The sequence below is a fragment of the Luteolibacter sp. SL250 genome (assembly GCF_026625605.1).
Classification (GTDB): Bacteria; Verrucomicrobiota; Verrucomicrobiia; order Verrucomicrobiales; family Akkermansiaceae; genus Luteolibacter.
The window spans coordinates 509,268-623,033 of sequence record NZ_CP113054.1 but is presented as its reverse complement, the minus strand read 5'-3'; the positions used below and the strand labels follow the sequence as shown (position 1 = coordinate 623,033).

At 62.9% G+C, this 113,766-nt stretch carries 108 protein-coding genes and 1 tRNA gene (2 of these 109 running past the window's edge); 65 read left to right on the top strand and 44 right to left on the bottom strand.

From position 1 onward, the window contains the following. Positions 1-1,030 carry the 3' end of an LPS assembly protein LptD gene (gene lptD / locus OVA24_RS02830; RefSeq protein WP_267673313.1) on the top strand. The gene continues 1,478 nt to the left of window position 1, outside the view, so only the last 1,030 of its 2,508 coding nucleotides appear in the window; its start codon lies off the left edge, out of view; the stop codon is at positions 1,028-1,030. An 8-nt stretch (positions 1,031-1,038) separates the two neighbouring features. Beyond that, positions 1,039-1,683 (top strand): NAD(P)H-dependent oxidoreductase, encoded by a 645-nt coding sequence (locus OVA24_RS02825; protein ID WP_267673311.1) that lies wholly within the window; start codon positions 1,039-1,041, stop codon positions 1,681-1,683. An 11-nt stretch (positions 1,684-1,694) separates the two neighbouring features. Here the strand turns inward: OVA24_RS02825 and OVA24_RS02820 are convergent, their stop codons facing one another. After that, a complete protein-coding gene (locus OVA24_RS02820) occupies positions 1,695-2,165 on the bottom strand; it encodes a hypothetical protein (protein ID WP_267673309.1) in 471 nt (156 codons plus the stop codon). Between the two features lie 3 nt (positions 2,166-2,168). On the opposite strand from OVA24_RS02820, the gene OVA24_RS02815 reads away from it, so the two are divergent. Genes OVA24_RS02815 through lptB form a run of 6 tightly spaced genes read left to right on the top strand, consistent with a single transcriptional unit; the run spans position 2,169 to position 8,344 of the window. Continuing rightward, complete coding sequence (locus OVA24_RS02815; RefSeq protein WP_267673307.1) at positions 2,169-4,736, top strand: M16 family metallopeptidase; 2,568 nt, start codon at positions 2,169-2,171, stop codon at positions 4,734-4,736. A gap of 13 nt (positions 4,737-4,749) precedes the next feature. Then, complete coding sequence (locus OVA24_RS02810; protein ID WP_267673305.1) at positions 4,750-5,052, top strand: hypothetical protein; 303 nt, start codon at positions 4,750-4,752, stop codon at positions 5,050-5,052. A 37-nt stretch (positions 5,053-5,089) separates the two neighbouring features. Continuing rightward, positions 5,090-5,350 carry a DUF1844 domain-containing protein gene (locus OVA24_RS02805; protein WP_267673303.1) on the top strand — a complete coding sequence of 87 codons (261 nt, stop codon included), beginning with the start codon at positions 5,090-5,092 and terminating at the stop codon, positions 5,348-5,350. A 46-nt stretch (positions 5,351-5,396) separates the two neighbouring features. Further along, on the top strand, positions 5,397-6,212 hold the full coding sequence (gene kdsA / locus OVA24_RS02800) for a 3-deoxy-8-phosphooctulonate synthase (RefSeq protein WP_267673302.1): 816 nt from the start codon (positions 5,397-5,399) through the stop codon (positions 6,210-6,212). Between the two features lie 13 nt (positions 6,213-6,225). Then, on the top strand, positions 6,226-7,548 hold the full coding sequence (locus tag OVA24_RS02795; protein WP_267673301.1) for a hypothetical protein: 1,323 nt from the start codon (positions 6,226-6,228) through the stop codon (positions 7,546-7,548). Between the two features lie 31 nt (positions 7,549-7,579). Then, positions 7,580-8,344, top strand: a complete 765-nt coding sequence (gene lptB / locus OVA24_RS02790; protein WP_267673299.1) for an LPS export ABC transporter ATP-binding protein — start codon at positions 7,580-7,582, stop codon at positions 8,342-8,344. A 3-nt stretch (positions 8,345-8,347) separates the two neighbouring features. Here lptB and OVA24_RS02785 read toward each other — a convergent pair whose 3' ends face one another. Further along, on the bottom strand, positions 8,348-8,989 hold the full coding sequence (locus OVA24_RS02785) for an HAD family hydrolase (RefSeq protein WP_267673297.1): 642 nt from the start codon (positions 8,987-8,989) through the stop codon (positions 8,348-8,350). An 86-nt stretch (positions 8,990-9,075) separates the two neighbouring features. On the opposite strand from OVA24_RS02785, the gene OVA24_RS02780 reads away from it, so the two are divergent. The 7 genes from OVA24_RS02780 (at position 9,076) to OVA24_RS02750 (ending at position 15,173) form a co-directional block, all read left to right on the top strand. Continuing rightward, positions 9,076-9,465, top strand: coding sequence for a hypothetical protein (locus OVA24_RS02780; protein ID WP_267673295.1), 390 nt, complete (start codon positions 9,076-9,078; stop codon positions 9,463-9,465). 81 nt (positions 9,466-9,546) lie between these two features. Next, entirely contained in the window at positions 9,547-10,932 is a 1,386-nt protein-coding gene (locus OVA24_RS02775; RefSeq protein WP_267673293.1) for an efflux RND transporter periplasmic adaptor subunit, read from the top strand. A gap of 12 nt (positions 10,933-10,944) precedes the next feature. Next, a complete protein-coding gene (locus OVA24_RS02770; RefSeq protein WP_267673292.1) occupies positions 10,945-11,712 on the top strand; it encodes an ABC transporter ATP-binding protein in 768 nt (255 codons plus the stop codon). Positions 11,713-11,722: 10 nt separating this feature from the next. Then, entirely contained in the window at positions 11,723-12,862 is a 1,140-nt protein-coding gene (locus tag OVA24_RS02765; protein ID WP_267673291.1) for an ABC transporter permease, read from the top strand. Next, positions 12,862-14,010: an ABC transporter permease gene (locus OVA24_RS02760; RefSeq protein ID WP_267673289.1), complete on the top strand. Its 1,149-nt coding sequence runs from the start codon at positions 12,862-12,864 to the stop codon at positions 14,008-14,010. The genes OVA24_RS02765 and OVA24_RS02760 overlap by 1 nt, the downstream gene beginning before the upstream one ends. A 72-nt stretch (positions 14,011-14,082) precedes the next feature. Next, positions 14,083-14,634 (top strand): hypothetical protein, encoded by a 552-nt coding sequence (locus OVA24_RS02755; RefSeq protein WP_267673287.1) that lies wholly within the window; start codon positions 14,083-14,085, stop codon positions 14,632-14,634. Between the two features lie 50 nt (positions 14,635-14,684). After that, on the top strand, positions 14,685-15,173 hold the full coding sequence (locus OVA24_RS02750) for a hypothetical protein (protein WP_267673285.1): 489 nt from the start codon (positions 14,685-14,687) through the stop codon (positions 15,171-15,173). Positions 15,174-15,244: 71 nt separating this feature from the next. Here OVA24_RS02750 and OVA24_RS02745 read toward each other — a convergent pair whose 3' ends face one another. Then, entirely contained in the window at positions 15,245-15,898 is a 654-nt protein-coding gene (locus tag OVA24_RS02745; RefSeq protein ID WP_267673283.1) for an arylesterase, read from the bottom strand. Positions 15,899-15,939: 41 nt separating this feature from the next. On the opposite strand from OVA24_RS02745, the gene OVA24_RS02740 reads away from it, so the two are divergent. The 3 genes from OVA24_RS02740 to OVA24_RS02730 are packed head-to-tail and all read left to right on the top strand — an operon-like array spanning position 15,940 to position 19,942. Further along, positions 15,940-16,620, top strand: coding sequence for an ABC transporter ATP-binding protein (locus OVA24_RS02740; RefSeq protein ID WP_345783432.1), 681 nt, complete (start codon positions 15,940-15,942; stop codon positions 16,618-16,620). After that, the gene (locus OVA24_RS02735) at positions 16,607-19,156 is read left to right on the top strand and encodes an ABC transporter permease (RefSeq protein WP_267673279.1); all 2,550 of its coding nucleotides are present in this window, start codon (positions 16,607-16,609) and stop codon (positions 19,154-19,156) included. The genes OVA24_RS02740 and OVA24_RS02735 overlap by 14 nt, the downstream gene beginning before the upstream one ends. Before the next feature lie 51 nt (positions 19,157-19,207). Next, on the top strand, positions 19,208-19,942 hold the full coding sequence (locus OVA24_RS02730) for a rhomboid family intramembrane serine protease (protein ID WP_267673278.1): 735 nt from the start codon (positions 19,208-19,210) through the stop codon (positions 19,940-19,942). Positions 19,943-19,952: 10 nt separating this feature from the next. Here OVA24_RS02730 and leuS read toward each other — a convergent pair whose 3' ends face one another. Beyond that, positions 19,953-22,490 carry a leucine--tRNA ligase gene (gene leuS / locus OVA24_RS02725; RefSeq protein WP_267673276.1) on the bottom strand — a complete coding sequence of 846 codons (2,538 nt, stop codon included), beginning with the start codon at positions 22,488-22,490 and terminating at the stop codon, positions 19,953-19,955. Between the two features lie 238 nt (positions 22,491-22,728). After that, the gene (locus OVA24_RS02720; RefSeq protein ID WP_267673275.1) at positions 22,729-23,187 is read right to left on the bottom strand and encodes a thioredoxin family protein; all 459 of its coding nucleotides are present in this window, start codon (positions 23,185-23,187) and stop codon (positions 22,729-22,731) included. 79 nt (positions 23,188-23,266) lie between these two features. Between OVA24_RS02720 and rdgB the strand changes: the two genes are divergently transcribed. Next, a complete protein-coding gene (gene rdgB / locus OVA24_RS02715) occupies positions 23,267-23,863 on the top strand; it encodes an RdgB/HAM1 family non-canonical purine NTP pyrophosphatase (RefSeq protein WP_267673274.1) in 597 nt (198 codons plus the stop codon). Between the two features lie 43 nt (positions 23,864-23,906). Further along, positions 23,907-24,425: an NlpC/P60 family protein gene (locus tag OVA24_RS02710; protein WP_267673272.1), complete on the top strand. Its 519-nt coding sequence runs from the start codon at positions 23,907-23,909 to the stop codon at positions 24,423-24,425. Between the two features lie 341 nt (positions 24,426-24,766). On the opposite strand, the gene OVA24_RS02705 is transcribed toward OVA24_RS02710, so the two are convergent. The 3 genes from OVA24_RS02705 to OVA24_RS02695 form a co-directional block, all read right to left on the bottom strand. Then, positions 24,767-26,137 carry an FAD-dependent oxidoreductase gene (locus OVA24_RS02705; protein ID WP_267673270.1) on the bottom strand — a complete coding sequence of 457 codons (1,371 nt, stop codon included), beginning with the start codon at positions 26,135-26,137 and terminating at the stop codon, positions 24,767-24,769. Between the two features lie 24 nt (positions 26,138-26,161). Next, the gene (locus tag OVA24_RS02700) at positions 26,162-28,003 is read right to left on the bottom strand and encodes an AAA family ATPase (RefSeq protein WP_267673268.1); all 1,842 of its coding nucleotides are present in this window, start codon (positions 28,001-28,003) and stop codon (positions 26,162-26,164) included. 70 nt (positions 28,004-28,073) lie between these two features. Continuing rightward, the gene (locus tag OVA24_RS02695) at positions 28,074-29,015 is read right to left on the bottom strand and encodes a YheT family hydrolase (RefSeq protein WP_267673266.1); all 942 of its coding nucleotides are present in this window, start codon (positions 29,013-29,015) and stop codon (positions 28,074-28,076) included. Positions 29,016-29,315: 300 nt separating this feature from the next. On the opposite strand from OVA24_RS02695, the gene OVA24_RS21335 reads away from it, so the two are divergent. From OVA24_RS21335 to OVA24_RS02655, 7 genes are all read left to right on the top strand, one after another. Then, the gene (locus OVA24_RS21335) at positions 29,316-31,406 is read left to right on the top strand and encodes a S8 family serine peptidase (protein ID WP_324287884.1); all 2,091 of its coding nucleotides are present in this window, start codon (positions 29,316-29,318) and stop codon (positions 31,404-31,406) included. Between the two features lie 92 nt (positions 31,407-31,498). Then, positions 31,499-32,308 (top strand): alpha/beta hydrolase, encoded by an 810-nt coding sequence (locus OVA24_RS02680; RefSeq protein WP_267673264.1) that lies wholly within the window; start codon positions 31,499-31,501, stop codon positions 32,306-32,308. 82 nt (positions 32,309-32,390) lie between these two features. Continuing rightward, a complete protein-coding gene (locus OVA24_RS02675) occupies positions 32,391-33,665 on the top strand; it encodes a polysaccharide pyruvyl transferase family protein (protein ID WP_267673262.1) in 1,275 nt (424 codons plus the stop codon). Between the two features lie 63 nt (positions 33,666-33,728). Continuing rightward, a complete protein-coding gene (locus OVA24_RS02670) occupies positions 33,729-35,291 on the top strand; it encodes a sialate O-acetylesterase (RefSeq protein WP_267673260.1) in 1,563 nt (520 codons plus the stop codon). 18 nt (positions 35,292-35,309) lie between these two features. After that, entirely contained in the window at positions 35,310-36,281 is a 972-nt protein-coding gene (locus OVA24_RS02665; protein ID WP_267673259.1) for a metallophosphoesterase, read from the top strand. A 26-nt stretch (positions 36,282-36,307) separates the two neighbouring features. Beyond that, the gene (locus tag OVA24_RS02660) at positions 36,308-37,363 is read left to right on the top strand and encodes a Gfo/Idh/MocA family protein (protein ID WP_267673258.1); all 1,056 of its coding nucleotides are present in this window, start codon (positions 36,308-36,310) and stop codon (positions 37,361-37,363) included. Continuing rightward, complete coding sequence (locus tag OVA24_RS02655) at positions 37,353-39,419, top strand: TonB-dependent receptor (RefSeq protein WP_267673257.1); 2,067 nt, start codon at positions 37,353-37,355, stop codon at positions 39,417-39,419. The genes OVA24_RS02660 and OVA24_RS02655 overlap by 11 nt, the downstream gene beginning before the upstream one ends. A 214-nt stretch (positions 39,420-39,633) precedes the next feature. Here OVA24_RS02655 and OVA24_RS02650 read toward each other — a convergent pair whose 3' ends face one another. Continuing rightward, positions 39,634-39,885 (bottom strand): hypothetical protein, encoded by a 252-nt coding sequence (locus OVA24_RS02650; protein ID WP_267673256.1) that lies wholly within the window; start codon positions 39,883-39,885, stop codon positions 39,634-39,636. A gap of 180 nt (positions 39,886-40,065) precedes the next feature. Here OVA24_RS02650 and OVA24_RS02645 point away from each other — a divergent pair, with 180 nt between their 5' ends. The 3 genes from OVA24_RS02645 to OVA24_RS02635 all read left to right on the top strand — a co-directional run bounded on the left by OVA24_RS02645 (position 40,066) and on the right by OVA24_RS02635 (position 43,096). After that, positions 40,066-40,614: a hypothetical protein gene (locus OVA24_RS02645; RefSeq protein ID WP_267673255.1), complete on the top strand. Its 549-nt coding sequence runs from the start codon at positions 40,066-40,068 to the stop codon at positions 40,612-40,614. Positions 40,615-40,803: 189 nt separating this feature from the next. Further along, complete coding sequence (locus tag OVA24_RS02640; RefSeq protein ID WP_267673253.1) at positions 40,804-41,658, top strand: hypothetical protein; 855 nt, start codon at positions 40,804-40,806, stop codon at positions 41,656-41,658. A gap of 76 nt (positions 41,659-41,734) precedes the next feature. Continuing rightward, the gene (locus tag OVA24_RS02635) at positions 41,735-43,096 is read left to right on the top strand and encodes a basic secretory protein-like protein (protein WP_267673251.1); all 1,362 of its coding nucleotides are present in this window, start codon (positions 41,735-41,737) and stop codon (positions 43,094-43,096) included. A gap of 67 nt (positions 43,097-43,163) precedes the next feature. Here the strand turns inward: OVA24_RS02635 and atpC are convergent, their stop codons facing one another. The 9 genes from atpC to OVA24_RS02590 all read right to left on the bottom strand — a co-directional run bounded on the left by atpC (position 43,164) and on the right by OVA24_RS02590 (position 51,386). Then, entirely contained in the window at positions 43,164-43,577 is a 414-nt protein-coding gene (atpC, locus tag OVA24_RS02630) for an ATP synthase F1 subunit epsilon (protein WP_267673249.1), read from the bottom strand. A 96-nt stretch (positions 43,578-43,673) separates the two neighbouring features. Next, entirely contained in the window at positions 43,674-45,137 is a 1,464-nt protein-coding gene (gene atpD / locus OVA24_RS02625; RefSeq protein WP_267673248.1) for a F0F1 ATP synthase subunit beta, read from the bottom strand. Positions 45,138-45,254: 117 nt separating this feature from the next. Beyond that, a complete protein-coding gene (gene atpG, locus OVA24_RS02620) occupies positions 45,255-46,100 on the bottom strand; it encodes an ATP synthase F1 subunit gamma (RefSeq protein ID WP_267673246.1) in 846 nt (281 codons plus the stop codon). 52 nt (positions 46,101-46,152) lie between these two features. Beyond that, a complete protein-coding gene (gene atpA, locus OVA24_RS02615; RefSeq protein WP_267673244.1) occupies positions 46,153-47,694 on the bottom strand; it encodes a F0F1 ATP synthase subunit alpha in 1,542 nt (513 codons plus the stop codon). Between the two features lie 40 nt (positions 47,695-47,734). Then, a complete protein-coding gene (locus tag OVA24_RS02610) occupies positions 47,735-48,127 on the bottom strand; it encodes a F0F1 ATP synthase subunit delta (RefSeq protein WP_267673242.1) in 393 nt (130 codons plus the stop codon). A gap of 29 nt (positions 48,128-48,156) precedes the next feature. Then, complete coding sequence (locus OVA24_RS02605; RefSeq protein ID WP_267673240.1) at positions 48,157-48,699, bottom strand: F0F1 ATP synthase subunit B; 543 nt, start codon at positions 48,697-48,699, stop codon at positions 48,157-48,159. A gap of 67 nt (positions 48,700-48,766) precedes the next feature. After that, positions 48,767-48,961, bottom strand: a complete 195-nt coding sequence (locus tag OVA24_RS02600; RefSeq protein WP_267673238.1) for an ATP synthase subunit C-like protein — start codon at positions 48,959-48,961, stop codon at positions 48,767-48,769. A gap of 73 nt (positions 48,962-49,034) precedes the next feature. Further along, entirely contained in the window at positions 49,035-49,907 is an 873-nt protein-coding gene (gene atpB, locus OVA24_RS02595; protein ID WP_267673234.1) for a F0F1 ATP synthase subunit A, read from the bottom strand. Between the two features lie 126 nt (positions 49,908-50,033). Next, complete coding sequence (locus OVA24_RS02590; protein ID WP_267673232.1) at positions 50,034-51,386, bottom strand: YiiX/YebB-like N1pC/P60 family cysteine hydrolase; 1,353 nt, start codon at positions 51,384-51,386, stop codon at positions 50,034-50,036. A 234-nt stretch (positions 51,387-51,620) separates the two neighbouring features. Here OVA24_RS02590 and OVA24_RS02585 point away from each other — a divergent pair, with 234 nt between their 5' ends. Then, positions 51,621-51,896 (top strand): HU family DNA-binding protein, encoded by a 276-nt coding sequence (locus tag OVA24_RS02585; protein ID WP_267673230.1) that lies wholly within the window; start codon positions 51,621-51,623, stop codon positions 51,894-51,896. Positions 51,897-52,006: 110 nt separating this feature from the next. Here OVA24_RS02585 and OVA24_RS02580 read toward each other — a convergent pair whose 3' ends face one another. Then, positions 52,007-52,261, bottom strand: coding sequence for a TM2 domain-containing protein (locus OVA24_RS02580; RefSeq protein WP_267673228.1), 255 nt, complete (start codon positions 52,259-52,261; stop codon positions 52,007-52,009). A gap of 50 nt (positions 52,262-52,311) precedes the next feature. Here OVA24_RS02580 and OVA24_RS02575 point away from each other — a divergent pair, with 50 nt between their 5' ends. The 5 genes from OVA24_RS02575 (at position 52,312) to OVA24_RS02555 (ending at position 56,619) form a co-directional block, all read left to right on the top strand. Next, a complete protein-coding gene (locus tag OVA24_RS02575; protein ID WP_267673226.1) occupies positions 52,312-52,989 on the top strand; it encodes a hypothetical protein in 678 nt (225 codons plus the stop codon). 24 nt (positions 52,990-53,013) lie between these two features. Next, positions 53,014-53,373: a hypothetical protein gene (locus tag OVA24_RS02570; RefSeq protein ID WP_267673225.1), complete on the top strand. Its 360-nt coding sequence runs from the start codon at positions 53,014-53,016 to the stop codon at positions 53,371-53,373. Between the two features lie 12 nt (positions 53,374-53,385). After that, positions 53,386-54,177, top strand: coding sequence for an HAD family hydrolase (locus tag OVA24_RS02565; protein ID WP_267673224.1), 792 nt, complete (start codon positions 53,386-53,388; stop codon positions 54,175-54,177). A 120-nt stretch (positions 54,178-54,297) separates the two neighbouring features. Continuing rightward, positions 54,298-54,374: transfer RNA gene (locus OVA24_RS02560), tRNA-Pro, on the top strand. A gap of 334 nt (positions 54,375-54,708) precedes the next feature. Continuing rightward, positions 54,709-56,619 carry an ABC-F family ATP-binding cassette domain-containing protein gene (locus tag OVA24_RS02555; protein ID WP_267673222.1) on the top strand — a complete coding sequence of 637 codons (1,911 nt, stop codon included), beginning with the start codon at positions 54,709-54,711 and terminating at the stop codon, positions 56,617-56,619. Here the strand turns inward: OVA24_RS02555 and OVA24_RS02550 are convergent. Continuing rightward, complete coding sequence (locus OVA24_RS02550) at positions 56,604-56,954, bottom strand: REP-associated tyrosine transposase (RefSeq protein WP_267673221.1); 351 nt, start codon at positions 56,952-56,954, stop codon at positions 56,604-56,606. The genes OVA24_RS02555 and OVA24_RS02550 overlap by 16 nt on opposite strands. Positions 56,955-56,987: 33 nt before the next feature. Between OVA24_RS02550 and OVA24_RS02545 the strand changes: the two genes are divergently transcribed. From OVA24_RS02545 to OVA24_RS02525, 5 genes are all read left to right on the top strand, one after another. Next, on the top strand, positions 56,988-57,134 hold the full coding sequence (locus OVA24_RS02545; protein WP_267673219.1) for a hypothetical protein: 147 nt from the start codon (positions 56,988-56,990) through the stop codon (positions 57,132-57,134). A gap of 163 nt (positions 57,135-57,297) precedes the next feature. Beyond that, a complete protein-coding gene (locus tag OVA24_RS02540; RefSeq protein ID WP_267673217.1) occupies positions 57,298-58,434 on the top strand; it encodes an ABC transporter ATP-binding protein in 1,137 nt (378 codons plus the stop codon). Beyond that, positions 58,431-59,258: an ABC transporter permease gene (locus OVA24_RS02535; protein ID WP_267673215.1), complete on the top strand. Its 828-nt coding sequence runs from the start codon at positions 58,431-58,433 to the stop codon at positions 59,256-59,258. Before OVA24_RS02540 ends, OVA24_RS02535 begins: the two co-directional genes overlap by 4 nt. Next, a complete protein-coding gene (locus OVA24_RS02530) occupies positions 59,255-60,034 on the top strand; it encodes an ABC transporter permease (RefSeq protein ID WP_267673214.1) in 780 nt (259 codons plus the stop codon). Before OVA24_RS02535 ends, OVA24_RS02530 begins: the two co-directional genes overlap by 4 nt. Before the next feature lie 51 nt (positions 60,035-60,085). Continuing rightward, positions 60,086-61,129: an ABC transporter substrate-binding protein gene (locus tag OVA24_RS02525; protein WP_267673212.1), complete on the top strand. Its 1,044-nt coding sequence runs from the start codon at positions 60,086-60,088 to the stop codon at positions 61,127-61,129. Positions 61,130-61,213: 84 nt separating this feature from the next. Here OVA24_RS02525 and OVA24_RS02520 read toward each other — a convergent pair whose 3' ends face one another. Then, positions 61,214-61,762, bottom strand: a complete 549-nt coding sequence (locus OVA24_RS02520) for a hypothetical protein (protein ID WP_267673210.1) — start codon at positions 61,760-61,762, stop codon at positions 61,214-61,216. A gap of 605 nt (positions 61,763-62,367) precedes the next feature. Then, a complete protein-coding gene (locus tag OVA24_RS02515) occupies positions 62,368-63,087 on the bottom strand; it encodes a hypothetical protein (protein ID WP_267673207.1) in 720 nt (239 codons plus the stop codon). A gap of 196 nt (positions 63,088-63,283) precedes the next feature. Here OVA24_RS02515 and OVA24_RS02510 point away from each other — a divergent pair, with 196 nt between their 5' ends. The 4 genes from OVA24_RS02510 (at position 63,284) to OVA24_RS02495 (ending at position 67,700) form a co-directional block, all read left to right on the top strand. After that, positions 63,284-64,357 carry a vWA domain-containing protein gene (locus OVA24_RS02510; protein WP_267673205.1) on the top strand — a complete coding sequence of 358 codons (1,074 nt, stop codon included), beginning with the start codon at positions 63,284-63,286 and terminating at the stop codon, positions 64,355-64,357. Between the two features lie 202 nt (positions 64,358-64,559). Further along, on the top strand, positions 64,560-65,219 hold the full coding sequence (locus tag OVA24_RS02505; RefSeq protein ID WP_267673203.1) for an outer membrane beta-barrel protein: 660 nt from the start codon (positions 64,560-64,562) through the stop codon (positions 65,217-65,219). Between the two features lie 109 nt (positions 65,220-65,328). Next, positions 65,329-66,732 (top strand): sulfatase family protein, encoded by a 1,404-nt coding sequence (locus OVA24_RS02500; RefSeq protein WP_267673201.1) that lies wholly within the window; start codon positions 65,329-65,331, stop codon positions 66,730-66,732. 44 nt (positions 66,733-66,776) lie between these two features. Further along, positions 66,777-67,700 (top strand): alpha/beta hydrolase, encoded by a 924-nt coding sequence (locus tag OVA24_RS02495; protein ID WP_267673199.1) that lies wholly within the window; start codon positions 66,777-66,779, stop codon positions 67,698-67,700. 15 nt (positions 67,701-67,715) lie between these two features. Here the strand turns inward: OVA24_RS02495 and OVA24_RS02490 are convergent, their stop codons facing one another. After that, complete coding sequence (locus OVA24_RS02490; RefSeq protein WP_267673197.1) at positions 67,716-68,228, bottom strand: DUF1003 domain-containing protein; 513 nt, start codon at positions 68,226-68,228, stop codon at positions 67,716-67,718. A 143-nt stretch (positions 68,229-68,371) separates the two neighbouring features. Here OVA24_RS02490 and OVA24_RS02485 point away from each other — a divergent pair, with 143 nt between their 5' ends. Beyond that, positions 68,372-70,603, top strand: a complete 2,232-nt coding sequence (locus OVA24_RS02485) for a delta-60 repeat-containing protein (protein WP_267673195.1) — start codon at positions 68,372-68,374, stop codon at positions 70,601-70,603. 56 nt (positions 70,604-70,659) lie between these two features. On the opposite strand, the gene OVA24_RS02480 is transcribed toward OVA24_RS02485, so the two are convergent. Next, positions 70,660-71,151 carry a redoxin domain-containing protein gene (locus OVA24_RS02480; protein ID WP_267673194.1) on the bottom strand — a complete coding sequence of 164 codons (492 nt, stop codon included), beginning with the start codon at positions 71,149-71,151 and terminating at the stop codon, positions 70,660-70,662. 74 nt (positions 71,152-71,225) lie between these two features. On the opposite strand from OVA24_RS02480, the gene OVA24_RS02475 reads away from it, so the two are divergent. Then, a complete protein-coding gene (locus tag OVA24_RS02475) occupies positions 71,226-72,497 on the top strand; it encodes a valine--pyruvate transaminase (protein ID WP_267673192.1) in 1,272 nt (423 codons plus the stop codon). A 41-nt stretch (positions 72,498-72,538) separates the two neighbouring features. Here the strand turns inward: OVA24_RS02475 and OVA24_RS02470 are convergent, their stop codons facing one another. The 9 genes from OVA24_RS02470 to OVA24_RS02430 all read right to left on the bottom strand — a co-directional run bounded on the left by OVA24_RS02470 (position 72,539) and on the right by OVA24_RS02430 (position 81,749). Then, complete coding sequence (locus OVA24_RS02470; RefSeq protein WP_267673190.1) at positions 72,539-74,701, bottom strand: golvesin C-terminal-like domain-containing protein; 2,163 nt, start codon at positions 74,699-74,701, stop codon at positions 72,539-72,541. A gap of 172 nt (positions 74,702-74,873) precedes the next feature. Then, positions 74,874-76,025, bottom strand: a complete 1,152-nt coding sequence (locus OVA24_RS02465) for a Gfo/Idh/MocA family protein (RefSeq protein WP_267673188.1) — start codon at positions 76,023-76,025, stop codon at positions 74,874-74,876. A gap of 82 nt (positions 76,026-76,107) precedes the next feature. Next, positions 76,108-77,109 (bottom strand): TIM barrel protein, encoded by a 1,002-nt coding sequence (locus OVA24_RS02460; RefSeq protein ID WP_267673187.1) that lies wholly within the window; start codon positions 77,107-77,109, stop codon positions 76,108-76,110. Positions 77,110-77,122: 13 nt separating this feature from the next. Continuing rightward, positions 77,123-77,293: a hypothetical protein gene (locus OVA24_RS02455; protein ID WP_267673186.1), complete on the bottom strand. Its 171-nt coding sequence runs from the start codon at positions 77,291-77,293 to the stop codon at positions 77,123-77,125. Between the two features lie 3 nt (positions 77,294-77,296). Then, on the bottom strand, positions 77,297-78,559 hold the full coding sequence (locus OVA24_RS02450) for a cupin domain-containing protein (RefSeq protein WP_267673185.1): 1,263 nt from the start codon (positions 78,557-78,559) through the stop codon (positions 77,297-77,299). 126 nt (positions 78,560-78,685) lie between these two features. Further along, on the bottom strand, positions 78,686-79,093 hold the full coding sequence (locus OVA24_RS02445) for a PIN domain-containing protein (RefSeq protein WP_267673183.1): 408 nt from the start codon (positions 79,091-79,093) through the stop codon (positions 78,686-78,688). Beyond that, positions 79,084-79,323 carry a hypothetical protein gene (locus OVA24_RS02440; protein WP_267673181.1) on the bottom strand — a complete coding sequence of 80 codons (240 nt, stop codon included), beginning with the start codon at positions 79,321-79,323 and terminating at the stop codon, positions 79,084-79,086. Before OVA24_RS02440 ends, OVA24_RS02445 begins: the two co-directional genes overlap by 10 nt. A 61-nt stretch (positions 79,324-79,384) precedes the next feature. Beyond that, positions 79,385-80,476 (bottom strand): hypothetical protein, encoded by a 1,092-nt coding sequence (locus OVA24_RS02435; protein ID WP_267673178.1) that lies wholly within the window; start codon positions 80,474-80,476, stop codon positions 79,385-79,387. 256 nt (positions 80,477-80,732) lie between these two features. Beyond that, positions 80,733-81,749, bottom strand: coding sequence for an IolE/MocC family protein (locus OVA24_RS02430; protein WP_267673176.1), 1,017 nt, complete (start codon positions 81,747-81,749; stop codon positions 80,733-80,735). A 95-nt stretch (positions 81,750-81,844) separates the two neighbouring features. Here OVA24_RS02430 and OVA24_RS02425 point away from each other — a divergent pair, with 95 nt between their 5' ends. After that, the gene (locus tag OVA24_RS02425; RefSeq protein WP_267673175.1) at positions 81,845-83,419 is read left to right on the top strand and encodes a DUF5722 domain-containing protein; all 1,575 of its coding nucleotides are present in this window, start codon (positions 81,845-81,847) and stop codon (positions 83,417-83,419) included. A 162-nt stretch (positions 83,420-83,581) separates the two neighbouring features. Further along, entirely contained in the window at positions 83,582-85,162 is a 1,581-nt protein-coding gene (locus tag OVA24_RS02420) for an esterase/lipase family protein (protein WP_267673174.1), read from the top strand. Between the two features lie 30 nt (positions 85,163-85,192). On the opposite strand, the gene OVA24_RS02415 is transcribed toward OVA24_RS02420, so the two are convergent. Next, positions 85,193-85,606 (bottom strand): cytochrome b562, encoded by a 414-nt coding sequence (locus OVA24_RS02415; protein WP_267673172.1) that lies wholly within the window; start codon positions 85,604-85,606, stop codon positions 85,193-85,195. A 106-nt stretch (positions 85,607-85,712) separates the two neighbouring features. On the opposite strand from OVA24_RS02415, the gene holA reads away from it, so the two are divergent. Further along, entirely contained in the window at positions 85,713-86,852 is a 1,140-nt protein-coding gene (holA, locus tag OVA24_RS02410) for a DNA polymerase III subunit delta (protein WP_267673171.1), read from the top strand. Positions 86,853-86,874: 22 nt separating this feature from the next. On the opposite strand, the gene OVA24_RS02405 is transcribed toward holA, so the two are convergent. Further along, entirely contained in the window at positions 86,875-87,828 is a 954-nt protein-coding gene (locus tag OVA24_RS02405; protein ID WP_267673170.1) for a glycosyltransferase family 9 protein, read from the bottom strand. A 118-nt stretch (positions 87,829-87,946) separates the two neighbouring features. Here OVA24_RS02405 and OVA24_RS02400 point away from each other — a divergent pair, with 118 nt between their 5' ends. Next, positions 87,947-88,417: a carboxymuconolactone decarboxylase family protein gene (locus OVA24_RS02400; RefSeq protein WP_267673169.1), complete on the top strand. Its 471-nt coding sequence runs from the start codon at positions 87,947-87,949 to the stop codon at positions 88,415-88,417. A 20-nt stretch (positions 88,418-88,437) separates the two neighbouring features. Next, positions 88,438-89,289, top strand: coding sequence for an RNA polymerase sigma-70 factor (locus tag OVA24_RS02395; RefSeq protein ID WP_267673168.1), 852 nt, complete (start codon positions 88,438-88,440; stop codon positions 89,287-89,289). A 7-nt stretch (positions 89,290-89,296) separates the two neighbouring features. Here the strand turns inward: OVA24_RS02395 and OVA24_RS02390 are convergent, their stop codons facing one another. Next, positions 89,297-90,025: a trypsin-like serine peptidase gene (locus tag OVA24_RS02390; protein ID WP_267673167.1), complete on the bottom strand. Its 729-nt coding sequence runs from the start codon at positions 90,023-90,025 to the stop codon at positions 89,297-89,299. A 23-nt stretch (positions 90,026-90,048) separates the two neighbouring features. Beyond that, complete coding sequence (locus OVA24_RS02385) at positions 90,049-91,311, bottom strand: SGNH/GDSL hydrolase family protein (protein WP_267673165.1); 1,263 nt, start codon at positions 91,309-91,311, stop codon at positions 90,049-90,051. A gap of 98 nt (positions 91,312-91,409) precedes the next feature. On the opposite strand from OVA24_RS02385, the gene OVA24_RS02380 reads away from it, so the two are divergent. Together OVA24_RS02380 and OVA24_RS02375 are read left to right on the top strand one after the other, a co-directional pair. Further along, positions 91,410-92,237 (top strand): LamG-like jellyroll fold domain-containing protein, encoded by an 828-nt coding sequence (locus OVA24_RS02380; protein ID WP_267673163.1) that lies wholly within the window; start codon positions 91,410-91,412, stop codon positions 92,235-92,237. A gap of 48 nt (positions 92,238-92,285) precedes the next feature. After that, positions 92,286-93,152 carry an alpha/beta hydrolase gene (locus OVA24_RS02375; RefSeq protein ID WP_267673160.1) on the top strand — a complete coding sequence of 289 codons (867 nt, stop codon included), beginning with the start codon at positions 92,286-92,288 and terminating at the stop codon, positions 93,150-93,152. Here the strand turns inward: OVA24_RS02375 and OVA24_RS02370 are convergent. Further along, positions 93,149-96,175 (bottom strand): hypothetical protein, encoded by a 3,027-nt coding sequence (locus OVA24_RS02370; protein WP_267673158.1) that lies wholly within the window; start codon positions 96,173-96,175, stop codon positions 93,149-93,151. The two genes, OVA24_RS02375 and OVA24_RS02370, sit on opposite strands and share 4 nt — an antisense overlap. A gap of 205 nt (positions 96,176-96,380) precedes the next feature. On the opposite strand from OVA24_RS02370, the gene OVA24_RS02365 reads away from it, so the two are divergent. The 3 genes from OVA24_RS02365 to OVA24_RS02355 all read left to right on the top strand — a co-directional run bounded on the left by OVA24_RS02365 (position 96,381) and on the right by OVA24_RS02355 (position 101,373). Beyond that, entirely contained in the window at positions 96,381-98,486 is a 2,106-nt protein-coding gene (locus OVA24_RS02365; RefSeq protein WP_267673156.1) for an FAD-dependent oxidoreductase, read from the top strand. A 146-nt stretch (positions 98,487-98,632) separates the two neighbouring features. Continuing rightward, positions 98,633-99,016, top strand: coding sequence for a BlaI/MecI/CopY family transcriptional regulator (locus OVA24_RS02360; RefSeq protein ID WP_267673154.1), 384 nt, complete (start codon positions 98,633-98,635; stop codon positions 99,014-99,016). Beyond that, positions 99,013-101,373, top strand: a complete 2,361-nt coding sequence (locus OVA24_RS02355; RefSeq protein ID WP_267673153.1) for a penicillin-binding transpeptidase domain-containing protein — start codon at positions 99,013-99,015, stop codon at positions 101,371-101,373. The genes OVA24_RS02360 and OVA24_RS02355 overlap by 4 nt, the downstream gene beginning before the upstream one ends. Positions 101,374-101,382: 9 nt before the next feature. Here OVA24_RS02355 and OVA24_RS02350 read toward each other — a convergent pair whose 3' ends face one another. Together OVA24_RS02350 and OVA24_RS02345 are read right to left on the bottom strand one after the other, a co-directional pair. Further along, positions 101,383-102,186: a C40 family peptidase gene (locus tag OVA24_RS02350; RefSeq protein ID WP_267673152.1), complete on the bottom strand. Its 804-nt coding sequence runs from the start codon at positions 102,184-102,186 to the stop codon at positions 101,383-101,385. A 46-nt stretch (positions 102,187-102,232) separates the two neighbouring features. Next, positions 102,233-103,207: a glycosyltransferase family 9 protein gene (locus OVA24_RS02345; protein WP_267673150.1), complete on the bottom strand. Its 975-nt coding sequence runs from the start codon at positions 103,205-103,207 to the stop codon at positions 102,233-102,235. An 80-nt stretch (positions 103,208-103,287) separates the two neighbouring features. On the opposite strand from OVA24_RS02345, the gene OVA24_RS02340 reads away from it, so the two are divergent. Both OVA24_RS02340 and OVA24_RS02335 read left to right on the top strand, forming a co-directional pair. Continuing rightward, positions 103,288-103,881 carry a DUF4254 domain-containing protein gene (locus tag OVA24_RS02340; RefSeq protein ID WP_267673148.1) on the top strand — a complete coding sequence of 198 codons (594 nt, stop codon included), beginning with the start codon at positions 103,288-103,290 and terminating at the stop codon, positions 103,879-103,881. 5 nt (positions 103,882-103,886) lie between these two features. Next, positions 103,887-104,798, top strand: coding sequence for an LpxL/LpxP family acyltransferase (locus OVA24_RS02335; RefSeq protein WP_267673146.1), 912 nt, complete (start codon positions 103,887-103,889; stop codon positions 104,796-104,798). Positions 104,799-105,019: 221 nt separating this feature from the next. Here OVA24_RS02335 and rpmA read toward each other — a convergent pair whose 3' ends face one another. Further along, the gene (gene rpmA / locus OVA24_RS02330) at positions 105,020-105,274 is read right to left on the bottom strand and encodes a 50S ribosomal protein L27 (protein ID WP_267673144.1); all 255 of its coding nucleotides are present in this window, start codon (positions 105,272-105,274) and stop codon (positions 105,020-105,022) included. 28 nt (positions 105,275-105,302) lie between these two features. Then, complete coding sequence (rplU, locus tag OVA24_RS02325) at positions 105,303-105,617, bottom strand: 50S ribosomal protein L21 (RefSeq protein ID WP_267673141.1); 315 nt, start codon at positions 105,615-105,617, stop codon at positions 105,303-105,305. Between the two features lie 138 nt (positions 105,618-105,755). On the opposite strand from rplU, the gene OVA24_RS02320 reads away from it, so the two are divergent. Then, positions 105,756-106,550: a metallophosphoesterase family protein gene (locus OVA24_RS02320; protein WP_267673139.1), complete on the top strand. Its 795-nt coding sequence runs from the start codon at positions 105,756-105,758 to the stop codon at positions 106,548-106,550. A gap of 162 nt (positions 106,551-106,712) precedes the next feature. Here OVA24_RS02320 and lysS read toward each other — a convergent pair whose 3' ends face one another. Next, positions 106,713-108,188, bottom strand: coding sequence for a lysine--tRNA ligase (gene lysS / locus OVA24_RS02315; RefSeq protein ID WP_267673136.1), 1,476 nt, complete (start codon positions 108,186-108,188; stop codon positions 106,713-106,715). Between the two features lie 452 nt (positions 108,189-108,640). On the opposite strand from lysS, the gene OVA24_RS02310 reads away from it, so the two are divergent. The 5 genes from OVA24_RS02310 to OVA24_RS02290 all read left to right on the top strand — a co-directional run bounded on the left by OVA24_RS02310 (position 108,641) and on the right by OVA24_RS02290 (position 113,215). Beyond that, the gene (locus OVA24_RS02310; RefSeq protein ID WP_267673134.1) at positions 108,641-108,991 is read left to right on the top strand and encodes a hypothetical protein; all 351 of its coding nucleotides are present in this window, start codon (positions 108,641-108,643) and stop codon (positions 108,989-108,991) included. Continuing rightward, complete coding sequence (locus OVA24_RS02305) at positions 108,975-109,319, top strand: hypothetical protein (RefSeq protein ID WP_267673132.1); 345 nt, start codon at positions 108,975-108,977, stop codon at positions 109,317-109,319. Before OVA24_RS02310 ends, OVA24_RS02305 begins: the two co-directional genes overlap by 17 nt. A gap of 65 nt (positions 109,320-109,384) precedes the next feature. Continuing rightward, on the top strand, positions 109,385-110,686 hold the full coding sequence (hflX, locus tag OVA24_RS02300; RefSeq protein WP_267673130.1) for a GTPase HflX: 1,302 nt from the start codon (positions 109,385-109,387) through the stop codon (positions 110,684-110,686). 15 nt (positions 110,687-110,701) lie between these two features. Next, positions 110,702-111,826 (top strand): L,D-transpeptidase family protein, encoded by a 1,125-nt coding sequence (locus tag OVA24_RS02295; protein WP_267673128.1) that lies wholly within the window; start codon positions 110,702-110,704, stop codon positions 111,824-111,826. Between the two features lie 69 nt (positions 111,827-111,895). Further along, positions 111,896-113,215, top strand: a complete 1,320-nt coding sequence (locus OVA24_RS02290) for a peptidylprolyl isomerase (protein WP_267673125.1) — start codon at positions 111,896-111,898, stop codon at positions 113,213-113,215. Between the two features lie 33 nt (positions 113,216-113,248). On the opposite strand, the gene OVA24_RS02285 is transcribed toward OVA24_RS02290, so the two are convergent. Next, positions 113,249-113,766: the 3' portion of a L,D-transpeptidase family protein gene (locus OVA24_RS02285; protein WP_267673122.1), read on the bottom strand. 259 nt of this gene lie beyond the right edge of the window; only the last 518 of its 777 coding nucleotides appear in the window; its start codon lies off the right edge, out of view; its stop codon occupies positions 113,249-113,251.

Below are 113,766 nucleotides of genomic sequence, written 5' to 3'. Positions count from 1 at the left end.
GGCCTATCAGGACGCCGGGGACGCGGCGAGCCTCGCACGGGCGGATGCCCTCCGCCACCAGCTCATCGACACCGGCTTCACCCGCTTCCACACCTTCCACGACTTCTCGATGCCGATGAACTTCGGCGGCTGGCTGAACTTCGTCCCACACGCCGGCATCGGCTACACCCGGTACGATTCCGTGGACGGCCCCGCCGACAATTTCGACCGGATGATCTATCACCTGGGCGCGGAGGCATCCCTGAAATTCTCGAAGGACTATTCCTCCATCCAGAACCACAAGTGGGGCATCGACGGGCTGCTTCATGTCATCCAGCCCTACGCGAACTGGTCTCTGCTCTCCGCGGATGAGCTGGACGAGCTCCAGCCGAAGATCGACCGCCTGACCTTCACCACGCGCCCACGCCCGCTTTCACCCAACCGTTACACGGCCATCGATGATTTCCAGGACTGGAACACGCTCCGGCTGGGCACAAGGAACCGGCTCATCACCAAACGGGACGGCCAGTCCTACGAGTGGCTTTCCCTGGACACCTACATGGATGCTTTCCTGGAGGATGACCAAGCCGGCAGCAGCTTCTCCAACCTCTACAATGATCTCAACTGGAGACCTCTTCCCTGGATGACGGTCAATATGGAGACGCAATTCCCTCTGTTCGACGGGGGGTCCGGCTTCACCGAGTTCGCCACCTCGGTGACCTTCCAGGCGACCCAGGACTTCTACTTCTCCGTCGGCTACCGGATGTTGGACAACCATCCGATGTTCCAGGACTCCAACCGCGTCGATCTCCGCACTTACACCCGCATCGCGGAGAACTGGGGTGTGGGGACGAAGCATATCCTGGAGCTGGATGACAATACCCTGGAAGTCCAGCAATACACCCTCCACCGGGATCTCGGAAAATGGATCGCAGGGGTGGGCATCACCCACCGGGACAACCGCCTGAAGGATGAGTTCGGCGTCATGTTCAGCCTCACGCTGCGTGATTTGCCGTCGGCCTCCTTGCCTTTCAGCCTTGATGCGGAATAATCCCGGGCGTGACCCCATCCCAGACCCCGCTCCTCGACGCGCTGAAGTGGCGCTACGCCACGAAAAAGTTCGACCCCGCCCGCCGCATCCCGGAGGAGACGTGGGAGACGCTGGAGCACTCGCTTTCACTCACGCCGTCATCCTTCGGGCTGCAGCCGTGGCAGTTCCTGGTCATCAGGAATCCTGAAATCCGGACCGCGCTGCGCGCCGAATCCTGGGGGCAGGCCCAACTGACGGACGCCTCCCACCTGGTGGTGTTCACGGTGAAGAAGAACCTGGAGGAAGAAGACATCAGCCGTTGGGTCGCCCGGCTTGGAGAGGTCCAGTCCACTCCGCTGGAGGTTCTCGCCCCGCTCCAATCCATCATCTCCGGCTTCGTGGCGCCGATGGACACGGACCAGCGGCGCGCCTGGAACACCCGCCAGCTCTACATCGCGCTGGGGCAATTCATGACCGCCGCCGCCGTTCTCGGCATCGACACCTGCCCGCTGGAAGGCATCAATCCGGCGGGATATGACCGCGTGCTGGGGCTGGAAGGAACGGAATATGCCACCGTGGTCGCCTGCGCGGCGGGATACCGTGCGGAAGATGACCGTTACGCCGCCATGCCCAAGGCCCGCTTCGCCCGCGAGGCGGTGATCCGCCACATCTGAAGCCTGCGGACTCAGATGGTCGGCGCCGCCGGTTCCTTGATCCCGAGCATTTTCCAGACGTCCTTCATGATCCGCATCGCCACCTCGCCCATCGGACCATAGGTTTTCCGCTGGGCGTGGATACCGATGTTGATGGAAGGCATCTTGCGGATGATCCCGGTCTCGGTCGGAACATCCGCCTCACCCACCTCCACCATGAGCCTTTTCCTCACCTCCGCTTCCGCCGCCTCGTCCGATGGCAGCTTCAGCTTCTTGGCGAGGCCGGTGTCTTTCACCACCTCCCGGAGGATGGAGCCCTCCAGCAATCCGGCCTTGATCTTCTCCGCCAATTCCCCGCGCTTCTCTTCCGGCAGTTCTTCATTCAGAACAAGCGGAACCCAGACTTTCTTCGGCCGGTTCTCCCGGTAGTTCCACAACGCGAATCCGCCGCCCAGTCCGAACAACAGCGCTCCCACCACCGCAATCACGATCCAACGTTGCATGGGATGCTTCTACGCCTCTCCAACTCCCTCTCCAAGCTGAAATCCATGGAATACCCGCCCACCACCGCTACCGTAGACACCCTGCCGAACGGCTTCACGGTGATCCTCGATCCGGATCCCGCCGCCCCCGTGGTCAGCGCCCAGATCTGGGTGGAATCCGGCAGCGTCCATGAAGACCGGCACCTGGGGAGCGGGCTGTCCCACTTTCTGGAACACATGGTCTTCAAGGGCACACGGGACTACAGCGCGGACGAACTGGCGGACACGGTGCAGGCCGCCGGGGGGCACTGGAACGCCTACACCACCTTCGACCGCACGGTGTACTACATCGACGGTCCATCCGAGTCCCTGCCCACCTTCCTCAAAACGCTCACCGGCCTGGTATTTTACCCGACGATCCCACAGACCGAGTTCGAGCGGGAAAAGGACGTGATCCGGCGTGAGATCGACATGGGGCTGGATGATCCGGACAACGCGTCCACCCGCCTGCTGCTCTCCACCGCGTTCACGCGTGACCCGCGGCGCCACCCGGTGATCGGCCACCGCCATCTGTTCGACACGCTGACCCATGAGGACATGCTGGACTACCACCGGACACGCTACACGCCGGACCGGGCGTTCGCCGTCATCTCCGGGGACTTCGATCCCGTGGAAGCGCTGCGGCAGATCACGGAACTGACGGCGGACCGCACCGTTTCCGCCGGGCGGGATCCCGTGGTGCCGCAGGACAACCTGCAGCTCGGCCCGCGCTTCGCCCGTGAGACGTTCGCCATCCCCACCAGCCGCATCTCCCTGGCATGGAAGTGCCCGGCGCTGGACCATGCGGACTCCCCCGCGTTCGACCTGCTGGCCGCCATCCTCGGCCGCGGACGGTCGTCCCGGCTCCATCTGGCGCTGCGCGAGCGGCAGGAGCTGGCCTTGGAGATCTCCGCCTACGCCTGGACCGGTCCCGGCCGGGAAGGGATCTTCGGCGTCAGCGCGGACGCGGCCGTGGACAACAGGGATACCCTTATCACGGCGATCCACCGGGAGCTTTCCCTGATCCAGGACGCGGATCTGGAGGAAGATCTGGCAAAGGCCAAACGGCAGACCGCCACCAGCCAGTTCCGTTCCCTGACCACGGCATCCGGCCGTGCGTCCGACCTGGCGTCCAACTGGCATGAAACCCGTGATCTGGACTTCACCCGGCGCTATCTGGCCCAGATCCAGAAGGTGACGGCGGAGGATGTCCGCCACGCGGCGGCCACCTTGACCAAGGAGCGCGTGACGCTCACCCTGCTGGACCCGGAGGGCTCTCCCGCACCTGTCCGCCACTCGAAGTCGGCACAGGCAAAGGCCGCCATCGAGACCTTCACCCTTCCCAACGGCCTGCAGATCGCGCTGCTGCCGGACCACCGGGTGCCGCTCATCCACCTGCAGGCGGCCATCCGCGCCGGACTGCCGTCGGAAACACCCGCGACCAACGGCATCAACCAACTGCTGGCCTCCAGCCTGCCGAAGGGTACGGCCACCCGCAGCGCGGAGGAAATCGCCCGCACGATGGAATCCATCGGCGCCTCCATCGGAGCCAGTGTGGGGAACAATGCCCTGTTGGTCGCGGCAGCGGGCCTCGCACCGGATTTCCGGACCATCGCGGAGGTATTCGCGGAGGTCATTTGCTCCCCGTCGTTGCCGGAAGACTCCATCGCCCGGGAGAAGGCCAGCCAGCTCGCCGCGCTGGAGGAGGCCCTGCAGGATCCCCTTCACACCGGATTCGCCACGCTGCGGCAGCTCGCCTTCCAAGGGACGGGCTATGGCTTCGACTCGCTTGGCAGCCTTTCCAGCCTGCCACAACTGGGCCGTGCCGATCTGGCGGCCCACCATGCCCGGCATTTCACCGCGCGGAACATGACACTGGCCATCGCCGGGGACTTCGACCCGGAGCAGGCGAAATCCATCCTTTCCTCCGCCTTCGCCGGGCTTCCCTCCGGGGAGGCTTGGACACCGCCGGGCAATCCCCCGGCCACCGGTCAGGAAACCACCGCACACCTGCCGAAGAAGCAAGCGGTGCTGACCATCGGCTTCCCGGGGGCGTCGGTCACCAGCGCGGATCGCTACGCCCTGTCCATGATCCAGGAATACGCCACGGATATGGCGGGTCCGTTGTTCACCCGCATCCGGGAGGAACTCGGCCTGGCCTACCGGGTGGGTGCCACCCAGTTCCTCGGGTTCGACGCAGGGTACTTCACCTTCTATGTCGCCACTTCGCCGGAACAAGCGGAGTTCGCCGGCAGGGAATTGATGACCGAGATCGGGAAAATCGCCGAACACGGTATCCCTGAAGCCGCATTCGGCCGGGTCCGGGCCACCGTCCTCAGCAGCCTGGCCATCCAGCAGCAATCCCCTTCCTCAACCGCCCGGCAGGTCGCACTGGACCTTTTGTTCGGGCAGGAAGCGGAGCAATTCCGCAAGCAGGCCGCCATCTACAAGGCACTGGAACCGGACAAGGTGAAGGAAGCCGCCGCCCGGCTGCTGTCCGCCGCACCGGTCAGGATCACGGTGCTGCCGGAGCCTTCATCCATCACCGCCTGAGCCCCCCCCTCCCATGAAGAAGCTGTTCATCCGGTGGTTTTTCTGTGGCACGGAAGAGGAGTATTCCACCGGCAAGCAGATCCACCTCCAGGAACTGAAGGTTTACCGGAAGCGCTGGTACTACATCCTCGGCATCCTGCTGCTCGCCGCCCCCCTGATCCATCTGGTCCGGGCCTATCCCCGCTGGGATGTCTGGCTGAGCGTGGGATCCATCGCCGTCGGCCTGACGCTGGTCCGGGACACGGTGATCGAGCACTTCGTGGTCAAATTGCTCCGGGAAAGGCGCGGCACGACTCCCGGGAACGCCGAGCTTTGACGTTGGACGTCGGCAAAACGATGTTCATATTCCCCCCATGCCCACCCCCGAACCGGACCCCCGATTCAACGAATTCGTCATTCTCCAGGCCCAGAACGCCGGCCTGTTCCTGGGACAGATCCCGAATCCGGTTTCCGGGGAGAAGGAAGTGAACCTGCGGGCGGCGAAGTCCGTGATCGACTCGCTCGAGATGCTGGAGAACAAGACGCAGGGCAATCTCACCGCGACCGAGTACCAACTTCTCAAAATGGCCCTCAACAACCTCCGCCCCCTTTACGAGGCTGCGGAAGATGAGTGATCCTTCTTTCCCTTCAGACTGAAAACTGAAAACTAGCCACTTATCCATGTTCACCCCTTTCCAAATCGGCAACGTCCCGGTGGGCGGCCCCGCCCCGTTTTTCATCCTCGGCCCGTGTGCGCTGGAGTCGGAGGAATTCGCCTGGGACATGGCCCGTTCTCTCAAGGAGATCGCGGACCGGACGGGCATCCACTTCATTTTCAAGGCGTCCTTCGACAAGGCGAACCGGACGTCCATCTCCTCCTTCCGCGGCCCGGGGGTGGAGGAAGGTTGCCGGATCCTCGGTGAGATCGGCCGTGAACTCGGCGTGCCGGTGACCACGGACATCCACAACGAGGCGCAGGCGGAAATCGCCGCCGCCCACATCGACCTGCTGCAGATCCCGGCGTTTCTCTGCCGCCAGACGGACCTGCTGGAAGCGGCGGCGAAGACCGGCCGGGCGGTGAACGTGAAGAAAGGGCAGTTCCTGGCCCCGCTGGACACCGTCAACATCGCCAACAAGCTGCGCTCCTTCGGCTGCGAGAAGTTCCTCCTCACCGAGCGGGGCACCACCTTCGGCTACAACAACCTGGTGGTGGACATGCGCTCGCTCTACTGGATGCGGGAGGAAGGCCTGCCGGTCATCTTCGACGCGACCCACTCCGTCCAGCGTCCCGGCGGCCTGGGCGGAGCGACCGGCGGTGACGGCGTGCTGGCCCCGGTGCTGGCCCGTGCGGCGGTGGCCACCGGCGTGGAAGGCGTATTCATGGAAGTCCACTCCGACCCCGCCAACGCGATGTCCGACGGCCCGAACCAGATCCCGCTCGAATTTATCGAAGACCTGCTCGTCAAACTGATCTCGATCCACCACGCTTCCCACTGATCCCGCCATTCCTTTGCGCTCCGCCCTTCCAGCCCTGCTGCTGCTGCTCCTCCCCGGCCTCCTCGCCGCGCAGGAGGCTCCGCGCTCCGGGTCCGTGCGGTCCCTCCTCCCGGGCAAGCCGGATGCGGAGGACCCCTCCCCCATCCCGGCGATCTCCCTGCTGCCTGAAGGCAGCATCCTGGAAAAGGTGATGTTCCCGCGCTATGACCGGTACCGGAAGCTCACCAGTGTGCTGAGATGCGAGGAAATGACCCTGGTTTCCTCCGAAGTCATCTCCGGAAAAAAAGTTTCGATCGAGGCATTCAATCCGGACCGCTCGGTCAAAGGCCGGCTCAACCTGATGAAGGCGGTCTATGACCAGAAAAAGAGCCTGCTGCATGCGGATGAAAAGGTCGTCATCACCTCCGAAAGGGTCGTCGCCGAAGGCACCGGCCTGATCTACGCCCTGGACCGCCACAAGGGCTTCCTGAAAGGCCCTGCCACCACCACCATTTCCAACCCACCCTCCACCGCCATGAACTCCTCCCGGCCGAAGTTCCGCGTCACCGCGCTCCTCGGCGCTGCCATCCTCCCGCTCGCCGCGCAGACGCCCAAGGCTCCCGGCCCACTGCCGGACGATGCCGCGCCCATGGCCGCCGACGCGGCGGAAGCGACCAAGAACGCGCGCGGCGACCTGCGCTCGATCCTCCAGGCGTCCGAAGAGGCGAACAAGGCGACCGCCCGGTTCCTCGAGGAAGCGGACCTGCTGGCCGCAAACGATGCCGCGCCCGCGGGAAAGGTGGAGCTTCCCAGCCCTCCGGAAATCAAGGCCGGTGATGAAGCCACGATCATCAACTGCGACGGAGGCATCTATCTGGACCCTGATCTGACTCCAACCAGCGCGGTTCTGGTCTATCTGAAGGGCGTGACGGTCAAGAACCCACAGATCAACCTGAAGGGTGCGAACGAGCTGAAGGTTTTCTTCGACCGCAAACCGGAGGATCCGGACAAGCCGAAGAAGACCCCTGCCGCCGACGCCGGCAAAAAGGATGAGAAAGGAAACTTCGGCGGAGTGAACCTCGGCGATCCGCGGAAGATCGTCGCCACCGGAGCGGTTGTCATCGAGATCCCCGGCAGGGACGGCAAGGAGCCGATCATGGCCAGCGCCAGCTACTTCAGCTACGACCTCGTCACCGGCGACATCGTTCTCCGCGGTGGCAGGGCATGGATCATCCAGGGTGCGAACCGGATGCGGGCCATGGACCCGAACGCGGGGATCTACATCAAGAAGGACATGACGTTCACCACGGACAACTCTCCGTTCGAACAGATGCTCTCGACACCGAAAAAGAAGTGAGCCCCTCCCCCAACGCCTGATATTTTCCCCAATGCACGATCCCGGCTCGACCTGCTCCAACGCCAAGGACTCCCTGCTTTTCGCCTCCGGGCTGCGCAAGACCTACTCGGGCCGCGCGGTGGTGGATGGTGTCTCCATCTCGGTGAAACCCCGCGAGATCGTCGGCCTGCTGGGTCCCAACGGCGCGGGCAAGACGACCTCCTTCTACATGATCGCCGGGCTGGTCCCGCCGGACGCGGGGTCCGTGAGCTTCAACGGCCACGATATTTCCCGCCTGCCGATGCACCGCCGCGCGCGGCTGGGCCTGGGCTACCTGCCGCAGGAGGAATCGGTCTTCCGCAAGCTCTCCGTCCTGGACAACCTGTTGGCCATCCTGGAAACGCGCCCGAACCTGAACCGCAAACAACGGCTCGAGCGGGCGCACGACCTGCTGGAGCGGTTCAAGATTTCCAAGCTGGAAAAGTCGTTGGCGATCACCCTCTCCGGTGGTGAGAAGCGCCGCCTGGCCATCGCCCGTTCGCTCTGCACGGATCCGTCTTTGCTGATGCTGGACGAACCCTTCGCAGGCATCGACCCGATCGCGGTGGAAGACATCCAGCGGATCGTCCGCGAACTGCGGGAAAAGGATGGCCTGGCCATCCTGATCACGGACCACTCCGTGCGGGAAACACTGACCATCACCGACCGGGCGTTCCTGATCCATGACGGACGCGTGATCCTGGAGGGTGCCTCCGATGAACTGGTGAACGACCCGATCGCCCGGAAATACTACCTGGGCGAAGGCTTCAGCATGTGAGCCTCAGAAGGCGGCCGCGATTTCGTCCAGTGAGGCGCAGACGCGCGTCGCCAGGGAGAAGTCGAGGCAGGCGGTGACGCGGTTCGGCACCGCCCAGACGGGGATGCCCGCCGCATTCGCCGCCTTGATGCCGTTGAGGGAGTCCTCGATGACGAGGCATTCCTCCGCCGCGAGACCAAGCCGGCGGACGGCTTCCAGATAGAGGTCCGGCGCGGGCTTGATCCGCTCCGCATCCCCGCGGCAGACGACCGTCTCGAACCAGCCCGTGAGGTCCAGCCGCTCCAGCCAGCCGTCCACCCAGTGGTGGGAGGAACTGGAAACCACGGCGGTACGGATGCCCCGTGCCTTCAGCTTTCCGAGCAATGCCACGGCACCGGGCATGGGCCCCTCATCCGCCAGGTCACGGACGATCTCCTCCTGGCGCCGCCGGTCGAGGTCATGCCAGTCGAACGAACTGCCGGTGAGTTCCTCAAGGTGCGTCTTCGGCGACCAGGTAGCGAAGTCCGATCCGATGCACTGGGTGTAGATTTCCAGCGGCAGCGGATGACCATTTGAAATAAAAGTGCGGTGCCACGCATCATAGATCGCCCACTCCGTGTCCACGAGCACCCCATCGAAATCGAACAATACCGCCGCAATCGCCATGCCCGTTGTTTCGCCCCGTCCGCCCGCCCCGGCAAGCCGATATCCGGTTCTTGCGTTCCATCCCATTCCGTGCTAGCCGTTCTGCGATGGCCCGCCGCCTGAAAGCGTTGTTCATGCTCCTGATCCTCGGGCTGGTTCTGCCCGCGGCCGGATCACCGCAGCGTTTTTGCACGCGCACGCAGTCGTTCATGGCCCATGACTGCTGCGGCCAGAAGAAGGACTGCTCCCATTGTCCGGATGAAAAAGCTCCGGCGGATTCCTCTTGTGTGGCCACCGCCAAAGTGGTGCCGGATGGGGTTCATCCGGACCACCAGCCGTCACTCCCGGCCCTGTTCGCGGTGCTGCTGCCGTCCTTTTCCCTACCGGAACCGGTGGAGACCGGCGTGACATTCTGCCTGAATGCCTCCTCCCGTGACCGTGCCCCACCCGGGGAACCGGCGCGGCTTTATCTGACCCATCGGTCGCTGTTGATCTGAAACGTACGGGATTTTCCTCCTGTCCACCCCGTATCCGTTGTTCCGGAAACGGCTTCGTTTCATCATTCTCCCAGCGACTTCATGTCTGAAATCCATTCCCAACTTTCCACACTGAGCCAACCGGCGGCGCCTGAGGCCGGCGGAGCCGCCCGTGCGCGCCGCACCGCCCTGCTCCTCCCGCTGGCCATCCTGGCGGGCTTCGCGCTCCTTTTCCTTCTTCTCTTCCGTGACCGGCTGGTCCCGGCGACCGCCGTGCGGGTCACTCCGGCGATCGCGGTCGAGGAGAAATCCTCCGCAGCCTCCCCTGCTCCCACGAAATCCGGAAGGATGCTTTTCCAGGCGTCCGGCTGGATCGAGCCGGATCCCCTGCCGACCAAGGCCACTTCCCTGACCGATGGGGTGGTGGAACAGGTGAACGTCCTGGAAGGCCAACAGGTGAAGAAAGGGGATCTGCTGGCCACCCTGATCGATGCGGACGCCAAGCTGGAAGTGGCGGAAGCCACCGCCGGACATGAAATGGCGAAGGCCGAGTTCGACGCGCACTGCGCGAACACGCAGATCATCCTGTCGCAACTGGAGGCGGAAAGAGCCGGCCAGGCCGCCGACCAGGCGAATGCGGACGAAGCGGCGGAACGGCTCCGCAGGTTCGAGCAAGCGGAGACGAGCGCCGTGGAACTGGAGCGGATCAACGCCCGGTTCGAGAACTCCCGCCGCCAGTCCGCCCTCACCGCCCGCAAGGCGAAGATCGAGGAGATGACCCACCAACTGACGAAGATCGCCTACGAGGCGGCGGCGATGCAGGCGAAAGTCCACACCGCCGAAGCAACGCTGGGGAAGGCGAAGCTCACGCTTTCCCGCACCCGCATCACCGCGCCCGTCGATGGACGGGTGCTCAGGCTGACCGCCGCCCCCGGACAGAAGAAAATGCTGATCATGGAGGAGGAGGACAGCTCGACCATCGCGGTGCTTTACGATCCGGCCCACCTCCAGGTGCGGGTGGATGTGCCATTGGCGGATGCCGCGGGACTCAGCGTGGGCCAGAAGACAAAGGTGCGCTGCAACCTGCTGCCGGACCAGATCTTCGAAGGCGAGGTGACCCGCATCACCGGAGAGGCGGATCTCCAGCGGAACACGCTGCAAGCGAAGGTGCGCATCACCGCACCGGATGACCGCCTGCGGCCGGAGATGCTCTGCCGTGTCGAATTCCTGGATACCGCGACGGTATCCGGCCCCTCCGGTGAAGCGACCTCCGTCGCGGTCTACGTCCCGGACAGCGCGCTGAAGGAAGGCGCGGTGTGGGTCTGTGATCCGGACACAAAACGCGCGTCCCGCAGGCAGGTTGTCTCCTCCGGCAACCGGGAAAATCTCCACCGCATCGACCAGGGCATCCTCCCTGGTGAATGGGTGATCCTCGATCCATCCGGCCTGAGGGAGAACCAGCGTCTCCACCCGCGGCAAGAACCCTGAACCATCCGCACCATGTCCAACCCACCTCTCATTTCCTGCCGGGGGATCACCAAATCCTACAAGAAAGGCACCAGTCTGGTGACGCCTCTGGAAAAGCTGGATCTGGATGTCCCACGCGGCGAGTTCCTCGCGCTGATGGGGCCTTCCGGCTCCGGCAAGACCACCCTGCTCAACCTGATCTCGGGAATCGACTCGCCGACGGCGGGCACCCTCACCATCGGCGGCACGGACATCTCCACCCTGAACCGCCGCCAGCTCACGAAATGGCGGGCCGCCAACGTGGGTTATATTTTCCAACTCTACCATCTGGTGCCGGTGCTGACCGCCTTCGAGAATGTGGAGCTGCCGCTGCTGCTTTCCCCGCTGTCGAAAAAGGAGCGCCGCGCGAAGGTGGACGCCGCGCTTTCGCTGGTCGGCCTGGCGGACCGCAGCCACCACAACCCGGGTGAACTGTCCGGCGGGCAGGAGCAGCGCGTTGCCATCGCACGCGCGCTGGTCGCGGACCCCGCGCTGCTGGTCGCGGACGAACCGACCGGCGACCTCGACCGGGAATCCGCCAACCACATCCTCAAGCTGCTCCGTGCGCTGGCTCGGGAACATGGCAAGACCATCGTGATGGTCACCCATGACCCGAACGCGGCGGCGGCGGCGGATCGTACGCTGCACCTGGAGAAGGGTGTGCTGCTGGAAGGTGGCGATCACTCCGCATCTGCCGCCGATCCAAGATCCAAGCCACAGGATGCGGGATCAAACTCCGCATCCCTCCATCCTGCATCCTGAATCCCGCATCATGCTTTCCCTCATCCCACTTGCCTGGAAGCAGCTCAGCCGCCACCGGCTGCGGACGCTGCTGACCATCCTCGGCGTGGCCTCCGGCATGTTCCTCTTCACCGCGGTGGAGACGCTGCAGCGCTCGCTCGCCGCCGCCACGGAGGAGACCGCGGCGGACACCACCTTGGTCGTCTATCGGGAAAACCGCTTCTGCCCCGCGACCTCACGGCTGCCGGAACACTACGTGGATGAGATCCGCCGCATCCCCGGAGTGCGGGAGGCCATCCCGATCCAGATCATCGTCAACAACTGCGGGGCGAGTCTGGACGTGATCACTTTCCGCGGGGTGCCGGAGGGCCAGCTCGAAAAATTCGCGCCTGAAATCAAGATCACCGAAGGTTCCCAGTCGGAGTTCGACAAGCGGGATGACGGGGCCTTGCTCGGTGAACAATTCGCCCGCCGCCGCGGCCTGAAACCGGGTGACAAGTTCGATGCCGTGGGCATCACGGTTCATGTGGCCGGCATCATCACCAGTCCCTTTTCCCAGGACAACAACGTGGCCTATGTGAAGCTGCCTTTCCTCCAGCAGGCGTCCCGCACCGGTCTGGGCGTGGTGACCCAGTTCAATGTCCGGGTCGAGACCTCCGCGGATCTGAAGCCGGTCTCCAAGGCCATCGACGAACGGTTCAAGTCCGACCAACAACCGACGAATACCCGTCCGGAGAAAGCCTTCTTCGCGGAGACGGCGGGGCAGCTCATCGAGCTGATCGGCTTCACCCGGTGGCTCGGGCTGGGAGCGGTGGTCGCGGTCATCGGCCTGGTGGCGAACTCGATCCTGCTGGTGGTCCGCGGCCGGGTGAAGGAGAACGCGGTGCTCCGCACGCTGGGCTATCCCTCCCGCGCCATCCTTTTCCTGGTGATGAGTGAAGGAGGGCTGCTGGGCCTGCTGGGAGGGTTCACCGGCACGGCGCTGGCCTGGGGGTTCCTGCGCTGGCAGAGCTTCACCCTGGGCAGCGAGGGCCACACTCTGGCCGTCCGACCGGATCTCACCACCGCCGCGTATGCCGTCGCGGCGGCCCTGGCGCTGGGGGTGATCGCCTCGATCTATCCCGCGTTCCAGGCGATGCGGCAACCGATAGTCAAAAGCCTCAGAAGCTGATGCTCCCCCTCACCTACGCCATCCGGAACCTGTTCCGTGACAAGTCCCGCCTCGCACAGACCGTCGGCGGGAGCGCTCTCGTCGTGCTGCTGGTGATGGCAGCGGCCGCGCTCAACGGAGGGATGAAGCAGGTGCTGTCCGCCTCCGGTTCCGCACGCAACGCGATCCTGCTGGGAGCGGGCAGCGAGGAGTCCATCCAGCGCAGCGAGATCGCCGAACGCACGGCGGGCATTGCCAGCGCGGCGGTGGCCGGGGTTTCGCAGACGCTGGGAAGTCCCGCTGTCTCGACGGAGATCCACTACATGACCTACCTGGAAGTGGCGGGTAAATCCAAGGCACAGGCGCTGTTCCGCGGGGTCACTCCGGCGGCCCTTCAGGTGCACCCGGAAGTGCGCCTGCTGGAAGGCACTTTCCCCCAAGCCGGGGAGGTGATGGTAGGCAAGCTGGCCTTCCGCAAGCTGGGACTGAAGCCCGGAGATCTCACCCCGGGGACGTCCGCGCTGCTCGACGGCTCCCATGTGACCATTTCCGGGGTTTTCGCCGCACCAGGCACGGTGATGGAATCGGAGATCTGGGCACCGCTGTCCGACATCCGGATGCTGGCACAGCGCGAGACGGTGTCCTGCGTGGTGCTGCGGCTGGATGATCCGGATGACTTCGCCGAGGCGGATCTGTTTTCCAAACAGCGGCTTGATCTGGAACTGACCGCACTGCGGGAGTCCGACTACTACGCCCACCTTGCGAACTTTTTCAAACCTCTGCGGATCATGACATGGATCACCGCCGGGCTGGTCGCCGCCGGGGCGATTTTCGGCGGGCTGAACACGCTCTACGCGGCCTTTGCCTCGCGCATCAAGGAACTGGCGACGCTCCAGGCCATCGGCTACACGCGCACGGCCATCCTCGCGAGCCTGATCCAGGAAAGCGTGCTTGCCAGCCTCACCGGCACGCTCGTCGCGTCAGCGGCGGCTCTGGTGCTGCTGGATGGCCGGACGATCCCGTTTTCCATCGGCGCATTCACTGTCACCATCACCCCCGGCATCGCCCTGCTGGGTATCGTCACGGGAGTGCTGCTCGGCATCGTCGGGGCATTGCCTCCCGCTTTCCGCTGTCTGAAGCCTCCTCTACCAAGCGCCCTGCGCTCATAAGTGCCGAATAAATTGTCGGCGAAATCCATCAAAGCCACCTAGACTGTCCCAGCAATCCCACCACCACCTGTCATGACCTCTTTCCTTTCCCAGCGCCTCCTCGCGATGGTTTCGTGTTCCGTGCCCGCCTTCCTGTTCCTCGCCTCCTGCAAGAAAGAGAAGGTGGTCGAGTTCGTTCCTGCGGAGACCCAGTCCATCGAACCATTCTTCACGAAGACCGCCCCGGCGGATCCGCAGCCAATCAGTGCTGTCCGGACCACCGCGAAGCCCGGCGAACAGGTGACCGTCTCCGGATTGGTGATGGGCCGGGAAAAACCCTTCGTCGATGGCCGGGCGGCATTCGTTCTGGGCGATCCATCGAAGATGACCCCCTGCAACAAGATGCCGGGCGAAGACCATTGCAAGACCCCGTGGGACGCATGCTGCGACACCCCGGAAGCCAAGCGTGAGGGTTCCGCCACCATCCAACTGGTTGGGGTGGACCAACGGGTCATCAAACGATCTCTCAAAGGCGAGTACGGCCTGAAGGAACTCAGCAGCGTGACCCTCACCGGCACCGTGGACAAGGCGTCCACGCCGGAGGCTCTGATCATCAACGCGACCGCCCTCCATGTGACGGAGTGAGATTGACGAATCGCCTCGCCCCACGCACGGGATGTGATTGAATCCCGGCGATGAACCCACCCGCGCTCCCTCCGCAGCCGCCGTCCTACCAGATGATGCAGAATGCCAGCCACCTGCGGATGCTTGCCATCGGCTTCTATGTGTATGCCGGTCTCACGGCGTTTTTCTCGCTCTTCGCGCTGCTCTACATGGGGATCGGCGGGGCGATCATGAGCGGAAAGATCCCGATGTCGCCGAAGGGTGCCACCCCGCCTCCGGGAGGACCGTTTCCCGATCAGATGATGGGAGGATTTTTCTTCGGATTCGGGTTGGTGTTTTTCCTCATCATCATCGCGATGGCCGCGCTCAGCCTGCTTACCGCGCGCTGGGTTTCCGCGAGGAAGTATCCCGTGTTCTGCCTGGTGGTCGCCGGACTGGCGTGCCTGAACATGCCGCTCGGCACCATCCTGGGGGTCTTCACGTTCATCGTGCTGCTCCGACCTTCGGTGCAGGACCTGTTCCGGGCCGGACCGGAACGGAACAATTTCGTGCATCATTGAAGCGGTCGGCGGAGTGCGCCCATTTCAGCTACTCCAGCAAAACCCGGCAGTCGCCGGGGAACAAATGGCGGTCACAGGAGCGTCTGCAATTTCTCCCAAACGTTACCGGCGATGATCTTCTGTCCCTCGGCGGTGGGGTGGATGCGGTCGTCCTGATTCAGCTCCGGATCACCGCCGACGCCTTCCAACAGGAAAGGGATCAGGGTAGCCTTCTCCGCCTCCGCCACCTTCGGGAACACGGCCTTGAATGAGTCGGTGTAGTCCTGACCCATGTTGGCGGGCATCTGCATGCCGGCGATGGCGATCTTCATGGCCGGGTTCTTCGCGCGCGCCTTGGCGACGATGCCCAGCAGGTTCTTCTCCGTTTGTTCCGGGGAGATGCCGCGCAGGCCGTCGTTGCCGCCGAGAGCGATGAGCAGGACGTCGGCACCATCCTTTCCGAGCGCCCAGTCGATCCGGCGCAGGCCGCCTGCGGTGGTGTCACCGCTGACTCCGGCATTGGCGACGGTCCAGGCAAGGCCCGCGTCATCGATCTTTTTCTGGATGAGGGCCGGATAGGCTTCCGAGGTGCCGCCGTCGAGGCCGTAGCCGGCAGTGATGCTGTCACCGAGGACGACGAGGCGCTTTTTTCCGCCGTTTGCATTTTGCGCCGCTGCGGTGGATACTCCCGCGCCCGTTCCGATCACCACCAGCAACGCCAACGCCAGCCATTTCATCCATGCCATCCGCCAGACTAGAATCGTCCCCCGTGGCTGTCAAACCGCCCATCCTCGAGATCCATGGATTGAAAAAGGTCCACCGCACCGCCTCCCATGAGCTGACCGTGCTGCGGGACGTCCATCTGAGCCTGGAGGAGGGCGACACGCTCGCGATCATCGGGCCGTCAGGGAGCGGAAAGACGACCCTGTTAGGTCTCTGCGCCGGGCTGGACGATGCCACCGCCGGGACGGTGAAGCTGGACGGACAGGCGCTGGGCGAACTCTCCCAGGATGCGCGGGCCGCACTGCGGAACCGGCTGGTGGGCTTCGTCTTCCAGAGCTTCCAGCTCATCCCCACGCTGACGGCGGTGGAGAACGTGCTGGTCCCACTGGAGCTGCGCGGAGAAAGCGGAAGGCAGAAGGAGGCGGAGGAACTGCTGCGACAGGTGGGACTGGGCGACCGGCTGGACCACTATCCTTTGCAACTCTCCGGCGGGGAGCAGCAGCGCGTGGCGCTGGCGCGTGCCTTCATCCACCGGCCGAAGATCCTCTTCGCGGACGAACCGACGGGAAACCTGGATGCGGAGACGAGCGGCCCGATCGTGGAGATGCTGCTGCGCCTGAACCGGGAAGCCGGGACCGCACTGGTGCTGGTGACCCATGATCCCGCGCTGGCGGCGAAGGCGCACCGGGTGGTGAAGATGAGCGGCGGAACCATCATCTCGGAGGAACAAAATGCCATCGACTGATCCCCGTCCGCTGCCCGGCACGCTCATCGGCGCGCTGTTCCATCTGTGGACCTGGAAGATGGCGTGGCGGGACAGCCGCACCCAGCGGGTGCGCCTGCTGATTTTCTCGATGGCCATCGTTTCCGGCATCGCCGCTCTGGTGGCCATCCATTCTCTGAAAGCCAGCGTGCAGACCGGCATCGGCACGCAGGCGAAGGAACTGCTGGGCTCCGACCTCCAGGTGTCCTCCCGCTCGCCCATCGCGGAGGATGCGATCGCGCGACTGTCCGGACGGGCCACGCGGATCGCCCGCGAAACGGCATTTCCGTCGATGATGATTTTCCCCGCAGGGGGCGCGAAGCTGGTGCAGGTGCGCGGGATGGAGGGTGGTTATCCGTTCTACGGAAAGGTGGAGACGACGCCAGCGGATGCGTGGGCGCGGCTTTCCGGAGGGTCCGGCGTGCTGGTGGAGCCCGCATTGCTCGACCAGTTCCAGGCAAAGGTGGGGGACGAGGTGAAGCTGGGCAGCCTGCGGCTGAAAGTTCTGGGTGTGATCGACAAAGGTGCGCCGCGGCCCAGCCGGTTCAGCGGCTTCGCCCCGGAGGCCTACGTCCGTCTGGATGACTTGCGGCAGAGCGGCCTGCTGGGAACGAACAGCATGGCGACCCACCAGCTCCATCTGGAGATCCCCGTGGTGCCTTCCGCAGAAGATCTCAAGCGCGATATCCGCAAGGAATTCCCCGGCACACCATGGCGTCTGGAAACGCCGGAAGACCGGCAGGAGAACCTGGGCGACGCGCTGGATCTGTTCCAAAGGTTCCTCGGCATCCTCGCGCTGTCATCGCTGGCGCTGGGTGCGCTGGGCGTGGCGGGCGCGGTGCAGTCCCATGTGAACCGCCGTATCCCCACGGTGGCCATCCTGCGCTGTCTGGGCGCGCCGGGGCAGCTCGCCTCCGCCATCTACATCGCGCAGACGGCGGCGCTCGGCCTGCTGGGGGCGGCACTGGGGGCGGCCATCGGCGTGGCGCTGCAGGTCGGGGTGTTGTCCGCGTTCAAGGACAGCCTGCCCATTTCCGTGGCTCCTTCGCCGGAGTGGGTGGTGGTCGCGCGCACGGGGCTGGCCGGATTCGCCGTTTGCTGCGGCTTCGCCCTCATCCCGCTGCTGAAGATCCGGCAGGTGTCCCCCGCCGCGACGCTGCGCTCCGGTGCCACGCTCACCGGCGGCACTCTGCGGACGCTGCCCGTGTATCTGCTTCTCGCCGGTCTGATGGCGTTGCTGGCCTTCACGAATGACCCGGACTGGAAACGCGGGCTGGCGCTCATCGGCGGACTGGCGGCGGCGTTCCTCGTCATCATCGGCGTGGCACGCCTGCTGATGGCGATCACCCGTCGCATCGTCCGGCCGTCGTGGCCCTACCTGCTGCGGCAGGGCATCTCCAACCTCCACCGGCCCGGCAACCAAACGCTGCTGTTCCTGCTTTCGCTCGGCCTCGGCACATTCCTGCTGCTCACCATCCTGCTCGCCGGGAATCTGGTGCAGCAGCGGCTGAGCATCACGCACTCCGCCGAGAACCCGAACCTTTACCTGATCGACGTCCAGCCGGACCAGGTCGATGGCGTCGTTTCACTGGTGAAAGGCCAGGGACTGCCGGTGCTGGAGAATGCGCCGATGGTGACGATGCGCGTGCAGGCCATCCGTGGCGTGCCCACGCTCAAGGCGAAGGGCGTGCCGCGATGGGTGGCGAACCGTGAGTTCCGCTCCACCTACCGCGACTACCTGAATCCGACCGAAAAGCTCATCGCCGGGGAGTGGCACAAGACCATCCCCGAGCCCGGTGGACCCGTGCCGCTGTCGCTGGAAGAAAAGGTCGCCAAGGACATGCGGGTGAACCTGGGTGACGCCGTGACGCTGGACGTGCAGGGGGTTCCGGTGGAGGCGAAGGTCACCAGCATCCGCAAGGTGGACTGGAGCCGCTTCAACCTGAATTTCTTCATGATCTTCCCGCCCGGTGCGCTGGAAGGTGCGCCCGGATTCAACGTGGTCACCACCCGCACGCCGGATGCGGCGGCTTCCGGAAAACTCCAGCGCGCGCTGGCCGGGGAACATGCCAACGTCACGCCCATCGACCTCACGCAGATCCTCGAAACCGTGCAGGAGATCCTTTCGAAAATCTCCCTCGTCGTGACGATCCTCGGTGGCTTCACCCTGCTGGCCGGCCTGCCCATCGTCATCGGTACGCTGCTCAACGGACGCGACGTCCGGCTGAAGGAAAGCGTGCTGCTCCGCACGCTGGGCGCGTCCGCAAAGCAGGTCCGCTCGATCCTGACGATCGAGTACACGACGCTCGGGTTCCTCTCCGCGCTGACCGGCGTGGTGCTGGCGGCGGGCGCAAACGCGGCACTGGCGGTGTATGTCTTCAAGACTTCCCCATGGCCTGATCCTGTCCTGATCGCCACGACCTTCGGCATCGTGATCGTGGTTTCGATCCTCGGTGGACTGGGGTTGAGCCGCGGGGTGTCCAATCATCCGCCGCTGGAGATCCTGCGCCATTCCTGATCCCTATCCGGCTGCCTTGCCCTGCGGAAAAGTTCCGGTCATCCTCCCGCCGTGAGCAACCCTCCGTCGCTGCCCCCGGAAGGATACCGCATCCCCAGCCAAAACAAGTGGTTCCGCCACGGGCTGTTCCTCGTCGGCATGCCCGTCGAGATCCGCCAGACGATCACGGTCAAAAAGCCGTGGTTCACGTGGATTTTTTCCGGCCTGCTGGTGCTCTGCAGCATCGTGTTTTGGGTGGATCCGGACGTCTGGCGGCCGCTGGTCTTCCATCCATCATCCACCGGCCTCGCCTGGTGGTTGGGAGCGTTCGGCTACACGCTTCTCCACGCGGATCCGCTCCACTTGGCGGGCAATCTCTACTTCCTCCTCATCTTCGGCAACAACGTGGAATGCCGCTTCGGCCGCAGGCGGACCGTGGGTCTGTTCTTCGCCTCGTCCGTCACCGGAGCCTTCCTCCACGGTCTCGCGAACGTGCACCCGCTCATCGGGGCCAGCGGCGGGGTGTTCGGTGTTGTCACCTTCTACGCCCTGCTGTTCCCCCACGCCCGGATCCTGTGGCTTCCCTTCGGCTGGATCGTGAATGCGAGCACGCTGCTCTTTGGCCGCGGGTTTGTCGCCCGCGGCATGTCGGTGAAGGCTTTCATCATCCTCTACTTCGCTCTCCAGTTCGTCCTGCTGCACCAGCAGATCTTCCTGAACGGCACCGTCTCCGCCCTCGCCCACCTGGGCGGCGGGCTTGCCGGTGCCGTCATCTGGTGGGCGTGGAAGAAGAACTGGCTGCCGTGAAGCGCCCCCTTTATCCGACGACGACGTTCAGGATCTTGCCCGGGACGTAGATGACCTTGCGGATGGTCTTGCCATCCAGGTGCTCTTTCACCTTCGCGCTTTCGAAGGCGACGGCTTTCACTGCTTCCTCGTCCGCGTCCTTCGACACGCTCAGGCGGTCGCGCAGCTTGCCGTTCACCTGGACGACGATCTCGATCTCGTTGCGGACGAGTGCTTCGGGATCGTAGGCAGGCCATGGCAACTCGGAAAGCTGGGCGGTGGAGCCGAGGCGGGCATTGATCTCCTCCGCGAGGTGCGGGGCGAAGGGGTCCAGCACAGTGAGGAACTGGGTGAACTCCTTCAGCGGCACAACCTCCACCTGGGTGAAGGCGTTCGTGCAGATCATCATCTGGGAGATGGCGGTGTTGAAGCTCAGCTTCTCGATGTCCTCGCCGACCTTCTTGATCGTTTCGTGGACGACGCGCAGCAGTTCCTTGTCCGTGCAGGGCACGTCCTGGATCTTCGGCGAGACGTTCCAGCCGCCTTCCGCGGTCTCCTCGAAGGCGACGCGCCAGACGCGGGCGAGGAATCGGGCGACGCCCTCCACACCCTTCATCTGCCATGGCTTCACCTGCTCCAGCGGGCCCATGAACATCTCATACAGGCGCAGCGCGTCAGCGCCGTATTCCTTCACGACGTCGTCAGGGTTCACCACGTTGCCGCGGGACTTCGACATCTTCTGCCCGTCCTCACCGAGGATCAGGCCCTGGTTGACCAGCTTCTGGAACGGCTCCGGAGTTCGGACGTGGCCGAGGTCGAACAGGACCTTGTGCCAGAAGCGGGCGTAAAGCAGGTGGAGTACGGCATGTTCCGTACCACCGACGTAGAGATCGACCATGCCTGGCTTGTCGTCCGTCCAGTAGTCCTCGGCTTCCTTGGAAATGAAGCGGTCCGTGTTGCCCGGGTCGCAGTAGCGCAGGTAGTACCAACACGAACCCGCCCACTGGGGCATGGTGTTGGTTTCACGCAGTGAGCCGTCCGGCAGTTCGACCCATGCGGTTGCCTTGCTCAACAGCGGATCCGGCGTGCCGCTCGGCTTGTAGTCCTCCAGCGGCGGGGCCAGGAGCGGCAGCTCGCTTTCCGGGATGGCATGGTGGTTGCCGTCCTTCCAGGTGATCGGGAACGGCTCGCCCCAGTAACGCTGGCGGGAGAACAGCCAGTCGCGCAGCTTGAACTGCACGCGCTTGGTGCCTTTGCCGTTCTCGCCCAGCCAGACGATCATCTTCGCCTTGGCTTCGGCGGTGGGCAGGCCGTCGAGGAAGCCGGAGTTCACGGCGGTGCCGTGGGCGGTGTAGCCCTGCCAATCGGAATCATCCGATGGCTGGACCACCTGGATGACCGGCAGGCTGAACTTCGTCGCAAACTCAAAGTCCCGCTCGTCGTGCGCGGGCACGGCCATGATCGCGCCGGTGCCGTAGCCCATCATGACGTAGTCCGCGATCCACACGGGGATCTTCTCGCCGTTCACCGGGTTGGTGGCATAGGCGCCGGTGAAAACGCCGGACTTGTCCTTGTTCAGGTCGCCGCGATCCAGGTCGGACTTGGATGAAATGGCTTTCTGGTAGGCTTCGACCGCTTCCTTCTGATCCGCGGTGGTGATTTCCGGAACGAAAGGATGCTCCGGCGCCAGCACCATGTAGGTGGCACCGAACAGGGTGTCCGGGCGGGTGGTGAAAACGACGACCTCGCGGCCACCGACATCGAACTTCACTTCCGCGCCCTCGCTGCGGCCGATCCAATTCTTCTGCAGCAGCTTGATGCCATCCGGCCAGTCGAGCGTGTCCAGCTCGTCGATCAGGCGCTGGGCGTACTTGGTGATGCGCAGCATCCACTGGCGAAGCGGACGGCGCTCCACCACGTGGTTTTTGCCTTTCCATTCTTCCACCTCTTCATTGGCCAGCACGGTGCCGAGCGTTGGAGACCACCAGACCGGGGTATTGGCAACGTATGCCAAGCGGACCTCGTCGATCTGCTCACGGGTCCAACCTTTGGCTTCCAGCTCAGAAACATTCTTTGCCTTGCCGGACTCCTCATCGAAGTAAGACGAATACAGTTGCAGGAAAATCCATTGGGTCCACCGGACGTATTCTGGATCGGTGGTAGCGATCTCGCGTTCCCAGTCGTAGGCAAAGCCCAGTGACTTCAGTTGGCGGCGGAAATTCGCGATGTTGTTGGCGGTGTTGATCGCGGGATGCTCACCGGTCGCCCGCGCATGCTCTTCGGCTGGCAGACCAAAGGCGTCGTAGCCCATGGGATGCAGGACGTTGAAGCCGTTCTTCCGCTTGTAGCGGCCGATGATGTCCGTGGCGGTGTAGCCCTCCGGGTGACCGACGTGCAGGCCCGCGCCGCTGGGATACGGGAACATGTCGAGCACGTAGTACTTCGGCTTGCTGGCATCGAAGCCCTCGTCACCCGGTCCGGGCGTGCGGAAGGTCTTTTCAGATTCCCAGCGGGACTGCCACTTGGGCTCGAATTCGTCGAATGGGAATGGTTTGCGGCGGTCGGACATGGCGGGAAAAGGTCGCGGACTGTGGGAAATCCGCCCCCACTTGGGAAGCAAAACCCCGCCGCGGCCAAGACACTCCATATCGGGAGGCAACGCCGGAACGACGGAAGGGCTGCGTCCGTCAGGGGTGCCGACACTTTCGGACCCGGGGCAGGTGACGTCCGATGGAGGGAAAAGCTCCGCCGTCCTCCCTGCCCTCCAGCTTCGGCGGCCCGGGACCGGGCCAGCCCTGCCGGGAGGATCAATCCAGGTTCTTGCTCTCCAGCTTCTTGTCGATGTGGGCGAGGAACTTGTCCATCTCCGGATACTCGGACGCGTAGAAGCGGCTGAACTCCTTGCCCTCGCCGTTCAGGAGGACGACGGTCGGAAAGCCGTCGATCTTGTATTTCTCCGCGACGATCTGGTTGCGGGCGGCGAGCGCCTTGTCCGCCTTCGGCAGATCGACCTCCACCAGCACGTAGTCCTTCGACGCCTTTTCGACGAACTCCTTCTTCGAGAAGACGTTTTTACGCATGATGATGCAGGGAGGGCACCAGTCGGAGCCGGTGAACTCGACCAGGACGGCCTTTTTCTCCTTCTTCGCGAGAGCGAGCGCCGCCTCGACGTCGGTGGACCAACCTTCCAAAGTATTTGCAAAGGCGGTGGAGGTGAGAGCGGCGAGGCTCATGGTGGTCGCGGCAAGCCAGGTGACAGCTTTCATGGTGCCTATATAGCGTTGCAAAGGGCCATATTATTCAAAAAATCTTGGCCATCCGCGCCCGGGACGCTAGCCACGCGGCATGCTGTCCGCCGCGCCGCGCCTCATCGTCGCCACCCGCAATGCCCATAAAACCGCCGAAATCCGTTCCATGCTGGGCGGACGGTTCGAGGTGGTGGACGCGACCGCATTTCCGGAATTCCCTGAGATCGAGGAGACTGGAACGACCTTTCTGGAGAATGCCCGGCTGAAGGCGGAGGGCATCAGCCGCCTGATCGACGGATGGGTGCTGTCCGACGATTCGGGCCTGGAAGTGGACGCGCTCGGCGGCGCGCCCGGCGTGTGGTCGTCCAGCTACGGCGGCGAGGAAGGGAACAATGAGAAAAACAACGCCCGCCTGATGACCGAGATGGCCGGAAAAACCGAACGCGGAGGCCGCTTTGTCTGCACGATGGTCCTGGCAAAGGACGGGAAGGAGCGCGCCAACTTTAGCGGCGCGGTGGAGGGCGACATCATCGATGAACCCCGCGGCAGCGAGGGCTTCGGCTACGATCCCCTTTTCATCCCAACGGGTTACGACCGGACCTTTTCCGAGCTGGGCGACGCGGTGAAAAACACCCTGAGCCATCGGTCGCGTGCTCTATCGCAAATTACCGCTTGGTTGGATATTAATTTTTAAAAATTATTTGCTGATACAAAACAATTTAAGTAATTTCCCTGCCGTGAAACGCTTTCTGATACTCCTCGCCCTACTTCCCCTCGTTGGCGGAGCCGTTTCCTGCTCCAGCCAGGTCAAGGCCAAGCAGCCTGTCTCCTACCGCTTCAGCCATGGCGAAACCGCCCTGCTCAGGGACGGCATGGCCTACGCCCCGCGCAAGGCTCCGGACGCCGTGAAGCGCGCGATCGCCGCGGGCAACCGCCTCCAGAACAAGCCCTACAAATGGGGCGGCGGCCACGCGAAGAAGAACGATACCGGCTACGACTGCTCCGGAACCGTCTCCTACGTCCTCCGTGAGGCCGGCCTGCTGAAAGGCTCCATGCCCTCCAGCGGCTACTTCAACTACGGCAAGAAGGGCGAAGGCGACTGGATCACGGTCTACACGCGGAAAGGCCACGTCTTCATGACCGTCGCCGGCCTGCGCCTGGACACCGGCGGCCCCGGCGGACGCTCCGGCCCACGCTGGAAGCCACAGACCCGCGCGGGCAAAGGCCACGTGATGCGGCATCCTTCGGGACTCTGAGATCCGACAAAGGGCGACACTCCAGTCGCCCTTTTTGTTTTGGTGCGAGTCTCTTGATGGAGCGCGGACTTCAGTCCGCCCCGGAGAATCCTGCCATGCGAAGCCAAGCGGACTGAAGTCCGCGCTCCGTTCATTCCTCCGTAAAGGAGCCCCCTCCCTCACATTCCGCCCGCCCATCTGCCGTAGCGGCACGGCTGCGCCTAAAAGATCTTTCAACCACCGATGAACGCAGATGGACACAGATGAAGAAAGGATTCGGCTCAGATTCTTTCATCCGTGTTCATCTGCGTTCATCTGTGGTTGATTGAACTTCTGCATCAATTTGAGCGATCATAGGCGGCTCAACCCTCCGTGAAGGGGCCGCCACCGACCTTCTCCAAGGCCTCCCTCACTCTTTGTCCGTCGATCTCCTGGACGGAGGTGTTTCCCTTCACCGCCATGCTGGCGGCGACACCGGCGGCCTCGCCCATGGCCATGGCGGTGACGGTCACGCGGGTGGAGGCATGCGCGCCGCGGGTGGCGGAGTGACAGCGACCCGCGACCAGCAGGTTCTCGATCTTCTGCGGCAGGAGCGAACGGTAGGGGATGTCATACGGCGCGGGCTGGACCTTTTCCGGAGCGAAGTCGTTGGCGCTGCCGACGGTCGTCTTGTTCGGGTGCAGGTCCAGGTACCAGCAACCGGTGGCGATGGCGTCGTCGAAGCGGTTGCCCTTCATCAGGTCGTCCTCGTTGAGCACATACTGTCCGGTGATGCGGCGGGATTCCCGCACGCCGATCCACGGATAGGCCTCCAGGAAGTAGGATTCGGAAAACGCGGGCACATCCCGCTTCCAGGCGCGGAACATGGCGTGGGCATCCGCCCGGCCCTGCATCTCCGCCCGGGAAAGGTCCGCCGCATTGGTCGGGTCCGCCGGGACACGCACGCCGTGGACGTAGATCTCATCCTTGCCGAAAAGGAACATGATACCAGGTCCGTAGTAGTGCGGCAGCTCCCCCGCCGCCTGCGCCTTGGCCAGCGCTTCCTTGCAATCCTTGCCCAGGGTCGCGGTCGATTTCACATGACCGATCCGGAAGTGCAGCGTCAGCGGCTGGACCTCCTTGTTCTGCTCGAACGGCGCGCCCGCCCACGCCGCCACATCCGCGTCGCCGCTGCAGTCGATCACCGTCTTCGCCTCGATCTCGGTCAGTCCGTCCTTGTTCGCCACGGTCACGCTGCGGATCCGCCCGCCGTCGGAGTGAACCCCGCAGACCATGGTGTTGAACAACACGGTCAGGTTCTCCTTCCGCTCCTGCAGCAGGCGATCCAGCAGGATCTTGAACTCGAAAGTGTTCGGGATCGTCGGGTTGTGGATCTTCACCGTCTTCGCATCCGCCGCGCACACGCCGGACTTTGAAAGCAACTCCAGCGCGATCCCCTTCACCACCACCCGCTTCGTTTTGATATCCGCGATGCCATCGAAATACGGCAGTCCCACGCTGGTGATGATGCCCCCGGCGAAGGGAGCCTTTTCAACAAGGATGACCTTCGCCCCGGACCGGGCCGCTGCCAGAGCGGCGGCAGTTCCCGCGCAGCCTCCGCCACAGATGAGGATGCCGGTTGAGAGCTTCCTGCGATCAGATCGCAGACTATCTGCTTTAGAATTCCCTATTGCTCCGGCGGCAATCGCAGCAGCGGAGAATTTCACAAAATTTCGTCTGTCGCTAAAGCTCATGGTAGAAGCGAAAAATTCGGTAGCTTAATTATTGTTATCCGAAATAAATTTGTATAATTTTTCAGATAGCGCCTTCGCCTCATCGGTCATATCATCTATTGAATTTAGATTTTTCAGCGCAATATCACAAAATTTTAACTTGTCTGATATCGTGTTGCCATCTTGATACGATCCCGATCTCTTTTTTTCTTTCAAAAGCTTTTTCTCAATGAAGGAACCCAAAGGTACGTTGGAGTGATCAGCTTTTGTATCCGTGAAATCGGAATCTCCTCTCTCGTAGAATGAGACTACCTTTTTTATCGTATCAAGCGACAGGACGTTCTCAATTTCTTTAGCCATCAAACAATAGAATCTTTCTCCTAACTTATCTTGAAGCTCCTGTCTACGCTGAACCTTCTTACCTGTTTCGGTATCTCGATCAACAATCAAGAACAACTTGGAACAAAGCCTCTCTACAATTATAGCATCTTCAATCGAATCAAGAAATGACCAATGCGTGATGTTTGCACCAGCATATTCCACAAAAGAATAGTGAAGATTTTCTTTATATACCCTCGGAAGATCACCTCCATTTTTCCCAGCCTCACTCCTCAACTCCTCCGTATATAAACTTAAAAATCTAGATATATATCTCCTATCCGTAATCCCTTCTACCCAAATTGTGCAATTCGACAAAAACACAGAAGAGTTATTCACACCCAAGATCCCTAAGGGCCTGGAATCTTCATTGCTGACGTTAAAAACATTGAATTTCGCTTCATGCTCAGGAGATTCGCCAACTTGAAGGGATTTCTGAAAAGAAAATATAGAAATGCTATACTCGGATGACAGAGTAACATCTAACATGTGATTAGAATGAGTGGTGAAAAATATCTGATGATTGGGAAACTTCTCGCTCACAAATAACTTCATCAGCATTCTCTGGAGGCCAGGATGCAAAAAAAGATCAGGCTCTTCTATTCCCAGCATCAGATTGATGTCTCGATTACGAAACATTATGAATGCAATTATAATGATCGATTGTATTCCATCCCCTAAGTGATGAATTGGATATTCTTTCTCATCACCTATCTTAACATCAATTATACCCTCTGAGTTATATTTAGGAATAAGGGCGACAGGGCGCCCCTCAAAAAAGACCTCACCAACAAAATTCTGGAAATCAGCCACTATCCTACGTTCCGCCAAATCGCCCAACAGTAGCCTTTTTAGTTCTGTGTAAAGGTTCTGGCCTGTGAATATGTTTACATCGCTAGATTTTCCATATGCTTGCAGTGTAGCGTCACAATATGGGTCAGAACCAGGACTTCCAATCGGCCTCAATCCTCGCAAAATCGGTACATAATATCTCTTTGAAACAAAATTTTCCTTGATAAGAATCTTATCAAGTTCCTTCTCAGCCTCGGAAGCGAGCTTCTTAAATCCCTTCAATATATCTACTCCGGAATAGCTGTAGTTAAATTGGTGAGGTCTGAAAGAAGCGCTTTCCGTTTTTCCGATCATTTTCAGCGCCGATCTTAGTGAGGTGGATATTTGAACCTGTTCTCGCGCTACACTAACATCTTCAAGTTTATTTATAGTATCCGTCCATTCTCGGACTTCGGCGCACTGATAGGTAGCCATCAGGGTTCGGTAGTCTGCTTGAAATTTCCTATGAAGCTGAACAACAGAATCGTGAATTTCACTACCAATGATCAAAGGTTCAGATTTCAATATGGATCTCAAAAATCGGCTTTTCCCCGAATTATTTTCACCCACAAAAATGTTCACCTTTTCTAGTTTTCCGAACTTATTATTATCCTCCTCACCCTCAATTTTATATGAACCAAAGTCACTCCCCACCAAAATTATTTTATTAGGCAACATGGTTTGAGATTCTATGATAAGTTTAGAAATTGATAATCAGCACTATGATTACTCTACTAATGACTTATCCCTATCTCTCAGAATGCTGTATTGTGAAGGAAGAAAATTTATTTCTTGGAAAACTGACATGCCCTCCACCCTGCGGCGTCTCCAGTGAGAACCACTCGCTCTCCCGTGCTTCCTCCCTCGGGTAACACTTCTCCCCCAAGAACGGATCGTTGAGCGCATTCACCAGCAACGTCGGGATGCGGATGTGCGGCAGGAACTGGCGGCAACTGCTGCGGGTCCAGTAGTCCTCCGCGTTCCTGAAGCCGTGGAGCGGGGCGGTGAAGCGGTCGTCGAACTGGAGGAAGTCGGCGATCTGGTCCAGCCCGGCGAGATCGAGGGAGCCGGGGAAAAGGGATTCCTTCACGCGGAGCTTGGTGCGGAGGGAGCGCAGGAAGCGCCGCATGTAGAGGCGGTTGGCGGGGTCCGACAGCTTGCGGGCGGAGTCCGCGAGATCGCACGGAACGGAGAAGGCGAGGGCGCGGCGGAGTTGCTCCGGGCGTTCGCGCGGCTCGCCGAGGTATTTCAACGTGAGATTGCCACCGAGGCTGAAGCCGATGAGGTCGATCTGCTCTGCCGGGTGGACGGCGAGGGCATGGCGGATGACGGCGTCCAGGTCCTCCGTGGCCCCGCTGTGGTAGAAGGAGAGCAGGCGGTTCGGCTCCGTGCCGCAGCCGCGGAAGTTCCACGCGAGGGCGTCCCACCCGGCGGCGACGAGCGAGCGCGCCATGCTCTGGATGTAGGCGGCATCGCTGCTGCCCTCCAGGCCGTGGGAGAGGATGGCGAGCCGCCTCGACGATTTCCCGGACCAAGCGAGGTCGAGGAAGTCGCCGTCGTCCAGTTCCAACCGCTCCCGCAGGGTGGTGACGGGTTTCACCCGCCGGAAAAGAGCGGGGACAATGGTCTGCAAGTGGCCGCCCGGCAGCCACCATGGGGCGCGGTAGGTGGAATGCTCGATCAGCGGCACGGCGGGAGCATCCGGGGACGGCTTCTGGTTTTCAACCGCGAATGAACGCGAATAGACGCGAATGTTAAGAAATTGGGGCAGGATCTTTGCCGCTCACTGAAATGGGATGCCTTCAGGTCTGAGCGGGTATCAGGGCTGAGGGACATTTTTTGACCACGGATTTGATGGATTAACGGATTACACGGATTCGGGTGCTACGGGTTGGCAATCCTGAGAAATCCAATTGTCATTGTAATGACATCACGGAAGGCTCAAGGTCCGCTGCATCCGGGAGGTTAGATGCTCCGGATCCGCCCTGCCATGCGCGCCAAAGCGACCATCCTTTTCCGCTGTCTGCCGCTGCTGGCGGCCGCCTTTCCCGTGACGGCCTTGGCGGAAGATCCCTACGTGGAGGGTGAGGTGCTGGTGACCTTCCGCCCGGATGTCCCGGAGGCGTCCGCACGCACGAAGATGGCGGGACGGAAGATGCGGCTGGCGGAGACCTATGACCGGGTGGGCGCGGCGCGCGGGAAGCTGCACGGGATGGTGCGCGACAAGAGCCGGACGACCGCCGCGCTGATCGCGGAACTGAAGGCGGACCCGAGCGTGGAGACGGCGGAGCCGAACTACCTGCGGAAGGTTTCCTTCATCCGTCCGGATGACCCGCATTTCCCGAAGCTGTGGGGACTGGAGAACACCGGACAGGTGGCGAACCTGAGCGCGGGCACCAGCGGGGTGGACACGCGCTTCATCCAGGCATGGAACCTTTCCCGCACGCTGGTGTCCGCTCAGGATGTCGTGGTGTGCGTGGCGGATACCGGGGTGGACATCACCCACCCGGACCTGGCGCCGAACGTGTGGACGAACCCCGGTGAGGTCCCGGGCAACGACATCGACGACGATGGCAACGGCTACGTGGATGACGTGCATGGCTACGACTTCGCAGGAAACACGGCGGTGATGACGGACTCCGGCTTTCACGGGACGCATGTGGCGGGCACCGTCGCCGCCACGGGAAAGAACGGCCAAGGCGTGATCGGCCTGCAGTTCCGGGCGAAGATCCTGCCGATGAAGCTGTCCACGGACGGCGACCATATGTCCACCTCCGCCATCATCGCGGCGTGCAACTACGCGGTGGCGCAGAAGCAACGGGGCGTGAACGTCGTGGCGTTCAACGCTTCCTATGGTGGCCTCTCCTCCAGCACGGCGGAATACAATGCCATCGCCGCGCTGGGGAACGCGGGCATCATCCTGTGCGCGGCGGCCGGCAACGACGCCACCAACAACGACGCGATCCCGCAGTATCCGGCGAACTACTCGCTCCCGAACATCATCACCGTGGCATCCATCGACCCGCGGAACGGGCTTTCCAGCTTTTCCAACTACGGGGCGACGACGGTGGATCTGGCCGCGCCGGGCACGGACATCTACTCGACCGTGCCACTGGCGCTGGGAGGCAGGCTCTCCACCGTCACCATCGGTTCCACGACCCATCTCGCGGCCGAGATCGAGTTTTCCGGGCTGACCCCGCTGTCCGGCCTGACGCGCACGATCCACCACTGCGGCACCGGCGAGATCAATGCCGCCTTTCCCCCCGCCGTCAGCGGAAACATCGCCCTCATCCAGAGGGGCAACAACACCTTCGCGGACAAGGCGACGCGGGCAAGGGCCGCCGGTGCGGTGGCCGTCATCATCTACAACAATGTGGACGACACGGGAGGCTGGACTCTGGGAACCGCCGGTGACTGGCTGCCGACCCTGCAGGTGACGCAGGCGACAGGAAATGCCATCCTGGCCTCCCTCCCTGCCACGGGGAATCTGGTGAACGCCCCGCATCCCTCCGTGGCCTACCGGTTCATCAGCGGGACATCGATGGCGACACCCCACGTGAGCGCGGCGGTCGCCTTTGCGGCGCGGAATTTCCCTGCGGAAACGATGGCCGCACGGATCTCCCGGATCCTGGACCACACCACCGCCGTACCCGCGCTGGCCGGGAGGACGATCAGGGGCGGCAGGTTGGACCTGCTGAAGATGATCGATACGGACAACGACGGCCTGCCGGACTGGTGGGAGACGGAGAGGCTGGGCGGGCTGGCTCAGGCCGCCACGGATGATCCGGACGGGGATGGTTTCAACAACCTGGTGGAGTTCCGCAGTTGGACGGACCCGAAGTCGGGCGGCAGCCATCTCGCCATCGCCTCCGTCCAGTGGTCTGGCACGGATCTCGTCCTGGGCGTTCCCACGAATGTGGAGCGCCGCTACCAGATCGAGTGGAGCGACACGCTGACCCCGCCGTGGACGCCGCTGGGTGATCCAGTCATCGGCACGGGCGGGACCATCCAGATCACGGATCCGGGCGCGCATCCGGCCACCCCGCAGCGGTTCTACCGGCTGAACCTGCTGGCGGACTGAGGTGTAAAGGATGTGCCCGAACAGCCGGGCCAGTCCTGCCCCTTTTTCCGCCCGCTTGACGCGCCGGGGCCGCTCCCCTCAACTGGCAGGCAGTGAAAACCCTGCTCCTCCTTTTCGTGGCCGCGGCCACGTTCGCCCATGCCCAGCCGGTCATGGACAAGGCCATCTCCTACCTGGAGGGCACCGCGCTGGAAAAGGCGGATGACTACCAGAAGACGCAGTGCATGCTGGACATCCGCCGTCCGGCGGGGGCGAAGGACCTGCCGGTGCTGATCTGGTTCCACGGGGGCGGCCTCACCTCGGGCAAGCGCGGGTCTCCGGCCCTGCCGGATGAAAATGTGGTGGTGGTCACCGCCAGCTACCGCTTCGACCCACCCGGGAAGTTCCCCTGCTTCCTGGAGGATGCCGCCGCCGCAACGGCGTGGGTTTTCCGCCATGCCGCGGAGTACGGCGGGAACCGGGAGAAGATCTTCATTTCCGGCCACTCGGCCGGGGGCTACCTGGCGCTGATGGTGGGCATGGACCCGAAGTGGCTGGCGGCCCACCAGATTTCCAACCAATCGCTGGCCGGCATCATCCCGGTGAGCGCGCAGGTGACGACCCACTTCCACGTGAAGAAGTTGCGCGGGGATGCAGGTGAGGCGCTGCGTCCGTTGATCGACGAGTTCGCGCCGCTTTACTTCGCCTCGAAGAACCTGCCGCCGATCTGCCTGATCACCGGCGACCGGAAGATCGAATACAAGTCCCGCGTGGAGGAGAACGACCTGTTCCACATCACTCTGAAGAACCTGGGCCACCCGGACGCGGAGTTCCATGAACTGCCGGGCTTCGACCACGGTACGGTCGGCAAGGGCTCCATGCCCGCCGCGGCCGCCTTCATCAAGCGGGTTTCCGCGAAATGAAAATGTGACCATCCGCCGTCCGGCGACATTCACTTTTCTGGAAGATTCTTCTTCTATTCCCCGTTCAATCCCATTCCAAAAAATGACCTCAAGACGCAGTTTCCTCAAAACCTCCGGTCTCGCCCTCGGTGCGGCATCCCTGCCCTCCATCGCTGGCGCCCAAGCCGGCAACGCCCAGAAAACCGTGCTGCTGCACAGCGCCTGGGCGACCAAGAACATCGGTGACATCGGTCACACGCCCGGAACCCTGGCCGCGATCGAAAAGTATCTGCCGGAGGCGAAGGTCATCCTGTGGGCGGCCCACACGAACAAGGAGGTGGACGCCATGTTGGCGAAGCGTTTCCCGAAGGTGGAGATCGTGAAAGGTTCCCTCTCCGAAAAGGACGGCGCGGTCCAGAAGGCAATCGCGCGCGCTGACTTCTTCATGCGCGGACCGGGCATGGGCCAGTCCACCGACTTCATGAAATACTGCAACAAGATCGGCAAGCCATGGGGCCTGCAGGGTCAGTCGTATTTCCCGGACATGGTCACCGGCGACGGAGCGGAAGCACGCGTCGCGCTGCTCAACAGCGCCTCCTTCATCTACTGCCGTGACACGAAGACACTCAAAACCCTCCAGGACAACGGCGTGAAGCCGCCCGTCATGGAGTTCTGTCCGGACGGCTGCTTCGGCATCGACGTCCGCGACGAGGAGAAGGCGCTCGCCCGGCTGGCGAAGCACGGCCTGGAGCCGAAGAAGTTCATCACCATCCAGCTCCGCACCCACACGCCCACCAGCCCCGGCGTGGACGACAAGCGGCCGCAGAAGCTCAACCCGCTGAACCCGACCCCGGAGAACATCGCGGACGACAAGCGCCGCGCGAAGGTCTACCAGGACCTCATCGCCATGTGGGTGAAGGAGACCGGCTACAAGGTGGTCATCGCCCCGGAGGTCTACAAGGAGATGCAGTACAACAAGCAGTTCATCTATGACACCCTGCCGGATGACCTGAAGAAGCACGTCGTCAACTTCGACGAGTTCTGGAACGTGGACGAGGCGTGCTCCTTCTACGCCCGCGCGCACACCGTGATCTGCCATGAGCCGCACACGCCGATCATGGCGCTGGCGATGGGCACGCCGATGATGCACACCTTCTCCGAGTTCCACTCGCCGAAATGCTGGATGTTCAAGGACATCGGCCTGGAGGAATGGGCGCCGGAGTTCGATGCCACGCCGGCCTCGAAGATGTTCGAGATCCTGATGGGCATCCACAAGGATTACCCCGCCGCGGAGGCCAAGGTGAAGAAGGCCATGACCTACGTGCATGAGCGCTTCGCCGCCCAGATGGGCCAGCTCAAGAAGGTCATCAACGCCTGATCCCTCATGGAAAGCGCCGGTCCCGCACCGGCGTTTTCCTTTTCCCCTGATTTTCCGAATCCCATGACTAAAACCATCCCCACGCTGTTGCTCGCGTCCGCCCTGGCGGCGCACGCCGAGCTGAAACTGCCCGCCATCATCGGTGACAACATGGTCCTGCAGCAGAAGCAGGCCAACCCCATCTGGGGCTGGGACACCCCCGGCACGGAGGTGACCGTCACCTTCGGCAACCAGACGAAGAAGGCGAAGGCCGACGACAAGGGCAAATGGACCGTCTCCTTGGACGCGCTGCCCGCGAACGCCACGCCCGCCACCATGACCTTCAAGGGCACCACCTCCGCGGAGGTGAAGAACGTGCTCGTCGGTGAGGTGTGGCTCTGCTCCGGCCAGTCGAACATGGGCTGGACGGTGCGCATGTGCTGGGACTCCGACCTGGAGAAGCTGGCCTCGAAGAACGGCAACCTGCGCCTCATTTCCGTGCCGAACGTGGGCACCCAGGAACTGCAGGATGACTTCAAGGGCAACTGGTCAGTCGCCGGTCCGGACAGCGTGCCGGAGTTCTCCGCGGTCGGGTATTTCTACGGCAACCTGCTCCAGAAGATCCTGGATGTACCGGTGGGCTTGATCGACAACGCCTGGGGCGGCTCCGCTGCGGAAGCATGGGTGAAGCGCGACGTGATCGACGCGGACCCGCGCTTCAAGGCGGTGATGGACAACTGGAAAAAGATCGAGGCGACCTACAACCACGACGAAGCCGTCGCGAAGTACAACGAGCAGAAGAAGGCATGGGAAGCGAAGCGGGATGCCGCGAAGGCAGCCGGTGAAGATCCACCCGCCGCACCGCGCGCGCCGCAGAACCAACTGAAGGGCCAGGGCCGCCCGGGCAACCTCTACGCCGGCTGCCTCAACCCCATCATCGGCTACGGCATCAAGGGCGCCATCTGGTACCAGGGTGAGTCCAACGCCGGACGCGCCTACCAGTACAACGAGCTGATGACCCTCATGATCTCCGAGTGGCGCAAGGACTGGAAACAAGGTGATTTCCCCTTCTACTTCGTCCAACTGGCCGACTACATGGCGGAAAAGCCGGAGCCGGGCGACAGCGCGTGGGCCGAACTTCGCGAGTCCCAGACGAAGACGATGAACACCCTGAAAAACACCGGACAGGCCGTCATCATCGACCTCGGCGAGGCGAACGACATCCACCCGCGCAACAAGCGTGACGTGGCGGAGCGCCTGGCCCGCTGGGCGCTGGTGAAGGACTACGGCATCAAGGACATCCCGCACCGCAGCCCGGAGTACAAGGGCCATGAGATCAAGGACGGCAAGGTGAACGTAACCATCGACCACATCGGCTCCGGAGCCGGTCTCCGCACGGTGGATGTGAACGAGCTGAAAGGCTTCGCCATCTGCGGCGAAGACAAGAAGTGGGTCTGGGCGGATGCGAAGTTCGCGCCCGGTGCGGTGAAGACCAACATCATCGTCAGCAGCGCGAAGGTGCCGAATCCGGTGGCCGTGCGCTACGCGTGGGCGGACAATCCCGTCTGCAACATCTTCAGCCAGGAAGGCCTGCCGCTGACTCCGTTCCGCACGGACGACTTCCCGCTGATCACCCAGCCGAAGTAAGTCGTACAACCCACCGCCATGAACATCACCCGGCGAGACGCCATCCGGAAGACCATCTGCTTCAGTTCGGCCGTCATCGCCGGGAACCTGTTGTCCCGCGCGGGCGCGCAGCCCGGGGCTTTCCCCGCGAAGCCCGGTGGCATCCATCTGCTGGCCTTCGGCGACTTCGGCTCCGCCAACAAGGAGCAGATCGACGTTGCCAACCAGATGTCCGCATTCGCAAAGGACCTCAACGCGCCGCTCGCTGGCGTGCTGGCGCTGGGCGACAACTTCTACGGCAAGTTCACCATGGACCGGTTCAGGACCGGCTTCGAGGAGATGTATCCGGAGAAGACGCTGGGCTGCAATTTCTACGCTTGCCTGGGCAACCACGACTACGAGCACGTCGGCAAAGAGAAGCCGCAGCTCACCAAGGCGGACTGGCAGCTCAGGTATGCCGCGGAGAATCCGAAGTCCCGCTGGAAGCTCCCGGCGAAATGGTATGTCCAGGAATTCAGGGACGCCACCGGACCACTGGTGCGGATGATCGTCCTCGACGGGAATCCCATCATCACCAAGGAGGAACAGATGGCCCAGAAGGAGTTCCTCGAAAATGAGCTGGAACGGAAGACCACTGCCCCGTGGACATGGCTGGTGAACCATTTCCCGCTGTTCACCTCCAGCAGCAAGCGCAGGGACAACGAGAAGCTCATCGCCGAATGGGGTCCGCTTCTGAAGAAGCATAAAATCTCCCACAGCATCGCAGGGCATGACCATACCCTCCAACACCTGGAGGTGGAGGGCTATGAGACCAGCTTCATCGTCTCCGGTGGCGGTGGCCGCGCGCTGCACGAGGTGAAGGAAACGGACCGTGGCTTCGCCCGCGCCCAGCTCGGCTTCAACCACATCCATGTGGACCGCAAGGCTGTGACCACCCGGTTCATCGATGAGAAAGGCAATCTCCTCCACACCTTCCGCCGGGATACGGAGGGGAAGGTGACCATCGGCTGACCAAGACTTTGGGCCTTCACGTTACCATGCACCGCCGCCAGTTCCTTTCCACCACCGCGCTTGCCCTCGCGGGTGCCGGTGCGGCGGCGGCGCAGCCTGCGGGCGCGCGCATTTCCGCCGCGCAGATCGGCACGGGGCATTCCCATGCCTCCGGAAAGATGCAGGCCATGCGGAACCTGCCCGATCTCTATCAGGTCACCGGCATCTGCGAGCCGGATGACGCGCTGTGGCAACGCGGGTCGAAGAACAAGGCCTATGCGGACCTGCCGCGGCTCTCCCTCGACCAACTCCTTTCCTCCGATGTGAAGCTCATCGCGGTGGAGACGCTGCTGGAGGACGCGCCCGCCATGACGATTCGCTGCCTGGAGGCGGGCAAGCACGTCCATCTCGACAAGCCAGGGGCGCTCTCCCACGCGGACTTCCGGAAACTCCGCATGCTGTCGCAGGAAAAAGGCCTGCACCTGCAGATGGGCTACATGCTGCGCTACAACCCGGCGTTCCAGTTGCTGTTCCAGGCCCACCGCGAGGGCTGGTTGGGAAAGATCACCAGCATCGACGCCGCCATGGGCAAACTCGCGGAAGCGGGATTAAGGAAGGAACTCGCGTCGCTGCCCGGTGGCGGCATGTTCGAGCTGGCCTGCCACCTCACGGACGCCGTGGTCACCCTCCTCGGCAAGCCGCAGGCCGTCCACTCCTTCTCCACCCCCACCCGGGATGACGGCATGAAGGACAACCAGCTCGCCGTGCTTTCCTACCCGCAAGCGACCGCCACGCTGCGCTGCAACCATGCCGATCCGTTCGGCTCGCCGCACCGCGCCTTCCATGTCATCGGCACGAAGGGCAGCATGGAGATATCCCCGCTGGAGTCCGGCAACGTGATCCTCTCCCTCACGGAGGATCATCCACCCCACCGGAAAGGCCGCAACACGCTGAAGGTGGAGGTGCCAAAAGGACGCTACGACGCCGAGTTCATCGACATGGCAAAGGCGATCCGCGGGGAAAAACCGCTGGCATGGGACGCAATGCACGACATCGTGGTTCACGAAACCATCCTCCGATCATCCGGGATGGATGTCCCATGACATGAAGCGCGCCGCCTGCATCCTCATCACCGCCCTCCCCGCCGCCGCTCGGGAGCTGCCCGAGATCACCGTGATGGCGGAGCGCCTTCCGTCCACGTCATCCACCGCCGCGCCGCTCGCGGAGTGGGAGCGCGCCGCCATCCGCGAAAGCTCCCCCCGCACGCTGGATGAGATGCTTTCGTCGGAGCCGTCCTTCTCGCTCTACCGCAGGCAGACCGCCCTCTTCGGTAATCCCACGTCCGCAGGGGTCAGCCTGCGCAACACCGGGGCCACCGCCGCGTCCCGCACGCTGGTCCTGCTGGATGGCATCCCGCAAAATGATCCCTTCGGAGGCTGGGTGTACTGGGCGCGCTATGATGCGGCGGCGGTGGACTCCGTGAAGATCATCCCTTCCGCAAAGGCCGCCGTCTGGGGGAACCAGAGCCCCGCCGGGGTGGTCCAGCTTTCCTCACGGGATACGTTCACGGAGGCACACACGCTGCGGCTCGGCGGCGGCAGCCACGGGACCCTGGGTGCCTCCACGGCAAACCAGTTCGTCAATGACGACGGCACGGTGGGCGTTTCCTTCAACGCGTCCGCCCTGCGTTCCGACGGGTTCTTCGGCGTGGCGGAAAGCCAGCGCGGAGCCGTGGACCACAGGCTGGATCTTGAGCTGTTCAGCACGGACCTGAAGCTCGCGTGGAAGCCGCGGCCCGGTCTCACCATCGAGCCGATGATCTCATGGTATGAGGAGGAACGCGGCAACGGCACGCCGCTCACCGGGAATGCCACGGAGGCACTGGACCTGGCGCTGCGCGTCACGGGGGAGGATCCCATGCTGTCCTGGCAGGCGCTCGGCTACTACCAGCATCGTAGTTTTTCCTCGTTCTTCAGCTCCGTCGATGCCACCCGCAGCACGGAAAACCCGTCGCTCGACCAGCATGACGTCCCCGCCACCGGCACCGGCGGCGCGCTCACCCTCCACTGGCAGCCGGGCGGGAGGTGGGCCGTCACGGGTGGCGTGGATTTCCGCCACATTGAGGGAGAAACGAACGAGCACGCGACCTTCATGGCCGGCCGGTTCACCCGCGGCCGCGAGGCGGGTGGTGAACAGAGCTTCGCCGGGATCTTCGCCGCCGCCAGTTATCAGATCGACACGCGGACCACCCTGGATGCCAGCGCACGCCTCGATGCCTGGTGGCTGCGCGATGGCCGCCGGATCGAGGAATCCCTCCTCACCGGCGCGCCCCTCCGCAACGACCGCCTGCCGGACCGCGATGGCATCGAGCCGTCATTCGCGCTCGCGTTCAGCCATGCGTTCAATGACCGGCTGGAGGCCTTCGTCTCCGCCGGGACCAGCTTCCGCCTCCCCACGCTCAACGAACTCCACCGGCCCTTCCGGGTGAAGAATGACATCGTGGAGGCGAATGCCGCGCTCGACCCGGAGCGCTTCATCAGCATCGAGGGCGGATTTGAATGGAAGCCAGCGGATGATCTCACCCTCCGCGCCGCCCTTTTCCATCACTGGATCAGGGATGCCATCGCCAACGTCCCCGTCACGGATCCGGCGGAGATCGCCGCGATCTTCGGCACCATCCCCGCCGGTGGTTCCGGCTCGCAGCGGCGCAACGTCGATGAAGCCCGCGTGCTCGGTGCCCAGGTCGGCGCCGAATGGAAGGCAACCGATGACCTTACCCTCCGGCTCGATGGCATTTGGACCGAGACAAGCTTTCGCGAGTCAAAGGGCCAGCCCCTGCTCGAGGACAAGCCGTTTCCCCAGGCACCGGACCTGCGGGTCATCGCGGGCCTCGACTGGCGACCCATCGAACACCTCACGCTCACCGCAGGCTACGAATACGGAGCATCCCAATTCGACGACGCCCTCGCCCAGCGCCGCATCGGCGACTACACCAGCGCGCGCATCGGAGCGACGTGGGAGGCATCGGAAAACCTACTCTACCACTTGCGGGTGGAGAACCTCTTCGATGAGGAAATCATGACCGGCCTTGCCAGCGACGGCACACGCAGCATCGCCGGACCCCGCGCGCTGTGGGCCAGCGTGGAATGGAACTTCTAACAAAAAGGTAGGGCGTGGCGGCCCTGTAAAGGCCGGGCGCGCCGAAGCTGTAAAGCGGTCAGGCCTCTGACATCTCTTCTGTTAGAGATGCCGGAGGCCTATCCACCGGAAGCCACGGCGGACCGGGGCCGGTCCGACCCTACCAGATTCTCAAAGGCGACTCCGCCGCCGGGATCAAGAGACGCTTCCGCATTGCCCCACTCGCGCCCATCCGCTAATCCTTCCCCTCATGCCGGAAAGCCACGATGCCCTCCTCGATGCCACTGTGGGCGATATTCCCGATCTGGAACTCCGGATCGCCGCCCGCCGTGAACTTGCCGGATGCCTCACCACAGCGGATGAAAGCACGGTGAGCCGTGCGCTCGGCCGGTTTGCCAAGGTGAAGCGATCCAACCACCCCGAACTGTGGCGATGGATCCTGCTGGGTGTCGTCCTGATCCTCAGCCTTTCCGTGGGAACGTCCCACGTGACCAGCGGCGTATTCTGTTACCGGATGATGAATCACGATTGGGAAGACGATGAGGAATTTCTGGCCTACGCCCGGAAGGGACTCGGGCAAAGGGGTTGGACCCGCCAACAAGAGGCATTCCTGTTCGGGGAGGCGGCCGGAATGACCACCGAGGAAAGGCTCCTCCACCTCCGCCGGATGGCGGATAAGGATCCGGTCATGCTGGGGGAGTATGTGAGGGTGTATGTGGATAAGAAATCCGCTCTACCTCCGGATCTCCAGGATCTCTCCAGCAAGGTTGATCCGAACAACGCAATCTTCGGTTATTTCAACGCTTCGTGGCTCGCAAAGAATTCGGTCAAGATGTCTGAAAAGCCGCATCCTGATTCCTGGGAGATCAAGGGACCGGCGAAGCTTTCCCAAGCCATCTTGGCACTCGCCGATGCAACAGCGAAACCCGCCGCCAAAAGCCATCTACAGGAAGCGATCAAAAAACGAACCACCCTGCTGCTCTGGTCCACCCGGGAAGAGCGGCTGCGCTCTTCCAACTTCATATTCTCATCACCTTTCCCCGGAAGCTCTCTGCACCACTTGAGCCGTGCCATTTGTGCGGAAGCCCAGCGGCTCGCGTTGAGTGGGGACCGGGATGGATTCATCAGATTGGCCGGCATGACCGAGACCTACTGGCAGCGACGACTTGCGGACCATGATCCCACTCTGATCAACTGCGTGATTTTATTGGGCTAAATCACGCAGATCAGCGAATCCCTGGCGCTTTCCGCAGGAACCCTGGGGTTGGAGGCGGAGGAGAAGCGTTATCTCTCCATCCTGGATGACTGGAAGAATAGAACCGCCGCTCGCAAGGCCAGAACCGAAGCAAAGACGGGACGCGAATCTCTCGTGATCAGAACTGGAATTGGAATGGAGTACATTGCCATGCTTAGCAATCTGGTGGAGGAACCACCTCCCCTCGACGAGCAACTCCTTCTGCCGACCTCCTACGCGGACCACGCCTTTCTCTCGCGCACCCTAACAGTGGCCCCATGGGTCCTGCTTGGACTCTCTTCGGGGATCCTGATGATTCACCACGCCACCGCACCGCGGATGATCCGGACCACGGGCAGGCAGATCGTCCGACTGCTGGATTGGAAGGACTACTCGATCATCGCGGTGATCTCTTTCGTATTTCCCGTCGCCTACGTGATGGCGATTTCACGCCTTACTCCCTACGGCGCGCGGGAGTTCAACCTGACGGGCACGTACGGCCTCATGCCCGCCGCCCATTTCGCCTCCCTGTTCATCATGATGGTGACGGCGGCCATCCTGGCCGCACGGGGGCGGATGCGGCTCAGAGCCTCTTTCTTCGGACTCGGGCGCGGATGGTCGACGGTCATCACTTGGATTGCGTTGGCCGCCGCCACAATTCATGTCCCTTTGATCGGGTGGTGTGTCACACGACAGACGTTCGACAAGGTGACGCTTTATTTCATCCCCATCCTTTTGGTTCCCGGTCTCATCGCGTTGGTATCCGTCGCGTTCAGAAGTTCGTTCGGTTCCTTCCAGCGCCGCCTGGACAACGACATCCTCGTCCGCACGCTGATCCCTTGTTTCGGTATGATGATGATCGGGACAGTGAGTCTGCTCCCCCTGTTCGAGGCGGAAGAAAATCACTGGTTCAGGCAGGACCGGTTCGTGGTCAATCTGGAGGATTCCGTGTTTCCTTTCACCTTCGAGAAGGCCGTGGCGGAGCGCTTCAACGAAGAGATACGGCAGATGCTGGAAACGGAATGATACCTACAACCGCACCGCGATTCTACGCATCACTCATAATCATTGGCGCACCGATGAACGCTGGTAACATGACCCCATGTCGTCACTTCCTGACAACCGTGGCCCGCTGACCCTCCGGCATCGGAACGGCCTGCTCTTCCATCTCGTGAAACTCGGATTCCGCTCCCTCGGTCTCCTCGCGTTGTTGTCGCCCGCATTGGCCTATGCCCAGGATTTCCTGCCGGCGAAAAATGACGCGGCGACGGAAGCCACCTTCAAGATCGTGGATGGCACCGCGGACCGGAACAGTGGATCCCCCGAAGTTCTCCACGACGGCAAACCGCCCACAAAAGACGACGATCCGCGTGCGAGCTTCTTCTTCGCCCCGGGCACCGATGGCGGCCGGATCTCCATCGACCTGGGATCGGCCATCCGGATCCGGACCATCCGGACCTCCTCCCTCCACCCCGGTTCACGCGGGCCCCAAGTCTATCAGCTCTACGCCTCCCAGGGAACAGCGGCGGATTTCTCCGGCTCACCGAAGCGCGATGTCGATCCTACCTCCTGTGGCTGGCAGCTCATCCACACGACGGACACACGGACGGGCGGTGGGCCGGGCCATCAGGTTTCCATCGAGAGTGAGATCCTCAGGAAGAACAAATTCCGACACCTGCTTTTCGACATCAAGCGGCCGGACCCCGCAGACTCCCTCTCCAACACGTTCTACAACGAGATCGATGTCATCGATGCGGATGCACCCGCCGAGGAGATCCCGCGGAAGCAGGTGGACACGGTCGCCTCAAAGGATGGGAAATACCGCTACATCCTCGACTCCACCGAGGCGCCCGATCTCCGGCAGTGGACGCTGGAGAAGCTCATCCCCGTGATGGAGATCTGGTATCCGAAGATCATCGGGATGATCCCCGTCGATGGCTACACGCCTCCGGACACAGTCCACTTCGCGCTGAAGAATGCCACCAACCTGCCGGGACATGCACAGGGAGTGCCGGGCTATGCGACCGGCAACCGCATCACGCTCAACGCGAGCTTCATGCGCGACAACAAGACCGGCGAGGCGATCGGCTGTGCCGTGCACGAGATCGTCCACGTCGTCCAGTTCGCGGGAGATCCACGCCCGAAGATCGAACGCCCGCCGACCTGGGTCACGGAGGGCGCGTGCGACTACATCCGCTGGTTCCTCTACGAACCGGAGGTGAAAGGCGCGGAGATCACCAAGGGCAACGTCAGCCGCGCGAAATACGACGGCAGCTACCGCATCAGCGCCAACTTCATGGATTGGGTCATCCGCAACCATGAGAAGGACCTCATGCGGAAGCTCAACCTGTCCATCCACCGAGGCTACTCCGAGGATCTGTGGAAGGAATGGACCGGCAAGTCCGTTGGGGAGCTGGGCGCGGAGTGGAAGAAGGCGCACGAAGCCCGGCTGGGCGTGAAATGACTCCCGGCAACAAAAACGGCGGTCGTGATGACCGCCGCCTTTGGTTCGGAATTTGTGTCCCCCGGAATCAGTTCCGGTGCTTGCGCTTGAAGTGCAGGGCCGCCGCCGCCTGGGCGATGACGTTCTGCAGGTGGGCGATTTCCTCCGCGTCGAGGCTGTGTTCGACACCGGCGAGCTGCTCCTCGGCGCGCTTCATGGCGGCTTCGGTCGCGGCTTCGTCGATCTCGTCCTCACCGAGGGCGGAGTCCGTCAGGACGATGACTTTCTTCTGGTCCACCTCTGCGAAGCCGGAGCCGATCGCCAGGGTGGAGGTGACGCCGCCCTTCTGGTAGCGCAGCTCACCGGCCTTCAACGCCGTCACCAGTCCCGCGTGCTGGGGCAGGATGCCCATTTCGCCATCCGCACCGGGCAGATAGACGTTATCAACGGAGTCCGAGAAGATCTTCTTCTCAGGGGTGACGATTTCGAGGTGGAGAGACATGGATAAGTTTTCAGTTTCTAGTTTTCAGTTTTCAGGCTCAATTTTCGGAGTCTTTCTCTCCTGAAAACTGAACACTGAAAACTAGCAAACTTGATTTCAGTCGCGTGCGACGCTGTCGATGCCACCCTTCATGTAGAAGTTGCCTTCCGGCACGGTGTCGAGCTTGCCGTCGAGGATCTCCGCGAAGCCCTTGACGGTGTCCTCGATGGAGACGAGCACGCCGGGGACGTTGGTGAAGACTTCCGCCACGTGGAACGGCTGGGTGAGGAAACGCTGGATCTTCCGGGCGCGGAAGACGGTCATCTTGTCCGCATCGGACAGCTCGTCCATACCAAGGATGGCGATGATGTCCTGGAGGTCCTTGTAGCGCTGGAGCACCTGCTGGACGCCACGGGCGACACGGTAGTGTTCCTCACCGACGATCTCGGGGGCGAGTGCCTTCGAGGTGGAGGCGAGCGGGTCCACGGCCGGGAAGAGCGCCTGCTCAGCGAGGGAGCGCTCAAGAACGACGGTGGAGTCAAGGTGGGCGAAGGTGTTCGCCGGAGCCGGGTCGGTAAGGTCGTCCGCAGGGACGTACACGGCCTGGATGGAGGTGATGGAGCCTTTGTTGGTGGAGGTGATCCGCTCCTGGAGACCGGCCATTTCCTCGGAGAGGGTCGGCTGGTAACCCACGGCGGATGGCGTCCGGCCGAGAAGCGCGGACACTTCAGAACCGGCTTGGGAGAAACGGAAGATGTTGTCAACGAACAGGAGCACGTCCTGGTTGGCTTCGTCACGGAAGTGCTCGGCCATGGTCAGCGCGGAAAGCGCGACGCGGAGACGGGCGCCTGGAGGCTCGTTCATCTGGCCGTAGCAGAGGGCCACTTTCGACCCTTCGGCGAGGACCGGAGTGCCGTCGGCGTTGAGCTTCACGTGGCCGTTCTCGTCCTTCTCGGTGGCGATGACGTTACCTTCGATCATTTCCCAGTAGAGGTCGTTGCCCTCACGGGTCCGCTCACCCACACCGGCGAACACGGAGAAACCACCGTGCGCCTTCGCGATGTTGTTGATGAGCTCCATGATGACGACGGTCTTGCCGACGCCCGCACCACCGAACATGCCGCCCTTGCCACCCTTGAGCAGCGGGCAGATGAGGTCGATGACCTTGATGCCGGTTGGAAGGACTTCCGCGGTGGCGGACTGCTCCGAGAGGGTCGGAGCGGGGCGGTGGATCGGGGAGCGGAGATTCGCGTCGGCGAGCGGCACGTTCTCGTCCACGAGGTCACCGGTGACGTTGAAGATACGGCCCAGAACCTGGTTGCCGACCGGCACGGCGATGGCCTTGCCGGTGTCCGTCAGGGACATGCCGCGCTTCAGGCCGTCCGTGGTGGACATGGCGACCGCGCGAACCCATCCGTCACCAAGGTGCTGCTGCACCTCGAGCACGAGCTTGGTGTCCACACCGTTGAGGACGTATTGGATTTCCAGCGCGTTGTAGATTTCAGGCAGCTTGGCGGCTTTCGAGAAATCCGCGTCGATGACGGCGCCGATGATCTGGACGATGGTTCCTTGGTTGCTCATGGGAGAGGGAGTTTGCTAGTTTTCAGTTTGAAGTTTTCAGTGGTAGGCTTGGAGCGGAGAGCAGGTGCCAGCATTCGGTCTTCTCTGAAAACTGAACACTGACAACTAGCAAACTGTCTATTCCATGGCCTTCATGGCGGTGGTGATCTCAAGCAGCTCGGCGGTGATCGCGCCCTGACGGAGCTTGTTGTATTCGAGGGTGAGTTCCTTGATGAACTTCTTCGCGTTGTCCGTGGCGGCCTTCATGGCGACCATCCGTGCGGAGTGCTCGGAAGCGCGGGATTCGACGAGCGCCTGGAACACGCGGAAGTTCACATAGAGCGGCAGGATCGCGCCCAGCACTTCCTCCGTGGTCGGCTCGAACAGATACTCGTTGGTATCCGTCGCGTCCGCATACCCGGTCGGAGGTTCCACCGGCAGGAGCTGGACGATTTCCGGCGTCTGGCTGAGGGTGTTGACGAACCTAGTGTAGGCGATGGAGACCTTGTCGTATTTGCCGTCGAGAAACTGCTTTGCCAGCAGCTTGGCGATGGCACGGGCATCCGCGAACGGAACCGGGTCCTTCACCGAGAAGTCGGCGATGATCTCCTTGCCCAGCTTCTCCAGCATGATCCGCAGCTTTCGCCCGACGGTCACGTAGTCCGCATCCGGGGAGACCGCATCGCGGAGCTTGCGGGAGAGGTTGGTGTTGAGTGGTCCGCAGAGGCCCTTGTCGGTGGAGATCACCAAGACCAGCTCGCGGTTGCCCTCACGCTTTTCCAGAAGCGGGTGGGTCGTCTCGCTGAAGCCCTCGCTGATATCCTGGAGGACACCGTTGAGCTGCGTCGCGTAGTCACGGCCTGCCAGCGCCTGGTCCTGCGCCTTCTTCATCTTGGCGGCTGCGACAAGCTGCATCGCGCGTGTGATCTGCGCGGTGTTTTTGACCGACTTGATGCGCCGGCGGATGTCGCGGAGGTTTGCCATTTTGGGAGAAAGGTAGAATCAGGAAGCGGGGAACCGGTGAATGGGAGACGGATTATTTCCAGGAGGTCTTGAAGTCGGCGATGGCCTGCTTCACGGCGTCCACGGAGGCCGCGTCCTTCTTGAGATCCGGCTTTTCGTTGCGGATCTTGTCGAGGAGCTCGCTCTTGCGGGTGGTGAGGAATTCACCGAGGGCGAGCTGGAAGCGCTTCACATCGGCGACGGCGACGTCGTCGAAGTAGCCGTTCTGCATCGCGAAGAGATACACGGACTCCAGCTCCATGGAGAGCGGGCTGTATTGGTTCTGCTTGAAGAGCTCCACGATGCGGGCACCGCGGTCGAGTTTCTTCTTGGTGGAGGCGTCCAGGTCGGAGCCGAACTGGGCGAAGGCCTGCAGCTCGCGGAACTGGGCGAGGTCCAGCTTGGTGGTGCCGGCGACGGACTTGATGGTCTTGGTCTGGCAGGCGGAACCCACGCGGGACACGGAGAGACCCACGGAGATCGCGGGGCGGATGCCTTGGTAGAAGAGGTCGGTCTCGAGGAAGATCTGGCCGTCGGTGATGGAGATCACGTTCGTCGGGATGTAGGCGGACACGTCGCCAGCCTGGGTCTCGATGATCGGCAGTGCGGTGAGGGAACCACCACCGGCGTTCTCGGAGAGGCGTGCGGAACGCTCGAGAAGGCGGCTGTGGAGGTAGAACACGTCACCCGGATACGCTTCGCGGCCGGACGGGCGGCGGAGGATCAGGGACACCTGGCGGTAGGCCACGGCGTGCTTGGAAAGGTCATCGAACACGATCAGGACGTCCTGACCCTTGTCCATGAGGTATTCGGCGATGGCGCAACCGGCGTAGGGAGCCAGGAACTGCATCGCGGCAGCGTCCGAAGCGGAGGCGGAGACGATGGTGGTGTATTCCATCGCACCGGCGTCTTCGAGGATCTTCTGGGTCCGGGCGACGTTGGAGAGCTTCTGGCCGATGGCGACGTAGATGCAATACAGCGGCTTGTGGTTCTGCAGCTTGCCCTGTTCGGCGGCCTTGTTCTGGATCGCCTGGGAAATGATGGTGTCCACCGCGATGGTGGTCTTGCCCGTGGCACGGTCACCAATGATCAGCTCCCGCTGGCCACGGCCGATCGGGATCATCGCGTCGATGGACATGATGCCAGTCTGCACCGGGACGGAAACGGACTTCCGCTTGATGATGCCCGGGGCGATCTTCTCCATCGGGTAGTTGGCGGAGGCGGCGATCTCACCTTTGCCGTCGATCGGCTGGCCGATGGCGTTGACCACGCGGCCGAGGAGAGCTTCACCGACAGGAACGGAAAGAAGTTTGCCGGTGCTGCGGCACTCCGCACCTTCGGTCACGGCGGAGTAGTCGCCGAGAAGAACGACACCCACTTCGCTTTCCTCGAGGTTGAGCGCGATGCCGGTGACACCACCGTCGAACTCGATCATTTCGTTCAGCGAGACGTCGGACAGACCTTCGACTTTCGCCACGCCGTCACCGACCTGGCGGACGATGCCGACATTGGTTTTTTCGACCGACGAAGTGATGCCGGCGATCTGTTGTTCGAGTTCTTGGAGGATGCTGCTCATGGGAGACGGGTCTGGTTGGCGGTGGCGGAAGGGTCGGAAATCAGAATGCTTTGGCGAGGCGGTCGAGGCGGCCCTGGACGGAACCGTCGAACACGTCATCACCGACGCGGATGCGGAGTCCTCCGAGGAGGACGGGGTTGACGAGGTACTGGACATCCAGATCGTTGCCATACTTGCGGGCAAGATCGTTGAAGACCCGCTGGCGGGTGGTGGGGTCCAGTTCAACGGCGCTTTCCACGGTCACCTTGCGCTTCTCGACATCGAGACGGACCAGGCGGTGGAGGGCGGCGAGGATGGCGCGGTATTCGCGCGGCCTGTCCTCGGCCAGCCGGGTGAAAACCGTGCGCAGCTTGTTGTTGTCCAGCCTGCCGTCGGTGTGGCTGAGGCCGAACAGGCGGCGGGCGGCGGTGGCGGCGGTTTTCGAAACTTTCATGAAGGCGCGGCGGAAAGGGTGGAGGAAGATCAGCCTTCGACTTTGGCGAGCGCCTCGTCGTTGATGCGGCGCTGGTCGTCGTCGTTGAGGACCTTGCCGGTGACCTGGGAGGTCGTGGCGGCCACCAGACGGCCGAACTCGGCCTTGAGTTCCGCCTTGATGGCGGCGCGCTCCGCCTGGGCGGCGGTCTCGGCCTTGGCGAGGATCTGCTGGGCGGAAGCGATGGCTTCCTGGGTCTTCTGCGCGGAGAATGCGGCGGAGCTTTCCTTCGCTTCGTTGATGAGGCGGGAAGCGTCCTCGTTCGCCTTGGCGATGGCGGCGGCGGTGGTGATTTCGGACTCGGCGAGCTGCTTTTCGATGAGCTTCACCTTTTCTTCGGCAGCCAGGATTCGCTCGCGGCGCTCACTGAGGATCTGGCCGATCGGGCCGAAGGCGAACTTCTTCAGCACCCAGATCACGAGGATGAAATTCACCACCTGGGCGGCGAAGAAAGGCACATTCAAACCGAAGGTCTTGGAGATTCCTTCCAGGACGTTTGGATTGTCAGCGGCGGCGGCGAGCAGGAGATTCATATCGTGAGGGTTCGGCGGAGAAGGGTGCCGCACACGCCCTCATCGGGCGTGTGCGGACTTGCAATACTTAGAACGGAACAGCGAAGGCCGAGAGGATGAAGATACCCTCGATAAGAGCGGCCAGAATGATCGAGATCACGAGGATCGGGGTGGCTGCACCTGGGTTGCGGCCGGTGGCTTCAGCGGCCTTGGCGCCGAGGAGACCGATACCGATACCACCGGCGATAGCTGCGGCGGCGACTGCGAATGCTTTGGTGAACATTATCTTGTGTTGTGTTTGATGTTGGTTTCCGGCGGCCCCCACGGTCATTGCCATGGTCAGACCACTGAAATTTTCAGTGATGCGCTTCGTCGTGATCCCCGTGGTCGCAGATCAGCTTGAGGAAGATGGCGCAAAGAAGGGTGAAGACGAGCGCCTGGACGAATCCGACCAGAAGCTCCATGAAGTAGAATGGCAGGGCGGGCAGGAAGTGCAGCCACTTGATCGGGACCAGCGCCATCAGCGCTTCCAGCGTCTGCTCACCACCGTAGATGTTGCCGAAGAGACGGAAGCTGAGGGCGACCGGGCGGATGCCGATGGAGACAACCTCGAGGATGCCGACGAAGAAGAAGAGGGGCACCATCAGCCAGAAGAGGATGCCGCTGACACCCTTCGGCGCGAAGATGTGGGAAAGGAAGCCTTTCACACCGTTCTCGGTGATCGCCCAGTAGAACCAGAGGGCGGCGAAGGAGAAGGCCATCGCCGCAGTCATGTTGAGGTCGGCGTTGGCGCCACGCAGCCATGGCAGGAAGCCGACGTGGTGGCCTTCGGCATCCACCAGATGCTGGCCCACGGTTCCAACACCGGGGATCAGACCCAGGTAGTTCGAGGTCAGGATGAAGAAGAAGATCGTGCCGAAGAACCAGAACGTGCGCTTGGTGAGGTGCGCGCCCATCAGGCCTTCCAGGAAGTTATAGAGGGACTCCACCGCCCATTCCGCCACGTTCTGGATGCCGACGGGGATGAAAGCGAGCTTGTGGGTGGCAGCCTTGCAGAACAGGACGATCAACCCGACCGCAATCCATACCATCAGGATGGAGTTGTTGATCGGGAGGGTCTCATGAAGCCGCTGCGCGTCGAGCGGCAGAGCATGATGACCACCTGCAGCCGCGGAAGCGGAGATGAGGCCTGTGAGCCAGACAGCCGATGAGGTGAGGAAAAATCGCATGAAAGTGAGCCCGATTGCGTCGGGCGCGTGGGTCATATGATAACGTCCAGATCTTTCGCAAGGCCTATTTGTGAAATTTTTCACAAGCTCGGACAAACGTTTGAATTCCAGCTATTTAACTTAACTTTACAATGGCTGGCGGCTGCCATGGAAGGCCACTTCCGCCTTCATCCCGGTCAGAACTTTGCCGCCGCCGATCCCGGCCGCGGCAATGACCTTGAAACCAACATCCAGCGCCTGGTTCAGCATCTCCTCCGCCGGCAGGCAGAGCCGCCCACCGACTTCCTCAAGATGGAAGACGACCACACCCACCCCGTGGAATCCACGGTAGATCACCTCCGTGCAGGCCACCACATCCTGGAAACGGTAGTCGAAGAGGAAATCGTAGGGCTTCCCCTCGTGGAGCAGCGCCCGCCGCACCGCGACCGCCAGTTCATCCGGGCCGAGCGGGGATCTCAGCAGGACGCAGGCATCCACCGCGAGGGTTTCCGCGCAATCCCGGAGCCGCACGCCATCTTTCTTCGCCTCCAGGAACCACCGGGAGCCATCTTCCGGCAGGCCGGGAGCGAGCCCGAGATCCCGCAACTCCGCGGAGGTACCCAGATAAAGTGCGGCGTGTGGCCAGAATCCGGGGAGGAAAAGGTTGCTTACCGCATCATCGTGCCGCGTGACGAAGACGTCCCCCGGCTTCGCCTTCGCCAGCACCTCCTCCCGCAGACGGTCTGAGATCCGTTTTGGCGCCCCGGATGGCTTGATACCCGGCTGTCTCAGCTCCGCGATGGCACTGCCGGATACCTTGAACAGCCCGAACATCACCTGCCGCCACGCGGAGCGGTGCCTCCTCAGGAAGGAAAACCAGCGGTAGGAAATGAAGCGCTTCAGCGCCTCCCGCCGCCGCCGCTCGATCGTGGGCTCCTCCGTTTCCAGCAACAGGACCATCCGCCCCACCACCGGATCCGCCGCCAGGGATCTGATTTCATCCCGGTTCCGGAAATAGAAATCCGCCGCGGCGATGAAGCGCTGCCAGTTCCTCCGGGACGAGACGGACTTGTACAGGGCGGTGAACGTCTTCCGCGGGATGCCAGCCGCCTCATTCCCCTCATCCAGCTTCTTCCACACCACCGGCCGGTCCTTCGCCAGCCTCACCACGTACCCGGACGCGCGCATCAGCACGCAGGCCGCGGCGAACGCCGTCACGAACACGGGCAGCCTGCCACGCCAGTCACCACCGCCCGTCCCCGCGGCCTCCGCCAGGTCCTCCAGCGTCACCAGCAGCGCCCCCCGCACGGACAAATACTGGAAATACCGTAGTCTCACCGCATCATCCTCATCCGGCAGGAAATACCCCCGCGCGGCCGCACGCTCCGCGGCGGACAGCTCCGCATCCAGCTCATCCGCCTCCGGCACCGCGCGCGCCGCGGCCTGGACCGCGGACACCCCGCGCTCCAGGACATCAGGCCCGTGTGGCGTACCCTGCATCCCCACATGCTGGCACGGCGGTCAAGCCACCCGCGCTTCATCCAGGCACCCCCGATCTAACAGAATCTAACAGAAACAGCGCCGCCCCCGCGATCCCCTCCCCGCCCCGCCCGGAGGGCCGCGCATACGTCCCTCCCCCCCTGAAAGTCAAGCAGCCTCTAGGAAAAATTCTCCCGCGGGCTATCAGCTTTTCTCTTGCCAATTTTCCGGGCCCTTCTCACAAACACGTCTGCCATGAACAAAGCCGAACTCGTAGAAGCCGTCCAGAAAGCCCTCGGAAAAGACGTCACCAAGCGCGCCGCCGACGAAGCCGTCGAGGCCGTCCTCGACTCCATCGCCAAGGGCATCAAGAAAGACAAGAAGGTCCAGATCATCGGTTTCGGCACCTTCGAGGTGAAAAAGCGCGCCGCACGCCAGGGCCGCAACCCGAAGACCGGAGAGTCCATGAAGATCGCCGCCTCCAAGTCCGTCGGCTTCAAGCCATCCTCCGTCCTCAAGGCCAGCCTTTGATTCCGGAAACGATCTGTTGTTGAAAAACCCATACCGAAAAACCCCGGCCATCCGGCCGGGGTTTTCATTTTGGAAAACAGGTCAAAAACCGAACAGCCCTCTCCGGGGCGTCAGAACCAGCCCTTGCGGCCGGTGATGTAGGTCGCGACGAACTCCGAGTCGCTCTTGGTCAGATAGATGATCCCCTCGATGATACCGATGATGCCACCGATGCAGACGAGGCTCAGCAGGAGCTGGATCACCCCCTCCTTCGTGTAGCCGAGGTAAAACTTGTGGACGCCGAAGCCGCCCAGCAGGATGGCGAGGATTCCGGCGACGACTTTCTTGTCGGCACCCGGCACGGGAGTAGCAGGTTCTGTGGACATAGTACCCGCCATCTACTAGAACTGCGTCAAGAAAGCAAGCCGCAAGCTCGATGAAGCCAAGAAACAACCTCGAAGAAACCACGCTGCAGGACGGGACGAACCTCCTCCTCCAGGAACATGACGGCCGGCTCTATCTGTTAGTCCATGGCCAGCAGATCTGTGGACCATCCACCGCCGCGGCGGAAAAGGAGCTGGCATTCCTCGCTGCAGCGCCATTCCGCCCCGCCCGGCAGCCGAAGATCTGGCTGATCGGACTCGGACTCGGCCAGGCGCTCGACGCCATCACGAAGGAACTGCCGCAGAAGCGCGGCAGCTTCACCGTGATCGAGCCGCTTCCGGAGATTCCCGCGTGGCATCATCGTCACATCCCGGACGGCGCGTTCAAGACGGACGCCCGCGTCTCCCTGGAGACGGATGTCGGACCGTCCGCGCTGGCCCGCCAGAGCGGCACCCTGCACGCCGTCCTCATCCATATGGATGCCGCCCCCCTCAATCCGAAGAACCGCCCGTGGCCGGAGGACCGCTCGTGGCTCGCCGCCGCCTATCAAGCGCTCCAGCCCGGCGGCCTGCTGGCCATTGCCAGCTCCCGTCCGAACGCGATGATCTACAAGCGCCTGCAACAGGCGGGATTCGACGTGGCGGAACACACCGTCCCCGTCTCCCCGAACGCGAAGAAGCCGCGCCTCCAGCCTATCTGGCTCGCCCGGAAGGGCCGTCCGGTCGATTGAGCCGGACGCATCCTCACACACCCGATGAAAGCCGCCCGGGTAGAGTCAATCCGACGCCGCGCGGTAAAGGCGGCCATCAGGAAATCGGGGAAACTCCACCATTCCCTCCGGCGGGAGGAGATCCTCTCGCTGAAGGTCCAGGTCCTTCCCGCCTCCCCCCGCATCGCCATGGGGGTTGCCGCGGTGCTGCTGTTGGTGTCCGCCGGCACCGGATGGCCATTCGAGGAGGACTGGATCCGTTTGGTGGAAATCATCACTGGCGGCTTCCTCATCGTGTTCTCCCTGCTCGGCATGCGCCGGACGCTCTCCGGGATGGCGGACCACCTCTCCACGGACATCGTCCATTCCATCGTGGACAGCGTGGTGGATGCCATCGACCTTTGAGCGCGTCCCACCATGCGAGCCCTGCCACCCATCTCCCCCTCCGCCATCCTGTCATTCGACTTCGACGGCACCCTCCACGATCCCGCGGCGGAGCCTCCGGTGCCCGGAGAGTTCTTCACGCTCATCGAGTCGCTGCGCGGGACCCACGGCGCGGTCTGGGGCATCAACACCGGGCGGTCCATGGCGCAGATGGTGGAGGGCTTCATCGAAAGCCGCTTCCCCTTCCTCCCCGACTACGTCGTCGCCCGGGAACGTGAGATCTATTTCCCCAATCCCTTCGGTCGCTGGCTGCCCCATGAAAAGTGGAACAAGACCTGCGAGAAGGAAATCCACCGGCTTTTCAAAAGCACCAAAAAGCTCCTCAAGACCATCCGCAAGGAAGTTGAGGAAAACACCGGCGCGCAGTGGATCGAGCTGCAGGGCGACCCCGCCGGCATCATCTCCCAGAGCGATGAGGAGATGGAATGGATCCTCAGCCGTATCACCCCGCTGGCAGCGGCGGAGCCACGCCTCGGCTGGCAGCGCAACTCCATCTACCTCCGCTTCGGCCACCGGGACTACCAGAAAGGCAGCAGCCTTTCCGAGATCGCCCGCCTCAACGGCCTAGGCCCGAACCGCTGCTTCGCCATCGGTGACAGCCACAACGACCTCGAAATGCTCGACCCCGCCCACGCCGGCATGGCCGCCTGCCCGGCCAACGCCGTCGAGGCCATCCGCCGGAAAATCGCCGCCACCGGCGGCTACCCCTGCACCACCGCCCACGCCCACGGAGCCATGGAAGCGCTCCGGCATTTCTTCCCCTGAAAACGCGGCCACGAGATAGCGATTCCGGTACCGCTACAGCGAAAATTTCCGCTTGCACCGGCGGCGAAAATTCCAAGATTGGGGCCGGACAGTTCCCCTTGGGAAGAACGCCGAAAGTGTCGGGGCGTGGCGCAGCCTGGTAGCGCGCTTCGTTCGGGACGAAGAGGCCGTGGGTTCGAATCCCGCCGCCCCGACCATTCGGAAATCATCCGCAGGGAACCACCCGTCCGACCCTGCAACTCCACCCGCCCATTCTGCCCGAGGCGGGACGAGAACCCAAACTCAGCGAAGCGGAGTCGGGTTCGAAAGCCTCCGGATGCTCGCAGCATCCTCAGAGAAAAATCGGCGAAGCCGCATCCCGCTTGGCCGGAGCGAAGCGCAGGCAATCCCGCCGCCCCGACCATTTGAAATCCATCTGCGGAGGAAAACTGCCGCGGGACGCGGCAACCACTGCCTCCATGGAATGTCGCACCGATCTCCCGCATCTCCGCGATGGACGTTTCCCCGCTTCGCAGGCAACCTCCGCCGTCCATGTCCCTGCTTTCCGCCAACGAAATCCGCCTGTCCTACGGATACCAGAACCTCCTCGATGGCGTGACGCTCGCGGTTTCCGCCGGAGAGAAGGTCGGCCTTGTCGGGCGGAATGGCTGCGGAAAGACCTCCCTGCTGAAGATCCTCACCGGCCAGCAGAAGGCGGACTCCGGGGACATCTCCCTGCGCCGTGGCATCCGCGTCGGCTATCTGCCGCAGGAGTTCGAACTGGATCCCACCCTCTCCGTCCACGAGAACATCGCAGCCGGAGCGGCTGACATCGTGGACGCCATCCGCCGCTATGAGAACGGCGATGGTTCCGAGGCGGAACTGGCGGATCTCCTCCATTTCATCGACCACACGGATGGGTGGAACCTCGATGCCCGCATCAAGGCGACCGTCACCGCCCTCGGTGCGCCGCCGCTTGACGCTCCCGTCGCCCCGCTTTCCGGTGGTGAGAAACGCCGCGTCGCGCTCTGCCGTGCGCTCGCCTGCCAGCCGGATCTCCTGCTGCTGGACGAGCCGACCAACCATCTGGACGCGGAGTCCATCCGCTGGCTGGAGGACTATCTGAAGACTTTCCCCGGTGCCGTCATCTTCGTGACCCACGACCGCTACTTCCTCGATGTGATCGCCACCCGCATCATCGAGATCGACAACGGCAAGGCCTACTCCCATCCCGGCAACTACACCGCCTATCTGGAGTCGAAGGCGGTGCGCCAGCAAATCGCGGAACAGACGGAGCGCCGCCGCCAGCGGTTCCTCCGCACGGAGCTGGAGTGGGTGCGCTCCGGCGTGAAGGCACGCGGCACGAAGTCCCGCCACCGGATGGACCAGTTCTATGCCATCGAAGGGCTGGAGGCACCGCCCGAGGAACGGGAAATGGACCTGCTCATTCCGCCTGCTCCCGATCTCGGAAATGTCGTCGTCGAGTTGGAAGGCGCGGGCGTCAACGTGGGCACCGCCGCACACCCCCGTTGGTTGTTCCGCCACCTCGACTTCTCGCTCCGCCCCGGCCAGTGCACCGGCATCGTCGGCCGCAACGGTGTGGGCAAAACCACCTTGCTCAAGCTCTGCCTCGGCCAGATCCAGCCCACCGAAGGCAGCGCGGAAACCGGCAAGCGCGTGAAGGTGAACTACATCGACCAGACGCGCATGCAGCTCGATGGCACCGGCTCCCTGCTCGATGAGATTTCGGACGGCAACGAGAAGGTCCAGTTCGGCAACCAGACACTCGGTGCCCGCTCCTACCTGCGCCGCTTCCTTTTCAACGACCAGCGCATCAACGAGCGCGTCGATCTCCTCTCCGGCGGTGAACGCGCGCGCCTGATGCTCGCGAAGGTTCTGAAGAACGGCGGCAACCTCATCGTCCTCGACGAGCCGACCAACGACCTCGACCTCCAGTCGCTGCGGATGCTGGAGGAAGCGCTGGCGGACTTCGACGGCTCGGTGCTCGTCGTTTCCCACGACCGCTACTTCCTCGACCGCATCTGCGACCAGATCATCTCCTTCGAGGATGACGGCGTGACCGTCCAGGCGGGGAACTATTCCTACTACCTGGAAAAACGGCAGGCCCGCGAAGCCGCCCAGCGCGCCCAGGCCGCGGCCTACGCCCAGCTCACCGCCTCGAAACAGAAAGCAGCCGCCTCCTCCGGAAAACCCCGCAAACTGACGCTGGCGGAACGGAAGGAACTGGAGTCGATCGAAGACACCATTCTCGCCGCCGAGGAGGACGTCTCCGCACTGGAAGCCCAACTCAATGACCCGGAGTTCCAGGCAAAGAACTTCAACGACATCCCCGCCCTGGTGGAGAAGCTCGACGCCGCAAAAGCGAAGACCGCCGCCATCTACGCGCGGTGGGAGGAACTGGAAACCATCGCCGGGAGCGCCGGTCTTCAGACCGGCTCATGACCGGAGAATCCGGCGCTGCCCCACGGCCACTCCTCCGGCTTTCCACATAACCCGGCTTTCACGGGATTGTTCCTGATGTAGAGCCGTGCATTCGCCAGGTGGTCCAGATCGCGGATGTAGCGGTCATGGTATTCTCTCTGCCAGAGCGTGCCGGTGAGACCCTTCAGTCCGTTGATTTTCCTAGCGGTGAATCCTTTCCAGCTTCTTACGATCTGGTCGAGTGAGTATCCTTCCATGGTCTTTATCAGGACATGCACGTGATTGGGCATGATGCACCACTCCATCAGCCGGTAGCGCTCGTTATCGAAGAACAGCAGCGCATTCTGGACGATCAAAGCGCATGCGGGATCCCTCAGTATGCAATTGCCATGGCCCGCGTCCTCATGCCGGGCGATGAGCAGCCTGAGACGCTGGGAGCGCTGGTCTCCAGACCGGCGTCTTTCGGCCTCACTTTCGCCGGTCTGGAGACCAGCGCTCCCAGCGATTTCCTTCCGCCATCTCTCAATGATCGATGAAGGAAGAGCATCACCCAGCCGGAACGTCACCGCCTGGATCTCCCCAACCACATCCAGATGCGGCAGATAACCCCGCGAATACCATCCTTTCTGGCCCATCCCAACCTCCTATCAAAAACCAGGTTTCCAGCGGGAGCGGAATCTGCTGCATTACCCGCATAAAATGCCCGGCCACCTGATCTTCGAGAACGTCACCCGCCGCTTCGGCTCGTTCACCGCCGTTGCCGATGTGACGCTGGAGATCGGCAAGGGGGAGAGCTTCTCCCTGCTCGGTCCGTCGGGGTGCGGGAAGACCACCCTGCTGCGGATGGCGGCGGGCTTCGAAACGCCGGACAGCGGAAGGATCCTCCTCGATGGAAAGGATATCACCCACCTGCCGCCGGAGCAGCGGCCTGTGAACACCGTCTTCCAGAACTATGCGCTGTTCCCCCACCTCAGCGTGCGGGACAACATCGGCTTCGGGCCGAAGATCGCGAAGCGCCCGGCGGCGGAGATCAAACGGGAGGTGGACCGCATGCTGGCGCTGGTGGACCTTTCCGCCCACGCGGACAAGAAGCCCGCCCAGCTTTCCGGCGGCCAGAAGCAGCGCGTGGCCATCGCCCGCGCGCTGGTGAACAAGCCGCAGGTCCTCCTGCTGGACGAGCCGCTGGCCGCGCTGGACCTGAAGTTGCGCCAGCGCCTGCTGGTGGAGCTGGACGCCATCCATGACGAGGTGGGCATCACCTTCATCTACGTCACCCATGACCAGGGCGAGGCGATGTCCTTCTCCGACCGCATCGCGGTGATGAACAAGGGCCGCATCGAACAGATCGGACCACCCGCCGAAATCTACGAAACTCCCCGTAGTTCGTTCGTCGCCGCGTTCATCGGCGACACGAACTTCATCGAGGGAAAGGTCACCTGTGTGATCGACTCCAGCTTCTCCCGCTGCGGCGTGGACGGGCTGGGCACCATCATCATCGACAACGACAAGCCCGTCCGCGCGGGCGACCGCGTCCACCTTTCCCTGCGCCCGGAGAAGATCATGGTCGCCTGCGCGAAGCCCGCGGACTCGCCGCTGGAGAACAGCGTCCGGGGAAAGATTGAAGACGTGATCTACTTCGGCTCCCACACCCGCTACTGGGTCCGCTGCGGCGAACTGAGGCTCTGCGCGGAGGTCCAGCACCGGAACTTCCTGCTCGATGAAACGCCTCCGAAATGGGGCGACGAAGTCTGGCTGCGCTGGCATGCGAACGATGGCTACCTGTTGGAGCAATACCGCGAGGAGGACGAGAACCTGCTGACCCTGCCGGAAGCATGAGACGCACCCGCGAGTGGCTGGACAGCGCGCCGAGCTTCCTCTGGCTCACGGCGTTCGTGCTCGTCCCACTGGTGATGATCTTCGCCATCGCTTTCAAACCGGCGGCCCATGGCGGCGAGGTCGGCTCCGGCTGGAGCCTGGATGCGGTCCGCGCCTTGCTCGATCCGTCTTACCTCGTCCTGCTCTGGCGGACGGTCTGGGTGAGCGCCGTCGTCACCGCCCTATGCCTGCTGTTCGCACTCCCCGTCGCCTACGCCATGGCGCGGATGGGCCCGGCGTGGCGGGCGCGCATGCTGCTGCTGGTGATCGTCCCGTTCTGGACGAATTTCGTCATCCGCGTCTTCGCCTGGCAGCAGATCCTCCATGCCCAGGGCTGGCTGGCGGAAACGCTGCGCGCGACCGGCCTGCTCGGGGAGAACGACCGGCTGCTTGGCGGACCGTTCGCCGTCATCCTGGTGAGCATCTACACCTACCTGCCCTTCGCCATCCTGCCGCTCTTCGCCGCGGCGGAAAAATTCGACTTCGGCCTGCTGGACGCCGCCCGTGATCTGGGAGCGAAGGCGGTGACCGCTTTCACCTCCGTCTTCCTCCCCGGCATCCGGCAGGGACTCGTCACCGCCTTCATCGTCATCTTCATCCCCATGCTGGGCTCCTACGTGGTGCCGGACATGGTGGGCGGCGCGGATTCACAGATGATCGGCAACAAGATCGCCCAGCGGAACTTCAGCGACAGGAACCTGCCCCAGGCCGCCGCGCTCTCCGCCGCCCTCACCCTGCTGGTGATGGCCCCCATGGCCCTGAAACGGAAAAGGAGGGAAGCATGAGAAAGAGCCGCGCCCCGCTTCTCGTCACCATCTTCGTGATGGTGTTCCTCTACCTGCCCATCTTGGGTCTGGTGGTGAACTCCTTCAACTCGTCGCGCTTCGCCGCGAAGTGGCAGGGATTCTCGCTCCGGTGGTATGAACGCCTCGCGGAAAGGGATGACATCATCACCGCGCTGGGCACTTCTCTGAAAATCGCCGTCCTCTCCGCCATCGCATCCATGGTGCTGGGCACCGCCGCCGCCTTCGCGCTGCACCGCCACCGCTCCCGCCTGCAGGATGCCCACCGCCTGCTGGTCACCGTGCCGCTGGTGATCCCGGACATCCTGATGGGGATGAGCCTGCTGCTGCTGTTCATCGCCCTCGGCGTGGACCTCAGCATGTCCACCATCACGCTGGCCCACATCACCTTCTGCATGAGCTACGTCACCCTGGTGGTGCTGGCCCGGCTGGAGGGCTTTGACTTCACCCTGCTGGAGGCCGCCCGGGACCTCGGCGCATCGCGCATCCAGACCTTCACGAAAGTGGCCCTGCCGCTGCTCGCCCCGGGCATCCTCGCCGGCGGACTGCTCGCCTTCACCCTTTCCATCGACGACTACGTGGTCACCTTCTTCGTCAAAGGCCCCGGCGCGGACACCCTGCCAACGCTGGTCTATTCCATGATCAAAAAGAGCAAGGACCTACCGGTCATCAACGCGCTCTCCTCCCTCATGCTGGTGGTCACCTTCGCCGCCGTCGCCCTTTCCCACCGGTTGCTGCGGAGGCCGGTGGAAAATTAGGTGCGTTTCCTGCTCCACTTTCATCCCCTGATGCTATATCGCCCTAACACCATGAACCGCCGCCGATTCATCGCTTCGTCCGCCGCTTTCGCCGCCCTCTCCACCCTCCCTTCCTGCAAGAAAAGCGGAGGCGCGCAGACTCTCACCATCTTCACCTGGTCCGACTACCTGAAACCGGAGGTGAAGGAGAAGTTCGAGAAAGCCCACAACTGCCGCGTGGTGATCGACACCTTCGATTCCAACGAGGCGATGCTCGCGAAGCTGGATGCGGGCGCTTCCGGCTACGACCTGCTGGTCCCCTCCTCCTACGCCGTGCAGGCGCTGAAGCGGAAGGGCCTGCTACAGCCGCTGGACCACGCGCTGCTCCCCAACCTGAAGAACATCGACGCCACCTATCTCTCCAAGGCGCTCGACCCGAAGATGGAGATCTCCGTCCCCTACATGACGGCCCCCACCTGCCTCAGCTACCTGGCCTCGAAAGTCAGCGACGCGAAGCACAGTTGGACCATCCTCGACCGGGCGGACCTGAAAGGACGCATCACCCTGCTGGATGACATGCGGGAGGTCCTCGGCGCCGCGCTCAAGGTGCTCGGCCAATCACTGAACTCCACCGATCCGGAGCAGCTCGCGAAGGCCGCCGACATTGCCATCGCCTGGAAGAAGAACATCGCGAAGTTCGAGAACGAGCAATACAAGTCCGGCATCGCCTCCGGTGAGTTCTTCCTCGTCCAGGGCTACGCGGGTGACCTCATGCAGGCGGCGGATGAGAATGAGGACATGCGCATTTTCATCCCGGAGGAAGGAACCGCCTTCTCCTGCGACGACCTCTGCATCCCGAAGGAAGCGAAGAACACCGCGCTCGCCCACCAGTTCATCGACTTCGTGAGCGGACCGGAGATCGCGGCGGAAAACATGGAGTCCATCGGCTACCGCGCGCCGAACTCCGCAGCCTATTCCCACCTGACGGAGGACTTCCGCGGCAGCGAGGTGCTGTTCCCGCCGGATGCCGTCTTCGCCAAGTGCGAACCCATCGCCGACCTCGGGGACAAGCTGCCTCTGTGGACGAAGGAGTGGGACCGGGTGAAGAACAGCTGATTTCCCGGAAAAGAGACACAACCCCCGAACGAAGCCTCCACCACCGGGTGAAAGCCTCGGACGGAGGTTGGAGCCATTTCCACGTCACGCGGACCTGCGCCAACCGGCCCCTGCGGGTTCCCGCGATGACACCGGACGGAGCGCGGGTGCCCTGCGCACCGCCGTGTGGTGGTTCACCAGCAACGGTGCGAAGGCCTGGAGATAGGCCGCCGCGCTCTCCGTCCCGCTGGTTTCACCCGCTGCCTTTTCGATGTCGTTGCCGACAAGCGCCAGGCTTTCCTCCAGCAGGTGGCCGAGGTCGCTGATGCTGGCCGCATCACCAAACACGGACACAAGCACGTCATGGGACGCACGGACCGCCGCCGCGAACGCCGCCTCCGTGGTGTAGCCCTCGGACGGACTCTTGTAGATGTGGCCATTTCCCGGATCGATCACCGCGTGGATCGCGTCATGTACCGCCAGCAGACGGATCGAGCGGACGCGCCCGGCGAGGATGCGGTTGGACTCCAGACGGCGGAGGTAGCGGCTGGCGATGTGCTCCCACGTCCGCGCAATCAGGTCGAGCTTCGGTGAAGAAATGGTGGTGACGGAGGACTCGGTAAGTTGGAGGAATTGGAAAGAGGGAAGGTTCATAAAACAGGATTAAAAAGGTTCAGGAAACAGAGGTGGGTTCCGGCTTTGTTGGAGGATCCGCCCCGGGGTCACCGGGGCGGATCTCCAATCACGCTGACTAACCATGGAATCCCCGGAAAACGGGTGTGAGGAAAAGTTCCTCGGGAAAAGGGATGGGCGGGCGGCGAAGGTGCCGCGGACCCGGCTTCAAGCACATCGACACATCCAGGCCGCTGCGGAGGGCGTGGAGTGGTCGGACTTGAAGGAGCGTTTCATTGAACGTGGCGGTTGGGGTGCGTCACTGCGGTGAACCGGGCGACGGCGCAAACAAAGCGACGGATCGACCATCCGTCAACCATTAAATTATTAAATTAGGCAATTTAGTAATTTAATCCGCAAGCGCCCATACTCTGCGCCCTGTCGCTTCATGCAGGCTCGTCTCCGGTTGATTGAGCACCAGAAATAGCGGCAGCTCCTCCGTCAGCAGCGCGCCGGATAGGCAAAAAAGCGCAGCGTCCCAGCCTCAGGCGGAAGTCCCGCAGCGAGCGGTAGCCACGGATGTGCAGGCTTTTCAGCATGCCTCCATCAACCGCCCGCCATGGAGGAAGTCAATCTTCCCATGGTATTCAGCGGCGGCGGCGGACCGCCAGGCCAAGTCCCGCAAAAGCTCCCAACAAGGCGACCGATGGCTCCGGTATGATGGTGAGGTTGTCCAGTCGGGTGACGGCATTGTCCGCCGCGTTGAATATGTGGAACCCCACGCCGGTGAGATCACCGGAGGGCAGGGCCACTCCCGTCGATCCCACGACCATCGTGTCCAGATCATAGGAAAACCATGTGGCCGTGCTGAAATCCACGCTGATGGGTGTCGCGGATCCCCCCGTCCCCTGGAACTGGGCCAGGCTGGTGACGGCCGTCGAATAGGCCGACTGGGTGGCATACCAGGTTCCGGCCGACTGGACGATCAAACTCACCGTGGTTGAGTTGGAGTTGTTTCCCATCTGCCAGGTCACGCTGGTGGTGGCCGGCAGGGAGACGGACTCCACGGCGGCAAACCGCTGGTTGGTGCCATCGCTGATCGAGAAAAGGTAACTCAACGTGCCACCCACCCCGTTGGAATTCCCGATTCCGATCTGATTGACGCTGCCCGTGTCTCCGTTCGGCGCCGTGTTGGTGAGGTCCGTGACGGTCGTTCCATTGAGATGATACGTGTTCCAACCGATGGAGCTGGCGGCCCGGTAGCCGCCGCCGGAGTTGTCGAACGGAAAGACAACCGTCGCGGATGCGCATGATGCGGCGGCGAGAAGGCACGGGACGATGAGGGATAGCGGGGTTTTGGGGATCATCGGAAGGCGGGGGTTTATGATTCGGGCATGGGAACATGCCGAGTCTATGGAAATAGAACAAGCGGACGAAAAATCGGACAAAATTCCTCAAAAAAATCCGGGCGCTCCGGTCACCGCGGATCCACCGGCCGGGATGAAAGGTTGCGACCCTAAGATAATCCCCCCTTGGCCGTTGCTGACTGGAACCCCAAAACCCATGACACAGGAAAACCCCGATCATCCGGAACCCGCCCGCGAATCCCTCCGCTCCAGACTTGGAGGAGGATCTCTCATCACCTCCATCGCCATCCATGGCGCCTTGCTCGCCGTCGGCGTGGTGTGGATTCTCCAGGTGATTCCGGAGCAGGAAACCAGGGCCGACGTCCGCTTTGGAAATCCAGGCGGGCCGCCAGCGGGCGAAAAGACAGCCGCCCGCAAGCAGCGGGAGGCACTCGCCCGTCCGGACCTTTCCCGCGTTGCAGCCGTGGGCGCCGCGACCTCTTTCACTTTGCCGGAACCGGAGACCATGGCCGGACTGAGCGCGCTCGGCTCCATCAGCTTCGCTTCCGGCGGAGGGATAGAGCCGGGAGGCAACCTCTCCGGCACCCTCGGCGGTGACGGTGGCATGCAGGTGGCCGGTGGTGGCGCCGGCCCTGTCATCTTCACCATCGACAACCTGCGCCCGGCATCCCGCATCGCCTACGTGCTCGACTTCTCCGTCACCATGGCGGGTGAGAAGGATGCACTGATGCGTTCCGAACTCACCAAGGCCCTCAAGGCACTCCCCACCACCACCCGCTACTCCGTCATCTGCTTCTCCGGCCCCGTCTGGCTGCCGGGGGATGAGGTGAGCGGCGGGACCGTCACGTCACGCGGCAAAACGTACCAGTGGGATTCCAAGAGCATGTGGGAATGGACCCACCGCGGCCCCATGATGGACGTTCCCTGGCTGGATGCGAAGCCTTCCGAGGTGAAACGCACCCTGTCGCTGGTGGATGACGTGAAGACCATCGGTGGCACCGACTGGGAAGGACCGCTGGAAATGGCCATCGCCATGAACCCACCGCCGGACGTCGTCTTCTTCATGACTGACGGCGTGATGGAGCAGCGGGACATGATGCGGCTCACCCGCGGCATCGCCGCGAAGGCAAAGGCGCGCAAGGTGACCATCAACACCGTCGCCATGATGGAACCCGGCGCGGAAGAACCCATGGCCGATCTCGCCAAACGCACCGGAGGATCCTTCACCATCGTCGGCAAGGACGGGAAGATCCGCAAAGCCGGGCGGTGAAGCATCATACTGGGGAGAATCTCAAAAAACCTTGCGACGCTCTCGTGAAATTTTTAGTCATGAGAGCGACAAGTGACGTAAAATGAGCAATTTATGATCGAATAGATGTTGGACATATCTGTTAGATGCAGGGTAAGATCCGAATCCTCCCGCCGCCCGTTGCCGTGGGATTTCCAACCCCCATCCAAAGACCCGACTGTACATGAAGAAAGCATTCTTGCTCGCCTCCCTGATGACCACCTCCGCGATGGCCACCGAGTTCAACTACACGAACATCGACATCGGCTACCTCAACGGCAAAGCGGACCTCCCCAGGGAATATGCGACCTTGTTCGCTCTGGACGATGAGCTCGACACCGAAGGCTTCTTCGTGAACGCCCGCTTCGAGTTCACTGAGAACTTCTTCGGCTATGTCCGCTATGAGAACGGCGAAATCCGCACCGAGACGCTCGGTGGCGTCAACTTCGACGCCGACCTGTGGCGTCTTGAGGCAGGCTTCGGCGGCGCCCTTCCGCTGGCTGACACTCTGGATGTCTACTACGGCATCGGCTACAAGTACACCGACCTGGACTTCGGCAACCTCGGCGACCAGAACCTGGGCAACGTCGACCTCCATGTGGGCCTCCGCTGGGCGCCCTTTGCCTGGATCGAGCTGAACCCGCACCTCGGCTACAGCCTCGGTGTGGACAATGACGACGTTCTCGGTGCCGTGGACGTGGCCACTGCGGGCATCAACTTGTTCGTCACCGCGTTCGACTACGTGCAGCCGTTCGGAGGCATCACCTATGAACTGGACAGCTCCAGCGACAACATCGTCAAGGACCAGGTGCTCTATTCCGCCGGTCTCCGCTTCAGTTTCTAAGATCATCTCTGGAAGACCGCATCTTCCATGGTTTCGTGGGAAAAGCCGGACGGGCAGCCGTCCGGTTTTTTTCGTTCCGTTCCCGTGCGATGCCCTGCAAGGTGACGGGATGAAATGGTTGCCGCTCTGGCTTCTCCTGGCATGCCGCCTGATGGCGGCGGACGCTCCCCGGCCGAACATTGTCATCATCCTGGCGGACGATCTCGGCTGGGGGGACGCAGGCTGCTACGCCGCGGATTCCAAAATCCCCACGCCGAACCTCGACAAGCTGGCCGCCTCCGGCATGCGGTTCACCAACGCCTACTGTCCGGTCTCCGTCTGCTCACCCAGCCGCTACGCCCTCATGACAGGAAGTTATCCTTGGCGCAGTTGGAAAAAGCGCGGCGTGCTGGGGAACTGGGACCGCCCGATGATTGAAAAAGACCAGCTCTCCCTGCCCGGCATGCTGAAGAAAGCCGGCTATGCCACCGGCGGATTCGGCAAATGGCATCTGGGCGCGGAGTATCCCACGACGGACGGAAAGCCGCCCGTGGGCCGCGGCGACTTCAAGGGCAAGGGCACCAACATCGACCTGAAGCGTCCCATCATGGAAGGTCCGATGGACCGGGGCTTCGACGAATGGCGCGGCATGATCTGCTCCAGCGAGCTGCTGATGGTGGACGGCAGGCAGCCTTCCGCCCGCATCCACCATGAACTCTACAAGCCGCTGGAGATGCCCGGTTACACGGATCTGCCCGCGCTCAATCTGGAAGACCTGCTACCGCGCGCCTCCGGCCAGGCCATCGACTTCATCGGCCGCCGGGCGGGCGGAAAGGAACCGTTCTTCCTCTACTTCGCCCCCTATGTACCACACATCCCCCTCGCGGTCGGGGAAGGATTCCGTGGCAAAACCAAGGCCGGGGACTACGGTGACTACGTCCACCAGCTTGACCATCACATCGGGCTGCTGCTGGCGGCGCTGGAGAAGTCCGGGCAGCGGGAGAACACGCTCGTCATCTTCGCCTCCGACAATGGTTCCCAGTTCGAAACCACGGGGGAAGGCCACCGCCCCAACGCCCACCTGCGCGGTGGGAAATGGATGATCCACGAAGGCGGCGTCCGCACCCCCTTCATCGCCTCATGGCCCGGCAGGATCCCGGCAGGCACCGTGTCCGATGCGTTGCTGGCCCTCAACGATATGCCCGCCACCCTCGCTCCGCTCGCCGGTGCGGACCTCCCTCCGGGTGCCGCCCCTGACAGCCTGGACCTCTCCCCCCTCCTCCTCGGCAAGCCCCCTGCGGAACCGATCCGGAGGGAGGTGATGATGCGCGCCTCCGCACCGGACGGCGCCCTGCGGCAGGGAGACTGGAAGTATGTGAAACGCGGCGGGAAAAAAGCGCGCGAGGAACTCTACGACCTGGCGGCGGATCCCTCCGAGAAAAAGGACCTCGCCGCCTCCGAACCCGCACGCCTGAAGGAAATGGCCGCCCGCTTCAAGTCACTGATGGAGCAGTCCCAGCAGGACGCGGAGTGAGGGTTTTCCTCGACAAATCGCGGAACCGGTGTCGATTTTCCATCATGAAACGATGGGTTCTTGCGACCGGCCTGCTGCTTCCCGGCATGGCGGAAGGCCAGGCTCCGCCGCAGCCGCTGGACTCCGCGGAGGAGATCCGGAAGGCTCTCGACAAGCCCGACAGCCAGCTCTCGAAGCTCGCCACCTCCCTCCTCGGCAAGAAAGGCGGCAACCATCTGTTCTACCTGCCCACCCATGACGAGCCCGCCACGCCGGAGAAATGGGGCTTCAAATACGAGGACGTCCGCTTCGACTCCGCCGACGGCACCGCCCTCCACGGTTGGTTCATGCCTGCCCGCGGGAAACGGCCGAAAGGCACCATCGTATTCTCCCACGGCAATGCCGGGTCGGTCGGCCATCACCTCGGCTTCACCATGTGGCTGGTGGAGGGCGGCTACAATGTGCTGATGTACGACTACCGCGGTTTCGGCAAATCCGCCGGTGCCGTGGACCGGCGCGGCATGATCGATGACGTGAAGGCCGCGTTCTCCTACGTCGGCCAGCGGAAGGACATCGACCGGACGCGCCTGATTTCCTTCGGCCACAGCCTCGGCGGGGCGAAGTCCATCACCGCCCTTGGCGAAAGCCCCGTCCCGGGAGTGCGTGCCATCATCATCGACGGCACCTTCGCCTCCTACCGGGCGATGGCCCGTGTGGTGGGCGGGCAGCTCGGCGAGGATCTGGTGACGGATGAACTGTCACCGCTGGGCTTTGTCTCGAAGCTCCCGACCGTCCCTTTCCTGGTCGTCCACGGCACGAAGGATGAAGTGGTGCCGTTCCAACAGGGCCTTTCCCTCTTTGAGAACGCCCATGAACCGAAGACCATGTTCACCGTGGAGGAGGGCACCCATGGCGGCTCCCTCGTCCGTGACAACGGCGCCTACCGCAAGCAGGTCCTCGCCTGGCTGGAAGCCAGCCTGAAAAGCTGACCGCAGGGCCCGTCCTCACTTCCCGGAAAGCCGGCCGTGCATCTCCACGGTCAGGATCTCGATCCGTTCGCTCATCGCCTTCGTCATCGCCGTCAGTTCGGTATTCTGCTTCAGCAGCTCCATCATCCGCGCGGACAGCTCCGCCACCTGCTCCTGCCGCTGCTGGGTGGCCAGCGCCAGATCCTCCCGGTGGCGGGCATCCGCGTCCGCGTGCGCCTTGTCCCGGTCCGCCTGCCGCGTCTGCGCCAGCAGGATCAGCGGAGCCGCATACGCCGCCTGCAGGCTGAACGCGAGATTCAGCAGGATGAACGGATAGACATCGAACCGAACCACCCCCGTCAGGTTCAGGACGATCCACGTGCTGACGAACAACGTCTGGCCGATCAGGAACTTCGGCGTGCCGAAGAAGCGGGCGAAGCCTTCCGCCCTCAACGAGAACCAGTCATCCCCGAACACCGGAGCGAGATTCGCAAGCGAGCGGTGGAACCGGAAGTGGTGCGACGGACCGGCGGAAGCGGATTTTTCCATGTCTGATGCTATCTTCCCGCCCCTTCCGCGTCGAGACACAGGTCGGTGCGGGGCAAATACGGCCATTTCCCCGCCTTGACAGGTCCCCTCAGGAAAAGGAGGCTGCATGCCCGGACGACTTCAAATGTCCATACAATGACTTTATGAAAACCCGCCTTTCTGGAGCCAGCAAATACCTCAGGATGATCGCCTTGTCGGTGGCCATCCAACCTGCGTTGGCCCAGGTGACAGTGGATGGCAGGATCGATGGATCATTCCAGCCTTCGGTTTTACCCGCAGGGGCCGACATTCTCACCCTGGTGACGGATACTGACGGGGGAATCATCGCGACCGGTGACTTCACCCAGATGAAGGATCGGGATACGTCCAGCACTTATGAAACCCGCTACCGGGTCGCCAAGTTTTCCGTTGGGGGAGTCATGACGGATTTCGCGCCGTTGCTTGGTGGAACGGTACTGAATGCGGCCGTGGAGCCGGATGGCTCTGTCCTCTATATGGGCGCATTTGCCTCTGCAGATGGCCAACCGAGAAGGCGGGCCGCGCGATATCTGGCGAATGGCACTTTGGATCCTTCGTTCATCCCGCCCACCAATGCCGCCACCTCGATCTCAGCACTGGCCCGCCATGGGAACGGCTACATCATTGCGTCCAATGCAGGGACGTACCGGGTCAATCTAAGCGGCGCGCAGGACACCACGTTCAATTCCTACCTCTATACTGTTAGTGCGGTGAACGTCCTGCCTGGGCCGGCCAGGAACTTCCTGATCAATGGACCATTCATCGCCGTCGCGCCCGGGGAGACCGGATTGAGCAGCAAGTTCATCAAGCGCCTCCTGCCGGATGGAAAGATCCAGACGTCCCCGAAGCTCACCCATCTGGTTGACCAGGAGGTGTACTGTGTGGCCGTACAGCCGGACGGACGGATCCTGGTGGGCGGCAAATTCGGGGGGACAACTCCAGGCGTTGGCTATCCATCGGTAGGACTCACCCGCCTGATGCCCAACGGCGAACTGGATGAGGATTTCCAGGAGGCGGTCGGCACCAAATACATGCCATACAATCCGTTTTTCGATGGCGCAGTGCGCAGCATCGCCCTCCAGGCGGATGGAAGGATCCTTGTGGCAGGGGATTTCACCAACTTCCGCAATCCAGTGTCGGGCGAAACGAGAATCACCCGGCGGGGGGTGGCCAGACTGTATCCCAACGGTTCCCTCGACGAAACCTTCGACGCGAAGATGGACTCTTCGTTCGGATCCACCCCAAGCACCTACGGAGTGTCCCTGCAGGGGGACGGAAGGATCCTCATCCATGGGAAGTTCCTCACGTTCGACAATGGCACAAGCCGTCCGAAGGCAGCCCGTCTGACGAACTACTCCGCCACCCAGGAACTGACCTATGACGGCACGAAGATCCGCTGGGTGCGTGGTGGCAGCTCTCCCGAGGCGCGCTACGTGACCATCGAGCACCAGTCCGTGGACACGGATTTCAAGTGGGAACCGGTGGACGATGGTATGGCCACCCGTGAGGGCATTACCAGCAACTGGGAGAAAACGCCCGTCACGCCTCTGCTTGCGGGAACCTTGATCCGCGCTTCCGCGAACATACCTGCCAGCCAGTTCAATGCGGGCACCAGCATCGTCTCCTCCACCATCGGCTACATGATGCCGGAACTCAGCCTGATGCGGAGCAACCCCTCCGTGCCGATCCTCAACAACGGGACCACCGCCTTCCCCACCGCCGGGGTGGGTTCCCCGGAGGATGTTCCCTTCACCGTGCGCAACACCGGCGAAGGTGAGATGACTCCCGTCCAGGTGGTTGTTTCCGGAACCAACGCGTCCGAGTTCAGCGTTCTCATCCCTCCGGCGGCCCCCATCCCTGCGGGCGGATCATCCACGATGGAAATCCGGTTCAATCCCACCAGCCCGGGCGCGAAGACCGCCACCGTCACCATCAACACGAACGATCCGTTCCTGCCCGCCTTCACGTTCACGGTCACCGGCACGGCGATCACCGCCATCGAGCATTTCCGCCTGACCCATTTCAACACGACGGAAAACACGGGGGACGCCGCCGATGACAAGGATCCGGACGGTGACGGGCTGACGAACTTCTTCGAGTTCGTGGCCGGCATGATCCCCACCGACCGCACCTCCGCCTTCACCTGCCGGGTGGACAAGACCGGCGCCCAGCCCAAGGCCATCTTCGGGCCCTGCCTGAGCAACCGGGTGTACGAAGTGTGGTCCAGCAACTCCCTCAACGGCGACTGGGCTCCCGCCACCGGCACAACCACCGCGCTCGGCGCCCAGCGGACATTCACGGACAACGACGCTTCCGGAACCAAGCGCTTCTACCGGATCAAGATCACCCGTCCGTGAAATGAAGAAGGCCGCAGGGATCACCTGCGGCCTTTGGAATCTTGAATCAGGGAGCCTCAGAGACCCTTGAGGGTTTCCTTCACCTTCTCGAAGTCAGGCAGATCCTTCGGATGCTCCTGGACCTCGGCGTATTGGACGACGCCATTCTTGTCGATGACGAAGGCGGAACGCTTCGCCACGCCGCCGAAGATGAGGTTCTTCTCCGGCAGGAAGCTGGTGTAGGCGATGCCATAGGCCTCCGCGACCTTGTGCTCATAGTCGCTGAGCAGCGGGATGGTGATACCTTCCTTCTTCGCCCACTCGCCCTGGGCGAAGGGGCTGTCACCGGAGATACCGAACACCTTCGCGCCGAGTTCCTCATAGGCGGAGAGGCCGGAGGTCAGGTCGCACAGTTCCGTGGTGCAGACGCCGGTGAACGCGGCAGGGACGAAAACGAGAACGACGTTCGACTTCGCGTACTCATCGGACAGTTTGACGAGTTGCGGGCCGTCTTCGGCGAGGGTAACGAGGGTGAAATCCGGGGCTTGGTCGCCGACTTTGATGGACATGGTGGTTTCGGGGTTGTTCGGGATTGGACCCGGAGTATAGAAGCGGTTCACCACCGGTCAAACCAGCTATCCCCATGTCATACGAATTTTCCAACTTCGGCCGCCGCCTCGGATGTGGCAGCGGCATCGGCGAACTGATGGACGACCTGGGCCACGCCCTGGCGAGCGGTGGCCCGGACCTGAAGATGCTGGGCGGCGGACAGCCGGCGCGCATCCCGGAGATGGAGTCCGTCTGGCGCAGGCGGCTGGAGGATCTGCTGGAGGAGCCGGGCGGCATCGACCGTGCGCTGACCTCCTATGACCCGCCGAACGGCAACCCGAAGTTCATCAAAGCCATCGCCACCCTGCTGCGGGAGCAGTTCGGCTGGAACATCACCCCGGAGAATGTCGGCATCACCAGCGGCGGCCAGACCGCCTTCTACTTCCTCTTCAACCTGTTGGCGGGCGAAATGCCGGATGGCACGCGGAAGAAGATCCTGCTGCCGCTGGTGCCGGAATACATCGGCTACGCGGACCAGGGCCATGGTCCCGATCTCTTCCGCGCGGTGCGTCCCATCATCGAGGAGGAAGGCGCGCACGGCTTCAAATACCGCGTCGATTTCGACAAGCTGGAGATCACGCCCGACATCGCAGCGCTCTGCGCCTCACGCCCGACCAACCCGACCGGCAACGTCCTCACCGATGATGAGATCCGCCACCTTTCCGACATGGCGAAGGCCCACGGCATCCCGTTGATCATCGACAACGCCTACGGCGCGCCGTTTCCGGGCATCCTCTTTTCCGACATCAACCCCCACTGGGATGAGCACGTCATCCTCACCCTGAGCCTGTCGAAGATCGGCCTGCCGGGCGCTCGCACCGGCATCGTCATCGGGCCGCCGCAGATCATCCGCGCGCTGGGATCCATCAGTGCCATCGCGGGTCTGTCGAACCCGAACATCGGCCAGCAGGTCGCCCTGCCGTTGATCGAGTCCGGGGAGATCCTCCGCCTGAGCAAGGAAGTCGTCGGCCCGTTCTATCTGGAGAAAAGCCGGCTCGCCCGGCAGGCGGCGGAGGAGGCCTTCGGCGATGACATCGCATGGCGCATGCACCGCAGCGAGGGCGCGCTGTTCCTCTGGTTCTGGTTCCCCGGCCTGCCCATCACCTCGATGGAACTTTACCAGCGCCTCAAGCAGCGCGAGGTGCTGGTCATCCCCGGCCACTACTTTTTCTTCGGCGACGACGACCAGGACTGGAAGCACCGCCACGAATGCATCCGCGTTTCCTACGCGATGGATGAGGCGGTCGTCCGTGACGGCCTGCGCATCATCGCGGAGGAGGTTCGGCGGGCATGGAAGGAGGGCTGAAGCGGCCAACGCCGCTCCGCCCCCCATACTCATACCCATCTTCACGGCACTGGCACGATCATCACGGCATCCGCGATGACATGGCCGTTGGTGCCGGTGTTGCGGATGGTGATGGAGCCGGTGCCCGCCGCGAGCGGATAGACGCCCAGCAGGTTCCACTCACCGCCGCCGATCCGCTGGTTGGCCAGCGGAGTCACCACGCCGGCGGTGGTCACGATGTCGATCGGCACGTTCGATGCCCGGCCGGAGTCCGAGGTCCACCGCGCGTAGACGAAGTAGTCCTTCGTCGTGGGGACCTGTGGCATGTACTTCACGGACTTGGTTCCCTTGCCGGTGTTCCCGTCGTGGAGATAGCCGGTGCCGATGTAACCGGAGGTGTGCGACGACGTGGTCCATGCTCCGGTGAGCTGGACTTTCGACGTGTCCGTGTCATCGACCACCACCGCTCCGGTCTTCGCACCCGCGGGGATGAAGAGGAAGGCATCCGCGATGACAAAGCCATTCGTCCCGTCATTGCCCACCGCGATCTCCGCATTCGCGGCGGAGAGCGGCAGGCCGGAAATCAGGCGCCATTGCCCGCCGTTCACCCGTTGGTTCACGGTGTGGGGATAGACGAACCAATCGGAACCGACCACACGGACCGGCACGTTGGTCGCACGGTTGGGATCGGAGGTCCAGCGGCCGTAGATCGCGTAGTCGTCATCGGCGGTGAGTTTCGGGAAGAAGTTGAAGGACTTCGTCCCCTTGCCGGTGTTGCCGTCATGGACGTAGTTGGCTCCATGGTAGCCGCCGGTGGCGGAGGAGGTGGTCCAAGTGCCCGTGGCGAACGTGTCCGCGGCGGTCGCGTTGTCCGCGATGACGGTGGTGGGCGCGGAGCGGGTGCCTGTCCATGACCTCACCCAGTCCACCTCCATGGTCTGGTTGTTGACCTGTGGTCCGGGGTTGTTGTTGTCCCAGCCGCCGAGCTGCAGCGAGAGGATCATGTAGGCGCTGGTGCTCATGACCCGGGAGTCCTGCATCACTCCGGTGCGGACGCCATCGACATAGAACTCCAGCAGGCCGGGCTGCCAATAGACACCGTAGGTGTGGAAACCATCGTCGCTGGTGGGATAGTGGATGTCATGCCAGCCGCGGGCCTTGTGCTGGGTGCCGTAGCCGTCCCAATGGACCGCGTGCGAGGTCCGGTCAGGCCCCCAGATGCCCAGCGACTCCAGGATGTCCACCTCCATGCCGCCATTGAAAGTGTCCGCCGTGTTGCCCCAGTTGTCCTTCACCTCCAGGGTCGTGGCATTGCCGAGGTTGGTGTTCGCCGCGCTGCCACCACGGACGGTCGCGTCCTCGGTGGCGGTGTACGCCGTGCCGTTGATGACCAGCCTCGGCCGGTCGGCGGCATTCGTGGCCTCACTGCTGTGGAAGCCGAGCAGCTTCGCCCGCATGTAGATGTCCGCCAGCACCAGACTCACCACCTTGTCCCCGGCGATCTGCTCCGCGACGTAGGGCGTCACATCGATCGCGATGGTATCCCCGACGGCGACGGTGTTGTTGTATTTCTGGCCGAGCATCACCGGATCCATCACCGGCTTGTTGTTCCAGGTGATGGTGCTTTCGCTCCAGCCGTCGCCGGTCTTGAAGGCCATCAGGTTGTTGGTCGGCCCGGCTTCCAGCGAGGAAACCTTCACCTGCAGCGTGGCCGAGGTGACGGTGGAAATGCCGGAGCCGGTGAGGTCGAACTTCAGGTAGGCCCTGCGGGTGCCCACCTGATCGCCGTAGGTGCCCCGGTCCGGCATCAGCCAGAACGCGGGCCACAGACCGGTCACGGCGGGATATTTCACCCGGGCCTCGAAGAAGCCGTATTGCCGCCGGTAGTTCGTGAAGGTGCTGACCTCGCCGGTCGCATAGTTGTAGTTCGTGCCGCCGAAGGTGACCGGGCGTTGCTCCGCTTTCAGCTTCAGCATGCCACCGGACACGCTGATGTTCTGCGGAGCGTTGCCAGCACTGCCCGCGATGCCGGAATGGTGGGTGCCCATCCGCCATTTCGTCCCGTCCAGGGTGGTGCCGTTGAAGTTGTCCTCGAAATCGAGCGTCCATGTTCCAGGTATGGACGGCTGGGCCTGGGCGTGTGCGGCTGGGGAAGCGATCAGGGCGAAGCCGAGTGCGGCGGCCCGCAACGGCATGGGTGTGCGTGCTGGGATGGTGGGTTTCATGGCATGTAGGGTTTTCAATCTGAAAGGGCAGATTGGATATCAACCGATATGAAATTTCATCAGATTACGTCGATCCTAAACCGGTAAGCGTTTTCCGGGATCGGTAAAACGGAAAAAGCCCCGGGCCGGAAAAACCGGGCCGGGGCCATGAAGACAGGTCGGAAAGAACGCCTCAGGCTTTCTTCACGTCCACCCACTGCTTGGTCTTCGCGGACTCAAGCACGGCGTCGCACACGTACTGGGTGCCCAGCGCGTGGCGGAAATCCGAGTAGCGCTTCTCCGCGGATGGATCGTCGAGCGACTTGAAGAACTCCGCCAGCTCATGGGTGAAGGAGTGCTCATAGCCCAGGCAGAGGCCAGGAACCCACCAGTTGCCGGAATAAGGATGGTCTCCGTCCGTGGCGTGGATGTTCGTCCAGCCGCGGCGGTCACCGGCCACACCGTGGTCGAAGTAGGAGAGGTAGTTCATGTCGTGGAGGTCCCACGCCAGCGACTTCTTCTCACCGTTGATCTCGAAGGTGTAGAGCGCCTTGTGGCCACGGGCGTAGCGGGTGGATTCGAAGATCGCCAGCGAGCCGTTCTCGAAGCGGGCGATGAACGCGCACGCGTCGTCGATGGTCACCGGGTGCTTCTCACCGGTGGCGGTGTGGACGCGCTCCTTGATGAAAGTCTCCGTCATCGCGGACACGGAGACGATGTCGCCGTTGATCCAGCGCGCGGTGTCGATGCAGTGGGCGAGCAGGTCGCCGGTCACGCCGGAACCTGCGGCCGCCGCATCCAGACGCCAGAGTCCGGCACCACCCTGCGGCAGTTCTTCGGAAATGGTCCAGTCCTGGAGGAAGTTCGCGCGGTAGTGGAACACGCGGCCGAGTTCCCCGGCATCCACGATGTTCTTCGCCAGCGTGACGGCAGGCAGGAAGCGGTAGTTGTACCAGACGAGGTTCGGCAGGCCGGCGGCCTCAACGGCTTCGACCATCTTCTCACCCTGCGGACCGTCGAGCGCGAGCGGCTTTTCACAGAGGATCATCTTGCCGTGCCTGATGCACTCGAGCGCGATCTCGGCGTGGGAGTCGTTCGGCGTGCAGATATCGACGGCGTCGATGTCTTCACGCTTCACCAGCTCGCGCCAGTCGGTTTCGTAGGAAGCGTAGCCCCACTTTTCGGCGAAGGCCTTCACCTTCGCCTCGTCACGGCCGCAGACCGCCTGGCGGACCGGCACGTGCTCGGTATCGAAGAAATGGGAGAGCTGGGAGTAGGCGTTCGAATGGGTGCGGCCCATGAAGCCGTAGCCGATGAGGCCGATGCGGATTTCTTTTTTGGACATTGGAATGGATGGAGCGCGGACTTCAGTCCGCTTGTTCGGTTGAGGAAGGGAAGAGGCGGACTGAAGTCCGCGCTCCGTAAGATCAGATGGCTTCGTCCACCTTGATCATCGCGCCAAGGATGGTGTTCCAGGTTTCCTGCTTCTCGAGCGTCTCGTTCGGGAACATGCAGCCATCCCAGCAGATGTGCTTGATGCCGCGCTTGTCCGCGTCCTTGAGCCAGTAGGCGGAGGCCTTCGCGATATCCAGCTTGCCGTTCGGATCGTCCGCCGGGCAGTGGCGGCCGGTCTTGTCGTGGGAGCCGGTGCCATGGACGGTTCCGTCGTTCTGGGCGACGTGGAAGTCGATGGTCCACGGGCGCAGCGCGTCGGTCAGCGTCTTGTAGGCCGGCCAGAACTCCTCGTCGGTGTAGCCGGGCTGGAGCAGCGCGGCCTCCGGGGCGTTGTAGCCCATGAGGTAGAGGTAGGTGTGGGCGAGGTCCGCCTGGAAGCCGACAACCTCCGGCATGCCGGTGGCCTCCAGGGTATCCAGCATCGCTTTCCACGAGTGCATGCCGCCCCAGCAGATCTCACCCTCAGCGGCGAGACGCTCGCCGTTCTGTTGGGCGATCTTGCCCGCCTCACGGAAGGTCTCGGCGATCTTCTTCGTGTTGCCCGCAGGGTCTTCCAGGAAAGCATCCACTCCGCCGGCGGTGTCGATCCGGAGCACGCCGGACTTCCGAACGCCATGGTCATTGAGGATCTTCGCGATGCGGCAGGCTTTCTCGATGGCGAGAACGAAGTTCTTCCGGTCCTCCGCGGAGCCAAAGGCGCTGCCACCGACGGTGCCGGGCCAGACCGGAGCCACCAGCGAGCCAACGCTCAGTCCGGCGGCGGCGATCTTGTCCGCCATGGCGCGCAGGTCGCTTTCCGAAATGTCCGGGTCGGTGTGCGGGTGGAACAGGAACAAGTCGATGCCGTCGAACTTGCGGCCGTTGACGGACGCGTTGACGGTCAGCTCGATCATGCGGTCGAGCGGGATCGGCGGGTGGTCGGTGCCGGGTTCTTTCCCGACAAGGCCGGGCCACATGGCGTTATGGAGTTTCATGAAATCAAGGGGTTCAGTTTTGTGGAGTTTTCAAAGATGCGAGGCCCAGGAAGAACAGCGGGATGCCGGGGAAGACGAGCGCCAGCGGAAATGGTCCCATCTTCATCACGGTCAGGATGACTCCAGCGACGATGAGGGCAATTCCGCCTAACAGATGTACAACGGCCTTCCTGCGCGGTTGCATGACTTACTTGTTCTTGTAGGCACCCATCGCCGGGGCGTCCGGGTTCACTTCCGGTCCGAAGTAGCGCAGGATGACCAGCGGCTCGGTGTCGGAGGTGTTCTTGTAGGTGATGCCCGCCTTGGAGGCTTCCTCGGTGGCGAAGAACTCGTCCTGGGAAAGCTCGGTGAAGCGGAGCAGTTTCGGGCAGGTGAGGCGCAGCTTGTTGGCGTAGCCTTCGCCCTGCACGACGATGGACGAGGACGCGCCGTTGTCCTTGATAGTGGCGCTGTGGCCCGGCTCGACGGTGAGTTCCTTCGCGGTGAAGTACTGGAAGCCGTCCACCTTGCCATAGACGATCCACTTGTCGTGGTAGCCTTCGCCCTTCTCGGAGGTGACGGGTTCGAGGTAGTGGTTGTCCTTGAAGTTCGGGTCCACGTTCTTCTCCCAGTCGAGCTGGTCGATGATGAAGTCGATGTCCTGGTGCTTGTCCGCTGGCATGTCCTTCACGAGGAGGGACCATGGCACCTCGCGGCCTTCGACGAGGTTCTGGTACATGCCGAACACGTCGGAACCCCACTGCGGTTCATAGGTGCAGAGGGAACCCGGGGCGTGGAGGATGCACGGGTCGATGAGCCAGCCGGTGCCGGGCTCCAGCTTGTAGGCCTTCGACAGGGCGAGGATCTTGTTGTCACCCTTGTGCCAGTTTTTGATGCAGTCATAGACCTGCTGGCGGGTGGTGCCGGGCTCGAAGCCCATGAAGGTGTAGGGGAAATTGTTGCCGACGTTGTTGTGCTGCGGCGGGAAGTAGTAGGACTCCGGCTTCCCTTCCTGACCGACCAGAGCGGCTTGCTCCGAGCTCTGGTGCATGTGGTGCGGGATCGGCCCCATGTTGTCGAAGAACTTCGAATAGACCGGCCACTTGGAATACTTGTCCCACAGCGCGCTGCCGATGATGCCCGCGCCGGACTCCGCGATGGCGTCGCGCAGGGTGAAGCGCTGCTTGCCCACGACGACGTAGGACAGGCCCTCGTCACCGTCGCGGCCTTCGTTGGCGGTCTCCGTGGTGGAGCCGAACCAGCGCTCGTCAATGCCGCCACGGCTCAGGCCATAGGCGTAGGTGTCGTCCGGGTGCAGCTTGATGCGGCGGCCCGGCTGGAGGAAGGAACGGGGAACCCAGTTCGGCGAAAGGCGGAGCAGGCCGCCGGTGTCTTCGAGATGCCCGTCGATGAGGGCCTTGAGATTCGACGAAGTGGTCGTCAGGTCTTCGGTGGTGCGCGGATGGCTCATGGATTTTGGATAATGTGGGAAAACGTGGTTTTTTTCGTGTATTTCTGTATTTCAGCGGATGGACCGGCGGAGGCAAGCCGTTTTCTCGCGAGTGGAAAGGATCGGGGCCCTCATTCTCGGATCTGATCAGGGTATCGCCCTGCTGAGAACCGTGATCTTCAACCCTGAAACAGCGGAGATCGCGTGATAGTCCGCATCGAATGTCACCAGCTCCGCACGGTGGTGCAGGGCGATGGCGGCGATGAGGAGATCCATCGAGCCCGCGTTGGTTCCCTTGTCCCGGCAAGCCTGGCCCAGTTTTGCGGCATCCCGCCAGAGGGTAGGCGGAGTCGCCAGCAACGGGAGAGTGGAAAACTGAGCCGTGAGCGGACCACGTTCGGCGATCGTGGCGTGTCGCAGCACCTCGAACGCGACCATCTCGCAGAGAGTCGCGCGGTGATCCATGATCCATGGATGGATCTTCGCCTTTAGGGCAGCGGGTGATTTTCTCCGGGTGAAATCAACCCACAATGAGGAGTCGAGGATCAGTGCCATAGGGCGGCAAAGTCAGATGCTTCCGACCGGTCGGAGGCTTTCGCTTCTTCGTAGCCTTCCAGCCCTGTGGAATATTCGCCGGATAGGAACTTGGCCGAGATCTCCGCGCGACGACGAAGCTGCAGGGCGTCCACCACCAGCTTGCGGATGGCAGGACCTTTCTTGGACAGGCCAGTAACCCGGCTTATTTCCTCCAGCTCCTCCTCGGACAGATCGACGCTGATTTTCATGCTTCCAATATCCAATTCGTCAGATTTTTTTCAAGAATTGTCTGACTTTTTCTAAATACCGTCAGAGCACGAATTTCCAATCTACCACAGCGGTGACGGTATGGCCATGCTCCCCAATGACGGAAATGGTGCCATCTCCAGCAGGAACGATCTCCGCCACGGCTCCGAAGCCCTCCGGCACCGCCGCGACGCCTTGGATGATCCGCAGTGAAACCTTTTCGTCCTTCGAGAAATGCCGGGTGGTGGGGATGCCGTGCTCCTTGAGCAGATCCTGGCGTGACGCATCCACGCCATCGCAGAAATGCGAGCAGACCTCCTCCACGCCCAGCCTGCCGGTGTAGCGGCTGTTCCACGGAGCGGCGGAGCGACCGCCGTTCGACAGCCAGAACAGGGTGGCGGGGAAATCCGCGGGATTCTTGAGCTGGAACCAGACGTAGCCGTCGAACACCACGGCGGACCAGGCGAATGGTTGCTCCACCGTCGCGGGCACGCTGACCATCATCACCAGATCATCATTTCCGGCACGGGCCGGGTAGTGGGTCAGGTCCGTGGTCTGGCCGTTCTGCAGCGGAACGTGCTTCAGGTCCGTGAAGGTGGCGTTGCGCCGCAGCGCCTGGCTCGCGCCGTCCTTCGGATCGGAGAAATAGGGCGGATAGACGGACGCCCAGCGGAAGGGACTGACGGTCACGCGGCCCTTCACGCCGGACAGGTCGAGGACGGGATGGTTGCCATAGTTGAAATCCCCCTCCAGGCCCTTGATCCGGTGGTCGATGTAGAGGGCAGTGTGGCCGGGCTTGAGCGTGATGGCTTTCTTCACACAAGCGCCGATGTCCCCGGCATCGATGTGGAGGAGCAGGGTGTCGTCGGTTTTTTCCAGTACTTCCCACGGGAAATTCGCCGTCTCACCGTGGGGCTGGCCGCCTTCCTGCGGGCCGAAGGGCAGGCAAAGGAAATCGCCGCGCAGGTTCTTCAGCAGCACGGGCAGGTCCTGGTCCACCTCATCCGGCAGCCACGGCGCCAGCGCATACGGGGACACCACACGATCGCCCAATCTGAAGCTCACCGGAGCGAGATGACCGCCATCCCCCGTGACCGCCACCTCCACCAAGTCCGACTTCAACACATAGGATGCGGCACCGTGAATTCTTTCCATGGTGGGGAGACTTCGGAGTTCCCCGGCGGGTTTCAAGCATCAAGATAGTAAGGAGGGGGGACACTCCTGTCCCCCGGCGGCATTGGTGAGTCATGAAAGAGATCCCCGCAACGCTGCAACGAGCACAAAGAAAGGAACTCCGCATCAGGCTCTCGTGGAGTCTGAATTGCTGCTCCTCCTTTGTTTGCCTATGCCGCCGAAGGACAGGAATGGGAGCGAAGCGGACATGGCGGCTCTGCCGCAATGTCCTTCCCCCTTACTTCAACACCCCACGCGCCACGTAGTTATTCAAGCGATGGGCGGTCTGCACCAGGCCATCGACGGTCAGCTCGGTGTAGCTGCGGCCGTCGCGGGTATCGATGCCGTGGCCGGGGTCGAGGTTGCGGAGAAGTTCCAGCGCAGGGTCCTCATGGTGGAAGAACTCGACAAAGACGTGCTCCAGCTTGCCGGTCTTCGCGGCAGCGGCGAGCAGCGCGCCGATCCAGCCGTCGTCGGTGGAGAAGCAGCCACGTGTCGTCGGGCAGGAGCAATGGAAGATGCCCAGCTCATCCGCGGCGGCGAGGTCGGCGATGATCTGTTCGTTTTCCGGGATGCTGAGGCCGGAGTCGCCGCAGTGGGCGGCATCGACCAGCAGCTTGAAGAACTTTTTGCCCAGCGCCTTGTTCGCGGCGGCGACGAAATCCCAGCCCCGCTGGATGCTGCTGAAGGTCTTGAACTCGCCCGGGCGCAGGAACTCGATGTGCCAGTTCTTCACCTCGGAGCCGGCCAAGCCCGCTTCCTTGTAGGCGCGGAGGTGGACCTTCACGTTCTGCTCGATGGCGGCCTGGTAGTCAGCGCCTTCGCGGCGGGTCTCGTTGGTGCTCATCCACTCCTCGATGGAGGTGGAGGAAACATGGGCCACACCGTGTTCGGCGGCTGCCTTCAGGGCGGGCACCAGTTGGGCGACGACAGCGTCCTCGTCCGCAGGGTTCATCGGGTTCGCGCCGCCGACCATCAGGATGAGGTGGACCTCCAGGTCCAGCTCACGGAGGCCGCTGATCAGCTCGTCCACCTCGGTGGCGCGGGCACCGGCGAAGTAGGGGATCTGCACGCAGGAAATCTTCACCGGAGAGGTTTCACAAAGGCGGCGCATCTCGGCCACCGTCAGCACCACGCCGTCCTCGTCGCGCGGGAAGGAACCTTTGTCATCCGGCACCAGGCCGCCGACGAATTTGATATGGGTCGGCACGACGCCGAGTTCGATTTTCGGAATGAGGGAAAGTGTCGCGGACATGGTCCGGAGAAACTATCGGGAACTTTGCCCGGGGGAAGCGGGAAGTGTGGTGAAATATCGGCCCACCGGCCTCCGTTGGAAGCCGCGTCATGAGGATGCCAACCATCGCGGCGCTCGGCTGGGCGCTCGCCGCCACACTTGCCGGAGCGGAGGACCTGTCAGCACGGCTCGATGCCTATCTGGAGGCGGAATTTTCCGCCCGGATCGAGCGGGTAACCGCCGGGGAAAAGGAGATCACCATTTCCGGCACCAGCGACCGGGAGGCATCCCTGGCGTCCCTGCCGATGGAACGGCGTCATGATGACACCACGGCACCGGAGATCCTCGCCACCATCCAGCCGGGGAAGTTCAGCCTGACCGTTCCCCGTGGCGACCGCCTGACCCACCGCTGGCAGTTGGTCGGGGACGGGAAAGCCATCTCCCATGCCCGCTATGCGGAGGAGGTCACCTGCCGCGCACCGGACCTGCCACCCGCCGTCCTGAAATCGAAGAAAGGCCTCGGCGGCTGGAACGCCGGCCGCATCCCCGGGGAGCTGGAGACGCTGGGCATTTCCTCCGTCACCGTGAACGTGAAGGTCGATACGCTGGTCGCGCTCCAGCCCGGTCCCGGAACGGTGCCGTTCCAGTGGAATGGCCGGACCTGGCATGCGCGGGAGGACCGTCTTGCCGAACTCGACCGGACTTTCGCGGAGGCGGAGAAGAACGGCGTGATGGTTTCCGCCATCCTGCTGGTGGGAAATCCCGCGCGTGAAAATAACGACGTCGTCCGTCTGATGGGCCACCCGGACGCCACGAAGGATGGCATCTTTGCCATGCCCAACGTCACTTCCACTGACGGCATTTCCCTTTACGGGGCAGTCCTCGATCTGATGGCCGAGCGGTGGTCAAAGGCAGGCACCCCGCACGGTCGGGTCCACCAGTGGATCATGCACAACGAGGTGGATGCGGGCCACGAGTGGACCAACGCGGGTGAAAAGTCCGCCGTCGAGTTCATGGATCTCTACCTGCGCTCCATGCGGATGATGGACCTCATCGCCCGCCAGTATGATCCGAACGCCCGCGTCCTGATTTCCCTCACGCACCACTGGGCGGATCCCGGGAAAAAGGAATGGTATGGCTCGAAGCGTTTGCTCGATCTGCTGGCCCGCTTCGGTGAGGCGGAGGGAGATTTCCCCTGGGGTGTAGCCTACCATCCCTACCCCCAGTCCCTGCTCAATCCCCGCACCTGGGAGGATGACCAGGCCACCCACAGCCCGGACACCGCCAAAATCACCCCCAAGAATCTGGAGGTGCTGGACGTCTTCATGAAGCAACCCCGGCTGCTCCACCATGGAAACGTCCGCCCCGTCCACCTCTCCGAGAATGGCTTCAACTCGAAGGATTACTCCGACGCCGTCCTGGCAGAGCAGGCTGCGGGCATGGCCTACGCTTGGAAGAAACTGTCCGGCCTCTCCTCCATCAAGGCATGGGAATATCATAACTGGATCGACAACCGCCACGAATACGGACTCCGCATCGGCCTGCGGAAATTCCCCGACGAACCCGGCGACCCGCACGGGAAGAAGCCGATCTGGCATCTCTACCAGGCGCTGGGAACGGACCGGGAGGACGCAGCCTGCGCGCCGTATCTGAAAACCATCGGCATTCCCTCATGGGAGACAATCCGGTAGCGAACCTCGTGAGAGGTTCGGCTGGGCAGGTTCACCACGACCGAACTGGCTCCGGTTTTCAGTGGACTTCCCCCAGCCGGAAGTCTCACGACTTCCGCTACAAGATGAGATCCGATCTTGGAATCTTCCCTTTCCTCCTCCATTCTCCGACCGCTCCGCCAAATGAAAGTCATCGTCCGTTTCGCGCTGCCTTTTCTGGCCGTCGTCTGCCTCACCCACTGCGGTGCTCCCCAGCCTCCGCAGTGCCACCGTGTGCCGCGGGCGTCCCGGGCACCCGCCAACACGCTGGTCGAGACCGCGAGGACCTCCTGGCAGGTGCTGGCCGACGGATCACGCAAGGCCGACTGGCCGAAGGCGGAGGCGGACTACAACACCGCCGTCGCCCGGCTGTTCGACCAGCTCCGCTGCGGCCAGGGTTCCTGGCAGGACCGCGCCGCCGCCATGGACACCACCATCTTTCCGGCGAAGCGTCACAAGGCGGACCCCGGCGAATTCGACGCCCTTTTCCCCGCCACGAATGTGAAGATCCGGCGGGAAAACCGGCGCCACCTCACCCCCGGCATCGGCGTCGCGTTGGTCGGCTGGAAGGAGACCACGCCCATCAATGTCCCCCGCCCCGCGTTCCAGCCGCCCACCGGCATGCCCTACGCGGTGAATGCCACCCTCCGCTTCGACAAGGACGGGAAGCCGGTCTGGCACTTCGTGAAGCGCTGGATCGATGATGATTTCTACTACGCGGAGACCCGCCGCCCGCTCGCCGCGGACTGGACCGCGCCCAATGTCTTCTACTGGAACATGAGCAACCTGGATGACCTCACCATCCAGAACGTGCTGCTGCCCGGACGCTACATGGAGGAAACCGGACTCTACTTTCTCCAACCCTACGATCCGAAGAAGATCCCCATCGTGATGGTCCATGGACTGAAATCCAGCCCGGACGCCTTCCGCTACATCATCAACGACCTCTCCCCGGAGCCATGGTTCCGCGAGAAATACCAGGTCTGGCTGTTCAACTACCCCACGGGGAATCCGTGGCTCTACACCGGCATCCGCTTCCGCGAATACATCAACGCCGCGACGAAATACGCCCGCACACAGGGGGATGACACCCAGCTCAACAACATGGTCATCCTGGCCCACTCCATGGGCGGACTCATCACCCGCTCCAGCATCACCGACCCGGGCCGCGTGATCTATGATGAGCATTTCGACAAACCCATCGACCAACTGGAGGTGAACGGAAGCACCCGCGAACTCATCCGCGCGGGCATGTTCTACAAGCCTCTCAAGGAGCCGAAGCGCGTCGTCTTCCTCGCAGTCCCCCACCATGGCAGCCCGATGGCGAACATGCGCTTCGCGATGATGACCTCCAACTTCATCCGCCTGCCGAAGATCCTCACCGTGGACCTGCTGGACGCCACCCTCCATGCCGCGAAGGAGTCCGCTGAGGCGGGGGGAGAGGCACCCCGCATGCCCACCTCCATCAGCAGCCTGTCACCGCGGAGCCGGGGCATCAAGGCACTGAACAAGATGCCCCTGCCGCGGAACATCCACTTCCACTCCATCGTCGGCAACCGGGGCAAGGGACAGATCCCCGACTGCTCCGACGGGGTCGTCCCCTATCATTCATCCTGCGTGAACCCCGTGGAATCCGAAAAGGTGGTCCCATGGGGTCACGGCGTGACCGACTGCCCGGTGAGTTCGGAGGAGGTCAAACGCATCCTCAAGCTGCACCTCCGCTGAGGGCACCAGGCAGTCACCGTCCTGCGGGGATCACTCCTCCGGGACGAACTTCTCGTGGCCTTCCTTCTTCTGGTCCTTGAGGGAATCGACGATGGTTTCCACGTCCTCGATCTTGCCGTTGAGGAACGCTTCCTCCACCTCGCAGAGGGAGGCGACCAGCTTGGCCATCATCTTCTTGTAGGTGGCCAGCGCCTTCGCCTTCTCCGCGGGATCGGTGATGTTCTTTACCATCTGCGGCACTTCGGAAAGGCTCTGGATGGCGTAGGTCTGGGCCTCGCGGGCGAGTTCCGCGCCCTTCGCCGGGTCGGTCTCCTTGCGGAACGCCTTGTAGGCGTCGTCCATCTTTTCCATCTGCTCATGCACCTTGTTCGGCTCGGCGGCGGATGCGCCCACCGGGATCAGGGCGAGGGCGGCGAAAACGATCGAGAATATGGGGTTCTTCATACGTCACCTCCACTACGGCCCAAGCCCCTCCGCTTTTCAACGGAAAGTTTTCCGGCGGGACACCTTCGGAGTTGGATGTCCGGCGCGCACCGTCCAATCTCCCGGCGTGGCCGCCAAACCGAAAGCATCCCCGAAATCCGGCAACTTCTTCGCCATCGTCGGCACCGACGAAGGCTTGGTCCGGGAAAAGGCGCTCCACCTCCACAATGAGCTGACCGGCGGCGTGGACGACGGCTTCACCCACGAGACGATCGACGGCATCGCGGACAACTCGGACTCCGCCTATGAGATCTGCGCCTCCACCGTGCAGGCACTGCTGACCATCCCCATGTTCGGCGGGGACAAGGTGGTCTGGCTGCGCAACGCCAACTTCTTCGCGGACACCGTGACCGGCCGCTCCCAGCGGACGGAGGCCGGCATCGAGGCGCTCCGTGCCACTTTGGAAAAAGGCCTGCCGGACGGCGTGAAGTTCCTCCTCACCGCCATGGGCGTGGACAAGCGGCGCGGCTTCTGGAAGTTCATCGAAAAGACGGCGGACGTGCAGACCTACGACCGCATCGACACCTCCCGCGACGACTGGATGGATCAGGTCGGGCACCTCGTCTCGAAGCGCTCCGCGGAACTCGGCCTGAAGTTCGAGCCGGACGCGCTGGAACTCTTCGTCCTGCTCGCGGGGGAGCAGTCCCAGCAGATCGGCAACGAGCTGGAGAAGCTGGACCTTTTCCTCGGCGAAGAACGCCGCACCGTCACGGAGGAAGACGTCCGCCAGATGGTGCCACTGAGCCGGGCCGCCGTCGTTTTCGAAATCGGAAAATCGATCCAGAAAGGCGACGCCCTCCGCGCGATCGAGCTGATCGACCAGCAACTGGAGGCGGATGAATCCGCCATCGGCATCATGCGCGCCTCCGTGATCCCGACGATCCGCAACCTCTACATGGCAAAGCTCATCGTGGAGAAACTCAACATCCCGGCTGGCAACTACCAGTCGTTCGCCGGCGGGCTGAACCGGCTTCCGGAGGCGGACCGCGCGTGGCTGCCGCAGAAAAAGGACGGCTCCGGCGTGAATGTCTTCCCCATTTTCCTCGCGGTCCAGAGCGCCGGAAACTTTGAGCTGGGCGGACTCCAGCAAGTCTTGGAGGCGACGCTGACCGCTGACCAGGCCCTGGTCACCACCGGCCTCGACCACCGCCTCATCCTGCACCGCCTGATGGCCCAGATCGCCGCGGCGAGAAAGTCACGCCGGTGAGAAGGTAGTGGCGTGGCAATCCCTACAACGCCGCCACCACGCCCATCACCCGGTCCACGTTCAGCTCCTCCTGGCAGCGCAGGTCCATGGGGCATTTTTCGAGGAAACACGGCGCGCATTCCACGTGGCGGCGGGCGATGCCGTGCTGCCTGCCGAGCGGCCTGCGCGAAGTGGGGTCTCCGGGGCCAAAAAGGGTCACACAGGTGGCCCCGGCGAAGGCGGCCACGTGGGGCAGAGAACTTTCCGAGGCGATGACCACCTGATGTGCGGCGAACAGATCGAGCGCGCCCGCCAGTGGCCGGGCCTCCAGAAACCGTTCGCTCTCCCCCAGCTTTTCCGCCAGCAGCCTGCCCTTTCCACGGGTGCCGGACAGCCCGGCGATGGTCAGCTTCGCGCCTTCCGCCTTCAGCGCACCGGCCAGTTCCACCCAGCGGTCCAACGGCCACTCATAGGTCACGCCCAGGTCGGAGTCCGGGCAGAGCATGACATTCCCGGCCACCGGAGGCGCGACGCTTTCCAGAGGAGCGAAAAACTCCGGCCGTGAGGTGATGACGCCCAGCTTCTCCACCAGCGAAAGGTAGAATCGGACGCGGTGCTCCACCGGTCCCGGTTCCTTCACCTGGTTCACCGGGTGGGTCATCACCTTCCGCAGCGCCTTGGTTTCCGGCCCGATGCGTTTGGCGATCTGCGCGCGGACGATGATGTCCGCCGCGGTGCCAGGCTCCCAGACCAAGGCCCCGGACCAACCCCCTGCAATCCCGGCGGCCAGCTCCTTCACATCCGGCTTCGGGGGAAAGCCCGTCACGCGGATGCCGGTGATCCTTTCCCAGAAAGGCACCTGCCGTTCCTCGCAGAGTACGCCGACCGCCAGACCGGATGCCACCAGCGCCCTCACCGCGGGTACGGAGAAACACGCTTCATCCCACCGGACCGGCGCGGCCACCAGCATCTGTCCCTTCGTCGTCGTACCACTCACGTCCCGCCATCCTATGGCGGACCACCGGCGGAGGAAACAGAATTCCATATCCGCGCCAGCCCGGAAAATATTCCTCTCCCCTGTCACAAACCCACAGCCGGTTTCGTCATCAGGGTGTATGAACGAAGACACCGGCACCCCGAAGGCCCGCATTGAACACTGGAAAACCGCACCGGACACCATGAAAGCCATGATCGCCCTGGAAGGCGCGGTCCGTTCGTCGGGCATCGACCCGAAACTCTATGAGCTGATCAAGCTCCGCGCCTCCCAGATCAACGGTTGCGCCTACTGCATCGACATGCACTTCAACGATCTGCTGAAAGGCGGAGAAAGCGCCCAGCGGCTGAACCTGCTGCCGGTGTGGCGGGAAGCACCCCACCTCTACACCCCGGCGGAGCGGGCCGTGCTGCGCTGGACGGAGGCACTGACCAACCTGCCCGGCGGCCATGTGACCGACGCGGACTTCGCGGAACTCCGCGCGCACTTCAGCGAGAAGGAGATCCCCGAACTCACTCTCGCCATCGCCACCATCAATGCATGGAATCGTTTCGGCGTGGGCTTCCGCCTGCCCGTGGCACCACTGAACTGAAACCACCGTCCCCTTCCCTCATGTCCACGACCGACGAGTGCCGCCCCCTGCTTTTCAGCATCGCCTACCGCATGCTCGGCCGCGTGACGGAGGCGGAAGACATGGTGCAGGAAACCTACCTCCGCTGGCACCGGCTGGAGGATGCCTCCACCATCCGGGAGCCGAAGGCATGGCTCACCACCACCATCACCCGCCTGTGCATCGACCAGATGCGCTCCGCCCGCCGCCAGCGGGAGGAATACGTCGGCACCTGGCTGCCGGAGCCTATCTTCGGGGAAAGCGACGGCTCCCCCGCCGCCTTGGCAGACTCCCTGGGCACCGCCTTCATGATGATGCTGGAGGAACTGTCGCCGGTGGAGCGCGCCGTGTTCCTGCTGCGGGAGGCCTTCGGCCATGACTATGACGCCATCGCGGAGATCGTTGGCAAGTCCGCCGCGAACTGCCGCCAGATGGTCTCCCGGGCGAAGACCCGGCTCGGCACCATGGAACAACCCGGCCCCACCGCCACGGAGGAGGCGGAACGGCTGGTCGCGGAATTCATCCAGGCGACACAGACCGGAGAGCTGTCCGACCTGATCTCCATGCTCACGGAGGATGCCGTCCTCTACAGTGACGGCGGCGGAAAGGTCCGCGCCGCCATCCTGCCGATCTACGGTCCGGACAAGATCGGCCGCATGTTCATCGGCCTGCGGCGTTTCCATCCGGACAGCCCGCCGCCGGCGAGGTTCGTCCGCATCAACGGATCACCCGGGGTCATCATCCGCGGCGGGGATGGCAATCTCAGTGCGATGACCTTCGCCTTCGGCGGCGGAAAGCTGAAGGCCATCTACATCGTCCGGAATCCGGACAAGCTGGCGGGCGTGGAGCCGTGAACGTAGGTCAATCCCCCAGCTCGGCCATCGCGGCACGGATGGCCTGCCGCACCTCCGGATCCCCGTAGAAAGGCCCGGCACCCGGGCCGCCGGTGGTGTGCGTTTCCACCAACAGCAGTTCCCCATTCTTCAGGATGAAGGTGGGATGTCCGCTATCCCCGGGGATGAGGTGCCGGCGGTAGACAGGATCAATGGACGGCACCCAATCGAACGCGATGCCTTTCCCGAAAACCTCCCTCACCTGGTGGATGGAAGCGGTGAGTGTCTGGTCCGTGGTGATGACGGGCGTGCCCGGCGTGACATCCGCCGGGCTGGCGAAGCGGTAGGCCTTGTAGCCTGACGGCAGGCGCATGTTCAGCTTCCCCACCGCGATGTCACCGACACCGGCCAGCACCTTGTGGGAGACGATGAACCGTTCCTCCGGCTGGCCCAACCGGTCATGGAAGACGGCGGGCGTATGGGCGTCCCGGATGTAGTGCGCGGCCATCACCACATGGGAAGGCGAGATGAGCGTGGCGCAACGCGTGTCATTCCAGGAGATCCCGGAGAAATCGAGCGGCGCGGCCCAGTTGTTCTTCCGGGGGGATTCCGCCTGCGTCTGATAGTATTTGAAAAGCGTCCCTTTCTCCGGCTTCGCGGGCAGCAGCTCCAGCGGGGAGCTGGCGGTGGTGCCGCCCGGCCCCGCGCACGAGGCGAGCAGGACGGCGGGCGGCAAAAGGAGGAAGGCGGCTTTCATCTCCGGGAGAAAGGGAGGCGGCATCACTCCGCGACATCCCCCAGCACCAGCAGGGATCCCGCATACCAGACCGCCTTGGCATACGGCTCCGGATTCGCCTCCATCTTCTTGAGATTCTCCCCGGAGAGGATCTTCGCCTTGTCCGGCATCTTCCCGGTGAGCGTCACGGAGATGGTGTGACGGTCGGCGGACGGAGAGGAGAACAGGTCCATCTTCCCGAGACGGTGGTAGGTGCAGTACTTGTCGAAGAGCAGGGCTTTCTTCGGAGCCAGTTCATCCACCTTGATCTCCACTTCCCCGCCATCCGGGCCAACCAGTCCATAGACCTGCGCGACGGAACCTTCCAGGATGAACTCGATGGAGGCACCGGCTTCCTCCGCTTTCCAGAATTCCGGCACACGGTTGTGGAATGTCTTCGCCGGTCCGGGCTGGGTGGGATCCTGCTTGGTCCACTTACCCTTCAGCATCGACTGGGTGATGGGGACGATCTTCGCGTTCTCCCAGTTGTCCGCACGGAGCGGTTCCTTCCCGACGAGCTTGTATGGACCGCCCGTGCCGGAGTCCTTCATGGCGGTGAGGCTGCGGGCGATGACCGTCTGGTAGACCTCATGGCCGGTGTCATTCGGGTGGACGGAGTCGCCGGTGAAGTAGCGCTGCCCGGGCTTCGCCGGGTCCGGCTTGCCGGTGAAAATGAGCGATCCATCCAGGACCTGCTTCGTCACCTCCGGGCCGAAGGCGATGCTGGGGATCTGGTAGTGGTCCGCCACACCCTCCATGGCGGTGGCCACCGTGGTGAACTTCCCATCCTTGTAGGCGGGAAGCATCGGTTCGGACAGGGTATAGACGAAGCAGATGTCCGTCGTGGGATCCGCCTTCCAGGTCTGGCGGACGATGCCCTCCATGCAGCGCTGGACCTTTTCCGCAGGGCCGCCGTCATTCACCGCGAACTCGACGAACAACAGGTCCGGCTTCTTTGAAATGACATCCTGGTCCGCACGGAAGACCCCCAGATCGGAACCCGTGCCACCGATGGTCGCGTTGATCTCGGACAGCTTCGCGGCGGGATACTGCTCCTTCAGCCACTTCAGCGACTTCACCCGCCAGCCGTTCGCGGCGGTGATGCTCCCCCCCAGATAGCCGACCCGGACTTCCTCGCCCTTCTTCAGCTTGTCGAAGAAGTTCGGCAGCCCGCCGCGGATGGACAGTTCGTTGGCCGTTGCCTGCTCCTGGGCATGCAGTGGCGCGATGGCGGCAACCGCCGCGGCGATGATGGGAAGGATTCGCATGATCGGAGTTCTGGCTGCTGGTGGCGGACTTGTCCAGCGGGCACGGACACCACTTCCGGGTGATTGTGCGGACGCCATGGATCATGCAAGCTCCCCGGATGAAACTGCTGGCCGGATCTTTCCTGGTGTTGTTGGGCGGCATGGCGTGCGCTGGCGATGCCGACCGTGTGCTGAAGACGCCGGATCTCATCGCCTTCTGGGATTTCCAGGAACCGGCGGGCAGTCCGCGCGTCTCCAAAGGCGGCACGCAGGCCCTCTCGCTGGTGGAGAAGAAAGGCGGGGTCGCGCGGGTGGATGGCGGAGTCTTCGGCCCCCACGCCGCGGAAATCGCCTACGGCCAGCGTTTCCAGATCGACCGCAAGGATGTGGGGCCGCTCGACCTCCATGGAAAGGAAGCACAGGTGACCGTGGTGGCCTGGGTGAAGCGGCGCGACAAGCAGGCCTGGCAGGCCATTGCCGGACTTTGGGATGAAACCCGCGCGAAGCGGCAATACTGCCTCTTCCTCAACGCACCCACCGCCACCCGGGCGGATGAAATGAAACGCTACCCGGTGGACAACCGCATCCACGGCCATGTTTCCGCCATCGGCGGGGGCACCCCCGGCAACAAATACTGCATCACCTACTCCAGTGGGGCCACGAAGATCCCCTTCGGCGAATGGCAGTGCCTGGCGATGAGCTATGATGGAAAGGCTTCCCGGGTTTTCGTGAACGGGAAGCTGGATGCCTGGGAGCTGAGGAATCCATTCCCCTACGCCGACGGCATCTTCGACGGCGGCGCGGATGGCGCGGACTTCACCGTTGGCGCGGTTCACCGTGGTGGTTCCTGGGGGAATTTCTTCGGCGGTACCATCGGTGGCCTGGCTGTTTTCAAGCGGGCGCTGGCGGAGGAGGAGATCGCCGCACTGGCGGAGGCCGGACGCTGAGATTGCTTGAAGGATGGAATGGGAGGGCATCGTATGGCATCCCTTCCCATGAAACTCATCCCGCTTCTTTTCCTCGCGTCCGCCTGCGCTCTGCAGGCCGCCGAACCCATCGTCGTAAAGCTGTGGCCGGACGGCGCCCCGGAGCCCGCCGAATTCACCATCGGGCCGGAAAAATCCATCCCGCCGAAGAACGAAACCGACGTCCTGCGGGTGACGGATGTCAGCGACCCGACCATCTCCATCTACAAGCCGGAGAAACCGAACGGCACCGCCGTGCTGGTGGCACCGGGCGGCGGTTACAACATCCTCGCCATCGAGCATGAAGGCACCCAGGTCTGCGAATGGCTGAACACACTGGGCGTCACCGGTGTGCTGCTGAAATACCGCGTGCCCGACCGCAAGGGCACCAAGCAGGGCGAAATCCCGCTCCAGGACGCCCAGCGGGCGATGGGCATCGTCCGCCACCGCGCGGCGGAGTGGGGCATCAAGCCGGACCGCATCGGCATCCTTGGCTTTTCCGCCGGCGGCCACCTCTGCGTCATGACCACCCTGCATGCGAACGAGCGGACCTACCAACGCGACGCCGCACTGGAAGCGGAGAACGCCACCCCCAATTTCTCGATCCCAGTCTATCCGGCCTATCTGACGGAGAAGGATTCCTTTGTCCTCAAGCCGCAGTTCACCGTGACCCCACAGTCACCCGCGATCTGTCTGGTCCATGCGCATGACGACCGCATCACCTCCGCGGGCAGCGCGCTGCTTTATCTTGAATACAAGAAACTGGGCCTCCCTGCGGAACTCCACATCTACGTGAAGGGCGGTCATGGCTATGGCATGAAAAAATCCGGCCAACCGGTGAACAGTTGGCCGGATCGTGTGGGAGACTGGCTCAAGTCCAGCGGACTCCTCGATTAAGGGGAGACCGCGTTGTCAACCACCGCCCTGATGAATGCCTTCGGCTGGGCGGTGGTGGAGGTGGACAGGCGGAAACTCTTGTACTCCCATCCGCTGCTGAGCGCCGGGGTGGTGGTGAGCGGCGAGGCCAGCGGGACCACATCCGGGCCGGTCGTCCAGTTCGCCAGGTCATAGCTGCCCTGGATCCGGTAGGTGATTCCGTCCACCTGCGTCGAGATGCTCGGCCCGGTGGTCGCACTGAACGTCGCCCCCGTCCGCACCGGGATGGTGAGGGTGTAGTAGTTGGTCCCCCCTACATTGCTGATCGCGTGGATTTCCTTCGAGCTGCGGACCCCGCTCATCGGGTTCCCGTCGAGTGCGAAATCCAGGAAATTCAGGCGACCGTCGCCGTTCGCATCGACGTTGCGCCCCGTGAGACCCGAAGGAACCCCCGGGAAGGACGAAACCCAGGATGGAAACGGATCCACATAGGGCACCCCTTGGGAAACCCGGAGGTTGTCCAGACCAACGACCCGGGTTTCATTTGCAGGCTTGGACACCCCCCAGAAAAGGGTGTGGGCAGGCATCTGACGGCGGAACCTGAGGTTTGCAACGGAACCGGTTTCCCCAGTCCTCCGGTTGGTCACGGTCGCCTTGTAGGTAAAGGTGAGGGGGTTGACCTCGATCTGGAATGAATACGTGTCTGTCTGCAACTGGTAGAAAGGGACTCCACTCGATTGCATGTTTTTCGGCACATAGTAATTGGGGGATGATGACGTGCCGATGAAATTCGCGGGATCGAAATCGAAGAAATGCCAGTAAGGCTGATCTCCAATGTTGATCGTCTTGTTCGTTCCGCCCTCGGGCAAATCGGAATTGAACACACGGTTGGTGCCGTCATTTCCCCCCACCACCCCCACCATCCAGGTCAGATTGGTGCTTTCACCCGGATTCGGCCCCAGGTTGGATCCGGCACCTGCAGGTCCGTCCGCCCCAATCTGGATGCGGTCAGAGAAAGAGTTCACGGTTCCCGATCCGTCGATGGTCTTGTAATCGAATTTCACCGTGTACGGCTGGCTCATGTCCACCACCGCCGGATCCGGCCTCCTTCGTGTCCCTTGATCAGCCCCGACCTCCGTCCGGTGGAAAATCTGTAGGTATCTCCCCGACCCCGGGGTCAGCTCAACGCCTGGTTGGCTGGACACAAAGGCTCCCGAAGTGCCGGTTTCCTCAAGTTCATACCATCCGGATTTCCAGCCGAAACCATCATCATTCACCTCGACGAAGTTCTTGCTCATGTCATCCCCCGCCGTGTTCGGCTGGGAGGGCGGCGGGGTGAGATAGGGGGTGTTTCTGGTGACCGCCTGCAGATTCCAGCCGTAGCGGATCTCGTCCAGGTAGAAAGTCTGCGGGGATCCCGAGGTGCCGTGCGCCACGACTTCGAACCGCTTTCCTTGGTTGAATTCCCAGCTGCCGACCGATTGGGTGCCTGAAATCTTCACGGTGACCTGATTGGCGGCGGAGCCGATCGTCGCGTTGTTCAGCACCGAATCCAGACCACCGGCTGAGATGAAGTTGGCGTACTGGGCCTCCGTGAGCGCCCACATATCCGCCTTGGCAAAGCGGGAGTAGAATCTCACCGCAGCACCCGAACCGGATCCCAGCGTGGGTTTGCTGAGTGTGATCGTTTTTGTCGAGGTATCCACCGCGGTGACAACCGTACCGGGGTCGATGCCGGTTCCTTCAACGAGTTGCTCCACCCGGATCGCAGGGATGACGTTGATACCCTCCAGGACGTCGGGGATGCGGTCCACCGTCATCGTGTTCGACGACGTGTTGAACGTGCCCCGGACCGGGCTGATGTTGCGCAGGGTGATCGTGATGTCAGAGGACGCCGTGACGGTCGCATTGTTGCTCACCGTGGCGGTGGTGGCGGTGGGTTTTCCCGTCACCAGGGTCCCGGCGGGAAGGTTCGCATGGGTGACGAGATGTCCCACCGCGAGCGCGTTGCCCGACGGAAGGTTGGTGAGGGTGTTGCTTCCCGCCGTCGTCCGTGCGGGGGAGGTGTAGGTGCGGTCCAGGACGATGGTGGCGGAGGTGAGTGGCGCCGGACCCGCGACCGGCGGGTCCACCGAGGTGTTCATCGACTCGGCGGTCGTGTTCTGGTTGATGAGAACGGTCCGGGTCGTGACACTCCCGTCGGTGGTGGTCACCAATCCGGTGACAATCGCATTGTCCGGGATTCCGGAACCCGGGGCACCTTTGATGAGGTGGCCCACTTCCAGTCCGCCTGGGAACGCGGTGGCGGTCGTCGGGAGCACCAGGCTGTTCGAGCCGCTCGTGTAGTTGAAGCTTCCGCTGGCACCACCGATCGAATTCCCCACCTGGGTGAATCTACCCACCATCAGGTAGGTGGTGTTCGCCGCCAGACCCTGGGTCGCCGGACTTGGCGAAGACGTGTAGTTGTTCACCTGGTAGCCCAACCGCGGCTGCGCCAGCGTGGTGGAGGCGGGGCTGGCCGGTCCATCCGCATGCATCTCAAAAGCGCTTCCTGCGGTATTGCCCCCGATACGGATCTCGGCCCGGGCTGCTGCCAAGGTGCTGATCGAGGTGAAATTGACGAGGTAACTGCAATAGAACCGGTGGTAGTAGTCGAACGAGGTGTCGCCCACCGCCCTTCCGCCGTCGATCATGATCGCGGTGGCGGTGGCTCCGGAGTTGAATCCGCTCGCCCGCAGCTTTTTACCCCCTGCCGACGCCAGCGCTCCGAACTGCAGGCCGCCATCCTGAATGAGGAACGCATCATTATACGCCGTTCCCAGGGACGTATAACGCCCCGACAACCCGTAGCCTCCCGAAAAGGTCGCCGTTGTCGAAATGGTCGAGATGTTCGGGAACACCCTGCCGGTGGGATTGTTGTCGAAATTCTCGAAAATGAACGCGGTCGAGGGTTGGGCATGCGCGCGGGGCAGCAGCGATAGCGCTGCTGACGACCCGACGACGGCAAGCACCGCCCGGGTCAGATAGGAACCGGATTTTTTCATAGGGTTTTTTGGAAATGAACCGAGAAGCCAAATTTGGAGCATTTCCGGCACATTTCAACATCGGAAGTGTCGTCATGAATCGCCGTCTCCCGATGAACGCGGACTCCTGGGCCGCCAAACGCTTTCAAACGATCGTTACCTTGACGCTGCCGGGATCTGGATTTAGAAGTCTTTTCGTATGCACAAGTCTCTGATTTTCAAAATTTTGCCCCTTTCATGTGCGATGGCGGGCGCGGCGGAGGTCCATGACCTCGTCATCTACGGTGGAAGCTCGGCGGCGATCGCGGCGGCGGTGCAGGTCAAAAAAATGGGCGGATCCGTGATCATCATCGAGCCAACGGACCGGATCGGCGGCCTGACCACCGGAGGCCTCGGCCAGACGGACATCGGCAACAAGCAGGTCATCGGCGGCATTTCCCGGAAGTTCTACCAGGATGTGAAGTCCTGGTATGCCCGGCCGGAGGCTTGGACGGCGATGCCCCAGCCCCAGGGCAACTTCAAGGGAGATGGACAAAGCGTGACGGAAGCAAACGAAGACACCCAGTGGGGCTTCGAGCCGAGCGCGGCGCTGGGCATCTACAAGAACTGGGTGAAGGAGTTCAACCTGGAGATCGTCTACAACGAGCGGCTGGACCGCACGGGTGAAGGGAAAGCGACGGACCGCGGCGACGGCTTCTGGGTCGCCAAGCCCGGCACCGTCGGCAAGGGTGTGGTCAAGGAGGGCAACAAGATCACGGCGATCGTGATGGAGTCCGGCAAGAAATATGAGGGCAAGGCGTTCATGGACGCCACCTATGAAGGTGACCTGCTGGCGGTGGCCGGCGTGGGCTTCACCGTCGGACGCGAAGGGAAGGCCGTCTATGGAGAGACGCTCAACGGCGTCCAGATCGCCAAGTCCACCCACCACCAGATCGTCAAAGGCGTCGATCCCTACGTGAAGGCGGGGGACCCGTCCAGCGGCCTGCTCTTCGGCATCGACCCGAAAGGTCCGGGAGAGGAATACGCGAGCGACCACCGCATCCAGGCCTACTGCTTCCGCATGTGCCTGACGAACCATGACCCGAACCGGATCCCGTTCAAGAAGCCGGAACCCTACAACGAGGGATGGTATGAGCTCCTTTTCCGCAACTACGAGGCGGGCTACACCGGCACTCCGTGGATCAACTCCTCCATGCCGAACAAGAAAACGGACACCAACAACCGCGATGGCGTGGCGTCCGACTTCATCGGCCAGAACTACGAATGGCCGCAGGGTTCCTATGACGAGCGCAAGAAGATCCGCGAGGCCCACCTGAACTACCACCAGGGCCTGATGTGGTCGCTGGCGAACCACCCGCGCGTGCCGGAGAAGGTCCGCAACATCGTCTCCAAATGGGGCATGACCAAGGATGAGTTCCCGGAAGGCGGAGGCTGGCAGGAACAGCTCTATGTCCGTGAAGGCCGCCGGATGATCTCCGACGTGGTGATGACGCAGCAGTATTGCCAGCAGTTCGAGCGCGCGGAGGACTCCGTCGGCATGGGCGCCTACAACATGGACTCCCACAACACCCAGCGGTATGTGACGAAGGACGGCCACGCCCGCAACGAGGGCAACATCGAGGTCGGCGTGAAGCCCTACCCCATCAGCTACAAATCCATCATCCCGAAGGAAGATGAGGCGTCCAACCTGGTGGTGCCCATCGCCCTCAGCTCCAGCCACATCGCCTTCGGCAGCATCCGGATGGAGCCGGTGTTCATGATCCTCGGCCAGAGCGGCGCGACCGCCGTGATGCACGCCATCAAGGAAGGTGTCTCCCTCCAGAAGGTGGACTACGCGAAGCTGAAGGAGCGCCTTCTCGCTGACAAACAGGTCCTCGACCACGCCTCCAGCGGCAAGCGCCCGGGGATGAACGCTTCCTCGAAAATGGACGGCGTCGTCGTGGATGAGTCGAAGGCGAGGTTCGAAGGCTCCTGGGAAGTGAGCACCATCCCCGGCGGTGTGGATGACGGTTACCGCCATGACGGTGGCACCAAGGACGGCAAGTCGAAGGCCACCTTCGACCTCACCTCCCTCGAGGAGGGCGAGTACTCCGTGCAGATCGCCGGCGTGCCGAACAACAACCGCTCCTCGAAGACCAAGGTCGCCATCATTGTGGGCGACCAGACCACGGCCCACACCGTGGACCAGCGCCCCGCACCCCAGATCGACGGCATCTGGGCGGAAGTCACCAAGGTGAACCTCAAGGAAGACCAGCGCGTTTCCGTCGTCATCAGCAACGAAGGCGCCACCGGATTCGTGATCGCGGATGCGGTCCGTATCCTGAAGAAGTAATCCCATCCCGTTCCCCACAGGCGGCAGGCAACCTGGTTGCCTGCCGCCTCTTTTTTTGGGGTAGGGTAAATCCGGGCACACCTCATCCGCTAAATTTTTAACGAAATGACTTGCCGCCCAGTCCGATTGCGTTAAGAAATTAACGCATGCCCGATTTTTCAGAACTCAGCCGCCGCGAGCGGCAGATCATGGACCTGGTCTTCTCGCTTGGTGAGGCGACGGTGAACCAAATCGCCGAAGGGTTGCCGGATCCTCCCACCCCCATGGCAGTGCGGCGGATGATGCACATCCTGGAGGAGAAGAAATTCCTCAACCGCCGGCAGGAAGGCCGGGAGGTGGTCTATCTGCCGGTGCAGTCAAAGGCGCGGGTCGGGCTGCAGGCGCTGCAGCACGTCCTGGACACCTTCTTCGGTGGCGCGGTGGATGAGGCGCTGGCCGCGCACTTCTCGAAGAAGCGGGACGTCAGCCCGGAGCAGTTCGCCCGGATGAAGGTCCTCATCGAAGAATCCCGGAAGAAAGGCAACCCATGAACCCGACCGATCTGCTCTCCACCGAAACCGCCCTGCGCGGGCTGGCGATCCTCACCGCCGGGTGCGCGGTGGTCCTGCTGATGCGCACCGCCTCCGCCGCCGCCAGGCACCATGTGCTGCTCTGCACTCTGGTGGCGGCCATCGTCATCCCGCCGGTCGCGGCGGTCCTCCCGAAGTGGAAGGTGGTGCCGCGCTGGCAGCCGGACCCACAGGCCGTGGCACCACTGCCGGAGCCGGTCTATCCCACCGCCATGGATGAAGGTGCCGCTCCGGGCGGAAAGATGTCACGCACCATCCCCTCCTCCGCCCTCCCGGCCAAGGGATCATCCGCCGTTTCCCCGGTACACACGGCATCCCTCTCTTGGAAAGAGTCCGCCGCCATGGCCTGGCTGGGGGGCACGGCCATCATGCTGGCCTCCTCCCTCGGCGGCATGCTCCTGCTCCGGCGGTTGGGCAAGCGCGCCATCCGCTGCGAAGCCGGCCCCCTTCATGATGCCGTCCGCACCCTCGCCCGCAGACATGGGCTGCGCCGGAAAATCGACGTCCTGATTTCCCGGGAAGACCGGATGCCTATGGTCTGGGGCGTTTTCCGTCACCGCCTCCTGCTGCCCGCCTCCGCCGCCACATGGCCGGAGCACAAGCTGCGGATCGTCCTGCTGCACGAACTCTCCCACCTCCGGCGGCACGACCCCGCATCGCTCCTCGTCGCCCGCCTTGCCCTCGCTATCCATTGGTTCAATCCGCTCGCTTGGGTGGCCCACCACCAACTCCGCACCGAGCAGGAATCCGCCTGCGATGACCTCGTCCTCTCCCGCGGTATCGCCGCGCCGGACTATGCGGAGGAGATGCTGGATTTCTCCGCCAACCTTCCCTCCGCCCCGGCCCTTCTCCCTGCCACCATGATGCTGCGCGGCGGTGGCCTGGAGCGGCGCATCCGCGCCATCCTGGATGGAACACTCAACCGCCGCCCGCTTTCCCCACGCGGCGCGGGGAACATCGTGCTGCTGGCCACCCTCCTCGCGGCTCCCTTCGCCATTCTCGGTGCGGCGGACCTCATCATGAAGCCCGCTGTGAGGGGCCGCATCCTCGACCGCAATGGCATCGTCCTCGCGGAGACAAAGGAAGAAGGAAATGTCCGCCATTATCCATTCAAGGCGCTTGGAGTGCATCTCATCGGCCTGAGCAATCCGAATGCCGGTGGCAAAGGGACCGCCGGGATCGAGGAGTCGTATGATGCGGAACTCCAAGCCGGGCAGGATGTGAAAACGACCATGGATGCCCGCATCCAGTCGGTGGTCGAAAACACGCTGCGGGAGTCCGGCATCGGCCGTGGAGCGGTGGTGATCCTGGACCCGGCGAATGGCGACGTGCTGGCCAGCGCGTCCATCCCTTCATTCGATCCCGGGACATTCACCGATCCACCCCACTACGACAAGTTGAGGGACTCGAGGATAAAGCCGTTCCTCAACCGTGCGATCACCGCGTTCGCTCCCGGTTCGACCTTCAGCATCGTCCCCTCACTCGCAGCCTGCCGGAGCGGCCATGAAGACAAACGGCATGGATGCGGGGCCACACCGTTCGGACCGCACCATGTGTCGTGCTGGCTTTACAACAAGAGCAGGGATTCCCACGGGGAGCAGAACTTCCCGGAGGCGTTCGCCAATGGCTGTGGCAGCTATTTCCACAGACTGTCGGTGGATATTGGGATCGAACAGATGTCCGTCACCGCGGATCTCCTTGGTCTCGGCCGTGTCTCCGGCATCAGGCTTTCGGGAGAAGCTCCCGGGACGTTCCGGCCGAAGTCACCGGAAGGAAAACCGGTCTCGGATGTGGAGACCTGCTTCATCGCAATGGGCCAGGGCCATGCCTCCGCATCCCCGCTCCAGATGGCATCGATGGTGGCCACGGTCGCAAATGGCGGAAAGGTGTTCACCCCGCGCATCGATCTTTCGGTGCCCGTCTCGATGACGGCAGACCTGCAGGATCATGGCATCACCGCAAAGCGGATCCAGGAGCTACAGGAAGCCATGGTGGAGTATGTCGAAGGTCCTGTGGGGCGGAGGCTTCACAGCGGGAAAGTGGTGATCGCGGGGAGAAGCGGCACCGCGCAAACCGTGGACCACGGCATGAAAAGCCACAATGCCTGGACCATCGGCTACGCCCCTGCGGAGGCCCCCCGCTACGCCATCGCCGTCATGGTCCAGCACGGAGGTTCCGGAGCCGGTGTCGCCGGGCCGATCGCCCGCCGGATCCTCGAAGCCATCACCGATGATCCGCCACCACCCGCCGCCCAGGAGCCGAACGAAGGACACATGCGTCGTGTGGAGTCCGAGGACATGCTCCACATGACGCCGTGAGCGGCATTCCTACTTCATCTCCGCGATTCCCGGCGGCGTTCCGTAACCGGCAAACTTCGCGCGGCTGCCCTCTTTCGGCAGGTAGAAGTCATAGACGCCATAGCCATTCGCCTGCTTGCCACGGTAGGACCGCCCGTCCGTCGCATTGATCATGACCGGCCGCTTGTCCTTCTTTTCCCGGCCCAGATAGATGGCCACGTGGGTGATGTTCACCGCCCTGCCGTCGGACGGCGTGTAGGTGCCTTCCCAGAAAAGCAGGTCTCCCGGCTTCAGCGCGGCGAGCGACGGATGATCCAGCGTCAGCGGAGCACTGGGCGTCTCATGGAGGCGGCCCGCTTCCTTCAGCCACAGGTATTGGTCGGCGGAGGTGCGCGGCGGCTTCAGGCCCGCCTTGTTCATCACGAAATACATCGCGCCGGAACAGTCGAACCCGCCATCCGCCGGACTCGATCCGCCGAACTTGTACGGCAGCCATGGCGACTCCTTCGCCACGGTGATCGCCCCTTCGATCAACTTCCTGCGGTCCTCCGGAAGCGTCTCGAAATCGAGCAGGTCGGTGGTGGCGATGACCGCCGGTTGTCCGTGCGGGCTCTTCTTTCCCGCCTCCGCGCCTTCCGTCGGCGCGCTCTCCGTGGCTGGCTTCGCCACCTTTCCGTCCAGTTTGGCGACCTTCTTCACCGCCAGATCCGCCTTTGCTTTGGGGGTGCTGGTCGTGGCCGCCGTCTTCGGCTTTGAAGGCGCGGCCTTCTTCTTCGCCGTCTCCGCATGCAGCGGCAGCACGGCGAGAACCAGCAGTGCGAGACAAGCCTTCATCTAACAACCGTAAGCCGGGCGGACACTCCGCGCAACCTGCGATCGCCTAACGGAAAATAAGGCCCTCCACCGCTTCCAGTACGGCTTCCGGGGTCAGGTCCATCAGCACCCCGCCCGGAGCCACAACCGACTCGGTGCGAGGGGATCCCGGCGGCCACGGGCCGAAACGCGAGGGCGAGGTGGGGCCGAAAATGGCCAGCACCCGGTTGCCGAGGGCAGCGGAAAGATGCATCGGTCCGCTGTCATTTCCGATGAAAGTCGATTTCTGGCGGACCAGCTCGATCATTTCATCCATCGGGCATCCGGTCAGGTTGAGGAAGCGCCCCTCCGGGATGTCCCCGCCGGGTGATGCCGGTTTTCCCGCACACCATGCCACCCGGCTGCCAGGGATGTGCTGCCAGATGAGGTGGGTCAGTTGGTCGAACTTCGGCCACTCCTTGCCCACGCCGCGGCTGTCCGTGAAAATGACGAACAGCTTCCGGGGATCTTCATCAAAGAACGATGCCCATGGGAAGGACGGTCCTGCGTTCAGTTCCAGCGGGTAGTGGATTTCAGGATCGAGCGCCGCGGCTTTCAGGAAGCCCTGGAGGATCGGCACCGCATGATGCGGCCCTTCTCCGGCGGGCAGGTCCACGGTTTCATCATAGAAAAGCGAGGCACCCTCGCGGCTGTCCGCACGCCCCCACTTCTGCCGCGCCTTCGCGGCGGCGATCATCAATCCGGAGCGGGCGAGACCCTGCATGTCCCAGGCGAGATCGAACTTCCGGCCCCGCAGTTCCTTCATCACGTTACACAAGCCGCGGACGCCTTCCTTGCGGTGGTAGTGGATGGTTTCGTGGATAAACGGGGCGGCCTCCACCAATCCGGCGAAGCGGTCCCGCACCACCCAGGTGATCCGGCAGTCCGGCCACTGGCGGGCCACGTTCTGCACCACCTGGAGTCCGTGCACGATGTCGCCGAGGGACGACGGCTTGATGACCAGCAGGCTTTTCGGGGTCGCGGGCTTCTCGTTTCCGGGCACGGACGCAGGCTTGCTTCCCCCCATCCGGCCTGCAATCCTAAAGGCCCGCCGCGACCGACAAACGGCCGCTTTCCTTGCCCATGATGAAATTCGATCCCAACGAAATCGCCGCCCTCCAGCTCGATCTCACCGCCCGCTGGCACGAAGTCGATCCCGCCGCCACCGGCGACGGATTCCTCCTGTTGGTGCAGGAAAATCATCAACGGAACTTCCAGCTCTGGCACGAGGAAGACATCGCCCGCCGGGATGACCTGGGATCCGAACGGGTCCACCAGGCGAAGCGCGCCATCGACCGCTACAACCAGGAGCGGAACAACTTCATCGAAAAAATGGACGAGGTGCTGGTCCGCGAGCTGGAACCCGCGGAGTCCGGCGTCCCCCGCAACTCGGAGACTCCCGGCATGATCATCGACCGGCTTTCCATCCTCGCCCTCAAGGATTTCCACATGAATGAGGAAACAGAGCGGACGGATGTCGACGACACCCACCGCTCGAACTGCTCCGCAAAGCTGGCCCGCATCCGCCTCCAGCGCTCCGACCTGACGCAGAGCCTGTCGGAACTGCTCTACGATGTGGCCGCCGGACGGCGGACCTTCGGCGTCTATTACCAGTTCAAGATGTACAACGACCCGGCGCTCAATCCGCAGCTCTACGGAGCGGCGGCAAAGGCGTAACCGCCATGGCGTCCCGCGACCGATCCGTCTCCCTGCACAGCCCCTCCCTCTGGCCCACCTGGGCCGGGGTGTGGCTTTTCCGGCAGCTATGCAAGCTGCCGTGGACCGCTCAGGTGCGCCTCGGCAGGTTCTTCGGCCGCCTCATTTTCCACGTCGTCCGGCTGCGGCGCAAGATCGTCTCCGTGAATCTGGATCTCTGCTTTCCGGAGAAGTCCCGGGCGGAGCGCCACGCTCTCGCGCTCGCCCACTACGAGTCCATGGGCATCGGAATTTTTGAAACCGGGATGGCCTGGTGGGGCCCGGATGAAAAGCTGCCACCCTTCACCATCATCGGCAGGGAGAACCTGGAGGCCGCTTCCGAAGGCGGCCGGGGCGCCTTGCTCCTGACCGCCCATTTCACCACCCTGGAAATCTGCGGCCGCTTCTTCGTGGACAACATTCCCATGGGCGGCCTTTACCGGGAGCCGGACAACCGGGTCATCGCCCATGAGATGTACAAGCACCGGGTGGCCAAGATGAAACCCGCCATCCCCATGGATGACCTCCGCGGCCTGCTGCGCGGCCTCCGGGACGGCGCCACCATCTGGTATGCCCCGGACCAGGGAAAGAAGAGCAAGTTCGCCGCCATCCTGCCGTTCTTCGGTGTGCCGGCGTTGACGAACACCGCCACCAGCAAGATCGCCCAGATGTCAGGGGCCGCCGTGGTACCCTACTTCGGCTTCCGCATGGAGGATGGCAGCTACCGGCTGGAGATCCTGCCCGCTCTGGAGAACTTTCCCACTGATGATGCGAATGAGGACGCCATCCGCATCAACCGCCTGATCGAAGACCAGATCCAGCGCGCTCCGGAGCAATACTTCTGGATGCACCGCCGGTTCAAGCGACGCGGCAAAGGGCTGCCGAATGTCTACCGCTGAGGACCGACAGGACCCACGAAGGGTCCCACGAGGCAAATTACCCCACAACTCCTGATCATCAGGTTAAGATGATAATCCGCGACCTGCGATTATCATTCCGGATCCCACCAACCCACGAGAGTTGGCCGGAAACAAGCACTCCTCCCCCTACCAGCGGATGCCCACAAAAAAGCCGCTCCCTTTTCAGGAAGCGGCTTTCGGAAATCTCAGGAAACCTGATCTCAGTTCGCTGCGGCTGCGACGACGTTCACGCGGCGGCCTTCGCGGTCGAAGGAAACGCGGCCATCGACGAGGGCGAAGAGCGTGTGGTCGCGGCCGATGCCGACACCGACACCCGGGTGCACCTTCGTTCCGCGCTGGCGGATGAGGATGTTACCGGCGATGACGGCTTGGCTGCCGAACTTTTTCACGCCGAGGCGCTTGCTGCGGGAGTCGCGTCCGTTCTTGACGGAACCTTGTCCTTTTTTATGGGCCATGTGTCAGGAGAGGGTGGGAATTTCAGGATTAGCCTGCGATCGAGGTGATCTCGAGGCGGGTGAGGGCACGGCGGAAACCGATGGTCTTGTGGAAACCTTTGCGGCGCTTGAACTTGAAAGCAACGCCTTTCGGGCCACGGAACTGGCTGACGACCTTTGCGGTGACGGAAGCGCCGGCAACCGACGGGGAGCCGATTTTCACGCTGTCGCCTTCGCCAACGAGAAGGATCTCGTCGAAGGTGATTTCGGAATCGACTTCGGCGTCGAGCTTCTCGACGTCGAGTTTGTCGCCTTGTTGGACGCGGTATTGCTTACCGCCGGTTTTGATCACTGCGTAGGCCATGGCCGGATAGGGAAAAGAATTCAGCCCCGCCTTTTCGGACGGGGCGGGGAAGAGAACACGACCCCCGCAGCCGGGCAAGGATTTTTTTTAGAATCTCGCTCTTGGCACGGGCTGGACCTCCCCCCTATGGTCTTGGCAATGCCGAGAATCGCGATTCTGTCTGACATCCACGCAAATTTACCGGCCCTGACCGCGGTCCTGGAAGAGGTGCGGAAGTCCGGGATCACGGAGATCTATTTCGGGGGTGACACGGTGGGGTATGCCGCAAAGGCGGAGGAGTGCGTGGACCTGGTGCGCCACCATGGCGGGCGCAGTGTCCTAGGCAACCATGACTACTATACGAACGCCGTGGTCGCGAATGAGGAGAACATCCCCGGCGGCAACGGCTGGACACACAATCCCGTGTGGGCGGGGGTGGTCCATGCCGCACGTACCCTGAGCCCGGACAATGCCCGCTGGCTGGCGGACCTGCCCGGCTACATGGAGGTTCCCGGCGGCATCCTCAGCCATGCCTCCCTCCACTTCGCCGAGACCTGGCCCTACCTGCATACTTCCGGGGACGCGGCGCCCACCATGGATATTCTGGAAGAGAAGGGCTACGGCATCGGCTTCTTCGGCCATACCCACCAGCAGACGTTCTTCACCCGCCGGTCGGCGGCCGGGGTCATCGCAAAGCGGGTGGACTATTCAAAGATCCTGCTGCCGGAAGGTGCGGTCTGCGCGGTGCTGGTCGGCTCCGTCGGCCAGCCTCGCGATCTGGACGAGCGGGCGGCATGGATCACCTGGGACTCGGACACACGCATCGTCGAGTTCCGCCGGACGCCCTACCCCGCGCTGGAGACGGCACGCCAGATCCTGGAAGCACGCCTGCCGGAAATCTCCGCCATGCGCCTGCTGGATGAGTCCACCGCCAAGCGGTTGCTGAGGCACTGAGAGAGAACAAGGAGGAGAAGTTTTCAGTGTTCAGTTTCAGGAAGAGAAGAGACTGAATAAATCCCTCTCTGGCCTTTGCGCCACCTTCGCGGCCTTTGCGACTTTGCGGTGAATCCTTGATGATTCGCCAATGCCGCCGTAGGACAGGAGTGTCCTACCTCCTTACTCCTTCCGCTTCAGCAGCGGGAACAGCACCACGTCGCGGATGGTCGGTGCGCCGGTCAGCATCATCACCAGACGGTCGATGCCGATGCCGATGCCGCCCGCGGGTGGCATGCCGTGCTCCAGTGTCTCGATGAAGTCATAGTCGATCTTGTGGGTCTCCTCACCGGACTGGACCTCCAGGCGCTCCCGCTGGACGTCGGGGTCATTGAGTTCCGAGTAGCCGGGGGAAATCTCCTGGCCGTTGATGATGAGTTCATAGACCTCCACGGTCTTTCCGCCCGGTGAGACCTTCGCCAGCGGCACCAGCTCGCTGGCGACGTGGGTGACGAAGCACGGGTCGAAGGTCTTCTCCTCCACCAGCTTCTCGAACACCTGCTGGATCACCTCATGGTCCTCCATCTCCGGGGAGATCTGCACGCCCAGTTCCTCGCAGCGCTGGCGGCGGCCTTCCGGTGTGATGGTGAAGAAGTCCGCACCGGCGGCACCGGCGATGAGATCATCATAGCGCGCGCGCTTCCACGGACGGCTGAGGTCGATGGTGCGGGTGACGTTGCCCTCCTCATCCTTGTGCTCGATCTTCAGGCCTCCGCAGAACTTTTCCGCGAGATGGCAGGTCATTTCCTCAACCAGATCCGCCATTTCCTTGAAGTCGGAGAAGGCCCAGTAGGCCTCCAGCATGGTGAACTCCGGATTGTGGCGGCGGGAGATGCCCTCGTTGCGGAAGTTCCGGTTGAGTTCGAAAATTTTGGTGAATCCACCGACCAGCAGACGCTTCAGGAACAACTCCGGGGCGATCCGCATGGTCAGCGGCATGCCGAGCGCGTTGTGGAAGGTCTCGAACGGGCGGGCCGCGGCTCCACCGGCGACGTCCTGCAGCATCGGCGTCTCCACTTCGAGGAAACCGCGGTCCTGGAAGAAACGGCGGATCTCCGCCAGCATCAGCGAGCGGGTCACGAACAGCTTCGCGCTCTCCTCGTTGCCCATCAGATCGAGGTGGCGCTTGCGGTATTTGATCTCACGGTCGGCGACCCCATGCCACTTGTCCGGCATGGGGCGCAGCGCCTTGGAAAGCACGGTGAAGTCGCCGACCTTGATGGTCGGCTCCCCGGTCCGGGTGATGAAGGTTTCCCCCTCGATGCCGATCCAGTCGCCGCGGTCCAGGCACTTCCAGGCGGCCGCCTTTTCCTCGCTCAAGCCTTTGATGCCCAAATAGCCTTGGATGGAACCGTGCACGTCCGCAAGCTGGAAGAAGATGGACTTCCCCATGTCCCGGATGGCCGTGAGACGGCCGGCGACCTTGACCTGCACACCTTCCACGAATTCCGCACGGAGGGCTTCCGGTGTGGTGGTGGTCTCAAAGCGCGCACCATACGGGTCCACGCCCAACTCGCGCAGTTTCGCCAGTTTCTCACGACGGACGGCGATCAGTTCGGCTTCGGTGGATTGGGGCTGCTGCGGGGCGGCTTCGCTCATGACGGGACGGGGCTTAGGCGGAATTCCGCACGGACGCAAGGGGTTTGCGGATGGGCACCCCAGTCGGATTGACCGGAAATCCGGCCCTTCGCACCGCCCGGGAGCAGCCCCGGACCCATCTTCCATAAAAAATTATCCGGTCGAATTTCCCGGCCGACCCGCCCTTTTGGCTGCGATCCTATCGAAAATCCAATTCAGCGGAAGCGTTCCGCGGCTTCAAACATCCCGCTGATTTCTAGGCACCAAGGGAATCTCGTTAGGGAATGCGCAATTTCAGGAAGCTTCGCGCAATTAGAGCATCCTTAATTTCCGGATGGATTGAAATCACGGTATTGCCTTATAATATATTATTGATCAATGAGTTATAACGTGATGACGTAGGTTCAATGACTGGTGGAGCAGCAGGAACCCTTGCATCGATTGACGCGGCGCGGCCGGTCTTTCTGATCGTCATGGGGATCTCCCTGGTGATCTTCGTTCTCCGGCTGGCGGGAACCGCCCGGGAGTGGTCCACACGCCTGATGATCACCGGAAGCTTGATGCTCGGGTTCGGCTATGCCGTGGTCCTGCCGGCGTACGAAGCCGGATTGATCGGGTCCATCCATGATCCCCATACCACCAATCTGGAAGCCGCGCTCGCCTGGCACACGGTGCGGATGGTGCTGATGAACAGCGGCTGGCTGGTCTTCGGCATCGGAGTGGCGATGCACTCCGGAATTTTCCCCCAAGCCGTTCCGCGGAAGGCTGCAGCCGCCGTATCACCCGATTCCCCCACGGTATCCGCCCATGAATCTGTTGTTTGAGACCATCGTCAAAGGCAGCTTTCTCATGGACTGTCTCGGAGTGATCGGCCTCGGCCTGATCAGCCTTTCCGCGGTGCGGTTGGCCCAACAGCGGGGTTCATGGGGAGGAACCATCATGGCTGCGGGTGCCATCGCCCTTCTGACGGCCCGCCTCATCGTCCTGTTCCGGAACCATATGGCTGCGGCCGGGATGCTGGATCTGCCCGGAGACCCGGCCGCGCGGATGATGTTCGTCCTTCCGACCTTCCTCCTCACCCTCGGCCTCGCGGGCGTGGTATGGGGCGTCTGGGCCCATGAACGGTGGCTGCGGGAAGTGTCACGGGGCTGAACGGCACTTCCGGCTGAAAAATTTCGCATCGCGCCACCCACCCACAGGTGGTAGGAATCCTGCGGATGTTCGAGGTCAGACAGAAACCCGATATGGTCGAGCGCGCCCTGCTGGTGCGCCTCTATTTCGACCCGCGCGAAGAAACGGAATCGGAATCGCTGCTCGCGGAGCTGGGGGAGTTGGTGCGTACGCTCGGCATCGAGGTGGTGGAGTCCGTCCTCGCGCGCAGCCGGGAGATGCACAAGAAGTTCCTCTGCGGCACCGGCAAGGCGGATGAGATCGTCGCACTGGCGAAGGCCCACGAGTGCGATGTCATCGTCTTCGACAACGCGCTCTACCCATCCCAGCAGCGGGAGTGGGAGAAGCTGGCGGACCTTTGCGTGATCGACCGCGAGGAGGTCATCCTGGATATTTTCGCGAAGCGGGCACAGACGAAGGAAGCCCGCCTGCAGGTGGAACTGGCGCGGATGCAGTACGCGCTTCCGCGCCTGGCCCGGATGTGGGGACACCTTGACCGCGAGGGCGCGGGCTCCGGTGGTGCCGCTGGCGGCGGGGCCTCCCGGGGCATGGGTGAGAAGCAGATCGAAATCGACCGCCGTCTGGCCCACCTCACCATCGACCGCGCGAAGCGCGAGCTGGAAGCCGTGCGCAAACAACGGAAGACCCAGCGCAAGGAACGCGAGCGACTGGAAACACCCCATGCCGCCATCGTCGGCTACACGAACGCCGGAAAATCGACGCTGCTCAACCAACTGAGCGGCGCCGAAGTGCTGGCGAAGGACATGCTTTTCGCCACCTTGGACACCACCACCCGGCGCATCGAGCTGCCGGACGGCCAGCCGTTGCTGCTCACCGACACGGTTGGCTTCGTCCGCAACCTGCCGCACCGGCTGGTGGAGGCGTTCAAGGCCACGTTGGAGGAGGCGGTGCTGGCGGACTTCCTGATCCACGTGCTGGATGCGACCGCCCCTGAGATCCACCGCTTCCACGACACCACCCTGGAGGTGCTCAAGGAATTGGGCGCGGAGGACAAGCGGGTGGTCACGGTTCTGAACAAGATCGACGCCGTCACCGATCCCGAGGCGCTGGCGGAACTCCGGCTGAAGTTCCCGGATGCCATCCACGCATCCGCCCGCAGCGGTATGGGCATGGAGGAGATCCTGAAAGCCTGCACGCGTGAACTGGCGGACCGCGTGCGCAGGCAGCACTACCGCATCCCCCAGCACCGGGCGGATCTGGTGAGCCTCCTGCACCGGGACGCCAAGGTGCTCTCCACCGACTATGAGGGGGATGACATCCTGGTCAGCGCCGTGGTCCCCGCCGCCATCTCCGGCCGTCTGGAATCTTTCTCCACCGCCCCCGTCTAACCACCGAATCCCTCCATGTTGAGACTCACCCTGCTCGCCGTCTTCTCCGGCCTCACCGCATTCACCACCGCGCAGCCGGTCCCGGAACCGAACCCGGTGCTGAAAGCGCTGCCCGCCGAGGGCGACCCGAACGCCCCATCCAAGGCCGCTCCGGCCACCGCCGCGCTGGACGGCCCGCTGCCCGCCGCCGAAGGGAAACCGACCGGCGACGACGCGGTGCGCCTCCAGATTTTCCTCGACCAGAACCACTTCGGCCCGGGCATCGTGGATGGCAAGGCCGGCCGCTTCACCGAGCTGGCTGTGCTTGCCTGGAACGAAGTCAACGGCCACGCGTCCGACGACTGGCACGCGGTGATGGAGGCCGCCCGCAAGGCCGTCCCGAATCCCTTCGCAACGGCCGTGGTGCCGGACTCCGTCAAGGATTGGGTGGATCCCAACCTGTCCACGTCCCGCAGCGAACAGGCGAAGAAGAAACGCATGTCCTACCGCAGCATCGCCGAGTTCATGTCAGAGCGCTATCACTGCGATGTTCCCTACCTCATCGCCCTCAACCCCGGCAAAAAGATCTATTCCCTCAAGGCACGGGACAGCATCGTGGTGCCGAACGTGACCCCGTTCCATGCCGAAGCCCTCGCCGAAACGAAATTCGAGGCGGATCCGAACCTGAGTGCCCGCCATGTGGTGGTGGACACCAAGATCAACCAGGTGCGCATCTTCGAGGCCACGCCGGTCGCCCTCATCGTCGCGGATCCTGACAACCCGAACGCGGCCCCGGTCCCCAGACGCGGAAACAAGGGTCTGGTCGCCTCTTTCCCCATCACTCCGGGCAAACCCCAGTTCATCCGCTTCGGCACCTGGGAGCTGAAGAACATGGTCGTCCTTCCGTGGTGGCGCTATGATGAGTCCTTCCTTAAAACCGGCAAGCGCAGCTCCAACGCCCTCATGATCCCGGCGGGTCCCAACAGCCCGGTGGGCGTGATCTGGTGTGGCACCAGCCGCTCTGGCATCGGCATGCACGGCACCTCCGACCCGGAAACCATCGGCCGGGCACGCAGCGCGGGCTGCATCCGCCTGGCGAACTGGGACGCCATCCGCCTGCCCAACATCATCCGCCCGGGCAGCACGGTGGAGATCCGCTGAAATGGCGGTTCAACCACTTCGTGGTGAAACATTCGGGCGGGTGGACGCGTTCATTTCCCGCACCCGGAAATGACCCACAAAGCCCGCCTCACCCTCTGCGCCGCATTCCTCGCCTATCTGGCGGGGGATTTTTTCCTCTTCAACGGCCCGTTGAACCGGGCGGTCGTCCAGACATTCAGCCCGGACACCCCGCAAGCGCTCGAAAAGGCGCGCAGGGAAGGCGTGGTCGCCAGGGTGGGCAGCCGGCAGATTTCCCGCAGCCAGCTCGAGCGGGCCACCTTCGAGCGGCTGGCTCTGGAGGGCAGGACCTTCGCCGACCTTTCCCCGGAGGAACAGAAGGCCGCGCGCAAGGCGGCCCTGGAGGAATTGATCGAAACCGAGCTGCTGCTTGCGGAAATGAACGCTGCCGGCCAGCCCGCCGAAGTACCCGCCGCTGAGATCGACGAACGGTTGGCACGGCTGACCGCCCGTTTCGGAGGGGACAAGGCGGCGCTCGAAGCAGCGATGAAAGCCCAGGGCATCCCCACCGAGAAAGATCTCCGGGATCGCCTGGCCTCACAGGTCCGGATCGGGAAATACCTCGCCTCCCGGATCACCATCACCCCGCCGACCGAGGAAGAAGCGAAAAAGTGGTTCGCCGCGCATGAGAAGGACCTCGCCCTGCCGGAGCGGGTGGAGGCCCGCCACATGTTCATCCCCACCCTCCAGACCGAGCCGGAAGAGGCGAAAAAGAAATTGGAGGAAGGACTTGCCCAACTGACGGCGAAGCAAACGAACTTCCCCAAGCTGGCGAAGGAACTCAGCCAGGACCCGGCAACCAAAGAGGATGGCGGCTATCTGGGCTGGATGAGCCGTGCACGGCTCTCCCCTGATCTGGCGGAACCCATGTTCTCGCTGCCGGTGGGGCAGCCCACCCTCGTGCGTTCCCGGCTGGGATGGCACCTGGTGGAAATCATGACCCGGAAAGGATCCGAGCCGCGGTCCTTCGATGATGCGAAGGCCGAGGTCCTCTCCGCCCTGGAGTCCGTGAAACGCCGCGACGCGGTGAAGGCCTACCGCGGGAAAATGAGAGCCTCCGCGACGGTTCCGATCCGGATCCTTGAATCGGAACTGGAACCTGCACCTGCACCTGCACCTGCACCTGCACCTGCACCTGCACCTGCACCTGCACCCGCACCCGCACCCGCACCCGCACCCGCACCCGCACCCGCACCCGCACCCGCACCCGCACCCGCACCCGCACCCGCACCCGCACCCGCACCCGCACCCGCACCCGCACCCGCACCCGCACCCGCACCTGCACCTGCACCTGCACCTGCACCTGCACCTGCACCTGCACCTGCACCTGCACCTGCACCCGCACCCGCACCCGCTGCTCCCAAGCAATAGTCAACGGACATCACTTCACCTGACGGGAGCGGATCATTGTCCTGCCGGACCGGCAACGGCATCCTTGAAAGCATAGCGTCCCTGTTCCACATCCGCTTCAGGCGGAATGCTGCTCTTCTCAAAGAGATCGTGCCCTTCCCGGAGGTTGTCCCAGAACGGCTTGTTGGGATTTTCCGTCGCACGTGCCATGCGTTCCTCCGTCATGCGGAACGGAAACACATGGACGCGGACGAACGGCTGCCCGTTGCGCAGGGCGGCATCCACTATGGTGTAGATCTCCTCGATCTTCTCGTCCGTCATCGCCAGGCAGCCGATGGAGATGTTGTTGCCGTGGATCATGATGTGGCTGCCCGTACGCTGGTGGAACCTGTCGTAGGCGTTCGGGTAGCCGATGTTGAAGGACAGGTGGTACATGCTGTCCGGGTTGAGCGAATTCAACCCGGTGTAGTAGAAGCCCTCCGGAACCTGGCCGTCGCCCTCCGCCAGCTTCGGCCCCAGTGAGCCGGATGTGCCCGCGACATGGTAGCTGCGGTACAGCTCGAACTTCTCCG

Coding starts and splice junctions, on each gene's coding strand:
- OVA24_RS02765 (WP_267673291.1), top strand. CDS start 11,723: ATGCTTTCCCTCATCCCACTTGCCTGGAAGCAGCTCAGCCGCCACCGG.
- OVA24_RS02720 (WP_267673275.1), bottom strand. CDS start 23,187: ATGAAAGCTGTCACCTGGCTTGCCGCGACCACCATGAGCCTCGCCGCT.
- OVA24_RS02420 (WP_267673174.1), top strand. CDS start 83,582: ATGAAAGTCATCGTCCGTTTCGCGCTGCCTTTTCTGGCCGTCGTCTGC.
- lptB (WP_267673299.1), top strand. CDS start 7,580: ATGCACGATCCCGGCTCGACCTGCTCCAACGCCAAGGACTCCCTGCTT.
- OVA24_RS02360 (WP_267673154.1), top strand. CDS start 98,633: ATGCCCGATTTTTCAGAACTCAGCCGCCGCGAGCGGCAGATCATGGAC.
- OVA24_RS02700 (WP_267673268.1), bottom strand. CDS start 28,003: ATGTTGCCTAATAAAATAATTTTGGTGGGGAGTGACTTTGGTTCATAT.
- OVA24_RS02350 (WP_267673152.1), bottom strand. CDS start 102,186: ATGAAGGCTTGTCTCGCACTGCTGGTTCTCGCCGTGCTGCCGCTGCAT.
- OVA24_RS02395 (WP_267673168.1), top strand. CDS start 88,438: ATGTCCACGACCGACGAGTGCCGCCCCCTGCTTTTCAGCATCGCCTAC.
- OVA24_RS02480 (WP_267673194.1), bottom strand. CDS start 71,151: ATGTCCATCAAAGTCGGCGACCAAGCCCCGGATTTCACCCTCGTTACC.
- OVA24_RS02815 (WP_267673307.1), top strand. CDS start 2,169: ATGCTTCTACGCCTCTCCAACTCCCTCTCCAAGCTGAAATCCATGGAA.
- OVA24_RS02385 (WP_267673165.1), bottom strand. CDS start 91,311: ATGCGAATCCTTCCCATCATCGCCGCGGCGGTTGCCGCCATCGCGCCA.
- OVA24_RS02570 (WP_267673225.1), top strand. CDS start 53,014: ATGAAAGCCGCCCGGGTAGAGTCAATCCGACGCCGCGCGGTAAAGGCG.
- OVA24_RS02340 (WP_267673148.1), top strand. CDS start 103,288: ATGATGAAATTCGATCCCAACGAAATCGCCGCCCTCCAGCTCGATCTC.
- OVA24_RS02320 (WP_267673139.1), top strand. CDS start 105,756: ATGCCGAGAATCGCGATTCTGTCTGACATCCACGCAAATTTACCGGCC.
- OVA24_RS02810 (WP_267673305.1), top strand. CDS start 4,750: ATGAAGAAGCTGTTCATCCGGTGGTTTTTCTGTGGCACGGAAGAGGAG.
- OVA24_RS02460 (WP_267673187.1), bottom strand. CDS start 77,109: ATGAAACTCCATAACGCCATGTGGCCCGGCCTTGTCGGGAAAGAACCC.
- kdsA (WP_267673302.1), top strand. CDS start 5,397: ATGTTCACCCCTTTCCAAATCGGCAACGTCCCGGTGGGCGGCCCCGCC.
- atpC (WP_267673249.1), bottom strand. CDS start 43,577: ATGTCTCTCCACCTCGAAATCGTCACCCCTGAGAAGAAGATCTTCTCG.
- OVA24_RS02820 (WP_267673309.1), bottom strand. CDS start 2,165: ATGCAACGTTGGATCGTGATTGCGGTGGTGGGAGCGCTGTTGTTCGGA.
- OVA24_RS02755 (WP_267673287.1), top strand. CDS start 14,083: ATGACCTCTTTCCTTTCCCAGCGCCTCCTCGCGATGGTTTCGTGTTCC.
- OVA24_RS02440 (WP_267673181.1), bottom strand. CDS start 79,323: ATGAAAATCAGCGTCGATCTGTCCGAGGAGGAGCTGGAGGAAATAAGC.
- OVA24_RS02760 (WP_267673289.1), top strand. CDS start 12,862: ATGCTCCCCCTCACCTACGCCATCCGGAACCTGTTCCGTGACAAGTCC.
- OVA24_RS02435 (WP_267673178.1), bottom strand. CDS start 80,476: ATGGAAAGAATTCACGGTGCCGCATCCTATGTGTTGAAGTCGGACTTG.
- OVA24_RS02445 (WP_267673183.1), bottom strand. CDS start 79,093: ATGGCACTGATCCTCGACTCCTCATTGTGGGTTGATTTCACCCGGAGA.
- OVA24_RS02590 (WP_267673232.1), bottom strand. CDS start 51,386: ATGCAGGGTACGCCACACGGGCCTGATGTCCTGGAGCGCGGGGTGTCC.
- OVA24_RS02490 (WP_267673197.1), bottom strand. CDS start 68,228: ATGGAAAAATCCGCTTCCGCCGGTCCGTCGCACCACTTCCGGTTCCAC.
- OVA24_RS02505 (WP_267673203.1), top strand. CDS start 64,560: ATGAAGAAAGCATTCTTGCTCGCCTCCCTGATGACCACCTCCGCGATG.
- OVA24_RS02415 (WP_267673172.1), bottom strand. CDS start 85,606: ATGAAGAACCCCATATTCTCGATCGTTTTCGCCGCCCTCGCCCTGATC.
- atpG (WP_267673246.1), bottom strand. CDS start 46,100: ATGGCAAACCTCCGCGACATCCGCCGGCGCATCAAGTCGGTCAAAAAC.
- OVA24_RS02335 (WP_267673146.1), top strand. CDS start 103,887: ATGGCGTCCCGCGACCGATCCGTCTCCCTGCACAGCCCCTCCCTCTGG.
- OVA24_RS02785 (WP_267673297.1), bottom strand. CDS start 8,989: ATGGCGATTGCGGCGGTATTGTTCGATTTCGATGGGGTGCTCGTGGAC.
- OVA24_RS02775 (WP_267673293.1), top strand. CDS start 9,547: ATGTCTGAAATCCATTCCCAACTTTCCACACTGAGCCAACCGGCGGCG.
- OVA24_RS02660 (WP_267673258.1), top strand. CDS start 36,308: ATGCACCGCCGCCAGTTCCTTTCCACCACCGCGCTTGCCCTCGCGGGT.
- OVA24_RS02485 (WP_267673195.1), top strand. CDS start 68,372: ATGAAAACCCGCCTTTCTGGAGCCAGCAAATACCTCAGGATGATCGCC.
- OVA24_RS02390 (WP_267673167.1), bottom strand. CDS start 90,025: ATGAAAGCCGCCTTCCTCCTTTTGCCGCCCGCCGTCCTGCTCGCCTCG.
- OVA24_RS02640 (WP_267673253.1), top strand. CDS start 40,804: ATGCTTAGCAATCTGGTGGAGGAACCACCTCCCCTCGACGAGCAACTC.
- OVA24_RS02520 (WP_267673210.1), bottom strand. CDS start 61,762: ATGAACCTTCCCTCTTTCCAATTCCTCCAACTTACCGAGTCCTCCGTC.
- OVA24_RS02675 (WP_267673262.1), top strand. CDS start 32,391: ATGACCTCAAGACGCAGTTTCCTCAAAACCTCCGGTCTCGCCCTCGGT.
- OVA24_RS02545 (WP_267673219.1), top strand. CDS start 56,988: ATGGCCCGCGTCCTCATGCCGGGCGATGAGCAGCCTGAGACGCTGGGA.
- OVA24_RS02455 (WP_267673186.1), bottom strand. CDS start 77,293: ATGCAACCGCGCAGGAAGGCCGTTGTACATCTGTTAGGCGGAATTGCC.
- rdgB (WP_267673274.1), top strand. CDS start 23,267: ATGCTGTCCGCCGCGCCGCGCCTCATCGTCGCCACCCGCAATGCCCAT.
- OVA24_RS02745 (WP_267673283.1), bottom strand. CDS start 15,898: ATGGCATGGATGAAATGGCTGGCGTTGGCGTTGCTGGTGGTGATCGGA.
- OVA24_RS02670 (WP_267673260.1), top strand. CDS start 33,729: ATGACTAAAACCATCCCCACGCTGTTGCTCGCGTCCGCCCTGGCGGCG.
- OVA24_RS02780 (WP_267673295.1), top strand. CDS start 9,076: ATGGCCCGCCGCCTGAAAGCGTTGTTCATGCTCCTGATCCTCGGGCTG.
- OVA24_RS02475 (WP_267673192.1), top strand. CDS start 71,226: ATGTCATACGAATTTTCCAACTTCGGCCGCCGCCTCGGATGTGGCAGC.
- OVA24_RS02425 (WP_267673175.1), top strand. CDS start 81,845: ATGCCAACCATCGCGGCGCTCGGCTGGGCGCTCGCCGCCACACTTGCC.
- OVA24_RS02655 (WP_267673257.1), top strand. CDS start 37,353: ATGTCCCATGACATGAAGCGCGCCGCCTGCATCCTCATCACCGCCCTC.
- OVA24_RS02510 (WP_267673205.1), top strand. CDS start 63,284: ATGACACAGGAAAACCCCGATCATCCGGAACCCGCCCGCGAATCCCTC.
- OVA24_RS02750 (WP_267673285.1), top strand. CDS start 14,685: ATGAACCCACCCGCGCTCCCTCCGCAGCCGCCGTCCTACCAGATGATG.
- OVA24_RS02705 (WP_267673270.1), bottom strand. CDS start 26,137: ATGAGCTTTAGCGACAGACGAAATTTTGTGAAATTCTCCGCTGCTGCG.
- OVA24_RS02430 (WP_267673176.1), bottom strand. CDS start 81,749: ATGTCCGCGACACTTTCCCTCATTCCGAAAATCGAACTCGGCGTCGTG.
- OVA24_RS02465 (WP_267673188.1), bottom strand. CDS start 76,025: ATGTCCAAAAAAGAAATCCGCATCGGCCTCATCGGCTACGGCTTCATG.
- OVA24_RS02805 (WP_267673303.1), top strand. CDS start 5,090: ATGCCCACCCCCGAACCGGACCCCCGATTCAACGAATTCGTCATTCTC.
- lysS (WP_267673136.1), bottom strand. CDS start 108,188: ATGAGCGAAGCCGCCCCGCAGCAGCCCCAATCCACCGAAGCCGAACTG.
- OVA24_RS02375 (WP_267673160.1), top strand. CDS start 92,286: ATGAAACTCATCCCGCTTCTTTTCCTCGCGTCCGCCTGCGCTCTGCAG.
- OVA24_RS02495 (WP_267673199.1), top strand. CDS start 66,777: ATGAAACGATGGGTTCTTGCGACCGGCCTGCTGCTTCCCGGCATGGCG.
- OVA24_RS02665 (WP_267673259.1), top strand. CDS start 35,310: ATGAACATCACCCGGCGAGACGCCATCCGGAAGACCATCTGCTTCAGT.
- OVA24_RS02370 (WP_267673158.1), bottom strand. CDS start 96,175: ATGAAAAAATCCGGTTCCTATCTGACCCGGGCGGTGCTTGCCGTCGTC.
- OVA24_RS02770 (WP_267673292.1), top strand. CDS start 10,945: ATGTCCAACCCACCTCTCATTTCCTGCCGGGGGATCACCAAATCCTAC.
- OVA24_RS02470 (WP_267673190.1), bottom strand. CDS start 74,701: ATGAAACCCACCATCCCAGCACGCACACCCATGCCGTTGCGGGCCGCC.
- OVA24_RS21335 (WP_324287884.1), top strand. CDS start 29,316: ATGCGCGCCAAAGCGACCATCCTTTTCCGCTGTCTGCCGCTGCTGGCG.
- rplU (WP_267673141.1), bottom strand. CDS start 105,617: ATGGCCTACGCAGTGATCAAAACCGGCGGTAAGCAATACCGCGTCCAA.
- OVA24_RS02380 (WP_267673163.1), top strand. CDS start 91,410: ATGAAACTGCTGGCCGGATCTTTCCTGGTGTTGTTGGGCGGCATGGCG.
- OVA24_RS02525 (WP_267673212.1), top strand. CDS start 60,086: ATGAACCGCCGCCGATTCATCGCTTCGTCCGCCGCTTTCGCCGCCCTC.
- atpA (WP_267673244.1), bottom strand. CDS start 47,694: ATGAGCAGCATCCTCCAAGAACTCGAACAACAGATCGCCGGCATCACT.
- OVA24_RS02585 (WP_267673230.1), top strand. CDS start 51,621: ATGAACAAAGCCGAACTCGTAGAAGCCGTCCAGAAAGCCCTCGGAAAA.
- OVA24_RS02540 (WP_267673217.1), top strand. CDS start 57,298: ATGCCCGGCCACCTGATCTTCGAGAACGTCACCCGCCGCTTCGGCTCG.
- OVA24_RS02450 (WP_267673185.1), bottom strand. CDS start 78,559: ATGAGCCATCCGCGCACCACCGAAGACCTGACGACCACTTCGTCGAAT.
- OVA24_RS02500 (WP_267673201.1), top strand. CDS start 65,329: ATGAAATGGTTGCCGCTCTGGCTTCTCCTGGCATGCCGCCTGATGGCG.
- OVA24_RS02735 (WP_267673279.1), top strand. CDS start 16,607: ATGCCATCGACTGATCCCCGTCCGCTGCCCGGCACGCTCATCGGCGCG.
- OVA24_RS02580 (WP_267673228.1), bottom strand. CDS start 52,261: ATGTCCACAGAACCTGCTACTCCCGTGCCGGGTGCCGACAAGAAAGTC.
- OVA24_RS02605 (WP_267673240.1), bottom strand. CDS start 48,699: ATGAATCTCCTGCTCGCCGCCGCCGCTGACAATCCAAACGTCCTGGAA.
- OVA24_RS02565 (WP_267673224.1), top strand. CDS start 53,386: ATGCGAGCCCTGCCACCCATCTCCCCCTCCGCCATCCTGTCATTCGAC.
- leuS (WP_267673276.1), bottom strand. CDS start 22,490: ATGTCCGACCGCCGCAAACCATTCCCATTCGACGAATTCGAGCCCAAG.
- OVA24_RS02635 (WP_267673251.1), top strand. CDS start 41,735: ATGTCGTCACTTCCTGACAACCGTGGCCCGCTGACCCTCCGGCATCGG.
- OVA24_RS02535 (WP_267673215.1), top strand. CDS start 58,431: ATGAGACGCACCCGCGAGTGGCTGGACAGCGCGCCGAGCTTCCTCTGG.
- OVA24_RS02310 (WP_267673134.1), top strand. CDS start 108,641: ATGGGGATCTCCCTGGTGATCTTCGTTCTCCGGCTGGCGGGAACCGCC.
- atpD (WP_267673248.1), bottom strand. CDS start 45,137: ATGAGCAACCAAGGAACCATCGTCCAGATCATCGGCGCCGTCATCGAC.
- OVA24_RS02305 (WP_267673132.1), top strand. CDS start 108,975: ATGAATCTGTTGTTTGAGACCATCGTCAAAGGCAGCTTTCTCATGGAC.
- OVA24_RS02555 (WP_267673222.1), top strand. CDS start 54,709: ATGTCCCTGCTTTCCGCCAACGAAATCCGCCTGTCCTACGGATACCAG.
- OVA24_RS02295 (WP_267673128.1), top strand. CDS start 110,702: ATGTTGAGACTCACCCTGCTCGCCGTCTTCTCCGGCCTCACCGCATTC.
- OVA24_RS02290 (WP_267673125.1), top strand. CDS start 111,896: ATGACCCACAAAGCCCGCCTCACCCTCTGCGCCGCATTCCTCGCCTAT.
- OVA24_RS02530 (WP_267673214.1), top strand. CDS start 59,255: ATGAGAAAGAGCCGCGCCCCGCTTCTCGTCACCATCTTCGTGATGGTG.
- OVA24_RS02575 (WP_267673226.1), top strand. CDS start 52,312: ATGAAGCCAAGAAACAACCTCGAAGAAACCACGCTGCAGGACGGGACG.
- OVA24_RS02515 (WP_267673207.1), bottom strand. CDS start 63,087: ATGATCCCCAAAACCCCGCTATCCCTCATCGTCCCGTGCCTTCTCGCC.
- OVA24_RS02400 (WP_267673169.1), top strand. CDS start 87,947: ATGAACGAAGACACCGGCACCCCGAAGGCCCGCATTGAACACTGGAAA.
- OVA24_RS02610 (WP_267673242.1), bottom strand. CDS start 48,127: ATGAAAGTTTCGAAAACCGCCGCCACCGCCGCCCGCCGCCTGTTCGGC.
- hflX (WP_267673130.1), top strand. CDS start 109,385: ATGTTCGAGGTCAGACAGAAACCCGATATGGTCGAGCGCGCCCTGCTG.
- OVA24_RS02355 (WP_267673153.1), top strand. CDS start 99,013: ATGAACCCGACCGATCTGCTCTCCACCGAAACCGCCCTGCGCGGGCTG.
- OVA24_RS02645 (WP_267673255.1), top strand. CDS start 40,066: ATGGCGGATAAGGATCCGGTCATGCTGGGGGAGTATGTGAGGGTGTAT.
- atpB (WP_267673234.1), bottom strand. CDS start 49,907: ATGCGATTTTTCCTCACCTCATCGGCTGTCTGGCTCACAGGCCTCATC.
- OVA24_RS02600 (WP_267673238.1), bottom strand. CDS start 48,961: ATGTTCACCAAAGCATTCGCAGTCGCCGCCGCAGCTATCGCCGGTGGT.
- rpmA (WP_267673144.1), bottom strand. CDS start 105,274: ATGGCCCATAAAAAAGGACAAGGTTCCGTCAAGAACGGACGCGACTCC.